The sequence below is a fragment of the Flavobacterium sp. AK-301 genome (assembly GCF_058310215.1).
This window is the reverse complement of record NZ_JBZEES010000001.1, coordinates 115,343-230,685: the sequence shown is the minus strand read 5'-3', so window position 1 is coordinate 230,685 and position 115,343 is coordinate 115,343. Positions and strand designations below refer to the sequence as shown.

108 protein-coding genes (2 of these 108 running past the window's edge) are annotated in these 115,343 nt (G+C 32.0%); 69 read left to right on the top strand and 39 right to left on the bottom strand.

The genetic code is table 11. The features are described 5' to 3' along the window. The 4 genes from ligA to AC4FQX_RS01040 form a co-directional block, all read left to right on the top strand. Positions 1-231, top strand: the end of a protein-coding gene (ligA, locus tag AC4FQX_RS01055; RefSeq protein ID WP_491165808.1) for an NAD-dependent DNA ligase LigA. Its footprint begins 1,770 nt before the window's first position; only the last 231 of its 2,001 coding nucleotides appear in the window; its start codon lies off the left edge, out of view; the stop codon is at positions 229-231. Between the two features lie 212 nt (positions 232-443). Beyond that, on the top strand, positions 444-1,895 hold the full coding sequence (locus tag AC4FQX_RS01050; protein ID WP_491165807.1) for a DUF3289 family protein: 1,452 nt from the start codon (positions 444-446) through the stop codon (positions 1,893-1,895). After that, the gene (locus AC4FQX_RS01045; RefSeq protein ID WP_491165806.1) at positions 1,895-2,437 is read left to right on the top strand and encodes a hypothetical protein; all 543 of its coding nucleotides are present in this window, start codon (positions 1,895-1,897) and stop codon (positions 2,435-2,437) included. Before AC4FQX_RS01050 ends, AC4FQX_RS01045 begins: the two co-directional genes overlap by 1 nt. A gap of 49 nt (positions 2,438-2,486) precedes the next feature. After that, positions 2,487-3,029 (top strand): hypothetical protein, encoded by a 543-nt coding sequence (locus AC4FQX_RS01040; protein ID WP_491165805.1) that lies wholly within the window; start codon positions 2,487-2,489, stop codon positions 3,027-3,029. Between the two features lie 118 nt (positions 3,030-3,147). Here the strand turns inward: AC4FQX_RS01040 and AC4FQX_RS01035 are convergent, their stop codons facing one another. Next, complete coding sequence (locus AC4FQX_RS01035) at positions 3,148-4,062, bottom strand: bifunctional metallophosphatase/5'-nucleotidase (protein WP_491165804.1); 915 nt, start codon at positions 4,060-4,062, stop codon at positions 3,148-3,150. Positions 4,063-4,080: 18 nt separating this feature from the next. Continuing rightward, entirely contained in the window at positions 4,081-4,863 is a 783-nt protein-coding gene (locus AC4FQX_RS01030) for a 5'-nucleotidase C-terminal domain-containing protein (protein ID WP_491165803.1), read from the bottom strand. Between the two features lie 49 nt (positions 4,864-4,912). On the opposite strand from AC4FQX_RS01030, the gene AC4FQX_RS01025 reads away from it, so the two are divergent. The 14 genes from AC4FQX_RS01025 (at position 4,913) to AC4FQX_RS00960 (ending at position 17,521) form a co-directional block, all read left to right on the top strand. Further along, positions 4,913-5,434, top strand: a complete 522-nt coding sequence (locus AC4FQX_RS01025) for a DUF6913 domain-containing protein (RefSeq protein WP_491165802.1) — start codon at positions 4,913-4,915, stop codon at positions 5,432-5,434. 2 nt (positions 5,435-5,436) lie between these two features. Then, positions 5,437-6,318, top strand: coding sequence for a 4-hydroxy-tetrahydrodipicolinate synthase (dapA, locus tag AC4FQX_RS01020; protein ID WP_491165801.1), 882 nt, complete (start codon positions 5,437-5,439; stop codon positions 6,316-6,318). A gap of 24 nt (positions 6,319-6,342) precedes the next feature. Then, on the top strand, positions 6,343-6,849 hold the full coding sequence (locus AC4FQX_RS01015; protein WP_491165800.1) for a ferritin: 507 nt from the start codon (positions 6,343-6,345) through the stop codon (positions 6,847-6,849). Positions 6,850-7,022: 173 nt separating this feature from the next. Further along, entirely contained in the window at positions 7,023-7,817 is a 795-nt protein-coding gene (locus AC4FQX_RS01010; RefSeq protein ID WP_491165799.1) for an outer membrane protein assembly factor BamD, read from the top strand. Positions 7,818-7,826: 9 nt separating this feature from the next. Next, positions 7,827-8,144: a DNA-directed RNA polymerase subunit omega gene (locus AC4FQX_RS01005; protein ID WP_491165798.1), complete on the top strand. Its 318-nt coding sequence runs from the start codon at positions 7,827-7,829 to the stop codon at positions 8,142-8,144. A gap of 7 nt (positions 8,145-8,151) precedes the next feature. Continuing rightward, positions 8,152-9,363, top strand: coding sequence for a bifunctional phosphopantothenoylcysteine decarboxylase/phosphopantothenate--cysteine ligase CoaBC (gene coaBC, locus AC4FQX_RS01000; protein ID WP_491165797.1), 1,212 nt, complete (start codon positions 8,152-8,154; stop codon positions 9,361-9,363). Then, complete coding sequence (porD, locus tag AC4FQX_RS00995) at positions 9,356-10,252, top strand: type IX secretion system protein PorD (protein ID WP_491166300.1); 897 nt, start codon at positions 9,356-9,358, stop codon at positions 10,250-10,252. Before coaBC ends, porD begins: the two co-directional genes overlap by 8 nt. Positions 10,253-10,299: 47 nt before the next feature. After that, positions 10,300-11,961: a DNA repair protein RecN gene (recN, locus tag AC4FQX_RS00990; protein WP_491165796.1), complete on the top strand. Its 1,662-nt coding sequence runs from the start codon at positions 10,300-10,302 to the stop codon at positions 11,959-11,961. Between the two features lie 6 nt (positions 11,962-11,967). Beyond that, on the top strand, positions 11,968-12,489 hold the full coding sequence (locus AC4FQX_RS00985) for a tetratricopeptide repeat protein (protein ID WP_491165795.1): 522 nt from the start codon (positions 11,968-11,970) through the stop codon (positions 12,487-12,489). A gap of 17 nt (positions 12,490-12,506) precedes the next feature. Further along, complete coding sequence (locus tag AC4FQX_RS00980; protein ID WP_491165794.1) at positions 12,507-13,319, top strand: enoyl-ACP reductase FabI; 813 nt, start codon at positions 12,507-12,509, stop codon at positions 13,317-13,319. Positions 13,320-13,538: 219 nt separating this feature from the next. After that, positions 13,539-14,540: a glycosyltransferase family 2 protein gene (locus AC4FQX_RS00975; protein ID WP_491165793.1), complete on the top strand. Its 1,002-nt coding sequence runs from the start codon at positions 13,539-13,541 to the stop codon at positions 14,538-14,540. Between the two features lie 6 nt (positions 14,541-14,546). Then, positions 14,547-15,140 (top strand): dephospho-CoA kinase, encoded by a 594-nt coding sequence (coaE, locus tag AC4FQX_RS00970; RefSeq protein ID WP_491165792.1) that lies wholly within the window; start codon positions 14,547-14,549, stop codon positions 15,138-15,140. Between the two features lie 77 nt (positions 15,141-15,217). Next, positions 15,218-16,801 (top strand): sensor histidine kinase, encoded by a 1,584-nt coding sequence (locus AC4FQX_RS00965; protein ID WP_491165791.1) that lies wholly within the window; start codon positions 15,218-15,220, stop codon positions 16,799-16,801. Between the two features lie 3 nt (positions 16,802-16,804). Beyond that, positions 16,805-17,521 (top strand): response regulator transcription factor, encoded by a 717-nt coding sequence (locus AC4FQX_RS00960; RefSeq protein WP_491165790.1) that lies wholly within the window; start codon positions 16,805-16,807, stop codon positions 17,519-17,521. A 44-nt stretch (positions 17,522-17,565) separates the two neighbouring features. On the opposite strand, the gene AC4FQX_RS00955 is transcribed toward AC4FQX_RS00960, so the two are convergent. The 8 genes from AC4FQX_RS00955 to AC4FQX_RS00920 all read right to left on the bottom strand — a co-directional run bounded on the left by AC4FQX_RS00955 (position 17,566) and on the right by AC4FQX_RS00920 (position 25,412). After that, the gene (locus AC4FQX_RS00955; RefSeq protein WP_491165789.1) at positions 17,566-18,309 is read right to left on the bottom strand and encodes an acyl-[acyl-carrier-protein] thioesterase; all 744 of its coding nucleotides are present in this window, start codon (positions 18,307-18,309) and stop codon (positions 17,566-17,568) included. Positions 18,310-18,320: 11 nt separating this feature from the next. Then, positions 18,321-19,232 carry a tRNA (adenosine(37)-N6)-dimethylallyltransferase MiaA gene (gene miaA, locus AC4FQX_RS00950; protein WP_491165788.1) on the bottom strand — a complete coding sequence of 304 codons (912 nt, stop codon included), beginning with the start codon at positions 19,230-19,232 and terminating at the stop codon, positions 18,321-18,323. Then, positions 19,222-20,067 carry an ion transporter gene (locus AC4FQX_RS00945; RefSeq protein ID WP_491165787.1) on the bottom strand — a complete coding sequence of 282 codons (846 nt, stop codon included), beginning with the start codon at positions 20,065-20,067 and terminating at the stop codon, positions 19,222-19,224. Before AC4FQX_RS00945 ends, miaA begins: the two co-directional genes overlap by 11 nt. Positions 20,068-20,093: 26 nt before the next feature. Beyond that, complete coding sequence (locus AC4FQX_RS00940; protein ID WP_491165786.1) at positions 20,094-21,443, bottom strand: exonuclease domain-containing protein; 1,350 nt, start codon at positions 21,441-21,443, stop codon at positions 20,094-20,096. A 35-nt stretch (positions 21,444-21,478) separates the two neighbouring features. Then, positions 21,479-22,144: a YggS family pyridoxal phosphate-dependent enzyme gene (locus AC4FQX_RS00935; RefSeq protein WP_491165785.1), complete on the bottom strand. Its 666-nt coding sequence runs from the start codon at positions 22,142-22,144 to the stop codon at positions 21,479-21,481. Between the two features lie 83 nt (positions 22,145-22,227). Beyond that, complete coding sequence (locus tag AC4FQX_RS00930) at positions 22,228-23,448, bottom strand: DUF1015 domain-containing protein (protein ID WP_491165784.1); 1,221 nt, start codon at positions 23,446-23,448, stop codon at positions 22,228-22,230. An 81-nt stretch (positions 23,449-23,529) separates the two neighbouring features. Next, complete coding sequence (locus AC4FQX_RS00925) at positions 23,530-24,417, bottom strand: 3-hydroxyacyl-CoA dehydrogenase family protein (RefSeq protein ID WP_491165783.1); 888 nt, start codon at positions 24,415-24,417, stop codon at positions 23,530-23,532. Between the two features lie 29 nt (positions 24,418-24,446). Then, on the bottom strand, positions 24,447-25,412 hold the full coding sequence (locus AC4FQX_RS00920) for a Gfo/Idh/MocA family protein (protein ID WP_491165782.1): 966 nt from the start codon (positions 25,410-25,412) through the stop codon (positions 24,447-24,449). Positions 25,413-25,581: 169 nt separating this feature from the next. Between AC4FQX_RS00920 and AC4FQX_RS00915 the strand changes: the two genes are divergently transcribed. Beyond that, entirely contained in the window at positions 25,582-26,223 is a 642-nt protein-coding gene (locus tag AC4FQX_RS00915; RefSeq protein WP_491165781.1) for a protein-L-isoaspartate(D-aspartate) O-methyltransferase, read from the top strand. A 35-nt stretch (positions 26,224-26,258) separates the two neighbouring features. On the opposite strand, the gene smpB is transcribed toward AC4FQX_RS00915, so the two are convergent. After that, on the bottom strand, positions 26,259-26,711 hold the full coding sequence (smpB, locus tag AC4FQX_RS00910) for an SsrA-binding protein SmpB (RefSeq protein ID WP_491165780.1): 453 nt from the start codon (positions 26,709-26,711) through the stop codon (positions 26,259-26,261). 148 nt (positions 26,712-26,859) lie between these two features. Between smpB and AC4FQX_RS00905 the strand changes: the two genes are divergently transcribed. Together AC4FQX_RS00905 and AC4FQX_RS00900 are read left to right on the top strand one after the other, a co-directional pair. Further along, a complete protein-coding gene (locus AC4FQX_RS00905; RefSeq protein ID WP_491165779.1) occupies positions 26,860-27,519 on the top strand; it encodes an OmpW/AlkL family protein in 660 nt (219 codons plus the stop codon). A 121-nt stretch (positions 27,520-27,640) separates the two neighbouring features. Next, complete coding sequence (locus tag AC4FQX_RS00900) at positions 27,641-27,865, top strand: VF530 family protein (RefSeq protein ID WP_491165778.1); 225 nt, start codon at positions 27,641-27,643, stop codon at positions 27,863-27,865. An 85-nt stretch (positions 27,866-27,950) separates the two neighbouring features. Here AC4FQX_RS00900 and AC4FQX_RS00895 read toward each other — a convergent pair whose 3' ends face one another. The 6 genes from AC4FQX_RS00895 to AC4FQX_RS00870 form a co-directional block, all read right to left on the bottom strand. After that, complete coding sequence (locus AC4FQX_RS00895) at positions 27,951-29,423, bottom strand: hypothetical protein (RefSeq protein ID WP_491165777.1); 1,473 nt, start codon at positions 29,421-29,423, stop codon at positions 27,951-27,953. A 12-nt stretch (positions 29,424-29,435) separates the two neighbouring features. After that, positions 29,436-30,590, bottom strand: coding sequence for an ABC transporter ATP-binding protein (locus tag AC4FQX_RS00890; protein WP_491165776.1), 1,155 nt, complete (start codon positions 30,588-30,590; stop codon positions 29,436-29,438). Positions 30,591-30,714: 124 nt separating this feature from the next. Next, positions 30,715-31,263 carry a DUF3575 domain-containing protein gene (locus tag AC4FQX_RS00885; protein ID WP_491165775.1) on the bottom strand — a complete coding sequence of 183 codons (549 nt, stop codon included), beginning with the start codon at positions 31,261-31,263 and terminating at the stop codon, positions 30,715-30,717. Positions 31,264-31,403: 140 nt separating this feature from the next. Next, on the bottom strand, positions 31,404-31,946 hold the full coding sequence (locus tag AC4FQX_RS00880) for a GNAT family N-acetyltransferase (RefSeq protein WP_491165774.1): 543 nt from the start codon (positions 31,944-31,946) through the stop codon (positions 31,404-31,406). 43 nt (positions 31,947-31,989) lie between these two features. After that, entirely contained in the window at positions 31,990-33,186 is a 1,197-nt protein-coding gene (locus AC4FQX_RS00875) for a thioredoxin family protein (protein WP_491165773.1), read from the bottom strand. Between the two features lies 1 nt (position 33,187). Continuing rightward, entirely contained in the window at positions 33,188-33,961 is a 774-nt protein-coding gene (locus AC4FQX_RS00870; protein ID WP_491165772.1) for an EcsC family protein, read from the bottom strand. A 731-nt stretch (positions 33,962-34,692) separates the two neighbouring features. Between AC4FQX_RS00870 and AC4FQX_RS00865 the strand changes: the two genes are divergently transcribed. Then, positions 34,693-34,974, top strand: coding sequence for a hypothetical protein (locus AC4FQX_RS00865; RefSeq protein WP_491165771.1), 282 nt, complete (start codon positions 34,693-34,695; stop codon positions 34,972-34,974). A 197-nt stretch (positions 34,975-35,171) separates the two neighbouring features. On the opposite strand, the gene clpB is transcribed toward AC4FQX_RS00865, so the two are convergent. Continuing rightward, entirely contained in the window at positions 35,172-37,781 is a 2,610-nt protein-coding gene (clpB, locus tag AC4FQX_RS00860) for an ATP-dependent chaperone ClpB (RefSeq protein ID WP_491165770.1), read from the bottom strand. A gap of 129 nt (positions 37,782-37,910) precedes the next feature. Here clpB and ytxJ point away from each other — a divergent pair, with 129 nt between their 5' ends. The 3 genes from ytxJ (at position 37,911) to AC4FQX_RS00845 (ending at position 39,967) form a co-directional block, all read left to right on the top strand. Beyond that, positions 37,911-38,312, top strand: coding sequence for a bacillithiol system redox-active protein YtxJ (gene ytxJ / locus AC4FQX_RS00855; protein ID WP_491165769.1), 402 nt, complete (start codon positions 37,911-37,913; stop codon positions 38,310-38,312). 323 nt (positions 38,313-38,635) lie between these two features. Beyond that, positions 38,636-39,325 carry a helix-turn-helix transcriptional regulator gene (locus AC4FQX_RS00850; protein WP_491165768.1) on the top strand — a complete coding sequence of 230 codons (690 nt, stop codon included), beginning with the start codon at positions 38,636-38,638 and terminating at the stop codon, positions 39,323-39,325. A 141-nt stretch (positions 39,326-39,466) separates the two neighbouring features. Further along, a complete protein-coding gene (locus tag AC4FQX_RS00845; RefSeq protein WP_491165767.1) occupies positions 39,467-39,967 on the top strand; it encodes a DinB family protein in 501 nt (166 codons plus the stop codon). A 215-nt stretch (positions 39,968-40,182) separates the two neighbouring features. On the opposite strand, the gene AC4FQX_RS00840 is transcribed toward AC4FQX_RS00845, so the two are convergent. After that, a complete protein-coding gene (locus AC4FQX_RS00840; RefSeq protein WP_491165766.1) occupies positions 40,183-40,482 on the bottom strand; it encodes a cupin domain-containing protein in 300 nt (99 codons plus the stop codon). Beyond that, complete coding sequence (locus AC4FQX_RS00835; protein ID WP_491165765.1) at positions 40,482-40,937, bottom strand: hypothetical protein; 456 nt, start codon at positions 40,935-40,937, stop codon at positions 40,482-40,484. The genes AC4FQX_RS00840 and AC4FQX_RS00835 overlap by 1 nt, the downstream gene beginning before the upstream one ends. 205 nt (positions 40,938-41,142) lie before the next feature. Between AC4FQX_RS00835 and AC4FQX_RS00830 the strand changes: the two genes are divergently transcribed. The 16 genes from AC4FQX_RS00830 to AC4FQX_RS00755 all read left to right on the top strand — a co-directional run bounded on the left by AC4FQX_RS00830 (position 41,143) and on the right by AC4FQX_RS00755 (position 60,870). Further along, positions 41,143-41,589 carry an SRPBCC family protein gene (locus AC4FQX_RS00830; protein WP_491165764.1) on the top strand — a complete coding sequence of 149 codons (447 nt, stop codon included), beginning with the start codon at positions 41,143-41,145 and terminating at the stop codon, positions 41,587-41,589. Positions 41,590-41,850: 261 nt separating this feature from the next. After that, positions 41,851-42,351, top strand: a complete 501-nt coding sequence (locus tag AC4FQX_RS00825) for a DinB family protein (protein ID WP_491165763.1) — start codon at positions 41,851-41,853, stop codon at positions 42,349-42,351. Positions 42,352-43,282: 931 nt separating this feature from the next. Beyond that, positions 43,283-44,227, top strand: coding sequence for a sulfite exporter TauE/SafE family protein (locus AC4FQX_RS00820; RefSeq protein WP_491165762.1), 945 nt, complete (start codon positions 43,283-43,285; stop codon positions 44,225-44,227). Between the two features lie 20 nt (positions 44,228-44,247). Beyond that, positions 44,248-46,143 (top strand): CRTAC1 family protein, encoded by a 1,896-nt coding sequence (locus tag AC4FQX_RS00815; protein ID WP_491165761.1) that lies wholly within the window; start codon positions 44,248-44,250, stop codon positions 46,141-46,143. Positions 46,144-46,161: 18 nt separating this feature from the next. After that, positions 46,162-47,106, top strand: a complete 945-nt coding sequence (locus tag AC4FQX_RS00810) for a hypothetical protein (RefSeq protein WP_491165760.1) — start codon at positions 46,162-46,164, stop codon at positions 47,104-47,106. Between the two features lie 15 nt (positions 47,107-47,121). Beyond that, positions 47,122-48,096: a DUF1702 family protein gene (locus AC4FQX_RS00805; RefSeq protein WP_491165759.1), complete on the top strand. Its 975-nt coding sequence runs from the start codon at positions 47,122-47,124 to the stop codon at positions 48,094-48,096. A gap of 28 nt (positions 48,097-48,124) precedes the next feature. After that, a complete protein-coding gene (locus AC4FQX_RS00800) occupies positions 48,125-53,647 on the top strand; it encodes an SDR family NAD(P)-dependent oxidoreductase (protein ID WP_491165758.1) in 5,523 nt (1,840 codons plus the stop codon). Positions 53,648-53,686: 39 nt separating this feature from the next. Further along, positions 53,687-54,145, top strand: a complete 459-nt coding sequence (locus tag AC4FQX_RS00795) for an acyl-CoA thioesterase (protein WP_491165757.1) — start codon at positions 53,687-53,689, stop codon at positions 54,143-54,145. 40 nt (positions 54,146-54,185) lie between these two features. Further along, positions 54,186-54,869: an ABC transporter ATP-binding protein gene (locus tag AC4FQX_RS00790; RefSeq protein ID WP_491165756.1), complete on the top strand. Its 684-nt coding sequence runs from the start codon at positions 54,186-54,188 to the stop codon at positions 54,867-54,869. 6 nt (positions 54,870-54,875) lie between these two features. Next, entirely contained in the window at positions 54,876-56,120 is a 1,245-nt protein-coding gene (locus tag AC4FQX_RS00785) for an ABC transporter permease (protein ID WP_491165755.1), read from the top strand. Positions 56,121-56,131: 11 nt separating this feature from the next. After that, on the top strand, positions 56,132-56,416 hold the full coding sequence (locus AC4FQX_RS00780; protein WP_491165754.1) for a ubiquitin family protein: 285 nt from the start codon (positions 56,132-56,134) through the stop codon (positions 56,414-56,416). Between the two features lie 37 nt (positions 56,417-56,453). Then, positions 56,454-56,885: a hypothetical protein gene (locus AC4FQX_RS00775; RefSeq protein WP_491165753.1), complete on the top strand. Its 432-nt coding sequence runs from the start codon at positions 56,454-56,456 to the stop codon at positions 56,883-56,885. Between the two features lie 15 nt (positions 56,886-56,900). Continuing rightward, complete coding sequence (locus AC4FQX_RS00770; RefSeq protein WP_491165752.1) at positions 56,901-57,635, top strand: outer membrane lipoprotein-sorting protein; 735 nt, start codon at positions 56,901-56,903, stop codon at positions 57,633-57,635. Between the two features lie 2 nt (positions 57,636-57,637). Then, a complete protein-coding gene (locus tag AC4FQX_RS00765; protein WP_491165751.1) occupies positions 57,638-58,981 on the top strand; it encodes a hypothetical protein in 1,344 nt (447 codons plus the stop codon). 69 nt (positions 58,982-59,050) lie between these two features. Next, positions 59,051-60,208, top strand: a complete 1,158-nt coding sequence (gene moeB, locus AC4FQX_RS00760) for a molybdopterin-synthase adenylyltransferase MoeB (protein ID WP_491165750.1) — start codon at positions 59,051-59,053, stop codon at positions 60,206-60,208. 17 nt (positions 60,209-60,225) lie between these two features. After that, on the top strand, positions 60,226-60,870 hold the full coding sequence (locus AC4FQX_RS00755) for a 4'-phosphopantetheinyl transferase family protein (protein ID WP_491165749.1): 645 nt from the start codon (positions 60,226-60,228) through the stop codon (positions 60,868-60,870). Positions 60,871-61,023: 153 nt separating this feature from the next. Here the strand turns inward: AC4FQX_RS00755 and AC4FQX_RS00750 are convergent, their stop codons facing one another. The 5 genes from AC4FQX_RS00750 to AC4FQX_RS00730 are packed head-to-tail and all read right to left on the bottom strand — an operon-like array spanning position 61,024 to position 64,895. After that, positions 61,024-61,164 carry a hypothetical protein gene (locus AC4FQX_RS00750; RefSeq protein ID WP_491165748.1) on the bottom strand — a complete coding sequence of 47 codons (141 nt, stop codon included), beginning with the start codon at positions 61,162-61,164 and terminating at the stop codon, positions 61,024-61,026. 8 nt (positions 61,165-61,172) lie between these two features. Further along, a complete protein-coding gene (locus AC4FQX_RS00745) occupies positions 61,173-61,640 on the bottom strand; it encodes a hypothetical protein (protein WP_491165747.1) in 468 nt (155 codons plus the stop codon). A 3-nt stretch (positions 61,641-61,643) separates the two neighbouring features. Continuing rightward, on the bottom strand, positions 61,644-62,120 hold the full coding sequence (locus AC4FQX_RS00740) for a PA0049 C-terminal domain-containing protein (RefSeq protein WP_491165746.1): 477 nt from the start codon (positions 62,118-62,120) through the stop codon (positions 61,644-61,646). 46 nt (positions 62,121-62,166) lie between these two features. Beyond that, positions 62,167-62,913: a hypothetical protein gene (locus tag AC4FQX_RS00735; RefSeq protein ID WP_491165745.1), complete on the bottom strand. Its 747-nt coding sequence runs from the start codon at positions 62,911-62,913 to the stop codon at positions 62,167-62,169. A 5-nt stretch (positions 62,914-62,918) separates the two neighbouring features. Beyond that, complete coding sequence (locus tag AC4FQX_RS00730; protein ID WP_491165744.1) at positions 62,919-64,895, bottom strand: PAAR-like protein; 1,977 nt, start codon at positions 64,893-64,895, stop codon at positions 62,919-62,921. Positions 64,896-65,276: 381 nt separating this feature from the next. Here AC4FQX_RS00730 and AC4FQX_RS00725 point away from each other — a divergent pair, with 381 nt between their 5' ends. Together AC4FQX_RS00725 and AC4FQX_RS00720 are read left to right on the top strand one after the other, a co-directional pair. Continuing rightward, positions 65,277-66,200 (top strand): HamA C-terminal domain-containing protein, encoded by a 924-nt coding sequence (locus AC4FQX_RS00725; protein ID WP_491165743.1) that lies wholly within the window; start codon positions 65,277-65,279, stop codon positions 66,198-66,200. A 3-nt stretch (positions 66,201-66,203) separates the two neighbouring features. Then, a complete protein-coding gene (locus tag AC4FQX_RS00720) occupies positions 66,204-68,312 on the top strand; it encodes a DEAD/DEAH box helicase (protein ID WP_491165742.1) in 2,109 nt (702 codons plus the stop codon). Between the two features lie 85 nt (positions 68,313-68,397). On the opposite strand, the gene argH is transcribed toward AC4FQX_RS00720, so the two are convergent. The 11 genes from argH to fahA all read right to left on the bottom strand — a co-directional run bounded on the left by argH (position 68,398) and on the right by fahA (position 80,257). Beyond that, positions 68,398-69,678 carry an argininosuccinate lyase gene (argH, locus tag AC4FQX_RS00715; RefSeq protein ID WP_491165741.1) on the bottom strand — a complete coding sequence of 427 codons (1,281 nt, stop codon included), beginning with the start codon at positions 69,676-69,678 and terminating at the stop codon, positions 68,398-68,400. A 120-nt stretch (positions 69,679-69,798) separates the two neighbouring features. Then, positions 69,799-70,866, bottom strand: coding sequence for a M20 family metallo-hydrolase (locus AC4FQX_RS00710; protein WP_491165740.1), 1,068 nt, complete (start codon positions 70,864-70,866; stop codon positions 69,799-69,801). Then, positions 70,863-71,648 (bottom strand): acetylglutamate kinase, encoded by a 786-nt coding sequence (gene argB / locus AC4FQX_RS00705; RefSeq protein ID WP_491165739.1) that lies wholly within the window; start codon positions 71,646-71,648, stop codon positions 70,863-70,865. Before argB ends, AC4FQX_RS00710 begins: the two co-directional genes overlap by 4 nt. Then, complete coding sequence (locus tag AC4FQX_RS00700; RefSeq protein WP_491165738.1) at positions 71,638-72,588, bottom strand: N-acetylornithine carbamoyltransferase; 951 nt, start codon at positions 72,586-72,588, stop codon at positions 71,638-71,640. Before AC4FQX_RS00700 ends, argB begins: the two co-directional genes overlap by 11 nt. Before the next feature lie 64 nt (positions 72,589-72,652). After that, entirely contained in the window at positions 72,653-72,817 is a 165-nt protein-coding gene (locus AC4FQX_RS00695; protein ID WP_491165737.1) for a hypothetical protein, read from the bottom strand. A 61-nt stretch (positions 72,818-72,878) separates the two neighbouring features. Then, positions 72,879-74,012, bottom strand: a complete 1,134-nt coding sequence (locus tag AC4FQX_RS00690) for an aspartate aminotransferase family protein (RefSeq protein ID WP_491165736.1) — start codon at positions 74,010-74,012, stop codon at positions 72,879-72,881. Between the two features lie 186 nt (positions 74,013-74,198). Continuing rightward, entirely contained in the window at positions 74,199-75,176 is a 978-nt protein-coding gene (argC, locus tag AC4FQX_RS00685) for an N-acetyl-gamma-glutamyl-phosphate reductase (protein ID WP_491165735.1), read from the bottom strand. Further along, complete coding sequence (locus AC4FQX_RS00680) at positions 75,169-76,362, bottom strand: argininosuccinate synthase domain-containing protein (RefSeq protein ID WP_491165734.1); 1,194 nt, start codon at positions 76,360-76,362, stop codon at positions 75,169-75,171. Before AC4FQX_RS00680 ends, argC begins: the two co-directional genes overlap by 8 nt. A gap of 4 nt (positions 76,363-76,366) precedes the next feature. Next, on the bottom strand, positions 76,367-77,038 hold the full coding sequence (locus AC4FQX_RS00675; protein ID WP_491165733.1) for a GNAT family N-acetyltransferase: 672 nt from the start codon (positions 77,036-77,038) through the stop codon (positions 76,367-76,369). 681 nt (positions 77,039-77,719) lie between these two features. Further along, positions 77,720-78,904, bottom strand: a complete 1,185-nt coding sequence (locus AC4FQX_RS00670) for a hypothetical protein (RefSeq protein WP_491165732.1) — start codon at positions 78,902-78,904, stop codon at positions 77,720-77,722. A 69-nt stretch (positions 78,905-78,973) separates the two neighbouring features. Then, positions 78,974-80,257 (bottom strand): fumarylacetoacetase, encoded by a 1,284-nt coding sequence (gene fahA / locus AC4FQX_RS00665; RefSeq protein ID WP_491165731.1) that lies wholly within the window; start codon positions 80,255-80,257, stop codon positions 78,974-78,976. A 111-nt stretch (positions 80,258-80,368) separates the two neighbouring features. Between fahA and glyA the strand changes: the two genes are divergently transcribed. From glyA to AC4FQX_RS00590, 15 genes are all read left to right on the top strand, one after another. Further along, positions 80,369-81,643 carry a serine hydroxymethyltransferase gene (glyA, locus tag AC4FQX_RS00660; protein ID WP_491165730.1) on the top strand — a complete coding sequence of 425 codons (1,275 nt, stop codon included), beginning with the start codon at positions 80,369-80,371 and terminating at the stop codon, positions 81,641-81,643. 1,015 nt (positions 81,644-82,658) lie between these two features. Continuing rightward, positions 82,659-84,017: a TolC family protein gene (locus tag AC4FQX_RS00655; RefSeq protein WP_491165729.1), complete on the top strand. Its 1,359-nt coding sequence runs from the start codon at positions 82,659-82,661 to the stop codon at positions 84,015-84,017. A gap of 9 nt (positions 84,018-84,026) precedes the next feature. Beyond that, complete coding sequence (locus AC4FQX_RS00650) at positions 84,027-85,088, top strand: efflux RND transporter periplasmic adaptor subunit (protein WP_491165728.1); 1,062 nt, start codon at positions 84,027-84,029, stop codon at positions 85,086-85,088. 31 nt (positions 85,089-85,119) lie between these two features. After that, positions 85,120-88,290 (top strand): efflux RND transporter permease subunit, encoded by a 3,171-nt coding sequence (locus tag AC4FQX_RS00645; protein ID WP_491165727.1) that lies wholly within the window; start codon positions 85,120-85,122, stop codon positions 88,288-88,290. Between the two features lie 446 nt (positions 88,291-88,736). Further along, the gene (locus AC4FQX_RS00640; protein WP_491165726.1) at positions 88,737-89,708 is read left to right on the top strand and encodes an SDR family oxidoreductase; all 972 of its coding nucleotides are present in this window, start codon (positions 88,737-88,739) and stop codon (positions 89,706-89,708) included. Positions 89,709-89,733: 25 nt separating this feature from the next. After that, positions 89,734-91,014, top strand: coding sequence for a nucleotide sugar dehydrogenase (locus AC4FQX_RS00635; RefSeq protein ID WP_491165725.1), 1,281 nt, complete (start codon positions 89,734-89,736; stop codon positions 91,012-91,014). A gap of 9 nt (positions 91,015-91,023) precedes the next feature. Then, on the top strand, positions 91,024-91,614 hold the full coding sequence (locus AC4FQX_RS00630; protein WP_491165724.1) for an acyltransferase: 591 nt from the start codon (positions 91,024-91,026) through the stop codon (positions 91,612-91,614). After that, positions 91,611-92,861, top strand: coding sequence for an MATE family efflux transporter (locus tag AC4FQX_RS00625; RefSeq protein WP_491165723.1), 1,251 nt, complete (start codon positions 91,611-91,613; stop codon positions 92,859-92,861). Before AC4FQX_RS00630 ends, AC4FQX_RS00625 begins: the two co-directional genes overlap by 4 nt. A 6-nt stretch (positions 92,862-92,867) precedes the next feature. Further along, positions 92,868-94,034 (top strand): O-antigen ligase family protein, encoded by a 1,167-nt coding sequence (locus tag AC4FQX_RS00620; protein WP_491165722.1) that lies wholly within the window; start codon positions 92,868-92,870, stop codon positions 94,032-94,034. A 43-nt stretch (positions 94,035-94,077) separates the two neighbouring features. Beyond that, complete coding sequence (locus AC4FQX_RS00615; protein WP_491165721.1) at positions 94,078-95,223, top strand: glycosyltransferase family 4 protein; 1,146 nt, start codon at positions 94,078-94,080, stop codon at positions 95,221-95,223. Then, the gene (locus AC4FQX_RS00610; RefSeq protein WP_491165720.1) at positions 95,213-95,722 is read left to right on the top strand and encodes an acyltransferase; all 510 of its coding nucleotides are present in this window, start codon (positions 95,213-95,215) and stop codon (positions 95,720-95,722) included. Before AC4FQX_RS00615 ends, AC4FQX_RS00610 begins: the two co-directional genes overlap by 11 nt. Then, positions 95,715-96,737: a CapA family protein gene (locus AC4FQX_RS00605; RefSeq protein WP_491165719.1), complete on the top strand. Its 1,023-nt coding sequence runs from the start codon at positions 95,715-95,717 to the stop codon at positions 96,735-96,737. Before AC4FQX_RS00610 ends, AC4FQX_RS00605 begins: the two co-directional genes overlap by 8 nt. Continuing rightward, entirely contained in the window at positions 96,734-98,023 is a 1,290-nt protein-coding gene (locus tag AC4FQX_RS00600; RefSeq protein ID WP_491165718.1) for a phenylacetate--CoA ligase family protein, read from the top strand. Before AC4FQX_RS00605 ends, AC4FQX_RS00600 begins: the two co-directional genes overlap by 4 nt. Then, a complete protein-coding gene (locus AC4FQX_RS00595; protein ID WP_491165717.1) occupies positions 98,024-99,016 on the top strand; it encodes a glycosyltransferase family 2 protein in 993 nt (330 codons plus the stop codon). Positions 99,017-99,023: 7 nt separating this feature from the next. Beyond that, complete coding sequence (locus AC4FQX_RS00590; RefSeq protein WP_491165716.1) at positions 99,024-99,605, top strand: sugar transferase; 582 nt, start codon at positions 99,024-99,026, stop codon at positions 99,603-99,605. A 26-nt stretch (positions 99,606-99,631) separates the two neighbouring features. Here AC4FQX_RS00590 and AC4FQX_RS00585 read toward each other — a convergent pair whose 3' ends face one another. Then, positions 99,632-100,375 (bottom strand): tyrosine-protein phosphatase, encoded by a 744-nt coding sequence (locus AC4FQX_RS00585; protein ID WP_491165715.1) that lies wholly within the window; start codon positions 100,373-100,375, stop codon positions 99,632-99,634. A 576-nt stretch (positions 100,376-100,951) separates the two neighbouring features. Here AC4FQX_RS00585 and AC4FQX_RS00580 point away from each other — a divergent pair. The 3 genes from AC4FQX_RS00580 (at position 100,952) to AC4FQX_RS00570 (ending at position 105,309) form a co-directional block, all read left to right on the top strand. Then, complete coding sequence (locus AC4FQX_RS00580; RefSeq protein WP_491165714.1) at positions 100,952-102,094, top strand: aminotransferase class I/II-fold pyridoxal phosphate-dependent enzyme; 1,143 nt, start codon at positions 100,952-100,954, stop codon at positions 102,092-102,094. A 78-nt stretch (positions 102,095-102,172) separates the two neighbouring features. Continuing rightward, the gene (locus AC4FQX_RS00575) at positions 102,173-102,952 is read left to right on the top strand and encodes a polysaccharide biosynthesis/export family protein (RefSeq protein ID WP_491165713.1); all 780 of its coding nucleotides are present in this window, start codon (positions 102,173-102,175) and stop codon (positions 102,950-102,952) included. 8 nt (positions 102,953-102,960) lie between these two features. Then, the gene (locus tag AC4FQX_RS00570) at positions 102,961-105,309 is read left to right on the top strand and encodes a GumC family protein (protein ID WP_491165712.1); all 2,349 of its coding nucleotides are present in this window, start codon (positions 102,961-102,963) and stop codon (positions 105,307-105,309) included. A 67-nt stretch (positions 105,310-105,376) separates the two neighbouring features. On the opposite strand, the gene AC4FQX_RS00565 is transcribed toward AC4FQX_RS00570, so the two are convergent. Further along, complete coding sequence (locus AC4FQX_RS00565; protein WP_491165711.1) at positions 105,377-105,604, bottom strand: hypothetical protein; 228 nt, start codon at positions 105,602-105,604, stop codon at positions 105,377-105,379. Positions 105,605-105,630: 26 nt separating this feature from the next. Further along, on the bottom strand, positions 105,631-106,014 hold the full coding sequence (locus tag AC4FQX_RS00560; protein ID WP_491165710.1) for a DUF423 domain-containing protein: 384 nt from the start codon (positions 106,012-106,014) through the stop codon (positions 105,631-105,633). 133 nt (positions 106,015-106,147) lie between these two features. Between AC4FQX_RS00560 and AC4FQX_RS00555 the strand changes: the two genes are divergently transcribed. From AC4FQX_RS00555 to AC4FQX_RS00520, 8 genes are all read left to right on the top strand, one after another. Then, entirely contained in the window at positions 106,148-106,693 is a 546-nt protein-coding gene (locus AC4FQX_RS00555) for a hypothetical protein (protein WP_491165709.1), read from the top strand. 2 nt (positions 106,694-106,695) lie between these two features. Next, positions 106,696-107,697 carry a metal-dependent hydrolase gene (locus AC4FQX_RS00550; protein WP_491165708.1) on the top strand — a complete coding sequence of 334 codons (1,002 nt, stop codon included), beginning with the start codon at positions 106,696-106,698 and terminating at the stop codon, positions 107,695-107,697. A 404-nt stretch (positions 107,698-108,101) separates the two neighbouring features. After that, complete coding sequence (locus AC4FQX_RS00545) at positions 108,102-108,950, top strand: ABC transporter ATP-binding protein (protein WP_491165707.1); 849 nt, start codon at positions 108,102-108,104, stop codon at positions 108,948-108,950. 20 nt (positions 108,951-108,970) lie between these two features. Next, positions 108,971-109,642 carry a hypothetical protein gene (locus AC4FQX_RS00540; RefSeq protein ID WP_491165706.1) on the top strand — a complete coding sequence of 224 codons (672 nt, stop codon included), beginning with the start codon at positions 108,971-108,973 and terminating at the stop codon, positions 109,640-109,642. 10 nt (positions 109,643-109,652) lie between these two features. Continuing rightward, on the top strand, positions 109,653-110,021 hold the full coding sequence (locus AC4FQX_RS00535; protein WP_491165705.1) for a GntR family transcriptional regulator: 369 nt from the start codon (positions 109,653-109,655) through the stop codon (positions 110,019-110,021). A gap of 178 nt (positions 110,022-110,199) precedes the next feature. Next, a complete protein-coding gene (locus tag AC4FQX_RS00530; protein WP_491165704.1) occupies positions 110,200-112,530 on the top strand; it encodes a TonB-dependent receptor in 2,331 nt (776 codons plus the stop codon). 80 nt (positions 112,531-112,610) lie between these two features. Beyond that, on the top strand, positions 112,611-113,399 hold the full coding sequence (locus AC4FQX_RS00525) for a DUF4249 domain-containing protein (RefSeq protein WP_491165703.1): 789 nt from the start codon (positions 112,611-112,613) through the stop codon (positions 113,397-113,399). After that, on the top strand, positions 113,393-115,343 hold the 5' portion of the coding sequence (locus tag AC4FQX_RS00520; RefSeq protein WP_491165702.1) for an outer membrane beta-barrel protein. Its footprint extends 743 nt past the window's final position; only the first 1,951 of its 2,694 coding nucleotides appear in the window; the start codon lies at positions 113,393-113,395; the stop codon falls past the right edge of the window. The genes AC4FQX_RS00525 and AC4FQX_RS00520 overlap by 7 nt, the downstream gene beginning before the upstream one ends.

Below are 115,343 nucleotides of genomic sequence, written 5' to 3'. Positions count from 1 at the left end.
TTTGTTGGAAAAACATTTGTTGTATCAGGAGTATTTACACAATTTTCCAGAGACGAACTGAAAAAAGCCATTGAAGATAATGGAGGTAAAGTGGGCAGTTCTATTTCTTCCAAAACTCATTTTGTTGTAGCAGGAGAGAATATGGGACCGGCAAAACTAGAAAAAGCCGTTCAGTTAAAAATCCCTATTATTTCAGAAACTGATTTTCTTGCGATGCTGAATGAAGAATAATTTTTAATTGATAGTTTCAGTACTCAGTTTTCAGTAGGAGTATTCAAACTATCAACGTTCTTCCTCATCTTCCGATAGAAAGTCCTTATTCAAAGGAAGGTAGGGATTAACTTTATATTTTTATACTTTTTTATCTAAAAGTAAAGTGCAATATTAGAAGTATGTTTAAAATAAATTCTTATTTTGCAATAGATAAAGTTAAAATATAATAAATGGAATATGGGACTATTACGCGAAATATATTTGGATTATCCGAAAAGAAGGCAGGCGAAATCATTATTCGGGCTACTAAAGGTAGCTATACAATAACATCAGCTCAGGAAATTATCATACGGGGGAAAAACGGAGGAGTAAAGTTTGGAGAATTTGATCCCGATAAAATAGATGAAGATGCCGTTCTGGTTACAAGGCTGGAAGGTCCTTTTAATGATAAGTATGAAAAAGTAGAGAAACCGATACCAGGAACAAAATATTGGTTTAAAGCCTCCTTTAACAGAAAAGCAACAAAAGGAGAAATAAAGCGTCTGAACTGGGAAATGAAAATAGACGGAAAGATTTATGAAATCCCTGTCGATTATTCTCCAGTAAAAGAAAGCAGAGAGAATATTGCTATTTCTGTAGCCTATAGAGAAATGAAGCTCTATGCTTATTTTATCAAACCGATTGATTCGGTCAGTTTAAATTGTAAAGGAATAACAATATCTCTTCCGGTTGTTATTGACCGTTATAAAATGCCCGGATTAAATGAAAAAGGTACTGATATTGCCGAAGATATGAGTTATGGGCAGGGACTCAGAATGCCCGGCAAAACTATTTTTTCTACTGCACTGGTTCAGAAGTATAAAAAAGAATATGAAGAAAACGGTTTTGATATTCAAAAGCATGCTCTTTTTTCGAATACAGAACCATTACCCGGTTTTGTACATCCTGCATTGTATGACCGGGAACTAATTCTTAATTTAGGGAAACTGATGCGATTCAATGCAGAGGATTCCGATGCGGTTTTATTTGCAAATTTTAGAGCCTTAAAAGGCGTTCAGGTATGGGGAGAATTATCTCCGGTATTGGATGAAATGATTACAAAGTTTCAAAACAATAAAGGAGGTATCTATGAAAACGAAAAATTAACGGAGTCGATAAAGGGCAATCCCAGTACACAGCGCTACTGTACTCAGATAGAAAACTATATGGCTCAGAAAATAAAAGAGTATTTTACTGATGCCAAAAAAATTGATGATGTAAATGTAGATTTTATAAAAAGAGATAGAGTTTCGAAACAAAAATTTACAGGTAAAAAGAATAAAAAAGGAGAGGACACCATTTTTACAAATCCATTATATCCCTATACCCGGGATAATAATTTACTGGAAGGAAGAACCTTAGCATTAAATGATATCTGGGCAACAGAAGTGATTTTAAAAACGATACAATTTTCCGGAGAAAACTATACAGCAATCTATCAGGTTACCCTTTGGGATCATTTTGGACTGGATTTATCGGATATGGATTCTGATAAAGGTTTTTATAATATTGCCGGTTTTCGATCCTGGTTTATACTACAGCATCTTAGGGGGTATAAGCCTTTTATTACTAAAATGACTTTTGAAAAAACATTTACAGGTAACCTTAAAGAAGGCTTACAGGAACGCTTAACTCAAAAATAATGAAAAAATTAAGTATACTACTGATTGTTTTTCTATTTCTTTCATGTCAGCAAAAAGAACTGGAATTTATTTATTTACCTAAATTAAGCGGAAAAGGGACTTCTACTTATAATAGTAAAAAAGGCGGATATATATATATATATATAGAAACCAGTTTAGTTGATAATATCTATAAAGACCAGAAATTAATGACTCAGGAAATAGTAGCGTATTTTAAAAATAATCATATAGATTTATGCAGTTTGCCTTTAAATTTTCATAGTTATAGTTATAGTTTTTATGAGAAAACCCGTTGTACAAAATATTTTATAAAAAAAGCCGAAGATCCGGGAGGCTTTTCTAGTAATTTAATAAATGATGATTGTTTTGATGATAAAATAATTAGTATTTATTATAGAAGAGATGAGCAGGATCCCTGTAAATGGATTGCTAATGTAAAAAATTATAATATCCATTATCAGGATACGATTTATTGTTCCGGTTGTAAGGATAAAATCTATAATGAGGATATTAAATGGAGAGGAGATAAGCAATGGGAATAGTTATAGAGTATCTTAAAGAAGGCTTACAGGAACGCTTAACTCAAAAACAATGAAAAAACTAAGTATACTATTGATTGTTTTTCTATTTCTTTCATGTCAGCAAAAAGAACTGGAATTTATTTATTTGCCTAAATTAAGTGGTAAAACAACTTCCACTTATAATAGTAAAAAAGGTGGAGATATATATATATATATAGAAACCAGTTTAGTTGATAATACTTATGAAGATCAGAAGTTTTTAACTCGAAAAATTGTGGATTATTTTAAAGAAAATCATATTGATTTATGTAGTTTACCTTTAAATTTTCATAGTTACAGTTATAGTTTCTATGAGAAAACCCGTTGTACAAAATATTTTATAAAAAAAGCCGAAGATCCGGGAGGATTTTCCAGTAATATAATGGATGAAGATTGTACTGATGATAGAATAATTGATATTTATTATAGAAGAGATGAAATTGATCCCTGTAAATGGATTGCCAATGTGGAAAATTATAATATCCATTATCAGGATACGATTTATTGTTCCGGTTGTAAGGATAAAATCTATAATGAGGATATTAAATGGAGAGGAGATAAGCAGTGGGAATGAGGTTTTAAACAGATCAGGAGATTTTTAACCCCACCTGCAAAGACAGAGCCTTTGCAGGGCAGAGATTTAGCATAGCAATAATCGGATGGTCTAAAAATCCAATAATCTAACAATCGAATTAAACAATAATTGATCTCCCTTTAGCTGTTTTTTCTTTATTGTTGTCAAAATAGAAATCGATTCTTCCCAGATTGATTCCGTAACATCCTACCTGATTTACTAATGTATCAATACCATCAAGATTTTTTACAATAGTTGGTTTATCTAAAAAAGTATGCGTGTGACCACCGATGATAAGATCAATATCTTTTGTGGCGGCAGCTAACTTCAAATCACAAATCTTATCAGAACCTTCTCTGTATTTGTAGCCCAAATGAGAAAGACAGATAATCATATCACATTTATGTTCTTGTTTCAGAATTCGGGTCATATCCTGAGTAATTTCAATCGGATCATTATATACCGTTTCCTTATACATTTGTGGATCTACCAGTCCCTGTAATTCAATTCCCAGTCCAAATACTCCGATTTTAATTCCGTCCTTTACAAATATTTTATAGGGTTTAACAGAGCCGTTTAGTATGGTATTGGTGAAATCGTAGTTCGAAGAAATAAAATCAAATTTGGCATGTGGTAACTGAGCGTAGAACCCTTCTACACCATTATCAAAATCATGATTGCCTAATGTAGAAGCATCATATTTCATCATGCTCATTAGTTTAAACTCTAATTCACCACCGTAATAGTTAAAATAAGGAGTACCCTGAAAGATATCACCGGCATCTAATAGAAGTACGTTTGGATTTTCCTGTCGGATCGTCTCAATTAATGCCGTTCTTCTGGCAACACCACCTTTATTCGGATTTCTAGGATCATCAGGTCCAAAGGGATCAATATGACTGTGTACATCATTCGTATGTAAAATAGTAATATGTTTTGTATTCAGTGTGCTGAAACTGCTTAAGGATAGACTGCTGATACCTACTAAAGCAGAACCTGCAGCTGTTTTTTGTAAAAAATCTCTTCTTTTCATTTTCGTGGAGCTGGTTTGCTATTTTTCTATACTAATTCGTTCGTCAAAAGTAACAGGCAGAGTGTCTGTTTTCTTAAAGTAGTCTATTAAGATATTTCTTAATTTATAATTCATATCATAGGATTCCCCTCCTTTAAAGAAATTCATATTGTCTCCTCCGTTTATTAAATAGTCAGAAGTAGCAATATAATATGTCTTGTTTAAATCAAGTGGTTTCCCCTGAATGGTAATACTTGTATACGCTGTTTCATCTTTATTCAGAACAATCTTCATACCTGCCAGTGGATGTGGTTTTTTAAAAGCAATAAGATAATTTACCATTTCAATTATTTTATCTCCTTTTATTCCTGCTACAAATAAACTGTTTTCAAAAGGCATGATTTCAAAAGCGGTTCTGCTTGTTACATTACCTTTAGGGATAATAGCCCGAATCCCTCCATGATTCAGAAGACAGATATCGATTGATTTATGTTCACGAGCTTCAAAAATAGGATTTCCTTCTTCTAGTGTGATATCTGCCATTAAGCTTCCGATTTTGGTCTGCCATTTCCCATCGCTTTTATCTAACGTTTCAGGGCTATAGCATAAAATGTTGTCCAGATCTTTATTGATGTGCTCACGGTATGGTTTTATAAAGTTTTCAATTTCAGTTGATTGAGATTGATTTTCTGTTATTTTTATATTCTTTCCCTTAATTTCAGTAATATTGAATCTTTGCTGACTGCAAGAAATTACTGATAAAAATGTTAAGAATAAAACAAATTGTTTTAAAACAACAGGATACTTTTTTAGATTTGTCATTCTAAGTGCGTCTTATTTAGTTAAATTTGTATTACGAAGTAAAAATACTATGTTTTTAAATTTTATAAAGAATTTTTTAGCCAAAAAAAGATTAAATAAAAGTTTGGTTAATGTTAATAGTACTAATTCTTCCAGGAAGATTAAATCTATAGGGCTTTTAATTGATACAGTTTCTTTTCATGAAAAAGAAGCTTTAATAAAAAGTTTACTTGCTAAAGGTGTTCGGCAGGAAGACCTTAAAGTATTAATTTATAAAAAAAATCTAAAAAAAGAGGATGTAAATAGTAAATATCCATTATTCGGTAATAAAGATATCGGATGGTCCAATACAATAAAAAGGAGAGAAGTTCAATCGTTTGTGAATGAAAATTTTGATTTGTTGATCAGCTATTATGACAGAGAAGAGGTAAATCTTTTTTTTATTACTTCTCAGTCTAAAGCAGATTTTAAAACAGGATTTGCTACTGTTGAGAAGAGGTTAAATCATTTTATGATTGATGTTGAGCCTAATAAGTACCAGATTTTTACAGATGAATTATTCAAATATTTAAAAATACTAAACAAGTTATAGTTATGCAGTCATTTATGGGAACAGGAGTTGCGTTAGTTACTCCATTTAAAAAAGATTTATCAGTAGATACAGATGCTTTAAAAAAGATTGTAGACTATGTAACTGATGGAGGTGTGGAATATTTAGTTGTTTTAGGAACAACAGGAGAGCCTGCAACGCTTAACCATGATGAAAAGAAGCTAGTTATAAAGACAGTAGCAGAGGCAAATAAAGGAAGACTTCCTTTAGTTCTCGGTGTTGGGGGGAATAATACCCATCAACTGGTTGAGGAATTGAAAACAGGTGATTTCTCCCATTTCTCAGCTATATTATCTGTTTCTCCCTATTATAATAAACCAACGCAGGAAGGGATTTATCAGCATTTTAAAGCAATTGCGGAGGCTTCTCCTTTGCCTGTTATTCTATATAATGTACCGGGAAGAACAGCAAGTAATGTATTGCCGGAAACAGTCCTAAGGCTAGCAAATGATTTTAAAAACATTATTGGTGTAAAAGAGGCAGCAGGAGATATTGTACAGGCTATGCGACTGATTCAGCATAAACCAAAAGATTTTTTAGTGATCTCAGGAGATGATATGGTTGCTTTACCTATTGTTTTGGCAGGAGGAGCAGGAGTGATATCCGTTATTGGTCAAGGGTTTCCAAAAGAATTTTCTTCAATGATTCGTTTAGGGCTTAAAGGAAAAGCAGATGAGGCTTATCAGTTACAGTATAAGTTAATGGATAGTATCGATATGATTTTTGAACAGGGAAATCCCGGAGGAATCAAAGAAATATTCAGAGCGCTGAAATTGTCTGAGAATACTTTGAGGTTACCTTTAGTAAATGTTAACGAAGATTTAGCAGTAAGAATAGTTGATTTTGTAAAGAAAATTGTAAATTAGGCTTTTCTGTAAAAAAATAAATTTATGTTATCAAAATCAATAGAAAGCGCACTTAATAAGCAAGTAGGAGTCGAGTCTGATTCTTCACAAATATATTTAGCAATGGCTTCATGGGCTGAAGTACAAGGGTTTGAAGGGATCGCAACATTTATGTATGCACAGTCTGATGAAGAAAGGATGCACATGCTAAAACTGGTAAAATATATTAATCAGAGAGGTGGTCAGGCAAAAATCCCTGCGATTCATGAGCCTTCATTAGATTATTCTTCCTTTAAAGCAGTATTCAAACAATTATTTGAACATGAGGTAAAAGTCTCTCAGAGCATCAATGAACTGGTACATATCAGTCTTGTAGAGAAAGATTATGCAACACATAACTTTTTACAATGGTATGTTTCAGAACAAATAGAAGAAGAAGCATCTGCCAGAACTATTTTAGATAAAATTAATCTAATTGGAGATGATAAAGGAGGACTTTATTTATTTGATAATGATATGAAGAATTTTAACTCACAAAAAACAGTACAATAAATACAAAAAACAGAGTTATAAAAGATGTCAGCTAACGGCATCTTTTTTTTGTTTTTTAGTGCTTTTACACTAATAAAAAAAATGTTTTGTATTGTCTAATTAATAATTAAATTTGCAGTTGGTTTTTTATAGGCAGAGAATGCCCGAATAATCAATAAAACCTAATCTAAAAAATGAATAAATTTTTATCGTTACTCCTTATTGTTGTTGCTTTTAGTTCTTGTAGTGAGTTTCAGAAAGCATTAAAGTCAGAAGACATTGCCGTAAAATATGATTTGGCAACAAAGTTATATGATAATGGAAAATACAGTAAAGCAATTCGTCTTTTTGAGCAGATTGCCCCGTCTTATCGTGGTAAACCTCAGGCAGAGAAGTTATTTTATATGTATGCACAATCTTATTATAAGACCAAGCAGTATTATTCAGCAGGATATCAGTTTGAAAGTTTTGCATCTGCTTATCCCAGAAGTGAGAAGAGAGAAGAAGCAGCTTTTTTAGGAGCTAAAAGTTATACGTTTTTATCACCTGTTTATACATTAGATCAGGTAGATACAGCAAAAGCAATTGATAAATTACAGACTTTTATTAATGACTATCCTAATTCGGAGTTGTTACCGGAAGCGAATGAGTTAGTGCAAACATTAAGATTGAAACTGGAGAAAAAAGCATTTGAGATAGCAAAACAATATAATACTATTTCAGATTATAAGGCTGCAATCAAAGTTTTAGATAACTTTGTGGCGGATTATCCCGGAACACCTTATAAGGAAGCAGCATTATTTTATAAGTTTGATGCAACTTATAAATTGGCAATTAACAGCGTCCCTTCAAAAATGGAAGAACGATTAAATACAGCCAAAGTTGCTTATGCCGGTCTGATGAAATTCAAAGCAGATACAAAATATAAAGAAAAAGCTGATGATATGTTAGCTACTATTGATAAAGAATTACAACAATTTTCTAAATAATAAAAAGCCATGGATTTAAAAAAGACTACTGCTCCGGTTAACACAATTACTTACAACAAGAGTACGATTGAGGAACCGACAGGTAATGTGTATGAGGCTATAACGATTATAGCTAAAAGAGCAAATCAGATTAATTCTGAGATTAAAAAGGAATTGATTGAAAAATTAGAAGAGTTTGCTACTTATAATGACAGTCTTGAGGAAATCTTTGAAAACAAAGAACAAATTGAGGTTTCAAAATTCTATGAAAAATTACCTAAGCCACATGCTTTAGCTGTACAGGAATGGTTAGATGATAAAATTTATTATAGAGAAACTACTAAATAAGAATTAGATGTCTGTTTTAAGCGGTAAAAAAATAATACTGGGTATTTCTGGTGGAATAGCCGCCTATAAATCAGCATCGTTAGTTAGACTTTTTATAAAAGCAGGTGCCCAGGTTCAAGTGATTATGACACCTGCTTCTAAAGATTTTGTAACACCTCTTACTTTATCTACTCTTTCTAAAAATCCTGTGCATTCTGCATTTTACAATCAGGAAGACGAGAATGCAGTATGGAATAACCATGTAGATTTAGCATTGTGGGCGGATTTAATCTTAATCGCTCCTGCCACTGCAAATACATTATCGAAAATGGCTACCGGTAATTGTGATAATCTTCTGATTGCAACTTATTTATCAGCTAAATGTCCCGTTTATTTTGCTCCGGCAATGGATCTGGACATGTATAAACATCCTTCAACAATATCTAGTTTTAAAGCATTAAAAGAGTTTGGGAATAGTATGATCCCGGCTGAAAGCGGAGAATTAGCAAGCGGACTTTCCGGAGAAGGGAGAATGGCAGAACCGGAAAATATTATTGCTTTTCTTGAAGCAGATTTAGAAAATAAACTACCCCTGAAAGGGAAAAAAATATTAATTACAGCCGGTCCCACCTATGAGGCAATTGACCCTGTTCGTTTTATAGGAAATCATTCTTCCGGTAAAATGGGATTTGATCTGGCTATAAGTGCTGCAAATCTGGGTGCAGAAGTGATTTTAATAGCAGGACCTACACATCTGACCATTAATCACTCTCTTATAACTCTTATTCCTGTTGTTTCTTCTCAAGAGATGTATGATGCATCCCATCGTTATTTTGATAGCGTTGATGTACTTATTGCAGCGGCTGCGGTTTCAGATTATCGACCAAAAACGATAGCTGATCAGAAAATAAAAAAAACAGAAGGGGATTTTGTAATAACTTTGGAAAAAACAAAAGATATTCTGGCTTCCTTAGGGACAAAGAAAAAGAATCAGTTTGTAATTGGGTTTGCTTTAGAAACAGAAAATGAAATTGAGAATGCAAAATTGAAAATTCAGAAAAAAAACTTAGATTTGATAGTTCTGAATTCTTTGAATGATAAAGGGGCAGGTTTTGGTAAGCCAACTAATAAAGTTACATTTATAGATAAATTTTTAAATGTAGAATCAATGCCTTTAAAATCCAAAGAAGAGGTTGCAAGTGATATTTTAAATAAAGTAATAGCTCATTATGGTGCATAAAATAATAAGTATAATCGTTTTATTCCTATTTTTTGGTTTTGTTGCTGATGCACAGGAATTAAATTGTCAGGTGACGATTAATACAGACAGAATTCCAAATTCGGATAGAACTATTTTTAAGAATTTGGAAAGAGCATTATCTGATTTTGTTAATAATACGAAATGGACCGATCAGGTTTATGAACAAAGTGAAAAGATAGAGTGTTCTATATTTATCAATTTATCAGAATATAATTCAGATATGTTTGTAGGAACAATACAGATTCAGTCTTCAAGACCTGTGTTTGATTCTAGTTATTCTACAACTATTTTTAATTATAGTGATAAAGATTTTAGTTTTAGATATCAGGAGTTTGAAAAATTAAATTTTGATCCGAATACTTTTGATTCGAATTTAGCTTCAACAGTAGCTTTTTATGTTAATTTTATTCTGGGATTAGATGCTGATACTTTTGAACTGAATGGAGGAACTCCTTTTTTTGAAACTGCTCATGATATTGCAAATATAGCACAGCAAAGTAGTTATAAAGGATGGAAACAGTCTGAAGGAACTAATCAGAACAGATATTTCCTAATTAATGATATGTTATCTAATTCGTATAGTTCTTTTAGAGCAGCAATGTATAAATATCATTTTGAAGGACTAGACCTTATGAGTGATAATCCGAAAGGAGCAAAAGAGAATATTAGAGTAGCTTTAGTAACTTTAGCAAAGTTACATAAGGTACGACCGAATGCTTTTTTAACAAGGATATTTTTTGATTCTAAAGCTGATGAGATAGTGTCAATCTTTACAGGCGGACCAAAAATCAATATATCAGATCTATTAGATACTCTGAACAGAATTTCTCCATTGAACTCAACTAAGTGGAGTAAAATGACCTATTGATTTCAATACAGATCAATAATAATTTTTTTTAAGAACCATAATAATTTATGCTAACGACACTTTCCATTAAGAATTTCGCTTTGATTGAAAAATTGAATATTGATTTTTCAGATAAGTTGTCAATTATTACAGGAGAAACAGGTGCGGGTAAATCTATTTTATTAGGTGCCTTAGGTTTAATTCTTGGAAAAAGAGCCGATCTGCTATCTTTAAAAAATAAAGAAGAAAAATGTGTTATAGAAGCTTCATTCAGTCTTTCAGAATATAATTTACAATCTTTCTTTTCTGATAATGATCTGGATTATGATGATCAGACCATTATCAGACGCGAAATATTACCATCAGGAAAATCAAGAGCTTTTATCAATGACAGTCCGGTAAATTTACAGGAACTACAGGAATTAGGGTTATATTTGATTGATATTCATTCACAGCATCAGACACAGGAATTGTCTGATGAAACGTATCAGTTCCAGATTATTGATGCAATTGCAAATAATCAGGATAAGATTACAGAATATCAGTCTTGTTTAAAAAAATATAAGAATGATAAGAACGCTCTGAACAAATTGGTTCAGGAGCGTCAGGAGATAATAAAGGAACAGGATTATAATACATTCCTTTTAGAAGAATTACTTACAGCTCAACTTAAGACAGGAGAGCAGGAGGATCTGGAAAGTATATATGAACAACTTAATAATGTTGAGTTCATTAAGGAGGCACTGGATAAATCTTTGGCTCTTTCTAATGAAGAACAGATAGGGATTGTTTCTAATTTAAAAGAAGTAAAATCAACTTTACAGAAAATAGCTGCTTTTTCTACTGATTATAATCAGCTTTCTGAACGTACTAATAGTGTGTTGCTGGAGTTTGATGATATTATAAATGAACTGACGCAACATTCAGAGTTATTGATTAATGATCCGGAACAGTTAAGTCTGACCAACCAGAAACTACAGGTCATTTATAATCTGCAAAAAAAGCATCAGGTAAACTCGGTTGAGGAATTATTAGAGATTCAACAGGAATTGGATACTAAAATTCTTGCTATTGGTGATCTGGAAACCAGAATAGTAACCTTAGAGAAATTAATTGAAGAGTCTTCTCTGAAACTGGATTTATTAAATGCTTCTATTCATGAAAATAGAAATAAAGCAGTACCCGTTTTAATAGAGAAGCTAATAAAGATTCTGAATTTATTAGGAATGCCTAATGCTCAGTTTAAGATCGAAATTACTCCGACAGATCATTATTTCCAAAATGGTAAAGATGAAATTCAGTTATTATTCTCTGCTAATAAAGGTTCTGATTTCGGATTGCTGAAAAAAATAGCTTCCGGGGGAGAATTATCAAGAATTATGCTGGCTGTAAAAGCAATATTGGCTGAATATTCAAAATTGCCAACGATTATTTTTGATGAGATTGATACAGGTGTTTCTGGTGAGATTGCTCATAAAATGGGTGATATAATGAGGGATATGAGTAAACAAATGCAGGTTCTTGCAATAACACATCTACCTCAGATTGCTGCAAAAGGAAACCAACATTACAAAGTGTTTAAATCAACAGTTGGCGAAGGTACACTTTCAGAACTGAAGTTTTTAAATGAAGAAGAGCGCATAATTGAGATAGCACAGATGCTGGGAGGGAATGAGGTCACGGAAAGTGCTTTAATTCATGCTAAAGAATTATTATTTACAAAAGATTAGAGAGTTATGGAGGATGTTAGCTATGCTGAAAACTTATTTTTAAAAGCAGATACTCTTATTTCAGAAGGAAAGATCCCTGAAGGGAAAGAGCTTTTAGAAGAATTATTACAACAATATCCTGATTATGGAAGAGCACACAATCATTTAGGGTGGATCTACTGTACAAAATACAGTAATTATGAAAAAGGAGAATATCATTATAAATTAGCAATGAAATTTGCTCCAAAATATCCACCTCCTTATCTAAATTACACTTATTTATTGATAGAAGTTGCTCGTTATCAGGAAGCAAAGATGCTTATTAAGCATACTTTAGATACTATAGAAGGGGTTGATAAGGCTTCATTTTATAGTGAATCGGGTAGAATATATGAAATAGAAAAAAACTATTTGGAGTCTTATAAATATTATGCAGAAGCCAGAGATGGTGCGACAAATCCTATTTTTATTGATAATATGAATATCAATCTGAATAGGTTAAAGAATAAAATGAGTACATTTGAAAAAATTAAATTGAGGTTTAAATAATATATAAAAACTAAGTTATGGCTTATAATCTTTTAAAAGGAAAAAGAGGAATTATATTCGGTGCTCTAGATGAAAATTCTATTGCTTGGAAAACAGCAGAAAGAGTGCACGAAGAAGGAGGAACTTTTGTGTTGACTAATGCTCCTATTGCAATGAGAATGGGAACAATTAATCAGTTAGCAGAAAAAACAGGTTCACAAATCATTCCTGCTGACGCTACTTCTGTTGAAGATATTGAGAATTTGGTTGAGAAAGCTACAGAAATTTTAGGAGGTAAAATTGATTTTGTTTTACATTCAATTGGAATGTCAGTTAATGTAAGAAAAGGAAATCATTATACGGATATGAATTATGACTTTACAAATAAAGGATGGGATGTATCTGCCGTTTCTTTTCATAAAGTAATGCAGGTTTTGTATAAAAAAGATGCAATGAACGAATGGGGAAGTATTGTAGCGCTTACTTATATGGCGGCACAACGTGTTTTTCCTAACTATAATGATATGGCAGATAATAAGGCTTATTTAGAGTCTATTGCCAGAAGCTTCGGATATTTCTTTGGTAAAGATAAAAAAGTAAGAGTAAATACAATTTCTCAGTCACCAACACCAACTACAGCAGGGCAGGGAGTGAAAGGGTTTGATGGTTTTATTACTTTTGCAGATAAAATGTCTCCTCTTGGAAATGCAACTGCTATGGATTGTGCTAATTATACTGTGGCAATGTTCTCTGATCTGACAAGAAAAGTAACATTACAGAATTTATATAATGATGGAGGTTTTTCGAATACAGGAGTAAGTCAGGAAATAATTGAGGCTCTTTCGGAATAATTTTCTCGTAATTTCATATTATTTTATTCAAAAGCTACTTTTTTAGTAGCTTTTGTTTTTTTTAACATTTACCTTTGCCTGAATGATTTAGGTTCATATTCTCATTAAATAAGACTTTTAAGCATGAATTAAGACTATTTCTAAACGGAAATAAAGTTCTTATAGCTATACTATTTTCAGATCTGAACATTTTATTATACAAAAAAACAAAATTAGTTTATGAATTATTCATTTATAATTCCTGTTTATAATCGACCGGATGAAGTAGAAGAACTTTTGGAAAGTCTTTTAAAACAGTCTTTTTCGGATGATTTTGAAATAGTTATTGTTGAAGACGGTTCAGTAGTAACCTGTGAGGAAGTAGTTCAGAAATTTCAGAATAGATTAAAGGTTTCTTATTATTTTAAATTGAATTCAGGTCCGGGGGATTCCAGAAATTTTGGAATGAAAAAGGCAAAAGGAGATTATTTTATCATTCTGGATTCAGATTGTATTCTTCCGCCAGAGTATTTAGAACAAGTGGATTTGGCTTTGCAGCAGGAATATGTGGATTGTTTTGGCGGTCCGGATAAGGCTCTGGATTCTTTTTCCGATATTCAGAAAGCAATTAATTTTGCAATGACTTCTTTTATGACCACAGGAGGTATTCGTGGAGGTTCTGAGAAAATAGATAAATTTCAGCCGAGAAGTTTTAATATGGGGATTTCCAAAAAAGCTTTTGAATTTTCGGGAGGTTTTGGAAATATTCATCCGGGTGAAGATCCTGATCTGTCTATCAGATTATGGAATATGGGATTTAAAACCAGATTAGTATCTACTGCGTATGTGTATCATAAAAGGAGAATAGACTGGTCTCGATTTTATACACAGGTTAACAAATTTGGAAAAGTAAGACCAATCCTGAACAGCTGGTATCCGGAGTATAATAAAATAACATATTTTTTTCCTTCGTGTTTTATAATAGGGTTTTTACCGGCATTACTTTTTGCTATTATTTTTGGAATAACAGTTTTTGTAGAATTATATAGTTTATATTTTATACTATTATTTATTTTATCCGTTATATATAATAAAAGTATCAAAATAGGAGTATTATCTATTTTTGCTGTGATAATACAGTTTTACGGTTATGGAAAAGGTTTTTTAATATCCTATATTAATATTGTTTTATTTAAGAAAAAACCACAGGAAGTATTTCCGGAATTATTTTTTAAAATCTGATATATTATGAAAGAAAAACAGATAACAAAAATAATAGGGTTAACGGGAGGAATAGGAAGTGGAAAAACGACTATTGCTCTTTATTTTGAATCTTTAGGTGTTCCGGTTTATATAGCTGATTCAGAGGCTAAAAAATTAATGAAAACTCCTTTGATTATTAATAAAATTAAAGATATATTTGGCACGGAAGTGGTTGAGGGAGGTGTTTTAAACAGAGAAAAAATTGCACAGATTGTTTTCAATGATAAAATAAAGCTGGAACAACTCAATGCGATAATCCATCCTGCTGTAAAGGAACACTTTAAAAAATGGTTTTTATCTCATAAAGATCAGTCTTTTGTAATAAAAGAAGCTGCTATTTTATTTGAAAGCGGAAGTTATAAAGACTGTGATGCAGTAATATTAGTTTTTGCTTCTGAAGAGATTCGAATTGAACGGGTTATGAAAAGAGATCATATTAGTAGAGAAAAAGTATTGGAAAGGATAAAGAATCAGTGGAATGATGATGATAAAAAAGTGTTAAGTGATTATATAATTGATAATACTGATGTTGAAATAGCAAAAAAACAGGTGGAAAACATTTATAAAGAATTAAAATAATAATAAATTAGAGTTTTTTTGTTAATTTTTGGTTAATAAGTATCTTTTGTATGTGTTAAAATGTTAATTTTGTCTCGATGAATAAGATGTTGTTTCGTTTACTTGTTGTTATGATGAGTATGTCCCTGATAGGGATTATTTTAGTTCAAGTTTATTGGATTAAATCATCAATAGAAAATAATGAAGAACAGTTTAAATATCATGTTAAGCAGGTAATAGGAAATGTTGCAGATAAATTGCAAGAGCAGGAAACGTATAGTTATCTGAGTGTGTACAATCAGTTGAAAGACAGTATTGGTAAAGCTCCGAGACAGAGTGATCTGAAAGAATTTTTTTATGTTCAGACAGATCGCAGAACAAATGAAACTATAATTTACTCGAACAGCATAATCCCTCAGGATTACAGTATAAGTTCTTCGTTCTTTGATAAAAAGTTGGATTCAGTGAAACTTAAGAATTTTGTTTCTAAAAGGCGTACTGAAGTATATGATGGTAATTTAGTTGATAATTCTAAGCTTCAGAATACTACTACTCCAAATTTAAAGATTGAGAAATCAGGAAAGCTGGAGATTCTGGATAAAGCCCAGTTTCAGATCTTTTTTAAAGATATAGCTGCTCTGAAACCTATTCAGGACAGAGTGTCTAAAGAAAAATTAGAAGCATTGCTTAAAAATGAAATGGAGAACAACGGAGTGAATACTCCTTTTGAATTTGGGATTTATAGTGGAGGTTTAGCGACTAAAGTAAAATCGGATAAATTTAAGTATGATATTAATACAACATATGGAAATAAGATCTTTGTAGATAACGAAGGGAACAGTAATTTTCAATTATTAGTTAGTTTTCCTAAGAAACAGAGCTTTATATTTTCATCATTAATAGGAATTACAAGTTTATCTATTATATTTACACTAATTATTCTTTTAGCGTATGTGAGTGCGTTAAATCAATTGATAAAACAGCGTCAGATTTCTGAAATTAAAACTGATTTCATTAATAATATGACACACGAATTTAAAACACCTATTGCTACTATTAATTTAGCTTTAGATGCAATAAAGAATCCTAAGATTATAGATGACAAAGAAAAAATTCAGCGTTATCTGCAGATGATCAGGGATGAAAATAAAAGAATGCATGCACAGGTTGAAAATGTGTTACGAATTTCCAAGCTTGAAAAAAGAGAACTGGAAATTAAAAAAGAACCGATGGATGTTAATGACATAATTGAGGATGCAATTGAACATGTAAATTTAATTATTGAAGACAGAGGAGGAACGATAACAACACATTTTGACGCAAAGAGAACAACAATATTACTTAACGATGTTCACTTTACAAATGTAATAGTAAATGTGTTAGATAATGCAATAAAATATTCACCGGAGATGCCCAAAATTGATGTTTTTACAGAGAATGTAAAAGATTTTATTTTAATAAAAATAAAAGATCGGGGGGCGGGAATGAGTAAAGTAGCTCAAAAGAGAATTTTTGAAAAATTTTACCGAGAGCATACTGGAGATTTACATAACGTTAAAGGGCATGGTTTAGGTTTGGCCTACGTTAAACGGATAGTTGATGATCACAATGGTCAAATATTCGTTGAAAGTGAAAAAGGAAAAGGAAGTACCTTTATTATAAAATTACCATTAATTAATTAGGATATGGAAACTGTAAACAAAAAAATACTCTTAGTTGAGGATGATCCGAACTTCGGATCTATTTTAAAAGATTATCTAATGCTCAATGATTTCGAAGTAACATTGGCTAAAAACGGAATGGAAGGATTCGAAAAATTCAAGAGAGATACATTTGATTTATGTATTCTTGATGTGATGATGCCATACAAAGACGGCTATACTTTAGCAAAAGAGATCAGAGAGAAAAATAAAGAAATTCCTTTGATTTTCCTGACTGCAAAATCAATGAAAGAAGATGTACTAAAAGGTTATAAAGTAGGTGCGGATGATTATTTGAATAAACCTTTTGATTCTGAAGTGCTTTTAATGAAAATAAGAGCTATTATTCAGAGAAAAGCTTCTGAGGTTAAAACGGATAATACTAAATTCGAATTCGAAATAGGAAACTTCCATCTAAACTCTAAATTACGTTTTCTGACTTTCAAAAATCAGGAACCAATTAAATTATCTCCAAAAGAAAATGAATTACTGAAAATGTTGGCTATTCATGAAAATGATCTTATGCCAAGAGAATTAGCTCTAACAAAAATCTGGAGAGATGATAATTACTTTACATCAAGAAGTATGGACGTTTATATTGCAAAACTTCGTAAATATCTGAAATTAGATGAAGAGGTTGAGATATTGAATATCCATGGAGAAGGATTCAGATTAGTTGTAAAAAACAAAACTGAAAAGTAAAATATTAAATACCATAAAAGGTCTGATTTCAAATCAGACCTTTTTTATTTCCAGTTCAGTTGTAAGGCAAAATAAATCTTATTTTCGTTTGATATAGTATAGAGTGCTTCTTCAGAATTGGTGTTCTGATTTATATCTACAAAGTCTCCATATTTTAACTCTTTAAGAAAGTTCATGTCAAAGCTTTTTATTTTCTGTTTGATTATAGCTTCATAATCGACCAAATCCAGACACCATTCCAGATACTTTACATTATTTACATGATTCACAATATCAAGATCAGAAAGAACTGTTTTTCTACTGAATACTTTTTCCATGTTCTTGTTAATGTTTATTTTTGAAAAGTTTTCTTTTGTAGCCTGATTTTCTGAAAAAGGGGTAAAGAAATGCTCATAAGGAAATGCTATTATTTCGGGTCTTCTTGATCTGGTATTAAATACAACCCAAAAAGTGGTTGATCCGATTATTTTTTCATTATTTAAATAGACTTCAAGAGCTCTTGCTGATCTGGAACCCTGAAGATCATTAATCCATGTTTTTATTGTAATAGTATCTTTCCATTTAGGAAGTTTGTCGATTTCAACGCGTATTCTGCTTAGAACCCATGCCTGATCGTGTACTTGCATATCGGAAAAACTGAGCCCTCCACTTTCAGCGTGGTCTCCTCCTGTAAGTTGTAGCATGTTACAGAGTTCTGTATATTTCAGATAACCATTTGGCGTACATTGTGTAAAATCGATCTTCCAGTCTTTACTGAATACGGGAGTGAAATTAGTATCTATGGGCATATGTTTTTATTTTAAATTTTTATCTTTGATAAGATATAATCTATGATGCTGTCTTTTGGGGTTTGATAATCAAACCATTTTGTATCATTTTCTTTTTTAAACCAGGTTAATTGTCTTTTTGAAAATCGTCTGGTATTTTTTTTAATTTCTTCAATAGCAAAATCTAAATCATATTCTCCTCGGAAATAATTAAAAAGTTCCCGATAGCCTACGGTTTGAAGCGCATTTAGTTTAGAGTCCGGATATAAAGCTTTTGCTTCTTCTAATAATCCCTGAGCTATCATTATATCTACGCGTTGATTGATGCGATCATAAATAACAGGTCTGTCAGCTTCTAAACCGATCTTTATTGGAATGAATTCACGTATATTCTTTTTCTGATTCAGGAAGGAAGAGTAGGGTTTTCCGGTGCTGATACAAATTTCGAGAGCTCGCATCAGGCGTTGTGGATTTTCTCTGGCAATAACAGCATAATGTGCCGGATCTTTTTCTTTTAGTTCTTCTTGCAGATATTCAATTCCTTTTTGTTCGTAATTAGTAATGATTTGATTTCGAATTTCTATGGGAACTTCTGGAAAATCATCGAATCCTTTCAGAACAGCATTTACATATAATCCTGAACCACCAACCATCACAACAAAATTGTTATGCTGAAACAGCTCTTTTAGTTTCAGTAATGCTTCTCTTTCAAAATCTCCTACAGTATAAGTGTCAAAGATAGATTTGTTATGTATGAAATGATGTTTTACGGCTGTTAGTTCTTCTTTTGAGGGTACGGCGGTACCTATTGTCATTTCTTTAAAAAACTGTCTGGAATCGCATGAGATGATCTCGCAGTTCAGAGTTTGTGCAATGGCGATGCTCATCGCTGTTTTGCCAATAGCGGTTGGTCCAGTAATTGTTATTAAATATTTATTTTCCATTTTCTTCTAAAGCATTTCCACATTTATAACAGAAATGGGAATCGTAATTATGGTCTTTAGCATTACAGTATTTACATGGTTTTCCTGTTTTTGGGGTCTTATTTTGTTTATTTGTAAAAGCAAATTCAGCAGAAACGATTCCTGTAGGTACTGCAATAATTCCGTAACCGAGTATCATAATAAAGGTTGCAATTGTCTGTCCTAAAGGGGTAGCAGGGGCAATATCACCATATCCAACTGTGGTCAGAGTAACAATACACCAGTAAATACTTTTTGGGATACTGGTAAATCCACTTTCTTTACTTTCTACTACATACATTATGGCTCCCAGTAATATAGATATTACAAGAATAGAATAAACAAAAACAATGATTTTATTGCGGCTTCTTTTAAGAGCGTCTTTGAGTTGTGTTGCCTGACCGGAAAACTGTACGAGATTCAGAATTCTGAATACTCTTAGAAGTCTTAAGGCTCTGATCACGGATAGCATTCTGGAATTAGGAATGAAAAACGATAAATACATCGGGAGTATTGAGATCAGATCTACGATACCATAGAAACTGAAAATAAAACTAATCGGTTTTTTTATTGCGATGATCCGTAATATATATTCGATCGTAAAAAAGATGGTAATGATCCATTCGGATACAATTAGAAAAGTATGGTATTTAGAATCCAGTTTTTCAACGGATTCCAGCATTACTAAAAGTACACTCAGCAGAATGACAAATAAAAGAATAATATCAAATAGTTTACCGGCAACTGTATTGGTACCATATAAAATAATATGTATTTTCTGCCTTAAAACATCATATTTAGATTTCAGTGTTCTCATAGTACTGTTTTTAGATAAAATGATTCTTAAAAATAGAGTGTCTTTAAAGCTTTTCTTTTTCTTATATAGCTCTGAATACTATTTCTGGTATCTCGATTATTTTCCATTGGTGTTATAATGTTTTTCAGGATTTCTATATTGTTTATTTGATAGTTCAGATCATAGAAAGCATAACCTATATATATACCGTTTTCAATAAGTATTGCACTGCGTTCTTCTATTGTCCTTCCTTTGTCAACCAGAACTATATTTTGTTTTCGAAACTGGTTTTTTTCTATAAAATCCAGAACGCGGGCATTGTACTCAGAAGCATTTTCTTCCGGAATATCAGTATTGACCGATTTAAAAAGATCTTGGTTCTGGGTATCATTGGTATGATTCAGTTTTTCGGAAAGTTGATATTCTTTGGTTATTTTTACCAGTTCATTTTTTCCGTCCAGAAAGGTGGTAAAAGAGAGTATTTCTTTTTTTCTACCGTCTGTTTTTCTCAATATTAAACTGAGATATCCGTTCTGATTTTTTTCGGAATATAAAGACCAGGGGTATAGTGTTTTTTTTCGGATTTTATTATAGATGGGTTTATTGATTCTGATCTCTTCTTTTTCTTTTAGTAAAGCGATCAGTTCGCTGCCTGTATTTTCATAAGTTATTGCATATACTTCATTCTGAATTTTTTTGTTGGTTCTGGATGTGGCTGTAAAATGCTGATTAACTCTTTTTTTAATATTCTTACTTTTTCCGATAAAAATAATACTTCCGTCTTCTTTATGGATATAATAGATGCCGGTTACGGATGGAACGGATTCTGTCAGATCTTGTAGTTTTGGAGAAATACCGGGTTTTACTTCTGTTTTGATAAAGTTTTTTACAATTTCCTTTTTTAGGTCTTTGTTTAAAAGCATTTTGAACAGCTTTACTGTTGCGAGTGCATCACCGTTTGCCCGATGTCTGTCTGCGATAGGAATTCCTAAGGCATAAACGAGTTTGCCTAAACTGTAAGATTTCTGATCGGGGATTAATTGTTTGGACAATTCAACGGTACATAATGTTTCCCGATTGAAATCATATCCCAGTCGTTTGAATTCTGTTCTGAGTATACGGTAATCAAATTGAGCATTATGTGCGACTACAACGCAATCGGCTGTTATTTCTATGATACGTTTGGCTATTTCATAAAACTTTGGGGCACTACGTAACATGGCATTGTTGATACCTGTTAATTTTATAACGAAAGGTTGGATAGGGATTTCCGGATTGACTAAACTGATAAACTGGTCTACAATTTCATGACCATCAAATTTATATATAGCAATTTCGGTGATGCCTTCCTGATTATATTGTCCTCCTGTGGTTTCTATGTCAAGTATTGCGTACAAAATGAATTGTTATTACTATTAAAATATAATCAGTGTTAGTTTCGTGTTCCAAATATGCTGCTTCCTATTCTTACCATTGTACTGCCACATTCGATTGCTAAGGCATAATCACCACTCATTCCCATAGATAGTATTTTGGGATTGAAATTTTGAGTTTTGTTCTGTTTTGATATCTGGTCGAAAATGGATTTTAAATACAGGAATTCTTTCTTGATCTGATTCTGATCTTCTGTGAAGGTTGCCATTCCCATTAGACCGGTAATTTTGATGTTTTCCATTTTTATGAGGTCTTCAGACTGAAGGAGTTCTTCCAGTTCTTCCTGATTCAGACCAAATTTAGTATCTTCTTCGGCAATATGAATCTGTAATAGACAATCAATAACCCGATTGTTCTTTAGGGCTTGTTTATTGACTTCTTTTAATAGCTTTAAACTGTCAATGCCATGGATCAGATTAACGAAAGGAGCCATGAATTTAACTTTATTGGTTTGTACATGACCGATCATATGCCATTGTATGTCTTTGGGCATTTGTTCGTATTTATCGGACATTTCTTGTATTTTATTTTCTCCAAAAACACGTTGTCCGGCTTCATAAGCTTCTGTCAGGTCGCTGACCGGTTTTGTTTTTGAAACAGCAACCAGAGTGACTGTTGAAGGAATAGTGCTTTTTATATGTTGTAAATTTTCCTGAATAGACATTTTTGTTGTATTAAAAAAGTGAATCTTAAGACTTAAAAATTTAAGGGTTCTTTTATTCGTCTAAGATACAGTTAAACTTTTAATTATAATTCATATATAATTAATCCGCTTCTGAATTTAGGTTCGATATAAGTACTTTTTGGCGGCATGATCAGATTGTCATCCGCTATTTGTCTGATTTCTGAAATTTCTGTCGGGAATAACATAAATCCAACTTCAAATTCGCCTTCGTCCACTAACGTTTTTATGGTTGTTATGGGTAGTTTTCCGGGAATATATTCAATACGTTCATCGTTTCTCAGATCTTCTATTCCCAGTATATTGTGTAATACTTTGTCATACAGAATCTGTGCGTCTAATTTTTCCAGAATAGTGTTGAAACTGATATTTTCTTCTTTTAGTTTTAAGGAATAGAATTCTCCGTCAAGATACATTCCGAATTCAAATTTACCGGAGGGTTTCCAGAGTTCTTGCTCTTTATTCTTTATTTCAAAATCTGTTGTTAGCTGATTTAAAAATTCTGCTTTTGAGAGTCCGTTCAGATCGCGGATAACTCTGTTAAACTCATAGATTTTGACATTACTTTCGGCAATAAGAAAACTCATGAAATAGTTCAGGTTGTTGTTATCTGAATCTTTATCCTGTTCGAATAATAATTCTGCTGATGCGGAACGATGATGCCCATCGGCAATGTATAAATTGTTGATCTTTTCAAATTGTTCTTGTAGCCACTTTATTTCGGTGTCGTCTTTAATTCTCCACAGTGTATGCATATCTCTGTTTAGTGAGGAGAATTTATAAAGTGGACGTGTTCGTTTTTTCTGATTGATCCAGTTATTTACTATTTCATTATCGGGGTAGGTTATGAGAACAGGTTCTGTATTAAAGCCGGTCTGATGAAGATAATCTTTAAAAAGTTCTACACGATATTGTAAAGTGTCTTCGTGTTTTTTGATAATATTGTTCTGATAGTCTGTGATTGATGTTCCTGCTATGATTCCGATAAATGTCTGGTTTTTAGACTGTATCTCATATAGGAATAGGGTAGGTTTATCTTCTTTTTTTAAGATATTTTCTTCTTTAAAATCATGATATTTCTGCGAGACTAATTTAAAGCGTTTTTCTACACTGATTGTTTGCTGATGCAGGTAGGCAGGATTTAGTATATGGAGGAAAGAAAAGGGATTGAAATCCAGTTGAGAGGCTAATTCAGCAGGGGTATATTCTTCATAGGAGCGTGAGGTTACTAAACTTACTTTATCACGTGTAGGTCGAACTGCTTTGAAAGGAATTATTTTTGCCATGATATAATTAATAATAAAACAATAACAATTGATAATATGATGTATTTATTTATTATCAATTGTTATTTATAAATTTTTAGTTTAAGAAAACTGTTTTGCGGTTTTCTCTGCTTTTTTAGAAGCGGAATAGTCATAGAAACCTTCACCGGATTTTACACCAAGTTTTCCGGCTCTGACCATATTTACTAATAATGGGCAGGGAGCATATTTTGGATTTTTGAAACCGTCATACATTACATTCAGGATTGCGAGACATACGTCAAGTCCGATAAAGTCTGCTAATTGTAATGGTCCCATGGGGTGTCCCATTCCCAGTTTCATCACTGTGTCTATCTCATAAACACCGGCAACGCCGTTATATAGGGTTTCAATGGCTTCATTAATCATTGGCATCAGGATTCTGTTTGCGACAAAACCAGGATAATCGTTTACTTCTACAGGAACTTTCCCTAATTGTACGGACAGATCCATAATGGTTTTAGTTACTGCGTCTGAGGTATTATATCCTCTGATGATCTCTACCAGTTTCATGATCGGTACAGGGTTCATAAAGTGCATACCAATTACTCTTTCGGGGCTAGAGACTACGGCTCCAATTTGTGTAATTGAAATAGATGAAGTATTGGTTGCCAGAATAGTATCTACGGAACAAAAATCATTTAGTTGTTTGAAAATGTTAAGTTTTAATTCTACGTTTTCAGTAGCTGCTTCTACAACTAAATCGACGTTTACTACACCATCTTTGATGTCGGTATAGGTAATGATATTTCCGATTGTTTTTAATTTGTCTGCTTCGGTAATTGTGCCTTTTGCAACCATTCTGTCCAGATTTCCGGCAATGGTAGTCATCCCTTTATCTAATGATTTTTCTGAAACATCTATTAGTTTAACCTGAAAACCACTCTGAGCAAAGGTATGTGCGATACCGTTTCCCATTGTTCCTGCTCCTATAACTGCTATATTTTTCATTCCTGATTTGTAATTTTTAAGGTTGTAATTTATTTTTTAAAACATTCGATAATCTGATACGCTACTCTTAATGCTTCTGTTCCGTCCTCTAGTGTTACTATTGGGGTTGTGTTATTGTTAATAGCGTCTGCAAATGTTTCTAATTCATCTAGTATGGCATTGTTCTGATGTACGTCGGGATTATCATAATAGATTTGTTTTTTAACACCTTCTGCATTTTGCAGAATCATATCAAAATCTCCAGGAACTTCGGGAGCTTCTTTCATTTTGACTACTTCACAAATCTTTTCAAGATAATCAACGGAGATGTAAGCGTCTTTTTGGAAAAAACGAGCTTTACGCATATTTTTCATTGAAATTCGGCTTGAGGTTACATTGGCAACACAACCGTTTTCAAATTCAATACGGGCATTTGCAATATCGGGTGAATCGCTTATTACAGAAACTCCACTGGCGCTTATGTTTTTTACTCTGGATTTTACTACACTCAGAATGGCATCTATATCATGAATCATCAGATCGAGAACTACGGGAACATCTGTACCCCGAGGATTAAATTCTGCAAGCCGATGGGTTTCGATAAACATTGGGTTTTCAATTTTATCTTTAACGGCTTTAAATGCGGGATTAAATCGTTCTACGTGTCCAACCTGACCTTTTACATTGTATTGTTTTGCTAAGGCTATTATTTCTTTTGCTTCTTCTATTGTGTTAGAGATCGGTTTTTCCAGAAAAATATGTTTTTTAGCTTTAATAGCTTCTTTAGCACATTCATAATGCGATAGTGTGGGAGTTACAATGTCAACAACATCTACAGCTTGTATTAGTTCTGAAATTGAGTTAAAATTCTTGTAACCGAATTCTTTAGCTACTTTTTGAGCGTTTTCCTGATTGGGATCGTAAAAACCAACTAACTCATATTTTTGTGATTGCTGTAATAAACGCAAATGTATTTTCCCCAGGTGACCGGCACCTAATACTCCGACTTTAAGCATATAAATGTATTTTAAACAAATTTAATATTATTTAGGTATTATTCAATATATATATCGCAAAATAAATTGGACTTTGATTCTAATTATTAAAGGTTACGGGGGGAGTTCGGGGAAAGCTTGGAAATTGATTAAGGTTTCTTATTTTTGCAAATCTAAATATTAATTTATCTTGAAAGATACTACAAAACATCAGGGTCTTAGAAATCAGTTAGCTACAGTTTTACGGGAAAAAGGTATTACTGATAAGAATGTGTTGGAAGCGGTTAAAAAAATTCCAAGGCATTTATTTTTAAATTCAAGTTTTGAGGATTTTGCTTATCAGGATAAAGCTTTTCCGATTGGATCGGGACAAACGATTTCTCAGCCTTATACGGTTGCTTTTCAGTCTCAGTTGCTGGAGGTTAAGAAGGATGATTCTATATTAGAAATAGGAACGGGATCGGGGTATCAAACAGCGGTTCTTTATCTGATGGGAGCGAGGGTATACAGTATTGAAAGACAGAATGAGCTGTTTAAAAAAACATCTTTGTTATTGCCTAAGTTAGGGATTAGACCTAAGTTATTGACTTTTGGGGATGGTTATAAGGGATTACCTAATTATGCGCCTTTTGATAGTATTATTGTAACGGCGGGTGCTCCAATAATTCCGAAAGCATTGATGAGCCAGTTAAAGATAGGAGGGAGATTAGTAATTCCGCTGGGAGAAGATCCGCAAATTATGACTTTACTGATAAGGAAGAATGAAACGCAGTTTGAAAAACACGAGTTTGGAGAATTCCGTTTTGTTCCATTATTAGAAGATAAAAATTAAAAAAGTCCTGAATTGTAATTCAGGACTTTTTTAATTTAAAATGCTTTTTTGATTCTGTCAATATCACGGTTTACATCACGTTCTTTGATAGACTCTCGTTTATCATAATTCTTTTTACCCTTACATAAACCAATTTCGAGTTTAGCGAGTCCTTTTTCATTGGTATAGAGTTTTAAAGGAATGATGGTAAGTCCTTTTGTCTGAACGCTTTTTGCAAGGCTTCTGAGCTCTCTTCTGTTTAGTAAGAGTTTGCGTTCGCTTCTTGCTTTATGGTTGAACTGATTTCCAAAGGAGTATTCTTCAACATACATATTGATGGCGAAAAGTTCGTCATTACTGAATTCACAGAAACTTTCTGTTATAGATGCTTTTCCTAAACGTATGGATTTAATCTCGGTGCCGGATAGAACAATCCCTGCACTAAATTTTTCGAGAATCTCGTAATCGAATCTGGCTCTTTTATTAAGTATGTTAATCTTTTTAATCATAAGTGTGGCAAAGGTAATAACAAAATAGTGAAAGTCAAATAGAGAGAGGAAAAAGTTAAATTTTTTTAAAATTCAAATCATGATTTTTATCATCTTTTATGATACATAAGTTGGCTATTTTTGACCTAATAATTAAAACAAATACATTATGAGAAAAATATTTCTAACTGTTATGGCTTTGTCTCTATTCGCTGCGAATAGTTCTTTTGCACAAGAGAAAAATGACAATAATGAGTTTAAAAAATGGCAAGTAAGATTAAGGGGAGTCGGAATAGTTCCAAACACACATGGTTCTCCTGAGGTTATAGGTGGGAAAGTGGATATTGATAATAGTTTTATTCCGGAATTAGATTTCACTTATTTTTTCACAAAAAATATTGCGGCAGAATTGATTTTGGGTACATCAAAACATGATGTGGCAGCAAAAGGAACAGCTGTAGGGGATCTTGATTTAGGAAGTGTTTGGTTATTGCCTCCAACGTTAACGGTTCAGTATCATTTTTATCCATCGGAGATTTTTAAACCTTATGTTGGTGCGGGTGTGAACTATACGATTTTTTATAGTGAAAAATCGGGTGATGCAGCCGGTATTAGTTATGATAATAAATTTGGGTATGCATTTCAGGTTGGTTTTGATCTAATGTTAACGGATAAATTCTTTATTAACGTTGATGTTAAAAAAGTATTCCTAAAAACGGATGTTACTGTTGATGCTTCTAATTTAAATGGGGGAGCTACTTTAGATATTCCGGCATCAGTAAAAATAGATCCATTACTACTAGGTTTTGGTATCGGAATGAAATTTTAATTTTTGGGTTAGTTAAGTTTAAGTTAAGTTAAGTTGCGAGAAAGCCATACTCTATGGAATTAGGGTATGGTTTTTCGTTTTTATATAGATTTAGATATTGTATTTTTTCTAAATTTGCAGAATGCAAAATAAACAGATCAATAATCCTTTACACGGGATAACTTTAAAAATGATAGTGGAACAACTGGTTCTGTACTATGGTTTTGATACTTTAGGGGAGCTTATTCCGGTTAAATGCTTTAATGATAATCCTAGTGTTAAATCCAGTCTTACTTTTCTTAGAAAGACGGAATGGGCAAGGATAAAAGTGGAGGAACTTTATATTAAAACTTTACCTCTTATGTAAGAAGTGAAATGTTTTTTGTGAAATGTAAGATGACTGTTTAGAAGCCAGAGTGATTACATTTCACAAAAAACATTTTACAGTTTTACTATGCTTCTGCAATCCCTTTCCATCGTTTTATTATTCCGGAAAAGAAATACATATAGATTAGTATAATGAGTAGGTTAATAATCATAAAATGAAAGAAATGCTCTCTCATCCAGTAATATACGGGGGAATGGGGATCATAAATATAATCGCCGTTTTCATCGTATTGTGAGAGCTTAAAGCGGTATATTTCTGCTATAACCAAATAGAGTAAGGGTAATAAACCGGGGACTAACCATAATAATGAGTTTAGAATTATTCCGGATATTCCTTTCTTTTGACCGGAGAAAACGGTTTTTAGGAAAGAGATTAGTAGTCCAACGGTTAATAGAATCCACAGTATAGCATAAAGGAAAGATAATTTCCCTATAATAGCTAGTATACCAAATACTATTGAAATAATGCCTAAGGCGACCACTGTAATAAGCCATTCTCTGCCGGAGGTAACTTTAAAGGAAAAGATTAAAAGGGAAAGACCAAATCCAATATAAAATAAAGTAAGTGCTATTCCATAGTCAACTAATGGTTCATTCCATGCTTTATGTAGTTTATCGTGAGATTGTTTTAAGATGTTATAGGGAACATAATAACTTTTATTGGGTCTTATTTTTTCTTCTGTAACGGGTGCTTTTATGGATATAGTAGCAGACTCATCGTTATAAGAATTTTCTGATTTGTAAATAGTTGAGTAGGAATCAAAATTAGGGAAATCATATGTTTTTTGTAACCATTCTTTGCTTGTTATATTTGATTTTAGATTGTATTTGCCGGCTATTTTAAAGAAAGAGTTCATTATGTTTTGTACTGAATCTTTTTGATTTTCAAACAACCAGTTTTTTACTCTCATTGCATTAAGAGAATCTTTTGTTTCCGGAATATAGGAATAGCTATCAATCTTTTTATTAAACAGGGATTTGTAAGCATATTTTTCGCCTCTGTATTCGATAGTATCAACAGGTATACCGATACTGGTGGAATCTGTTTCTATCCATTCTTGTGAAGGAGCTTCAAAAGAACCATCAATAAACAGGGAAGACATGCTGATTATTTCGGAACGTTTTAGTGCTTCTTCTTTAGAAATGTAGCTTCTCTTTTTTAAATTCTGTCCTGAATTTATTGACAGATAATAGGTTGAGTTCAATATGCAAACTATGAGAATAAGTAACCATTCTTTATATAATATAGTATTGTTTTTGGGGTAAAAGGATTTAAAACCATTATTTCTGGAATAGAAAACCATCCAGATAATGAAGGTCAGAATAGATACTAAAACACTGAAAAAAACAATAATGACTTCGTATTCTGTGTCATAATAACGACTGTATTCTCTTGTGAAATCAATTGATGTGAAAATATATCCTAAACCAAAGAATAATAGATGAAACAGAATAATCAGAGCTGAAACAGGAATGATTTTCATATTCCACAAAAGTGGATTTGTAAGGAGCAGATCTTTTTGAATTTTTTTGAACATAGTAAGAGGTATTTAAGAAACAAAAAAGCGTCTTGTGGAATTAGATATATTTCTGAAATATTGTAAATGAATCTGATTCTGAATGCAGATATTCATAAAATCATAGATTGTAACGGATGATGAAAAGGTAGCTATATAGGTTCCTCCGTTAAATTCCAGTTGTTTTAAAGTATAAGAGCTTAATATTTCATTGAGTTGTTGTTGTGTCCTGTTGCTTTCGAATTCAATAATGAGAGGGAGTTCTGTGAGGTTGTCAGAATCTGTATCATATAAGTTTTTCTGCTCTCCATTTTTAAGGAAAATAACCTGATCGGAGGTTTTTTCTACTTCGTATAATTGTTGTGAACTGAGAATAATTCCAATAGGTCTGAAAGGAGATTTGGCAATTGATCTGAAATCTTCCAGAATAGTCTGTTGTGCAAGTATATCCAGGTTAGCTAAAGGTTCATCAATTAATAAAACTTTAGGTTTACGTAATAACATTCGGGCGAGTTCAAAACGCATTTTATAGCCTGAGGATAGGTCTTTCCAGTTGTAATTTCTGAATTTTCGCAGTCCTAATCGGGCAATTATTAACTCTACTATTAATTTATTTTCTTCAGGGGCATAGCCATAGCTGGCTGCAGTAAATTGTAAATTATCAAACATGGATCCATACCAGGTTGTGGTGCGTTGTGGTATGTAAACTAATTGTGTTCGAAGATGGTATTTGTCAGTAGATTTGAAATGATACTTCAGTTGTCCGTCTGTAGGTAATAATTCACCGCATAGTAAACGTAGTAAAGTTGTTTTTCCGTTACCGTTTTCACCTACTAATCCTATTATTTGTCCTTGTTTTATTTCGAAATCAATAGGACCTAGTCCAAAGCTGGAGTTTTTATAAGTCTTTCTAACCTGACGGGTACTAATCAGTAATTCATTTTGTTCTGTGTATTTAGGATCCAGAAAATGATATAAATCTTCTAACAATGAAATGAACTGTTCTTTTTTCTTTTCTAAATTTTCTGGATTTTCATCCAGCCAATTTAATAAATCATTTGTTTTTTTATAAAAAAGAAGATCTTCAGTATCCAGAGTAAGATCAATGACCCTTTTTGTAAGGAGGGTATAATCGTCAAATTTCAGATAGTCTTTAATGTGCTGAAATTGTTTTTGAAATTCATTCATAAAGTGAGATGTTTTTATAAAAAGTGAAAAGTGAAAAGTGAAAAGTAAAAAGTGAAATGTAAGATGGCTGTTTAGAAGACAGAGCGTTACATTTCACTTTTTACAAAAAAAACATTTTACAAGTTTACAGTTTATAGGAGATCATTATACCTCCTCTGTAAGGTAGCCATTCTCCACTTTTATTAAATTTTTTAGCTCCATCATATCTTTCTCCGGTACTTTTGTAATATCCTTTATACGCTCCGGACTGACTTCCGCCTCCTACAAAAATATCAATCATCCATTTGTCATTTAATCTCCATTCGTATCCTACAGTTGCTCCTAAGTACAGACTGTATCCTTTCTGGTATTTGTCTGTATTGGCATAATTCCATTTCTGGATATTATAGGCTCCACCTCCAACATGTGCTCCAGCATAAAATCCATTGAACTTTTCATGAAAATGGTAACGGACTTCGGGAAATAACATAACGGTTTTTATTGGAGAACCGTTAAATGATTCCCAGAAAGAGGCAAGTACATCTACTTGAAGTGTAGTTTTTTTACCAATACTGGTTTCTACTCCTACATGAGGAATGGCAACTAAAGCTGTTGCTCCATTAAATTTAACATATGTCTGACTGTGTAATAATCCTATATTGGAAAGTAAAATTAAAAAAAGTAATTTTTTCATTGTAGTATTTTTATGTAAATTTGTGTAAATCGGTGCAAAAGTAGGTATAAAACCGGATATTTATGTGTTATTGTATGATTTGATTTTTAAAGAGTAACTTCTTTATATAATGAAAAGTCTTTAATAAACAGATTGATATGTTATTCAGGGTTTAGTAAAGAATAGACTTTCGAATCGTAAAATTTACCTTCAAAAAAGCAGTTATCTTTAAAAAGGCCATCTGCTGTAAAGTTGTTTTTTTCCAGAAGTTTTCCGGATGCACTATTTTCCGGATCAATTACTGCTTCGATAGAATGTAGTTTCATTTCTTTAAAGCCATAATTGATAATTTCTTTTAAGGCTTCCTGCATAATGCCTTTTCTGTGAAAATCAGGATTCAGCATATAACCAATTTCTGCACGATAATGCTCTTTTTTCATTCTTACATAGCCTATGGTGCCTATTAATCTATTATTTTCTTTAAGTGCCATTCCCCAGTTAATAGCTTCATTGTTTTTTATAAGTGTATTGGTCAGATCAATATTAGCTATAGCATCTTCGATTGTAACGGCTAATGGTCTGGAAATGTATCGCATTACTTCTTTGTGGGAACGGAGATAGAACATCTCTTCTGCATCATTATGATCCAGTTGTCGTAAGATCAGACGTTCTGTTTTTAATTCGGGAAAAGGATTGAAATTCATATTTAAAATTGGTTTTAGGTTTAAAATTCTACGGGATGATTTATTAACTTTTTAAAAGAATATTCAATTTAGAACGATCAATAGAGTTATTCTTATAGAATTCTATTGTTTCTTTTTCCAGTTTTTTTATCTCTTTTTTATCTTTTATCTTTTTATAGTATAACAAATCGGTATATAACAGGTCTGCTTTTTCGACTACAGAATTATCTCGCTTATAGAGTGTATCAATCCATGTTTTTATTGGAGAAATATCAGATTTGTAGTTCAGAAGATCTAGATAATAGTTGATGATATAGAGTGCTGAGGTTGTATTTTCTCCTTCTTTTTTCATTACTTTTTGGAACAGTTCTAAAGCCTCTTTTTCCTGTTTCTCGTTTATTAATAAGGCTAATTCCTGTTGCCAGAAAAAAGCGTCGGGATTGTCATTTAATCCTGTTTTCAGGATCATCTCTTTTACTGATCTGATCTTTACTAAATCCCAGTTCTTTTTTTCTTCACGATTAATGGATCGGGACAGAATGTTTTCCAGTACTTTTATTTCGTTTCCTTCTTTTTTCCCTTTTTCAAATCCTTTTAAATCGTCAATGTGATTGATCCAGTAATTAAAGAATCCGTTCTCAATTTTAAAAACACTATTTTTTGTGATGATATAACTAGTTTGAGAGCCTAAGTTTTGCTTTGGGAAAGCATCAAACAGATCATCTGCAATCTTATTTACTAGGCTGTCTTTCTTATAGAGTTGCATTAAGTTAGAATATGCATATAATGTTTTGATACTTCGATCACCGGAATTGTATTTAGCACTTAAGCTTCCGGAGCGTTGTTTCGGGTTCAGAGCTGTTTTCCCTATTCTTATCATATAGTCGCTATCTGGCTTAGCTCCGGAATGATGTATAAAGTTTTTATCTGCATCAAAGAAGAAAAAGAAAGGAACACTTTCCGGTTTTAGTTCTGTTCTGCTTATGAATAGACTGTCTTCCTTTTTAATATTTTCGGTATTCAGTTTGTAACTGACAAAATTCTTATTGTAGAATTCGCTTACTTCTTTGTTTTTGAAAAAAGGTTCCAGTGTTTTGCAGACGGAACAGTACTGATTGTAATATTCTATAAAAACAGGTTTGTTTTCTTGTTTTGCTTTCTGGAAAGTAAGTTCAAGATCAGGTTCGAAATTTACACTTTGTGCAATACAAAAAATACTATTACATAAGATTATAAGGGCTAAAATTGTTTTTCCGGACATTTTAAAGGGATTTATAAGTCTCTGTGATTAGTTCTTTTCCGTATTTTCTTTCCAGTCGTCTTACAATGAAGTGACCTCGTGCCATATCCTGAAAGTGATCTATAAATATAGTATTGATAATAGCTCCGCCTGCAGCTCCGATAAGAGGAATTGCCTGAGCAGCTGCTTTTTGGGTAACCTGAATACTGAATCTTTCGGCTACTTTGAGAATGAATCGAACAAATATGGGAGCTCCTTCTTCTGCGATACCTTTTTCCAGAATGTACTTTGAAGAGGAGGAAAGCGTACGGCTTAAAGCGGTTCTTACGGCGAAATATCCTGTTTCTGTGCCATCATCGCTACTGGAAGTTCCTCCGAGAGCAAATACTTCTATACAAGCCAGTTTTGTTTCGATATTATTAAGTTCTTCTCCTTCGCTTCGGGCAATATCTGCTATAGAACGCATCATTATAGTGGTGGTAACGGGAAGTTCAAGGGCTAGGGCAGGGATACCAAAAAAACCTCCGAAACCTCCTGTTATGGCAACTGAAAACTTATGTAAATAGTTGGAAGATTTTTTATAGGATATTTTTTTCATAGTTACGATTGCAACTTCACTGGATTTCATTAAAGCAGTATTTACTACTTCTGATACGTTGGCATTCCAGTTATCCGGCAGTAATTCGATTCCTTTTTCTATTGGTCTTCCTATGAGGTTAGTGAGTTTAGAAGCTATTCCGGGGTTTTCTAATAAGTGCTTTGCATGTTTTAAATCATTCAGCTCCGTATCGGTCATAAGTCTGTTTTCTCAAAAATTAATGATTAAAAATAAAGCTTATTTTTAATAGTGGACTTGATTTATTACATTTTAGCATCAATTTAAGACATTAGAGAGGTGCTCTAAAAAATAGAAAAGAATTAAATTAACCTTTCTGGGATTAATCCGCTGAATAACAGAATTGTTGAATTAGGATTCAGTAGTTGTAAAATTGAAATATTAAATTATTTTTTCTGGATTTCCGGTTTCTCATTGGTATTGCCAAATGAGAAAAGAACTATAATTAGCGCTATAGCAGCAATTCCTAATAATTTATAATTTTCCATATTTATAAAATTTATATACTCTAATTAAGATGCTTTTTATCAAATAAGGTTGCGTTAGTATTGTTATTATTTCTATAGAACTGAAAAGACAGCTGAAATATTATATTTTATTATAATTTTAACAAGGTGTAAAATGTTGATTAATAGTGTTTTGATTTTTTGTAAAGTATTATTTAATTATACTGTAGATGTTTTATTTCTGTTTTTATAAATGGTATTCTGATAAAGCATGTTTCTTTAATAATTAAGTTTCTGTTTTAAAGATAATTAGGTTCTTTTATTAGTTTTACTGATAATGTACTATCAGACTGGATATGTTAAATTATACTTATATCTTATTGTAAAAAGAGTATTATGGAATTCTATTTTTATAAATTTATAATACAGATTTATCCCTATTAATTTATTTATAGCATTTTTATTATGATTAGAACATTTGAGAAAATAGAAAAAGAGAGCGTTGCTGATCTTGTATTTCCGGATACAGATGTGCTTGCTGATTCAAAAGAGAAACGTCAGAGAGAATCTGATTTAAACAGAGCTTTATCTCTGGGTAACCTAGAGCATACAAAGATTAAAATTTATTTTGAGGATACTATTTCTAAAAAGATGATCGAAACGACTGTTTGGGGTATAACGGACAAAAGAATTCTTCTTAAAAAAGGATTAACCATTCCAATTAACAGAGTGTATTCTATTGATTAAAACAAAACACCAATCTAAAAAGATTGGTGTTTTTTAAAATAAGTCCAATGTCGAAAGTCTTAAAGTTAGCTGAGCAGTGAATCAGTATTCAGTTTCGGTTTATAGTTTTCAAGGACTATCGATTACCTAGAAATTTTGTTTAAAGTCAGCTGAGCTACTAATAACATTTTACTTTTCACCTCTCACAAAACTATAAACTAGTCGGTGATATTACTCTGATTTCTAAATACCAGATGTCCGTCAAAGCTATCTAGTAAAATAATACTGTCTGTTGTTATTTTAGCTCCCAGAATCTCTTTTGATAATTCATTTAATACTTCTTTCTGGATTACTCTTTTTACCGGACGTGCTCCAAACTGAGGATCAAACCCTTTTTTAGCAAGATAATCGATCGCTTCGGGTGTGGCGTCTAATGTAATGTTCTGTAAAGCTAACATTTTAGTAACTGATTTTAATTGTAAGCCTACAATTTCTCTGATATTGGCTTCACTCAGTGGAGTAAACATTACAATATCGTCGATACGGTTAATAAATTCAGGTCTTACGGTTTGTTTCAGTAAGCTCAGAACCTCGTCTTTAGCAGCTTCGATAGCACTTTCCGGATCTCCTTTCAGGTTTTCGAATTTTTCCTGTATGATATGACTTCCCATGTTAGAGGTCATAATGATGATCGTATTTTTAAAATCAGCTAAACGTCCTTTATTATCAGTTAAACGTCCTTCATCGAGTACTTGTAACAGAATATTGAAGGTATCGGGATGTGCTTTTTCAATTTCATCTAATAATACAACGGAATACGGTTTTCTTCTTACGGCTTCGGTTAGCTGTCCGCCTTCATCATAACCCACATATCCTGGAGGTGCACCTACTAATCTGCTCACACTGTGACGCTCCTGATATTCACTCATATCGATACGGGTCATCGCGTTCTCGTCATCAAAGAGGTAGGAGGCAAGTGCTTTCGCTAATTCTGTTTTACCTACTCCGGTTGTTCCGAGGAACAGGAAAGAACCAATAGGTTTTTTAGTATCCTGTAATCCAGCACGGCTTCTTCTTACGGCATCACTTACTGCCTGAATTGCTTCTTCTTGACCTACGACTCTGCGGTGCAGTTCATCTTCCAGTTTTAATAGTTTTTCACGTTCGCTCTGTAGCATTTTGGTTACCGGAATTCCGGTCCATTTTGCTACAACTTCTGCAATATCTTCTTGGGTAACTTCTTCTTTAATAAGAGATTGTCCTTCTTTTTTCTGATTCTCTGCTAATTGTTTCTGTAGCTTTTCTAACTGTTCTTGTGCTTCTTTTATTTTACCATAACGTAATTCTGCTACTTTACCGTAGTCACCATCACGTTCTGCTCTTTCTGCATCTAGTTTGAAATTCTCAATTTCTGTTTTGGTAGACTGAATATGGTCTACAATATCTTTTTCAGATTTCCAGTTGGCATAAATTTCATTACGCTCCTCTTTTAGATTGGCTAATTCTAATCCTAAAGATTTCAGTTTTACTTCGTCATTTTCACGTTTTATCGCTTCAATTTCGATTTCCAGTTGCATGATTTTTCTGTCAAGAACGTCCAGATCTTCTGGTTTAGAGTTGATCTCCATACGTAATTTGGCAGCAGCTTCATCCATAAGGTCGATCGCTTTATCCGGTAAAAAACGGTTGGTAATATAACGTTGTGATAATTCTACAGCGGCAATAATAGCATCATCTTTAATACGTACCTGATGATGGGTCTCATATTTTTCTTTAATACCACGGAGAATAGAAATAGCACTTTCTGTATCCGGTTCTTCTACCATAATTTTCTGGAAACGACGTTCTAAGGCTTTGTCCTTTTCAAAATATTTCTGGTATTCATCTAGTGTTGTTGCACCAATTGCTCTGAGCTCTCCACGTGCTAATGCAGGTTTTAATATATTTGCCGCATCCATTGCTCCTTCACCACCTCCGGCACCGACAAGTGTATGTATCTCGTCAATGAACAGAATAATATCTCCTTCAGCGCTAGTAACTTCTTTTACAACGGATTTTAAACGTTCTTCAAATTCTCCTTTGTATTTGGCACCTGCAATCAGTGCTCCCATATCCAGAGAATAAACGACCTTATCTTTTAAGTTTTCGGGAACGTCACCTTGTATGATACGATGCGCTAAGCCTTCTGCAATAGCGGTTTTACCAACACCGGGTTCTCCAACGAGCATCGGATTATTTTTAGTTCGGCGGGAAAGAATCTGTAATACACGTCGGATTTCTTCGTCACGACCGATAACGGGATCCAGTTTACCATCATTTGCAAGCTGATTCAGGTTTTTGGCATATTTATTTAAGGAGTTATAGGTTTCTTCTGCACTTGCTGAGGTTACTCTTTCTCCTTTACGTAATTCGTCAATAGCGGCTTTTAGTCCTTTTTCAGTAACGCCCTGATCTTTCATGATCTGTGATACTTTACTTTTTGAACTGAAAATCGCTAATAGTAAATGTTCGATAGAAACAAATTCATCGTTCATTTTTTTAGCAATGATCTCTGCTTCATTCAGTGTGTTTCCGGCTTCTCGGGAAAACATAATATCGCCACCGGATACTTTTGGGAAATTCTGAATGGTACTGTCCAGAATTTGTCTGAATAATGGTACATTAACATTCAGTTTCTTTAGAATATAGGGTGCTACATTTTCATCTACTTCAAAAATAGCTTTGAAGATATGTTCGTTTTCGATTTGCTGATGTCCATAGCTTTGAGCAAGCTGTTGTGCCTGCTGAATCGCTTCTTGTGATTTTATTGTAAAATTATTTATGTTCATACTATTTATTTTTTAATTTTGGTAAATAGATTTCAATTTATATTCCAATAGGTAAAATCTGACAAAAAGTCTTAATTTGTTTTATTTCGAAAAGTAAAACACGACATAATGTCTTAAAACACGTCAAAAATGAGTATATTCAATAAAATATTTGGTAATTCTGATAGTAAAGGTAACGATTTCGAAAAAATTAACTGGGAAGAATTAACTGATTTATCGCAATTAGATGAGATTGTATCTCTTTCTCAACAGAAACCGATTGTAATTTTTAAACACAGTACCAGATGTAGTGTAAGCCGTATGGCATTAAAACAATTTGAAAGAGAATACGATCTGAAAGAAGGAGAGGCTACTCCGTATTTTTTAGACTTGTTAAGTCATCGTGACATTTCTAGCGCTATTGCAGAACGTTTTAATATTATACATCAATCTCCACAGTTATTATTGATAAAAGGAGGGAAAGCTATTTATAGTACTTCTCATAGTGATATTGATGCCGGAACACTTAAAAAGTTGATAGTTAACAATTGATAGTTGATAGTTGATAGTTTTTGTGGGAAGTGAAAATGTGAGAAGTAAAATGATTTTTGTAGCTCAGCTAATTTTAAACAAAAATAATGTTTAACCGCAATGAACGCAAAGATTTACGCAAAGTTCGCAACATTTTTCTGTATACTGAAACTGATTACTGTGTACAGAGACTGAATACTACGCTCGGCTAACTTTAAACCAAATTTCTAGGTAATCGATAGTCCTTGAAAACTATAAACTGAAACTGAATACTAATTCACCACTCAACTGACTTTAAGACTTTCGACATTGGACTTTTAACTTAGAACTGAATAAAATCATGCATGAATAGGATAGACCGTTTATTTGGAATATTGATACTGTTACAGTCTAAGAAATATGTTACAGCTGGTAAAATAGCGGAGAAATTTGATATTAGTGTTCGTACTGTCTATAGAGATATAAAAGCATTATATGAACTTGGAATTCCTGTAAGTTTTGAACAACCGAAAGGTTATTTTATTGTACAGGGCTATTTTTTACCTCCTGTTTCTTTTACTTCGGAGGAAGCAAATGCTTTATTGTTCATGGAATATTTAGTGACCGGTTTTGCAGACCGTTCTATTGCGCATCATTATTCGGGTGCACTTCAAAAGGTGAAAGCTGTATTGCGAAACTCTCAGAAAGAAAAACTGGAAAAGCTGCATGATAGCATGAGAATGCAGATACCGGAATGTAGTAATCAGGATTATGCTTATTTATCTGTGATTCAGAATGCGATTGCTGTTGGTACTACTATCGAAGTTGAATATAAGAATAATAAAGAGGAATCCAGTAAAAGAAAATTAGAGCCGATCGGTTTAATTTTTTATGCTTTTAACTGGCATGTTATTGCGTGGTGCTGTCTGCGTAATGAATATCGTGATTTCAGAGTGTCCCGTATTCTGAAAATTAAAGATCTGGGTACTCTTTTTCAGAAAACAGATCATATAGCGTTACAGGATTATATGAAAAATATTCCTGTAGATTATTGATATTTGTTTTTATATAGACCCTTTCTTTATAATATCACTCCTGAATTTAATTTATTTTTCAGATTCAGAAAACAGACTGCCATAGGGTTGTCAGTACCACCAATTACATTTGTCTTTTAATAATTATAAAAATCAAAAGATATGAATTTAAATGCAATTTTTTTAAAAGAACTAAATGAAGAAGCTAAAGCAACCAGAAAAATATTAGGAGCAATTCCTGTTGATAAACTGGACTGGCAGCCTCATCCGAAAAGTATGACAATCCGATATTTAGGGACGCATATTGCTGAATTACCTGCCTGGGTTACTCTGGCATTTACTACTGATGGACTGGATTTTGCTAAAACACCTTATCAACAGCCTGAGATTAATTCTGTTCCTGAATTATTAGCTCTTTTTGAAAAATCTATGGAAGAGGGCAGAAGTGTATTAACGACTGAGAATGAAAAACATTTATCGGAGAAATGGGTTTTAAAGGAAGGAGATCAGATTTATATGGATGTTACAAAAGGAGAACTGGTACGTCATACAATGAGTCAGATGATTCATCACAGAGCACAAATGGGTGTAAATCTTCGTTTACTAAATATTCCTGTTCCTGCTACTTATGGACCTAGTGCGGATGATATGAGTTTTCAATAATACAGTTTACAGTATTCAGTACCAGTTTACAGTTTTTAAAATTATTAGTTTTTTTGTTTAAAGTTTAAGGTTCAAAGTTAGCTAAATGTAAATTAGTTTACCGTTTTCAAAACTATCAACTATCAACCTTTTACATTTCACATTTTACAAAAACTGTAAACTGGTACTGAATACTGAAACTCATTCAGCTGACTTTAAGACTTTCGATATTGGACTTACTTCTCCTGTGTCAGTATAAAAATATTTTCAGTGTCAATCCCTAGTACTTCGTGTTCTATAAGTACAGGTATCTGATAGGTGTCGAATTGTCGGAGTCTGAATTTTTCATCGTTTATCTGAAACTCAATCTCTCCTTTTAAAACAATCAGTATCGTAGGAAGAGGTGTTTTATGTTTTTTCATAAGCTGATCCTGAAGAAGTCCGACAGCAAAAATATTTAGTTTTTCTGTTTTCAGCACAGGTAAAATTCCCGGTCTGTCATTATTAAATTTTAGGTCTGCAATAGTATTTATCATTATTCGAAATATTTAGAGTATTCTGCTAACTGAGCTTTTAAATTTTCCAGATTTTCTTTCTGTATATTTATGTCATCTGAAATAAAACTACCTAATTTTTTTTTGATCGGAAAAAGATAGTTATGCAGTTGATTGTGTGCTTCTCCAGTCATAGTACAGTTTTTAAAAATAAGATTAAATTCTGTATCCAGTTTTTCTTTTAAGTCACCGTAAGAGGAGTTGTTTTCTTTATCTGAAAAATCATCTGTCATTGCAATCATAATTTTGATTCCTAAATTAGTTTCAGGATTGGCTTTCCATCGTTTGCCGTTATCAAGGTTTAATATACCTTCTTCATTATGCGGTTTTGTCTGTTCTGTTTGTAAATAGGTTTGTTCTTTTTGCTTTTTTTCTCCACAGGAAAAAAGAAGAAAGGAAATTCCAAATAGCAAAGTAATTGTTGTTTTTGTTTTCATTTTTTTTCAAAAAAAGTTCTTATTACAAATATATCTAATTTTTACAATATAAAGGACTATAACATCCTTTATTGTTTTTTCTTTTTGATAAAACCAGACTTTTAAGGTGTAAATATTTGTTTTACAATATTATATGTTAATAAATATATTACTAAATACTATTTTTTGTAATTTTAATTTTCTGAAAACTAAATATTTTATTCAGATGGAAAAGCAAACTCTTGAAATTAAAACAGCGATAAAAGTATCAAAACCGATTCATCAGGTTTTTGAGGCTATTGTTGATCCGGCAAAAATGACAAATTATTTTATTTCTAAAAGTAGCGGAAGAATGGAGGAAGGTAAAAAACTGATCTGGAAATTTCCGGATTATGAACCGGAGTGTCCTGTTCACGTTGGTAAAATAGAAAAAGATAAATATATATCTTATCATTGGGATGCGGGTGCAGATCATCTTACTACTCTGGTTGAGATCACACTTACAGAGAAAGAATCGAATATTACTTTAGTAACTGTTACAGAAAAGAGCAAGGAAAACAATGAAACGGGTATCAAATGGTTAAAAGGTAACACGGAAGGCTGGGCAAATTTTCTTGCCTGTTTAAAAGCGTATCTGGAATATGGGGTCAATCTAAGAAAAGGAGCGTTTTAGTTTAAAGTAGTTTATAGTTGATAATGGATAGTTTATAGTTTTGTGAGAGGTGAAAATGTGAAATGTAAAATGTTTTTTATAGCACTGATAACTTTAAACAAAAATAATGTTTAACCGGCAATGGACGCAAAGACTTTCGCAACGTTTTTCTGTATGCTGAAACTGATTACTGCGTACTGAGACTGAATACCACGTTCGACTAACTTTAAACTTTAAACCAATTTTCAATCTTTTATTTTTTTAATCTTAAAATTAAACGTTATGAATCAAAATGAAATTTTTTTAAAAGAATTGAATGAGGAGGCAAAGGCTACTAAAAGAATATTAGCGGCTATTCCTTCTGATAAATTTGACTGGCAGCCACATCCGAAAAGTATGACGATTCGGACTTTAGGAACGCATATAGCTGAATTACCAACCTGGGTTACTATGGCTTTTACAACGGATGAGCTGGATTTTGCTACAACACCTTATGAACTGCCTAAAATTAATTCAACTCCTGAATTACTGACTTTTTTTGAAAAATCTCTGGAAAATGGAAGAAGTCTGCTGACTGCTGATAATGTAAAGAAACTACCGGAAAGATGGGTTCTGAGAGATGGAAGCCAGATCTATGTTGATTTTACAAAAGGAGAGCTGATACGTCATGCTTTAAGTCAAATCATTCATCACAGGGCGCAAATGGGGGTAAACCTTCGTTTACTTGATATTCCTGTTCCTGTTACTTATGGTCCTACTGCGGATATTATGAGTTTTGAGTGACAAATTTGAAACTCAAGCCTGAAAGAGCGAACTGATAAATGATCAGGTAATTTGAAGATTAGATTATAAGAATAATTTTTTTAAAAGGTTCTGGATAGTAAATATTCAGAACCTTTTTTTATGTTTCAAAAGGCAATTATTCTCTTTATTCTTTCAATTCTTTGAAAATGAGTCATGTGTGCAATGCAAAATCTGTAATCGGTTTTTATTAGCCTTGTGTAGTATTATATTTTCTTTTGAGAGAAAATAGACTGTTAATTAGGAATGAGTTTCTTTGAATGTTTAGAATTTAGGAGATAAAAGGAGTGTAGTTTTAATTATTTTTTATCTAAAAAAGGATTTATCAACTAATATTTTGTTGTTTATAAATGATTCTAGTAGGTACTTTTTATTGTTGAATTTTGTAGGCTTTTCCAAAAAAGGAAGTCCATATCTGGTAAAAATAAAGTAGATTGATTCTAAATAACAATTTTATTAAATTATTTTAATTATGTAGAAATAATAATAATTATAATATAAAATATAATTGTTTTTAATATTTCATTAACTAAATAGGTTTTTTAATATGAAAAATATTATTATTTTACTTTTTGTAAAAAAATAAAAATATACATTCTGTATATCAAATTTTTTTTTCTTCAAATTTTTTCTTTATTTCGAAAAATAATTAAGATAATTTAGTAAAATAAGTGAGATAATAAGTCAATATTAGTATAAATATTTGTTTATTAGTTTTTAGCTTAGTTAATGAATTGGTTTTAAATTCTTTAGTAAGTAGAAAATTCAGATTTGCTTAGTAAGAGTTAATAATTCAGAATTTCAGAAGGAAGTTGTATTTTTTAACGATACAAAATTAAAAAATTAAGGAAGAGTAATGTTTTTTTATTAGTTAATAAATACTATAGATATAAATAATGTTTAATCAACGGTTATGAGGTATATTTCTTTTTTAATAATAGTGCTGCTATCAGTGTTTTTATATGTTTATTTAAATGATCTTTTCTATTTATTTGGAGAAAACTGGTCTATAATAGTAACGATGATTTTCGGTTCTTTTATAGCTGGTGGAACTTCTGAAGGAGGTGGAGCGGTTGCTTTTCCGGTTTTTACATTATTATTAGATATACAACCTGAGATTGCAAGAAATTTTTCATTTGCCATTCAAAGTATTGGGATGACATCTGCATCACTTTTGATATTGGATAAAAAAATACCAATTGATAGAAAGGCAATACTTTACGCATCAATAGGAGGTTCTCTTGGGTTAATTTTTGGAACATTTTTTATTATTGAGCATTTACCCGGCAGAACGTTGAAACTATTTTTTGTATCACTTTGGGTAGGTTTTGGATTAGCTCTTTATCTGGTTAATAAAAATGTGAAACGTGAAATAAAAGAAAAAATTGAAGATGAATCTCTAAAAGCAATATTTAATTTATTACTTTTTGGCTTTATTGGTGGAACTATTACTTCTTTTTTTGGAAACGGAATTGATATTCTTACTTTTTGTTTGTTGACACTATATTATCAAATAAGCGAGAAAGTAGCTACTCCGACTTCTGTGATATTAATGACAATTAGTACTATTTTAGGTTTTTTACTACATGTGTTTATAGTTCGGGATTTTCAGAGGGAGGCATTTGAATATTGGTTATGTGCTATTCCTGTCGTAATATTTTTTGCTCCTTTGGGGGCATATACGATCTCTTTTTTGACTCGTTCAATTATTGCAAAATTTTTATATATAGTTATTATAGCACAATATGTGGGAGCTTTATTTATTCTAAAAGTATCTTGGAAAGATCTCCTTATCAGTTTTAGTATTATTGTTATTGGCTGTTTATTTTTTAGACTTCTGTCTTTGAAAAAATGTTAAAATATAAATTTAATTTATCTATGATTTACAAGAAATACCTTTCGAAATTAATTGCAATAGGTGTAATTACGTTAGTTTACGGTTTTGTGAAACCGTACGAGTTAAATAAAAAGGAAAGAGAAAAGTTAGCAGAAGATTTCTCTTTTAAGAAAACCGTATTGTATTATCCTAAGCATTTAGATCCAATGCATGTAAGGAATGTACACCCTCAATATAATAAAATTTCTACCTGGATATCCTCGGTGGGAGCTGCATCTGCTTTTTTTGATTATACTGATAATGGATTGTATGATGATTTAGCTTATATAGATCCAAGGTTTAATAAGCTTTTTGTGATGTCTTTATCAGAAAAGACTTCTTATAAACCTTTTGAATTAGCTATAAAATCATTACCGTTTGATGAGACAATGGCATTTTCGGGTGTTTTTAGCCATGATTTTAACGAAGACGGATTACAGGATTTATTAGTAGTGTTTTTAGGTCGCTCTCCTGTTATTTTTTATAGAACTAATGAGGGGGGGTTTGAGGAACAAGAGTTTTTACCGAATATGATTAAATTGAATACTACTACCGGAACGATAGCAGATTTTGATGGAGATGGGCACATGGATATTTTACTGGGTAATTATTTTCCTGATTGGGCTACTTTATATGATCCTGATGCAACTGATAAGGATCAAATAATGCAACATTCTATGTCTAATGCTGATAATGGGGCTGTGAATCGTTTTTATCTGTGGAAAGGAATAAAAAACGGAAAAGCAATTTTTGAAGAAGATACTGAGGCATTAAAAGATATTAATGATATAGAGGACTGGACGTTGGGACTGGCAGCTTGTGATATTAATGGCGATATGTTACCTGAAGTTTATGTTGCAAATGATTTTGGACCGGATAAACTATTATATAATAAATCTGTAAAAGGAAAATTGAAGTTTACTGAGTTGAAAGGAACGAGAAGCTTTACTGAAATTAAGTCAAATATTGTTGGGAATGATTCTTTTAAAGGAATGGGAGCTGAATTTTATGATATGAATAATGATGGCTTTTTTGATATTTATGTAAGTAATATTGCGGATGAATTTGCCTTACAGGAGAGCCATTTTGTTTTTGTTCACAATGGAGATAATTCCTTATTGGAAAAGGGAAAGGCTCCTTATGAAAACCATAGTGAACGACTTGGATTATCAAGAAGTTCATGGGGTTGGGATTCTAAATTTGCGGATTTTAATAATGATCGTATTCCGGAAGCTGTGCAAGCTACAGGTTTTGTTAAAGGGAAAATCAACAGATGGCCACAATTGCAGGAATTGGCAACGTTGAATGACGAATTATTATCTAATGTTCTTTTTTGGCCAAATTTACAGCCGGGAGATGCATTGTCAGGAGATGCTCATGTTCCGTTTTTTGTTCGTTCAGATCGAGGAAAATATTTTGATTTATCCAAAGAAATTGGAATGGGAGCTAATGAAATCACCAGAGGAATAGGAATTGTTGACGTAAACAGAGATGGTCTATTAGATTTTGTGACCCTGCATCAATGGGAAAATTCAAATTTTTATTTAAATCAGTCTAAAACGGATAAGTCTTTTCTGGGAATTTCACTTCGACTTTCTTTAGACCCTGAATGTCAAAGTGTTTTAGTGGATCAGCCAAAAAATATTCGTTCAATAGCTGCTATCGGAGCTATTGTACGATTACAATTTGAAGATGGAACACAAATTATTCGTGTTGTTGACGGAGGTAATGGACACGCTTCGAGAAATAGTCCTGAAATTCATTTTGGATTAGGAGAAAATTATGATTCAAATAAATTATTTGCTGCGGAAATCAGTTGGCGTAAAGCTGATGGTACAGTTCAAAAAGAAAATATTCAGTTAAATAAAGGTTGGCATACTATATACCTACCTTATTAATTTTATACAATTAAAGTTATGACAAAAAAAGTTGATTTAAGAGTTCCTGCACTTGTTCGTTTTGCCTTATCAATTTCGACATTAAATGTTATAGGGCATTTGTATTTAGGTTTTGAGCAATCTTATGCTCATGTTTTTATTGCTTTGTTGACCGGGTATAGTTTAGAAATTTTTATGGAATATATCACAGCTCGGATAGATAACAGAGAGCCTGCTTTTTATGGAGGGATTAAAAAATTTATTATATTCTTATTACCGGCTCATATAACTTCACTAGCGGTATCTATGCTTACGTTCACCAACACTTATTTTGGATTTGTAATATTTGGCGTAGCTGTAGCAATTCTTTCTAAATATATATTTAGAATAAGGATAAATGGAAAGGTAAAGCATTTCTTAAACCCTTCTAATACTGGAGTTGTAGCTTTATTTTTAGTATTTCCTGCAGTTGGACCCGCGCCACCATATCAATATACTGAAATAACTTCTGGTTTTTGGGACTGGTTTATTGTTGGGATTTTCATTTATTTAGGAACATCATTGAATATAAATTATACTAAAAAAATGCCTTTAATAATAGGATGGCTTGGTGGATTTGTATTACAAGCGGTTATACGTACTTATATTTTTAATACCGCAACGATGGCGGCATTAGGAGTAATGGCAGGTGTCGCTTTTCTATTATTTACATTTTATATGGTTAGTGATCCGGCTACAACGCCTTTTAAAAAGAAAAATCAGGTTTTATTTGGGTTAGCAGTAGCTGCTGTGTATGGAATTACAGTTGAGTTACATATTGTGTATAATCTATTCTTTTCTTTAGTTATAGTTTGTCTGGTAAGAGGATTGTATTTCGCAATTATAAATTATAGAGAGAAACGATTTCTAGAATCTATGACAGGAGCGGATTTAATTTCAGAGAAAATAGAAGAGAAAATAGAAGAGGAAGCAACTATTGTTTAATTAAAAAAAGTAAAGATGAATAAATATAAGATATTCAGAAGATTATTATTTGCTTTACCGTTGAATGAAGCAAATTTTGAGAAAAGAAATTTTGAAAAAGGAGAACCGGCACAAAAACGTCTGGAACTGGTAGCTAAAGTAGTTGTTTCAGGTTATAATACTGCTTTGGAAACTGGACTTTCAGAGGATCTTTTTACTCATAGAGAAACTGTAACAAATGAATTATCAGGTTTTTATAATGAAGGAGTAGGTATGGGATTATATACTCTGGATCTATTTTCATTAACAAATAAAAACAGATTTTGGAATTTTATAAAAGGTGGTGGTAAAAACCATGAATATATGTCTTATATAGGAGCAGGGATTGCTTCAGGAGTTTTCTTTAACCGCCCTTTTGAAAAATTTTTAGAGAAAGCTTCTCCAACAAGTGGATTGTTGATTTTAAACGGAATAGGGTTTTATTATGCTTATTTCAAATCAAAAAAAGGGATTGACGAATTATATGTTCCTGAAAATGTACAGAAAGATCTGTTTTATTTAGAATGTTATGATAATGGAGTAGGAAGAGCGGTTTGGTTTTTAACTGGGGGTAATCCGTTTAAAATACAGCAAACAGTATTGAAATTTCCTAAAAACAGACAACCCGGTGTTTGGGCAGGAGTTGGGTTAGCTTCTACTTATGCAGGAGGTGTGTCTGAGGAAAATATACAGAAACTAAAAGAATTGGCAGGAGAATTTTATCCTATGCTAGGAGAGGGGTCTATATTAGCTACGCATACAAGGGATATTGCTAAAAACCCACATGTTACTGATACTACAGAGCGAATTTTGACAGGGAAATCAGCTAAAGAATGTCATCAATTTGCTAATGAAGCTAATGAGCGTTTAAACGGACAAAGATATATTAATGGTAAACATTCTCTACAGGTCTTCTTCGAAGATCTTCGTAATTGGGTTAAACAAAATCATCAGGTTTTGGTAGAAGAATAGATTATTTACTATTTAAAAAAGTAAGATTATGAAAACAAATGAAGCCATTGCTATAGTAGGTATGGATTGTTGTTATCCTGGAGCAAGTAATATTCATGAGTTTTGGGAGAATATTATTCATCTTCGACAACAATTTCGTAGAATTCCTGATAAAAGATTCAATTTAAACTTTTATCATTCAGCTAATACATCTGATGTGGATTCTACCTATTCTAAAATGGCAGCAGTTATTACCGGATATCATTTTGATCGGTATAAATATAAAATCTCAAAATCGACCTATGAGCAAACTGATTTAGCGCATTGGTTAGCACTTGATGTTGCAACAAAAGCGATGAAAGATGCGGGAATATCTTTAGAGAAAGATATAGATAAGGAAAAAATAGGTGTGATTATAGGAAATTCTCTTAATGGAGAATTTACAAGAGCTAATATTATGCGTTTACGTTGGCCGTATGTTTATCGTGTTTTATATTCTACTTTACAAGGGCTTAATTATAAAGAAGAGGATATTGATACAATTTTAAACATAACGGAACAAAACTATAAAGCACCTTTTCCTGAACCGGATGCCGATACGTTAGCTGGTGGTTTAAGTAATACTATTGCCGGTCGAATTTGTAATTATTATGATTTTAAAGGAGGGGGATATACAGTTGATGGTGCTTGTTCATCATCATTACTTTCCGTTGTTAACGGATGTGAGGCTCTTTTAAATAACAATTTAGATATCGCAATAGTAGGTGGAGTGGATGTAAGTATTGATCCTTTTGAAATGATTGGTTTTGCGCGTAATGGTGCTTTAGCGCATACTGAAATGGAAGTGTTTAGTGCAAAACCTCAAGGTTTCTGGCCTGGTGAAGGATGTGGAATGGTAGTTATGATGCGGGAATCTGAAGCTCGAAAAAAGGGGTATCGAATTTATTCGCTTATTAAAGGTTGGGGAATTTCATCTGACGGTAAAGGAGGGGTAACTCGTCCGAAAACGGAAACGCAGGCTCTGGCATTAGAAAGAGCATATAACCGAGCAAATTACACTATTGCAGATGTTGCAATGTTTGAAGCTCATGGTACCGGAACGCCTGTTGGAGATGATGTTGAGCTTTCGGCTATTATTAGCAAATTAAACCAAAGTGAACGAAAGTATCCGGCGATTGTAGGATCCGTTAAACAAATAATAGGGCATACAAAAGCGGCAGCAGGAGTGGCTGGATTGATTAAAACATCGATGGCAATATATAAAGGAGTTATACCGGCTTCTAAAAAAACGATAACCAAGCATCCTGTTTTAGAAAATAATGAAGCCATTTTAACTACCATTACGCAGCCTATGGTTTGGGATCGTAAAGAAGTTTTACGTGCAGGAGTATCCTCTTTTGGGTTTGGAGGAATAAATGTGCATTTAACACTTGAAGCCCCTGCTCCTGTGAAAAATCAAAACGTGTCTGTTCAAGCAAAAAAAATAGCTGCGAGTCCTAATATTCCTGTTGTAAAAAACTATGAGGTTTTTCCTTTTTCTGCAGATAGTTATGAGAATTTATTGCAAAAACTAGAAAGAGTTCGTGAAATTTCAGAACATATTTCCCGCTCTGAATTTACAGATCTTTCTGCTGAATTAATTCGAAAGCTGAATAAGCAAAAAAAATGGAAATGCGTTTTAGTCGCATCATCATCAGAATCTTTACAAACTAAAGCGAATTCATTGTTGAATATATTAATTGCAGGGAATCATTTGCATATTGATATTGATAAAGGGATTTTTTTACATACAAGCGGACAGATTTTACGAACGGCATATTTATTCCCGGGGCAAGGAGGAGCTATTTCCGGAAGTAAAGGGGCTTTTGAAATTTTATTAAATACTAAAGAAAAGGAGCAAACCTCTATTGTTTCTACGTTGAATGTCTCTGAAATACAACCTTTAATAACAAATCATAGTTTAGAATCCATTCGTTTGTTATCGACATTTGGTATTCAGTCTCAAGTAGGGATAGGTCATAGTCTTGGTGAAATTGCGTGTTTATCATGGGCAGAAATGATATCGGCACAAAAAGCGGTTGAATTAGCAGGAGAAAGGGATCAGATTATGTCAAATCTTGGTCAAAAAGGAGGTGTTTTATTAGCAGTTCGTTGTGAGTATAATACTTTAGTTCAAGTAATTAAGTCTTATCAGGTTTATATTACGGGATATAATGGAAGTGAAGATTTTGTAGTAGGGGGTAATGGACAGGTAATAGAGGAACTGGAAAAAAAATTACTGGAAAACAGAATTGCTTTTTCCAGATTAAATGTTTCACATGCTTTTCATACTCCATTAATGAAAGCAGCAGCAGATGAATTTGGAAAGTGTATTGAAAAATATACTTTTAAATCTCCGGGTAAAAACATGGTTTCTACTGTTACGGGTGAAATAATGACTGCTCAAACGGATATAAAGCAGTATCTAGCGGATCAAATAGAAAAACCGGTACGTTTTATACAAGCTGTTAACACTGCAAAACAGCAGGTTAAATTATTTTTTGAAGTGGGTGGCGGAGAAGCATTGTCGAATTCATTAAAAAAAGAAAAAGACATTCATGTTATTTCGCTGAATTATAGATCGGATTCGCTGGAAGGCTTTTTAAAGATCTTAGCAGCCGGATATATTTCCGGACAGGATGTAGCCTTTGAAAAACTATTTGCTAATCGTTTTAGCCGTCCTTTTGATATAGAGAAATGGCAATTAGATGTTTTTGAAAACCCCTGTGAAATAATAGCGGGTATTGATTTAGTAACCCATTTTGCTTCTAAACAGGCTGTAGTTTCAAAAAAGAAAGAGAACTCTTTAACGGAGGTTAGTTTAGAAACGCAACAGGAACCAAAATCTATAGAAAGGATTGCCTCTTATATTAAAAATCTGATTAGTGACAGTACTGATATTCCTGTTGATATGATTGCCGATCAGGATCATATTTTATCTCAGCTTCATATCAATTCTTTGGCTATTACCGAAATTATTTCTTTGACAACTAAAGCGTTTAATAAAAGTCATGAAGTATATTCTAAGGCAATTTTGCGTGCTAATGAAGATGGAACGATACAAGATATAAGTAGATTAATTTTTGAAGGAGAAAAATCGATAAATAGTGTTAGTTCGGAACGATTAGTTAATATGGAGCTTGCTCCCAACTGGACACATGTTTTTAAAAGAGTAAATACGACTAAAAAAACAATAAAAACACGAGTACAACATAAAAAAGGGCAAATTAGTGTAAAGGGGGACTTAGAATTAGTCTCTTCTCTTAAATCATATCTTGATTTAGAGAGTATAGCATTAGGTACAGGGGCTGTTTATATCTATAAGATGAGTGAAACTAAAGCGAATTTAGAACCGTTTTTAGCGTTTTTAAAATCGAATGAAATTCGATCTTGCGAATTTATAACTCTAATAGAAATTGCTGATTGTGAACATACAGGAGATTTAAAACCTATATTCAGAACATTTCAGCAGGAACAGCCGTTTCTAAAAATGTTTGTTGTTCAGTTCGATGAACTTTCGGAAGATACTCTGCCAAAAATAGTAGAAGAAATTACGTATCGATCTAAATATAAAGAAGTTATTTATACTAAGGAAGGTCGTTTTGAATCAGAATGTGAGCCTATTTTTCCTAAAAAAACAGATTGGAATCTGTTAACTGCAGATGATGTATTATTGGTTTCCGGCGGGGGTAAAGGAATTACATTCGAGTCTGCGAAATTCATTGCTTTAGCTACGAATGTTAAATTAGCAATTATAGGACGATCTGATCCTGATCAGGATGATGCTCTTGTTGCTAATCTGAATCAGTTGACAGAACATAAAATTGAATTTAAATATTATTCGGCAGATATTTTAGATAAAGAAAAATTAGCAGCGAGTATAGGTTCAATAGAAAAAGAATTGGGAATAGTGACAGCAGTGCTCCATGGGGCAGGTGTCAATAAGCCAAAATTAATAGATAATTTAACAATAGGCGATTTTGAATTTACAGAAAATATAAAAGTAAACGGATTAAACAATTTACTATCTGAGTTAAAACCTTTAAATTTAAAACTATTAGTTGGATACGGTTCTATTATAGCTGAAAGTGGCATGCATGGCAATGCTGATTATGCCTGGGCAAATTGCCAATTAGCCAATTATATAGAAGATTTTGCGCAGAAATATCCATCTTGTAAAAGTGTAACCATTGAATGGTCGATTTGGGATGAGATAGGGATGGGGATAAATTTAAATACGATCGGGACCTTAAAAAAACAGGGAATTTGGCCAATACCTGTAGAAAATGGTTTGATGATTCTGAAAAGTATCCTGTGTGATTTAACTTTACAAAGTGGAAAATATATCGTTTCAGGGCGGTATGGAAAATTACCAACTTTACAATTTGTAAAACATAAATTACCGGTAGGAAGATTTATTGAAGATATAAGTCAGTTTACACCAGGTTTAGAAGTTGTTTCTAATGTATTGATCAATCTAGAGACTGATCTTTATTTGAAAAATCACGTAGTTGACGGGCAGTATATTTTCCCTACTGTGATGATATTGGAAGGAATGGTACAGGTGGCAAGCATACTGTATTCTGATTCGAATCAGTATTGTATTGAAGATTTACAAATACAGAATCCTATTTTTATACCTCATGCCAATTCTAATATAATTCGATTTATTGCTACCAGGGTTTCGGAAAAAAGTATCGTTGTAAAAGTGCAAAGTGAAGATTCGAATTTTGAAGTCAATTGTTTTGAAGCTCGTATTAATTATGATAAACAGTTGGATTTACCACATCTTGATTTTGACTCTTCTGCATTATCTCCGATAGAATTGAATGTTTCTGAGAAATTTTATGATGATTTACTGTTTCATCATGGTCCGTTTAGAAGAATTAAGAAATTCTATACTATTGATTCGCTTAATTCAATGGCAAAAGCGTCAACAAGCTTAACAGATGACTGGTTTAGTTCTTTATTGCCATCAAAATTACTATTAGGCGATGCCGGATTAAATGATGCAGCTATTCATTGTCATCAGGTATGTCGACCTTCACAACGCTTATTACCTGTTCGGGCTAAAAACATCTATTTTTCTAATCTTCAATCAGAGGAATCTCTTTTTATTCTAACAAAAGAACTTTATGAAAAAGGAGCTGAAACAGCAATAGATGTTTATATAGTCGATAAGAATGGAAAAATATATCAATGGTGGCAGGAACTAGTTTTGACACGGGTAAAAGGAACTCATTTTAAAGGAGAATGGGATAAAAACTTATTAATGGCATTTATAGAATATAAGTTACGCCACTTATCTCAAAATACAGATTTGAAAATAGTTAATGATTCTTTACGTGACCAATTAGATTTAATTGATGAATTGAATACTGTTGAAATTAATATAGAATCATTTACTCTTTTTTTTCAAAAAGGGATAGTAAAAGATAATGAAAATGCAGTAGAACGTATGGTTTTAACAATAAGTGGTGTAGATGAAAAAGTAACTTTGGAAATTCTGAGTGAAATTGAGGCTTATCAATAAATTATAGATATAAATTATAAAAAATTAAAATTTTAAGTTATGCCAATGATTATATCAGGCGGATCGTCTGAGACTTATTATGAATATAAATTCATTACCACGTTTGAGGAAACGAATGTAGTTGGAAATATCTATTTTGCCAATTTCGTTGTTTGGCAAGGGAAATGTCGAGAACATTTTTTATATGAATATTGCCCGGATATTATTGAGGAAATTAATAATGGATTAGCTCTTATTACTATAGATTTAAGTGTACAATATATTTCCCAGCTATTTGCATTTGATACTGTAGTTATAAAAATGTTTTTAGAAGCAAAAAGTAATAGTAGATTATTGATGCGTTTCGAGTATTATAAGCAAGAAGAGGATAATACATTAACATTAGTTTGTAAAGGGTCTCAGGGAACTGCCGCTATGAAAAACGTAGATGATAAGATGATTCCTGTAAGTTTTCCGGATTCTATATTTAGAGTATTTGAGGAATATAACATTTTTTAAATGAAAGAAGATATGAAATCTTTTAAATACAAGTATAAGTATGAAAAATAAAAAATTAATTGAATTCCAAAATGTTGATAAAATCTATCAAATAGGGAGTAAACAGGTAAAAGCATTAGATAATATTAATTGGGCAATTCATTCAGAAGAATTTATTGCTGTTACAGGACCCTCCGGCAGTGGTAAGAGTTCTTTACTTAATTTAATTTCTTTTATTGATTTTCCAACTTCAGGGAAAGTATTGTATGAAAATCAAAACATTGGAAATTTTACTGAAAAAGAGGTAGGGCAATTTAGAAGTACTAAAGTTGGAATTGTTTTTCAGAGTTTCAACTTAATCCCGGTGCTTACCGCTGTTGAAAATGTTGCTTTTGCGTTACAAATTAAAAATAACGGTAAATATTCAAAAGCAAGTTTAGATAAGGCGAAAAATATTCTTTCGGAACTCGGGCTGGAAAAACATTTTGACCACAAACCACAACAACTTAGTGGAGGAGAAAAACAAAGAGTAGCGATAGCGCGAGCATTAGTTACAGATCCTAAAATAGTTATTGCAGATGAGCCGACATCAGCATTAGACAGTAAAACAGGAATGGAAATTATACAATTGATGAAAAGATTAAATCAGGAAAAGAAAATTACATTTATTTTTTCAACTCATGATCCAAAGGTAATTAATGAGGTTAATTACAGCATAAATTTAGTAGACGGTCAAATTAAATAATGAATTATGAATTATTATAAACTTGCATTTCGAAATATTACCAGAAATAGTAAAAGATCTATTGTAACGATTTTTACAATTGCTTTAGGATTTACAGCTCTTGGTACAATAGGAGGTATGCTGAATCACATATTCTCAAAATTAAAAGAACAAGCTATTGTCAATGATCGTTTAGGACACTTTATTATAGTAAAAGAAGGCTTTTCAGAAAAAGGGAAAGTCTCTCCTGAAGATTTTTTATGGAATAAAAAGGAATTAGAAGACATTGAGAAAATCATTCATTCTAATTCAAATACAGCTATCGTTACTCCTAGAATTAATTTAAATGGGTTGGTTAGTAATGGTACTACATCTACGATTTTTATGACAGAGGCAATTAATCCGTCACATGATATGGAGTTGTTCAGGACCAATGTAGATGGTCGGGTAAATCATGAAAATACTGCAAATTTACCTTCAGGTTCTGAAAACATTGTGTCTGTTTCTGAAGAATTAGCCAATAATCTTAAAATGAAAATAGGAGATGTATTGACACTTTTAACATCTACTAAAGATGGAATTGCTAATGCTGTTGATGTTGAAATAGGGAAAATTTATAATACAGGAAACCCGGCTACTAATGATAAATTTATTTTGACCAATTTAAAATTAATTCAGGAATTATATGATACAGACGGTGCCCAAAAATTAATTGTAACGGTAAAAGATTTCAATAAACTGGCGCAAACTCAGGCTGAGGTTATCCAACAGTTAAAAGAGAAAGGGTTTAAAGTGGAGTCAGAGACTTGGAATAAACTTTCTTTTTCCTATGAGAAAGTCAAAGGAATGTTTGGGATCATTTTCAGAGTTCTTTCAATTATTATTTCAGTTATTGTTTTATTGACGATTTTAAATACTATGCAAATGAATGTTAATGAGAGAACGAAAGAAATAGGTACATTAAAAGCTATTGGAATGACTAGAATAAATATTGTCAGAATGTTTTGTATAGAAGGTTTTATAATGGGAATTATAGGATGTACAATCGGAATGATAGTTTTGTTACTGGTAAAAATAGGGTTACAGTTATTAAACATTTCCTTTATTCCTCCAGTTGCATCAGTACAAGTGCCTATTAATCTTATTCTTACTATTCCGAAGATTGTTCAGGTTTTTATTATTTTTATGATAGTAAGTATATTTTCTTCTTTTTTAGCCGCTAGAAAAATTGCTGGTCAAAAAGTAATTAACTCACTTAATTATAACAACTAATTTTTTAAGATATGGAGACAATTCGTGTTAAAGTTAAATTCCCAAGTCAGTTATCAAAATTAATTAATAATGTCCATGAGATTGACTTTGAAGGGAATAATTTATTAGATATGATCAACTTTCTTGATGAAAAGTATGGCGATATCAAAAACCGTTTAATTGATGAGGAAGGAGAAATCCGTCCTTTTTTCAATATGTTTATAGGAGCCGATAATATAAAGAAGTTAAAAGGAATTAACTCAACAATTCAGAATAATGATACAGTTAGTTTGTTATTAGCCAGAGCAGGAGGATAAAGTTATGGAGATAATGGTGTTTGTTAAAAGATTTTTATTGAGTATTCATCTGATTGCTGCTATTATTTGGGGAGGATCAGTATATATGATGGCAAGAGTAGATTGGCCTGCAGCAAGAGAAAGCATGTCTCAAGGAAGATTTCCTTTTAAGTTTATTGTTGGTCAGGGGAAACGTGTTTTCCCAAATATATATACAGGTGTTTTTGTACTTTGGTTTTCAGGAGCCGGATTACTTTATTTATCACCTCCGGATAATTTTGTAGGAACAGTGTTAGTGGTAGTGAAGATAGTTTGCTTAATTTTTATGACAGCATCTACACTATATGGGACAATGGTGGCATGGCCAAAAATACAATTTTCTACAGATGCTGAAGCCTACAGAATTTTCAAATTTTATATTATACGTGCTTATATTACTTTTTTTCTCAGTATGGCAGCGTCGTTAATAGGACAATTTTTAAACAATTAATTTAATTAAAATGATATGAAAAAAAGAATAGTATTCTTATTATTAATTTTTACGGGGATTTTTTACGGACAAACGGAAAAGGATTATGAGATTATACGAAATGCTGATTTGCATCGGGCAGGTCATATAGAAAGTGTAAGCTGGGATCTTCTTGTAAAAAATTATAAGCAAAATATAATCGAAAATGAAATTGGTCTTTTTGTAGAAGCAAAAACGACACAAAAAGAACAATTTGTTCTAATCTCTTTTCTTACACCCAAAAAATTTGAAGGACAAAAATTATTAGTTCGTAATAATGTAATGTGGTTTTCTAAAAAAGGAGTTGAAAAACAAATTCCCATATCAGGAAGACAACGTTTAACGGGGTCTGCAGCAAATGCAGATGTATCTAATGCTAATTATTATTATGATTATACGATACAATCCGTGAAAGAAGAGCAGTTAAATGGAGCAGAATGCTATGTTTTTGAGCTTATAGCGAAGAATAACTATGTCTCGTATTATAAAATCAACTACTATATAGATAAAAAAGAAAATTTGGCATTAAAAGCAGAGTATTTTGCGAAAGCCGGTAAGCAGCTTAAGACAGCTACTTTTGAATATAATAATGTAGTGAATTATGAAGGAGCACCTATAAAGTTTGTATCGAAAATTAGTATGAAAGATGATGTTAATTCACAAGATTATACCACATTAGAATTGTCGTCATTTCGTTTTTCAAATATACCAATTTCAAAATTTGATAAATAAGAATGAGAATAAAAGGCATCCTATTAGTAATACTCGTTTTTGTAATCTGTTCGGAATCGTATACGCAGGCTGACGGTTCGGTTCCGTTCAATGGAGTTACTTTCGGTCTAATAGATAATTTATCGGAAAAACAAGTGAAATGGGATATTTCTGTTGATTTGTTGCCTTTTGTCAGATTGATGAATTTTAAAGAAGAAAACCATACGGTAAACTTTGGTAATCATATCGCTACGTTAGACCATACCGATTTTGGTTTGTTTATTAAACCAAAATTGCAAGCAATATGGAAAGGATTAGATCTAAATATACAACCTCGTTGGAATACGGAATATAACCAGTTGAAAAAGAGATATGAAACAGATCATTTTCTGTTCCAGCAACTTCGGTTAGATTATCAATTGGCTAATGAATTAAAAATCCGAATGGGGCGGTATTTTAGGAGCATGGGTACATCGAATGTAATTAACCCCAGTAATCTGTTTTTTTTAAATTCCGTGTCGTTAAATCCAAAGTTGGAAATTCAGCCGATGGATTTTGTCGAAATGAGTTTAAACGATGTAAATAATTTAAATATCTCTGTTATTGCCAATTTAGGACGCGGAGAAAATGATCTATTGAAAAAACCGTTTTTTTCATTTAACAGAAAATGTGCCATACAAACAGATTATTATGGTAATTCATTTCAAGTTGGGACTATTTTTGCAGCAGATGAAGATCAATATTGGGGTATAGGTTCCTATGCTCAAAAAAATATTGGAAAAGCAATAGTAATTTGGTTTGATGGAGCTTTAGAATACAAACCCCGTCGTTTTTATCCGGCAGCCCCAAACGAAGATTTAGCCCATTTAATCAATTATGAAATGGTTAATTACGATCAAAATAATAAGCGTTTTTTTCAGGGACTTATCGGCTCCTCTTATACCTTTAGGTTTGGTCCTACCTTGAATGTAGAATACTATTATAATGGAAAAGGTTTTAAAGAAAAAGAAGCAGATCGGTATTATGAAATGATTAATACAGCATCAAATTATACATTTGGAAGTATTGGAGAACTTTCAGCACTCAATATGGGAAGAGCCATTAATACAGGAATGATGTTTATAAGAAATAATTACCTGTTTACGCAGTTGGGTCAAAATGATTTTCTAAACAAAATCAATTACTATGTTCGCTATTTTCATTGTTTAGACGATAACAGTCACCAGTTTTCAGGCGTATTAGAATGGAATGTACTGGATTCACTGGAGTTCTTTACTGTATTTTTACTGAATGAAGGAAATAAGAATACAGATTTTACACGATTGATTAAAAATCAATGTATGCTGGGTTTAACCTATAGATTTTAAATGATATAGTATAGAACGGTTAACCGAAAACAGGAAACAAATTAAAAATTTACTCTAAACTTTATAGCTATGAGAAACTTAGATACTTATTTACAATTATTAGTAAATGAAATACAGGATATAGAAGTGAAAGAAGCGTATAAACGACAAAAAGAAGGAGTCTGTTTATTAGATATACGCGATCAGGATGAAGTTCGTTCAGGAAGCCCCTTAAATGCACTTCAGGTCTCTAAAGGAATGCTTGAAATGAAAATAAATCAGTTCATATCAGATAGTTCACAACCAATTCTGTTACTATGTCAATCCGGTAAAAGATCTTTGTTTGCAGCCAAATCTCTTCAGGATATGGGATATAAAAATGTACTTTCAGTTAAAGGAGGTTTTGGAGCATGGAAAAATGCCGGTCTTCCAGTTGAAATTCCTTTTCAGATGAGTGAGGCAGATATAGAACGGTACAAACGAAATATGATTATTCCTGAAATTGGTAAAGAAGGACAAGCAAAATTATTAAAAGCAAAAGTTTTAGTAGTAGGAGCAGGAGGAATAGGTTCTCCTGTTTTATACTATTTAGCAGCTTCCGGAGTGGGAACAATAGGCATTATTGACAACGATTTTGTTGATCGTACGAATTTGCAACGCCAAATTATACATACCGATCAGTCCGTAGGACAAGCAAAAGTAGTTTCAGCCCGGGAGAGAATACAAGCACTTAATCCGGGTATTACTGTTAAGGCATTTCAAGAGCGACTTACTGCCGAAAATGTAGAAGAAATTTTTTCACAGTTTGATCTTGTTATTGACGGTACCGATAATTTTACGACTCGTTATTTAGTGAATGATGCCTGTGTCAAATTAAAAATTCCAAACGTTCATGGTTCCGTTTTTATGTTCGACGGTCAGGTAACGACTTTTTGGCCTGCTTATAGTGAAGAAGCTCCATGTTACAGATGTTTATATCCAACACCGCCACCTCCTGAATTTGCTCAGTCTTGTTCTGAAGCGGGTGTTTTAGGTGTTTTACCCGGAATTATAGGAACATTATGTGCCACAGAAGCCTTAAAAATTATTTTAGGAATGGATAATTTAACCTCTAAACTAGTAGTTTATGATGCAAAAACAATAGATTTTCAAACCTATACCATTACTAAAGCGGAAGATTGTCCTTATTGTTCCTGTAACGATAGTGCTAAATATCCTCCTTATAGAGTTTATGAGGAATATTGTTGATTTTTAAAGGGATAAACATGATTCTTATTGGGTATTCTGAATTGCGTAAAGAACAATATGATACCGTTTTGGGATTGTATAAAAAAATTTCAAAGTATATAGAAAATGCAGAAAGTATTTTTAAATATAAGCAGTCTCAGGATATCCAGTTAAGTGCTTTAGGAAAAATAATATTATATTGGCTCCTGAAAAAAAATAAGTATCCTTATTATACTCTCTATACCAATATAAGAAATAAGCCCCTTTTTTATAAAGAATGTACAGACCTACAATTTAGTATTTCGCATTCAAAGAATTTTGTTATTGTAGCAGTATCTAACAGAAGTATTGGTGTCGATATCGAATATATCGATGCAATTCAGATGGATTGCCTGGATACAACATTTCCTAAAGTAATAGTTGAGAATATTATCTCAGATCCGGATCCTGTAAATGAATTTTATAAGTATTGGACAAAAAGAGAAGCTGTTTATAAATGTTTAAACAACGATGCAGCTGATTTTGAAAAAATTGTGTTTGATTCTGATTGGGTAAAATTAAATAAAGAATATTATAAACTGTATACATTAAATAGTATTCCGGATTATTCCTGTTCCTTAGCAGTACAGACAGATAATAAAGAAATTCTTTCTCAAATAAAAATAGAAGAGTTTATTCTGTAGAGTATGTTCCTGTTCAGGGGAAGTCTGCTACTACTGCGGATATTATGAGTTTTGAATAAAGAATTTGAAAATGATATTTTCACGAAAGGTTTCGAGCATTTTGCGTTTGGAACTTTTTTAGGTTATAAATCTTCTTTAATGGGAAATATATTCTCATTTGTGATGTTTCGTTTCAGTAGCTTTTAGTTTGCCATTAAGGGGAGAAAAGTTCTGAGAGGTTACTTCCAGTTCTGATAACGCATTTCCTTTATCGCATTTTAACTGTGTGCTTTTTATTAAAAAGAATTCTTTCATTATCTGTTTTAGTTTTTAAAATTCTTCTTTTTAGATATGCGTATACAATCACAAGGAAAATTTTTAAGGATAAAGGGTATTTCTATTCTTTCTTTATCTTTTGTCATAACTTTTATACAATCTGATAATGAAATATTATATTTTCCTTTTTTAAAATTAAAGTTTTCAATTCTTATATCTAAAGGATCTCTGAATTCATAAATAACATTTAATTTCAATGTGTCTTTTTTATAAATAAAAATTAAATTATATTTCAAACTATTATCTTCTTTTTCGTTTGTGTAAATACTTCTTTTTACATCAGTTGTTTTTTTTGTTAGATAATAGTAATTAATACCATTATCATATTTATAATTTAATAGAAATAACTTTCCATTAGAGTATTTTTCTATTGGAATATTTTTTTTCACACTTCTTGGCTGAGCGTATGAAATAAAATTAAAAAGTAAAAAAATAATTATAATTTTTAGATTCATAATTTATATTGTCTTAATTATATCTTGTATTTTTAATACTAATTCATTTATTTTTTGGTTTTTATCAATAGTTGTAGAGTGATCTCTTACAATATAATTTGTTTTACTTTGTATTAAAGGTATATGTAAATGACCTGTAGATAATTTAGAATCTAATTCAGTTCTCATTTTAGCTACTCTATAAAAAATTTCATTGGATAAATAATCTCCTCCTGAGCCTTCATAAGATTTTAATTGACGTATATCTTCTAACTTTGCTCTTAAAAGAGTTCCTTCTTTCATTTTTTCATCATCTCCTCCATGATATTCATTATAAGTTTGGTTAAAATAGATATAGAATGTATCTGTTAGTTTATTAGTATTTGGAACTATTTTTTTATAGGGTAAGGTTGTTTCATAAAATTCCTCCCCTTCTGTAAGTTGTTTAAAATTCTTATGGTTATATCCATCTGTTTCATTTCCCCAGAATAGATTATCCATATATCCACCTCTGTTTTTATAGGGAAAACGGCGATCATCGAGATTATTATTTATTCCAACTCCAAATTTTTATATTTTTATCATTATAGATTGTAAAACTTAATAAATCATTTTTTTTATAGATTAATTCAACTGTTTTATTATCTGATTTTAATCTATATTTTCCATTTAATGTTTTGTTTTTTAGGTATTTATAATCAATATTCCACAGATTACTTATATTACTTCTGTCTGTTATAATTTCTTTTAAGGATGAGTTTTTATCAAAACATTCATAAATGCGAAAATTGTTAATTACATAAGTTCGTCTAGTTAAATTACCAGATTCCGAATAATAAAAAAAGAGTTGATATAGATCATCTTTAGATAAAATAATTTTGGATTTTATCTTATTGTTTGAATAATAACTATAAGTTATAGTGTCTTTAATACCTTTTCTATAGTTGTTAATTTCTGTATAATAAAATGTTTTTAGACCTTTTTTAGAAGTTAATATTTCTTTATGATAATCTATTAAACTACCCTCAAGTTTTCCGTTTTTTATTTCAAATTCTTTGTCAATAGTATCATTTACTAAAATAGCATAAGAATTATCGGGTAATGGCATTTTTAATTCATAGGTATATGGAAATCCTTCATTTCGAGGAAGAAATACATATATACTGTCCTGGATATTTTCAAAAGTATATTGCTTAAAACGTTCCTCTTTATCATATCTTAGTTTAATAGTTTGTTGCGCAAAACAATTAACACAAAAAAATAATATGCAAAACAAAAGATTAATTTTTTTCATAATATTTATTTTATTCCTTTAATTCCTTCTTCTATTGCCTGTTTAACGATTTTTAAACTATCAATGGCTTGTTGATTTTGGAAATCGTCTCTACTAATGACAATTGTATTCCCTAAACTATCAAATTCGTAATTTACATTTTGATATTTATTAATATGGAAATGCCCAGTTTGTAATAAAGGTCTGTTTTCTTCTCTTAATTTTGCTACCCTATAAAATATTTCATTAGATAAATAATTGCCTCCTGGACCATTGTAAATAATTTTATTTATAGGAGGAAAGTCTTTATTATTATGTTCATTATCATATTTAAAATCCTTTTTAACAAAAGGAGCATTTAAAAAAGTATCAGGTAAACTGGTTTTTATCCATTCATAGTTTGTTGGTAATGCCTGACTTTTAGCAGGTCTTATATAATTCATATTTTCATCACTACCACCTCTTCTTGATATTGCAAAGGCATCAATATGATAATCATCTTTTAACTTTTGACTTACAGTAATAATCATATCAATTTCATCAATCAAAGACCCAATATACCTTTCTATAATGCCTGTTCCTTGTCCTTTATTCTGTTCCTGACTACTATCAAAGTCGGTATATCGTACTGGGATCATCATGGTTTGTATAGATGCTCCTAATGTATTATTATTGGCTAGAGCTAATGTAACTATTCCTGAAGGATTGGATTGCAGAATATTATAATACTCTTTATCTGGATGATCTATAGAATTTAATAAAAACGGATCAAATCCCGTAATCAATACTTTTTTAGCTCCTTTAGGAGCTTTACTAAAATCAATTCCGGTATAATTCCGGCTTTTTTCTTCAAAAAGTTGGATTAGTTTCGATAGTTGGGTGTTTTCTTTTACAGTAGAATGTTCAATATCAATATCGTTTTTAAAAAGAGGATGTCGTTTTAAGCGTACCTGCATTTTATTTCGAGCCCAGTATAAAGGACGATCATCGAGATTACCGTTTTGTACCTGTTGAACGGCAGCATTCCAAAGCGCTTTAGCATCTTGTTTTACACGGGTTTTTATTTGTTCAAAGGTAAGCTCTTTTGTGGTATTTATAAATTGGGAAAACGCTATAACAAGATCGAGTATTTCCGGATTTTTTTTTATAAAGTGATTTTCATAATTATTTATATCGTCTTTATTTCCAGAGTCATCAGTATCGAATAAACCGATCAGCTCTTCATAGTTTCTTAAATAGGTAATCGGTTTTAGTCGGTTATCCTTTTCAGGAAGTGAAAAAAGCCGATTGTTGAAGTTTCCTTCAATATAAAACTCCGTTAAATTTTCGGAGGCTATTTTGGTTGTGTGGGTTTGATAGTTATAATATTCCTGATCTTCGCTATGCCATAAAGGATTCAGCTTGAAATATTCCGTTTCACAATGATTGTTGTTGAGTTCCAGATTCCATTGTAAAGCCTCTATTTCGGGAAATGTTTTGTCTTTATTTTCTGTATAAGCTTTTAGCTGAAAGGCTATTTTGGTTCCGTTGGGTACTTCTTTTGTCAGAATTTTTATTTTAATCTTTTCTCCGTACCAAATAGAATTTGTTGTATTGTTTTCTACATCTAAAAACTGTACATCTATAATTTCAGGATGTGCCTGATTCTTGGAAGTATTCTTTTCGTTTTTGATAAAATGATCTTTTTGTCCTGCTTCATGACAGGATATAATCCCACCTAATGAACAACGAAGCGTTGACTGATCTGTAACAGAGGCAAGTCCATTAACAGCAGACCATTTTATGGTATCGATCCAGTCACCGGGATTGGGAATACAAGGTTTTTGAGTAGCAGAACATACTCCAAAAGGAAATATATTTTCATTGGGTATTTTATCAGCTTCTGTTGCTTTTAGTTGTCCATTAAGGGAAGAAAAGTTCTGAGAAGTTACTTCCAGTTCTGATATCGCATTTCCTTTATCGCATTTTAATTGTGTGCTTTTTATTAAAAAGAATTCTTTCATGGAGTATTTATATGCTTTTTCTTTATTTTGGTAAATATATATTAATTTTAATTAATTAATTATTGTTGTGGTAATAAATTATATTTAAAATAAAGTATAATAGTTTTTATATTCTAATTTTGCTTTCTATTTTTATACTATTTAATATAGTTGTAAACTATTCTGTTAGTAATGGTCTATTTTGTTTTAGTTTGCCGTTTATTATGTGTGTTAAAATTATTTAAAACAGTATTTTAGTAAAGTTATTAGAGTTGATTTTGAGGTTAATTCTTTTGAATAGTAAAATAGTTTCTGAGAATATGGGAAACCGTAAGAAGACTCGAGATGAGGAGGGTATTTTTGTAGGGAACAATAAATATAGGATAATTATATAAACGAACTATGATAGACTTTGAAATATTAATGAATGATACATTTTCAGTTTTGATAAATGATAGTGGTTTGGAACCAATTGAAAATAAAAAAGTTTTTAGTTTAATTAATGACTTTGAAAATGGGAGTTGGAGATATAATATATTCCAAAAATTTATTTGGAATAATATTAAAGATACAGCTTTAAGTTATAGAGAAAGAGAATCTTTGGCTTTAGAAGGAGAAGATTCAGTATTAACTGAAGCAGCAATAAATCTCAGATTATCTGAGGAGGGAAAAGACTTTGGAAGAGGGAGTGAGATTGCTGAAATCTTACTTTACGGTATAATGAGGAAATATTATAATGCTCTGCCAATTGTACCTAAAATATTTTATAAACAGAACAATCAAGACAATGCAAAAGGTTCTGATAGTGTTCATATAGTAATAGAAAAAGATAATAATTTTTCATTATGGTTTGGAGAATCAAAATTTTATAATTCGATTGAGAATGCAAGATTAGATAGAATAGTAAAATCTGTTAGAGAATCATTAACTCTAGAGAAGCTTAGAAAAGAAAATAGTATTATCACCAGTCTTTCTGATATTAGTGATTTTTCAGAAATTTCACCTGATTTAAGAGAGAAAATAATAAAATCATTATCAAAAAGTAAATCAATAGATTCTATTAAAACAATCCTTAATATTCCAATATTATTACTTTATGAGTGTGATATTACGAAAGTGACAACTCATATAAATGAAGACTATAGATATAAAATAAGAGAGTATCATAAAGAAAGAGCGACAGAATATTTTAAAAAACAAATAAAAGAATGTATTGATATTGATTTGTATTCTGAAATAAAATTCCATATCATTCTTTTTCCGGTTGCTGGAAAAGATATAATTGTTGATAAATTTATTGCTAAAGCACAAGTATATAAAAATTAAATCATGGAAAATTTTATATTTGAAAAATGTCATATAATAAATGATTTATTGATTTCTAAAAAAGATAATGAAGCTAGAGAAGAATTGATAAAATTATTGGATTTTCATAACACTGAAAAATTAGGATATACTCCTTTAATTAATCATTTAATAAGGGAAACAGGATTATTTCCTTATTTACAACAAAAAACTTCAAATTGGGAAGAAAGATATATTCATGAAATTTTTAAAGTTAATGTAGGAGATGAAAAACCTGTAACACTACATAGAGAACAGTCTTTTTTATTAAAAAAACTTTTGGATGGGCGTAATATTGCAGTGAGTGCACCAACAAGTTTTGGTAAAAGTTTTGTTATAGATGCGTTTATAAAGATAAAGAAACCTAAAAATGTAATAATTATAGTTCCTACTATTGCTTTAACTGATGAAACTAGACGAAGATTATATAAGAAATTTGCAAATGAATATAAAATAATCACAACAACTGAAGTTAAACCTTCAGAAAAAAACATTTTTATATTTCCACAAGAACGGGCAATCAATTATTTAGATAAAGTTGAATATTTTGATATAATGATTATTGATGAGTTTTATAAAGCAAGTAATCTTTTTGATAAAGAGAGGTCTCCAAGTTTAGTCAAAGCAATTATTAAAATTGGAAGTAAATCAAAGCAAAAGTATTTTTTAGCTCCAAATATTTCGACCTTAGAAGATAATCCTTTTACTGCTGATATGGAGTTTATTCAATTAGATTTTAATACTGTATATTTAGAAAAACATGAGCTTTATAAAAAAATTAATAAGGATATAGAGCTTAAAAGTAATATGCTAGTTGAAATTTTAAAAAAGAAAGAAACAAAATCACTTATTTATGCAGGGACATATACTAATATAGAGAATATTTCAAATTTAATTTTATTAAATTTTCAAGACAAAAACAATGGATTGTTAGACCAATTCTCGGATTGGTTAGGGAAAAATTATGATTATAATTGGAGTTTGACAAATTTAATTAAAAAGGGAACAGGATTTCATAATGGAAGATTACATCGTTCTTTAAGTCAAATACAAGTCAAATTATTTGAAGATGAAACAGGAATTGATAATATTATTTCTACATCGTCTATTATTGAGGGTGTAAATACTTCCGCAGAAAATGTTATTATATGGATGAATAAAAACGGAAATTCGAACCTTAATGATTTTACTTATAGAAATATAATTGGAAGAGGAGGTAGAATGTTTAAACATTTTATTGGTAAAATTTATATACTTGACACCCCCCCTGTAAATACCCAAACTACTTTAAATATTGAATTTCCAGAAGAAATTTTAGGAGATTTAGATGAACAAAAATATGATAGACTTTTAACTAAGGAACAAGTTGCTAAAATAATTTCCTATCAGGATGAAATGGGAGTACTTTTAGGTAGTGAGGTTTATAATAGATTAAAAGATGAATCTGTTTTTCAGTCTAGTAATTCAGAGTTAATAAAAACTATTGCAATTGATATGTCTGTAAATCCTGAGAGTTGGAATGGATTGTCTTATTTAAATTCAATGAATAGTAATCAATGGGATAAATCATTATATAAAATTATTAATTTGCAACTTGGAATTTGGGAAACAAAAAGTAGCACATTTGTTGCTTTTATAAAAGTATTAAGAAATAATTGGTTAAAAACAATTCCAGAATTATTAAATGATTTGGAAGTTGATGATATAGGGATTGATGAATTTTTTAAATTAGAAAGAAATGTAACTTTTAAATTTGCTTCATTATTAAAAGATGTAAATGTTTTACAAAAAGAATTATTGAAACATAAAAATTATGATATTTCAAAGTTTATTTCATATGTTTCCCATGCTTTTTTACCATCGGTTGTCTTTCAACTTGAAGAATATGGTCTACCGAGAATGATTTCAAAAAAAATTCATAATGCAGAACTAATTAATTTTTATAATCAAGAACTAACAATTCATGGTGTAATAGATAAATTTAATCAAATAGGAATAGATGAGATTAGGCAAATTCATGATTTAGATGGTTTTGATCATTATATTTTAAATTATTTCTATGATGGAATTGCAACAAATCAAATAGAATCGTAATCAAATATTCATACTAAAAAAGGAATCAAACTAAAACCATAGTTTGATTCCTTTTATCCGTTTTTCTAAAAATCGAACAATCCAATTAAAAACTCCTCTTCATTTTCTCTTTAATCTCCTTTAGGCAAAGATTATTAATACTCCCTTCATGCGTATGTTTCGTTTGTTTAGGAGATTGGAACGTACCTTTTTCCGTTTGTTCGCCGATGATTTTATAAGCATCACGGAACGGCATTCCTTGTTGTACCAATTCATTTAGCGCATCTACCGTAAATAGATAATCGTATTTTTTATCGTCCAGTATATGTTCCTTAACCTTAATGTCCTTAGTGGCATAGATTGCCATATCCAGACAGGCTTTTAATGTTTGAATTGCCGGGAATAAACCCTCTTTCAGCAGTTGGAAATCACGGTGATAACCACTTGGTAAGTTATTCGTTAGTAACGTTAATTCGTACGGTAAAGCCTGTACTTTATTACATTTCCCACGTATCAGTTCAAACACGTCCGGATTCTTTTTATGCGGCATAATGCTTGATCCCGTAGTTAAGTTGGACGGAAGTGTAATAAAATCAAAATTCTGACTCATATACAGGCAAACATCCATAGCAAATTTAGAAAGCGTACCCGCAACGCTGCTCATTGCGAAAGCAACCGTTTTTTCCGATTTCCCACGGCTCATCTGAGCCGCTACGGAATTGTATTTTAAGGTTTCAAAACCCAGTACTTGTGTCGTAAAAGTTCTATTGATCGGGAAGGAGCTTCCATAACCCGCAGCGGAACCCAACGGATTTTGATCCACTACAGTTAAAGCCGCATTCAGCATGGTAATATCATCAATAAGACTTTCCGCATACGCCGAAAACCACATTCCAAACGAAGAAGGCATTGCGATTTGAAGGTGTGTATAACCCGGTAACAATATATGCTGATATTGATCAGCCGATTGCATTAGCAGATCAAACAGTTCTTTTACCTGTTCTTTTAAAGCTTTTACTTCGTCTTTCAGATATAAATGAACATCTACCAACACCTGATCGTTTCTCGAACGTGCCGTATGAATCTTTTTACCTGCATCACCTAGTTTTTCGGTTAGAAGATATTCTATTTTAGAATGTACGTCTTCAAAAGAATCCTCAATGACAAAATCACCTTTTGCAATATGGGTTACGATTTCTTCTAAAGCCAGTACTAGTGTATCCGTTTCCTCTTTTGTCAATAAGCCGATCTGATGTAACATTTTTGCATGAGCGATAGAACCTAAGGCATCATATTTTGCTAATACTAAATCCAGTTCTCTGTCATTACCTACTGTAAAGTGATCTATTTGTTTATCCGTTGCAATTCCTTTTTCCCAAAGTTTCATGCTTGTTTTGTTTAAAGTTTAAATGTAAGAAGTAAAAAGTGAGAGGTAAAATGTTTGAAGATCTTACCATTGAAAATAGGGATGTTAATTTTCAAATCATCTCATTTTCAAATTTTCAAATTATTTCAAGTAACGCTCCAGTATTGTAATATAGAGCGGTATCCCTTCTTTTATTTCATCAATATAAATAAATTCATTGGCGGTGTGGGAGCGTAATGTATCTCCGGGACCTAGTTTTAACGACTGACAGCTCAGTACGGACTGATCGGACAGTGTAGGGGAGCCGTAAGTTGTTCTTCCCAGTTCGATTCCTGCTTGTACCAACGGATGGGTTATTGCAATGGAGGAAGCATTTAAATGCAACGAGCGGGGCTGTACTTTTTCGGAAATATGTTCTTGTACTATTGCCAGAACTTCCTGATTACTGTAACAGTCATTCACTCTGATGTCTACTACCAGATGACATTCCGCAGGGACAACATTATGTTGTTTACCCGCATTGATCTGTGTAACGGTCATTTTTACGGGACCGAGAACTTCTGATACCTTTTCAAAAGTATAGTTTTTGAACCATTCTATTACCGGAACGGCATTATAGATCGGATTATCATTATTCTGATGTGCTGCATGGCTTGCCGTTCCGGCAACTACAACATCGAGTACTAAAAGTCCCTTTTCGGCAATGGCGAGTTGCATTAAAGTAGGTTCGCCTACAATAGCACAGTCTATAGCCGGCAAATGTTTTAAAACGCTGTTCAGTCCGTTTTTTCCGCTGCTTTCTTCTTCTGCGGAAGCGACAATCACCAGATTGTGCGCCAAGTCTTTCTGAGCATAGAAATACGTAAAGGTGGCTAATAGAGAAACTAAACATCCTCCCGCATCATTACTGCCAAGTCCAAAGAGTTTTCCGTCTTCCGTTTTCGGTTCAAAAGGATCATTCGTATAGCCCTGATTCGGTTTTACCGTATCATGGTGCGAATTGAGCAGAACGGTTTTTTTCTGGTCATCAAAAAACTGATTGTACGCCCATATATTATTATTCTCTCTTTTAAAGGGGATATTATTCTGTTTAAACCAGTTTTCGATTAAAAGTGCGGTTTGATCCTCTTCACTTGAAAAAGAAGGAGTCGCAATAAGATTCTTTAAAAGTTCAATAGCTTCATCGGTAAGTATTTCTATAGTTTTCATAGGCTGATAGTGGTATAAACGGCATTTTTGTTTTGTAATAAACTGTGATGACCAATACTTATTTTCTGAACGCCTCTGGTCAGGGCATTAAAACAATTATCCAATTTTGGGAGCATTCCGGAATGAATAATCTGTCGGTCTTTTAAGTCTTTATAAACAGCAGTGGTAATATTTTCTATTACAGTAGTGTCATCTTCGGAATTCATCAGAACACCGGGTTTTTCGAAGCAGTATATTAAATTTACGTCAAATACGGTTGCTAAGGCTGCCGCCAGTTCGCTTGCGATAGTATCCGCATTCGTGTTGAGCAGTTGCCCGTTTTTATCATGTGTAATAGCACAAAACACAGGAACTATATTCTGGTGGATCAGTTGTTCCAGTAAAGGACTATTTACCTGAATAACATCGCCTACAAAGCCAAAATCAATGGAAGGGTGCTGTCTTTTTACGGATTGGATCAGATTACCGTCTGCTCCCGAAAATCCCATTGACAGGCTATTCAGTGCTTGCAGGTCGGCAACAATACCTTTATTAATCAGTCCGGCATACATCATCACCACAATAGCAAGCATTCTTTTATCCGTAATTCTTCTGCCGTCAACCATCTGAGGAATTATACCTAGTTTTTCTGCCATTCTGGTAGCTGATTTTCCACCTCCGTGTACTAAAACTTTAGCTCCGGGAATAGTAGCAAAATCAGACAGAAACTGTTTTAATGCTGCTTCATCATCAATAACGTTTCCTCCTATTTTTACAAGGGTAAGTGCCGGTTTAGTTTTCATTTTTCAGCATTTGGGTTAATACAGCCTGTGCCGCAAACGTTCTGTTATTGGCTTCCTGAATTACAATAGAAGTAGCGCTGTCGAGCACTTCGTCTGTAACAATCATATTTCTTCTTACGGGCAGACAATGCATGAATTTAGCATTATTCGTCAGTTTCATTTTTTCCATAGTTACCGTCCAGTTGGTGTCCATAGAAAGAATCTTACCATAATCGTTGTAATTACTCCAGTTTTTGGCATAAATAAAATCGGCATCTTTAAAGGCTTCATCCTGATTATGTGTAATAACGGTATCTTTTGTAACTTTTGGATTTAATTCGTATCCTTTTGGATGAGTAATTACTAAATCAACGTCTGCCAACTGCATTACTTTTACAAAAGAATTGGGAACAGCATGTGGCAGAGCCTTTGGATGAGGCGCCCAGGTCAGAACGACTTTAGGTCTCTTTGTTGTTTTGTGTTCTTCTATGGTCAGCGCATCTGCAACCGCCTGTAAAGGATGTTCTGTAGCACCTTCCAGACTGATAACCGGAACGGAAGCATATTTTACAAAGGAGTTGATTACTTGTTCTTCTTCGTCCTTTTCTTTATCGGTCAGAGTAGGGAAACTTCTAATAGCAATAATATCACAATATTGAGAAATTACCTGAGCAGCTTCTTTGATATGTTCTGTTTTGTTACCGTCCATTACCACACCGTCTTCAAACTCCAGACTCCATCCTTCGGTATTCAGGTTCATGACCATGGTATGCATTCCCAGATTAGAGGCTGCTTTTTGCGTACTTAGTCTGGTTCTTAAACTGGGATTGAAAAATAATAAACCAATGGTTTTATTTTTTCCCAAATCGGGGTTTTTATAAGGGTCTGCTTTTATTTTTTTAGCAGATAGTATCAGTTCATCTAAATTGGTGATATCATCTACAGAAGTGAATTTTTTCATCTTAAAAATCTGTTTTTATATAGAAACGAATATTTCTTATATAATTTAATTTATTAAATATAGTTTAATTTGGGCGAACCTGCAAAAAAGCAGGTCGGGCTATTCGCTTTATCTTTTTTGGTAGTACCATTCCAATAAAAGGAACTTTCCAAAAGCCAAAAAAGGATACCGCTGCTATCCCTTTCGCAACTTGTGGCATGACTGTTATGTCAAACGTATTAAAATGCATTTCTACCGACATTTTAATAATCAAATGTTTCCAAAGGAAACCATCGGTATTACAATCATTTTCAAATTGATTTTAAGGCTTCCTGAAGTCCTTTTGTAAAGGTATCAATGTCTTTATTGGTAATGTTTAACGGGGGAAGAATTCTCAACAGATTCTTTTGGGAAGCACTTCCTGTAAAAATAAACTGGTCACAGATCAGCTTTTTACGTAATTCTGCCACTTCAAAATCAAATTCTAATCCTAACATTAATCCTCTTCCTTTTATGTTTTTAATTTGGGGAATAGATTGCATTGCTTCAACAAAATAAGCATTCTGGGCTACTACATTATCTATGATATTTTCTTTTTTCATAACATCCAGAACGGCTAATCCGGCAACACAGGCTAAATGGTTTCCTCCAAAGGTGGTTCCTAACAGACCGTGTGAAGCCTTAAATTCCGGACTGATCAGAATACCGCCAACAGGGAATCCGTTACCCATTCCTTTTGCTAAGGAGATAATATCGGCTTTAATATTGTGGTGCTGATGGGCAAAGAATTTGCCTGATCTTCCGTAACCGCTCTGAATTTCATCGAGAATTAAGATAACACCATTTTCCTTGCATACTTTTTCCAGTGCCTGAAAGAATTCAGTTGTTCCCTGGTCTAATCCTCCAACGCCTTGTATACCTTCTATAATGACAGCACAAATATCTCCTTTTTTGATTTCGGCAGTAACCGCTTCAATATCGTTTAAAGGTAAAAATACTACAGGATGATTCGCATTAATTGGAGCTACAATAGACGGATTATCCGTTACTGCTACTGCTGCTGAAGTACGACCGTGAAAGCTTTTCTTAAAGCTGATTACTTTTGCTTTTTTCGTATGGAAAGAGGCTAGTTTCAGGGCGTTTTCATTGGCTTCTGCTCCTGAATTACAAAGAAAAAGGGTATAATCCGGATAGCCTGAGAACTTCGTTAGTTGTTCTGCGAATGCTTCCTGTAACGGGTTCTGAATAGAATTGGAGTAGAAGCCAATTTTATTCAGTTGTTCAGTAAGTGTTTTTACATATTCCGGATGGGAATGTCCTATGGAAATTACACCGTGACCTCCGTAAAAGTCAAGATACTGTTGTTCTTTATCATCCCAAACGGTTGCTCCTAAAGCTTTTACAGGAGTAATATTATATATTGGATATACGTCGAATAAATTCATTTTTTTATTTTTTAGATTGATATCATCCCTTTGTTAGACTGTTTCCAAAGAGGATATAATCTAAATGGATTGATTTCATTAATTTATTTTGTTTTATGTCAAATGAATTTCGCAGAAATTCATATTATAATTATTAAATCGGTTTTACATCTCAATTCTCAATACTAATATCTCAATACTAAAATATCAGAACCCACTAGGTTTTAATTGTAAGCCTTCTTTTTCATCTAAGCCAAACATCAAATTCATGTTCTGGATTGCCTGTCCGGAAGCTCCTTTGATTAGATTATCAATCACGGAGGTTACTAACAGATAGTGCCCTTTTTTCATCAGACTAATAATACATTTGTTAGTTTGCACTACTTGTTTCAGGTTAATATCGGATGTGGTTACGGTTGTAAAAGGGTGGTCTTGATAATACTTTTTATATTGTGCCACTATCGTTTCGAACGGCTGATCGATCTTAGTGTATAAAGTAGCGAATATTCCTCTTGGAAAATCGCCTCTGTTCGGTATGAAAAGCAATTCATCAGTATAGTTATTCTGTAATTGATGTACACTTTCGTTTATTTCGCCAAGGTGCTGATGTTCAAAGGCTTTATAGTGTGATATATTATTAGCTCTCCAGCTGTGATGTGTCGTTGCTACAGGTTGTACACCTGCGCCGGTACTTCCGGTAACGGCATTAATATGAACGGATTCAGTAAGCCATTTTTCATTTGCTAAAGGTAGTAATGCGAGTTGAATTGCAGTAGCAAAACATCCCGGATTAGCGATATACTGCGCCGTCTGAATGGCTGTTTTGTTTAATTCCGGCAGACCGTAAACAAATGTTTTTCCATCAAATATTGCATCGTTCTTTAGTCTGAAATCATTGCTTAAATCGATGATTCGGGTATGTGCTGCAAATTTATTTTCTGAAAGGAAATTTTTAGATTTTCCATGACCTAAACACAGGAATACTACGTTTACATCCGGATTGATATGATCTGTAAAATCCATTTCCAGATCACCTAGTACGTCCTGATGAACGGAAGCAATGGGTTTGCCTGCGTTAGTTGTACTGAATATAAAATCTATTGTTATTTTGCTGTGGTGCATTAATATTCTGATTAATTCACCGGCAGTATATCCTGAACCACCAATTATTCCGACTTTAATCATAGCTAACGGGGTTTACGGATGAATAGATAGTCTGAGCGTTTCCTAATATTTTAATGAATCCTTTTGCATCATCAGAGGTCCATGCATTATTCATTTCGCCATACTGACCAAATGAGGTATTCATCAGGTCATGTGCTGAGGTAATTCCGTCTAGTGAGAAATGATATGGTTTTAGCGTAACGGTAACCGTACCTGTAACGGTGTGTTGTGTGTCTGTTAAGAACGTTTCAATATTTCTCATGACAGGGTCTAAGAACTGACCTTCATGGAACAGCATTCCGTACCAGTTCCCCAGTTGTTCTTTCCAGTACTGTTGCCATTTACTTAATACATGTTTTTCCAGTAAATGGTGCGCTTTAATAATGATGATAGGGGCAGCTGCTTCGAAGCCAACTCTTCCTTTGATTCCGATAATGGTATCTCCTACATGAATATCTCTGCCAATAGCGTAACTGCTTGCCAGTTTTTCAAGTGCTATAATATTTTGTGCAGGGGTTCCTTTTTGATCGTTGATCCCGGTTAATTCTCCTTTTTCAAAATGTAAGGTTACTTTTTGAGCTTCTTTTTGTGATAATTGAGTAGGGTAGGCTTCTTCCGGAAGTGGCAGATTTGAAGTTAAGGTTTCTTTTCCGCCTACGCTTGTTCCCCAGATTCCTTTATTGATAGAATACTGCGCTTTTTCCCAGGAATAGCTTACTCCGTTTTGCTGTAGATAGGCTACTTCTTCTTGTCTTGATAATTTCAGGTCTCTGATTGGAGTAATGATCTCAATTTCCGGAGCAATAGTCTGGAAGATCAGGTCAAAACGAATTTGGTCATTACCGGCTCCTGTACTGCCGTGAGCGATATAATCGGCTCCAATTTTTTTAGCATATTTTACAGTTTCAATAGCCTGAAATACTCTTTCGGCACTAACGGAAAGGGGATAGGTATTGTTTTTTAAAACATTACCGAAGATCAGGTATTTAATGGCTTTATCATAGTAATGGTCTACAATATCCAAATTAAGATGTTGTTTACTGCCCAGTTCGTAAGCTCTTTTTTCAATGGCTTCGAGTTCTTCGGCATCAAAACCACCGGTGTTGATTAGTATGGTATAAACTTCTAAGTTTTTTTCGTTCTTTAAATATTTAAGGCAATATGAGGTATCTAATCCTCCACTGTAAGCCAAAACTACTTTTTTCATGGTTTTATAGGTTTAAAAATTTCAAGCTGATAAATGATTTCGGCTTGTTATTGTTATTAATTGATTTTTCTTTCTTTAAAAAAAGTGCTTGTTTGATATTTTTTAATCTTGCCAGTACTTTTTTATTAAAATGTTGTTCTTCCTTTTTTTCTTTTGGGTCAAAAAGCATTCCTGTACAAAGACACATTTTATTTTCTTTTCTCTGTAAGATATCGTAGTTGGTACAGGTTTTACAGCCTGCCCAGAAACTAGGATCATCTGTTAGTTCAGAGAACGGGACAGGACGATATCCTAAATCGGAATTAATTTTCATAACTGCTAACCCGGTGGTGATACCAAAAATTTTGGCATTCGGATATTTCTCCAGAGAGTAGTTAAATACTTTTGTTTTAATCTTTTTTGCTAAACCTAAATGTCTGTAATCAGGATGTACAATTAATCCTGAATGTGCTACAAACTCACCATGCTGCCAGCTTTCTATATAACAGAATCCAGCAAATTTTCCGTCTGCAAGAGCAATAACAGCTTGTTGACTGCTCATTTTTTTAATCACATACTCAGGCGTTCTTTTAGCAATACCAGTACCTCTTAAAAGGGCTGATGCCTCAATAGTATCACATATTTCCTGTGCAAATTTATGATGCTCTTCTTGAGCAATAAGGATGGCTACATTCATCTCGAAAATGAATTAATTAAATTAAATAAAAAAGGATATAAAAAACATTTACGCAAAGGAGAAGTCAGGAAAAACCTGCTCCCAGACCACTAATGCCGCGTAATGGTGGGTATAAAAAATACTAAAATTGAAATTTTAGATAGATTTTCAGAAGAATATAATGATCCTAAAAGATAATTTGATATTTCCAAAATGTAAAAAGTAAAATATGAATAAACAGACTAATAACTAACTATTGTGCGTTGTGGTACTATAATTATAGCGACCGCACAACCCGCAAAGTAGCGGGGCTAGTTGTCCGTATGGGAGAAGTTGTATATAACTTGTTGTTATTCATAGTGCAAATATATAATAATTTATAATACACCACTTAAAAACTTAATTTTTTTTTAATTTTTTTAATGGCTATTGGTAAACAGTTGATAGCTTTGTAAAATGTTATTTGTAAAAAGTAAAACGTGAGAACCGACTGATAATGAATAGCTTTCAGTTTTATTATAAATCCGGAAATGACCCGCCCTTTGGGACCCCTCGTGGAGGGGTAGTTATATCGTAAATCCTTTCAGACTTTTGACTATTTTATTATCAAATTATACCTAACAGGTTTTTAAAACCTGTTAGGATAAAGGTATATGAAAATATAGTATATCGTAAATCCTTTAGACTTTTGGACTATATTTATTATCTTCTGAATTTATTTTGTGTAAGGATACTTTTTAGTTTTAGTTTCAGATCTTCTCCTGTATCGTAAATCATTTGCTCACTAGACGGGAATAAGGTTGATTTTGCTACAAAATAAGAGTAGTAATTATCTTCAACAGCACGTTTATCACCATCATAATTAGCATAAATATGCTGGAAAACGAATTCACTTGATAAAGGGAATGTTTGAAGTAACTGTTTGGTTCTGTAATCCACATAGTCCACTTTTGCGGTTACCTGACAGGATTTAAATTGTGTAAATTCATAGATATTAATCTTTACATTTTTTATAATATCTACTTTCATGATTTTACCGGATTTATCTCTTACCGGTTTTCCGTTACGGTCTAACAGGTCTTTTTCTCCGTCCTTAACCTGTTTTTCTTTTATAAATTGTTTTTCTTTGATCTGTTCAGGGGATATTACAATTTCTCTGAAATTAATGATCAAACCGTAATCATAGTTGGTTCCTTTTTGTTTAGTACTGTGGTAAACCGTCCATTTATCATCTAATCCGTATGTACTGAAATCTAGTAGGTCGTTTTCTAATTTTACCGGAATAACTACGTTTGTTTCATTTTTTGTAGAAACATGAACAAAATCGGTTCCTTTGAATTGGGCTTTGTCCATTAATCGGGCAACATCTTTATAGTTACGATTAATATCATTTAAATAAACCAGATCATCATAAGCTCTTCGGGCATCCATTTTATTAGGAGATCGGAGCAGTTGAACTGCATTATTGTATAAATAAACAGACAGATCCTTTTTGCTTTCTATAATCTGATTGGAATAGTTCTGAAAAGGGAAAATGGCATTTCTACTTTCGTTCATTAGATATAATGGAAGAACGGGTTTTATTATTTCCTGACGTCTGTCTAACTGGACGTAAGTAGAGTATATTTTTTCTAAATTAGAAGGATTAGCATCTCTTTTTAAAAAATCGATGGTATTCTTATCTTTTTCAACAGCTTTAGCAAAAGCTTCTTCCAGTAAGTAGATATAGGTTTGTTTGCTTTTTTTTTCTTTACTGCTTTTCAGATTATTTACGGATTTAGTTATAGCTCCGTCATAATCGCCATTACTGAGTTTGTTTTGTACGCTTTTAACGCCACATGAAGCAACTATAATCAAAAAAGAAAAGAGGGTTGCAATTTTTTTCATAATCAGAAAATTTTTGGTAAATGTAAGATAAAAATAGAATACAAAAAAGTGCCATACAGCACTTTAGGTTTATTTTTTAGTGAATTTTGGTAAGAGTTTACTGGAAACTTCTCCAAAACCTAACCGTATTTTATTATTATTACAATATCCGGTTATAATTACGGTATCTCCGTCATTAATAAATTTTCGTTCTGTTCCGTCTTTCATTTTAATTGGGTTTTTACCTCCCCATGTTAGCTCCAGCATAGAGCCAAACGAATCCGGAGTGGAACCTGAAATAGTCCCTGAACCCATCAGATCGCCGGAATTAACGCGACATCCGTTTATAGTATGATGTGCTAACTGTTGGTTCATGGTCCAATATAAATATTTGAAGTTAGAATTAGAAACAACGGTAGCCTCTGTGTTTTCCGGTTGTACTGCCACTTGTAGTTTAATGTCAAAAGTATAATCTTTTTCTGAATGAAGATAAGGCAGGGGCTTAGGTTCTTGTTTTAGATTTTTAACTCTGAAAGGTTCTAAAGCATCCAGTGTTACGATCCATGGTGAAATGGAAGAAGCAAAGTTCTTTGCTAAGAATGGACCAAGAGGGACATATTCCCATTTTTGTATATCACGGGCGCTCCAGTCATTGAGAAGTACCATTCCAAAAATATAATTTTCTGCTTCTTCTACCGGAATTGGTTCTCCCATAGCATTAGCATCTGTTGTGATAAATGCCATTTCGAGTTCAAAATCGATTAATTTTGATGGACCAAAAACAGGGCTGGTCTCACCATGTGGTAAGGTTTGTCCTTGTGGTCTGTATATTGGTATTCCGGAAGGAATAATTGTAGAGGATCTTCCGTGATAGGCAACGGGAAGATGAAGCCAGTTGGGTAATAAGGCATTTTCCGGATCCCGAAACATTTTCCCTACATTAGTTGCATGTTCTTTACTGGAATAAAAATCAGTATAATCACCAATTAATACCGGTAACTGCATTTCTACATCTTCTATTCTGAAGATTGCAAAATCTCTATGTTTTGTATTGTCTCTTAAAAGACTGTTTTTGGAGTCAAAAATATCTGCAATACGGTTTCTGACCAAGCGCCATGTTTTCTGACCATCTGAAATAAAATCATTCAGAGTGTCCTGCATAAACATATCATCGGTTAGTTCAATACCTTCAAAATAGCCCATTTGCTGTAATGCTCCCAAGTCAATTGCATAATCGCCAATTCTTGTGCCGGTTGTAACGACATCATCTTTGGTTATAAAGACACCAAACGGAATATTCTGTATTGGAAAATCGCTGTTTTCAGGAATGTCTAACCAAGATTTCCTATCGGGGTCATTAGCTGTAATTGGCATAGCTGTTTTTTGTTTAGTTGTTAAAATTTAAGTTATCAAATATATCATTATCCATTATTTTACCAAACCATTTTCGTATTTTTGGATTTAATTTAACGAAAAATTATCAAAATGCAACGCGACGAACAAATTTTTGACTTGATTCTTGAGGAACAAGATAGACAAATTCACGGATTAGAACTAATCGCTTCAGAAAACTTTGTAAGCGATCAGGTGATGGAAGCCGCAGGTTCGGTTTTAACTAACAAATATGCTGAGGGATATCCCGGAAAGAGATATTACGGAGGCTGTGAGGTAGTAGATGTTATTGAGCAGATAGCTATTGACAGAGCAAAAGCTTTGTTTGGTGCTGAATATGCTAATGTGCAGCCGCATTCAGGCTCTCAGGCAAATACGGCTGTTTATCACGCCTGTTTGAAACCCGGAGATAAAATTCTTGGATTTGATCTGTCACACGGAGGACATTTAACACATGGTTCACCAGTAAACTTTTCAGGAAGATTGTATACACCTGTATTTTATGGTGTAGAAGAAGAAACAGGAAGGCTCAACTATGATAAAATACAGGAAATTGCTACTAAGGAGCAACCAAAATTAATTATTGCAGGAGCTTCGGCATATTCCCGTGATATGGATTTTGAGCGTTTCAGAGCAATTGCAGATAGTGTTGGTGCTATTTTAATGGCTGATATTTCTCATCCGGCAGGTCTGATTGCAAAAGGATTAATGAACGATCCAATTCCTCATTGTCATATTGTAACTACAACAACGCATAAAACATTAAGAGGGCCAAGAGGAGGTTTAATTTTAATTGGTAAAGATTTTGAAAATCCATTTGGTATTAAAACTCCAAAAGGAGAATTAAGAATGATGTCTTCTTTAATTGATGGTGCTGTATTTCCTGGAAATCAAGGAGGACCGTTAGAACATATTATTGCTGCTAAGGCAATTGCTTTTGGTGAAGCTTTATCAGATGAGTTCTTTGTTTATGCAAGGCAATTACAAAAAAACGCAAAAGCAATGGCAGAGGCCTTTGTAAAAAGAGGTTATAAAATTATTTCAGGAGGGACAGATAATCATATGATGTTAATTGATCTCAGAAATAAAAATATCTCCGGTAAAGAGGCTGAAAATGCTTTGGTAAAAGCAGAGATCACTGTAAATAAAAACATGGTTCCTTTTGATGATAAATCACCATTTGTAACTTCTGGAATTCGTATCGGTACTGCTGCAATCACAACTCGTGGTTTGATGGAAGCAGATATGGAAACTATTGTAGCTTTAATTGATCGAGTAATAATGAATCATACTAATGAAGACGTTATTGAGGAAGTAGCAGATGAAGTAAATGAAATGATGGCAAATCGTGCTATTTTTGTTTACTAAATAAAAGAAAATGGATTAGAGTTAATTATTTTTTCTTTCTTAAAATTTTTTAAAAAGAGGCACTATGAAAAATAGATGCCTTTTTTTATGTTCTTTTTTTAGAGGTTGAAATAAAATACTTATCATCAATATGATGGTTGCTAAAGATATATAGATAGTGTTTTATTAGTAAAACAAGAAGGACTTACGTGAAAAGAAATGGACTTCTGATTGCAGGTCCGGTTGATTAAAATAGTTTAAAATGCATATTTAGCAATTATAATAGTCAGAATTACTATTCTATGCTTTATATTTTTTTCGTTATTATTTGTTATTATCTATTTTATTTTATTTTAATAAATAAAATAGATAATTGTTATAATTATAAGATTAGTTATTAGTTATTTATTTTTATGAAAATATTTTATTACTAATTATTTTATGTTATTATGTTGTTATATATTATGTTTTTTTCTTTTTATAAATTTATTCCACAATGATAACAGAAAAAATATTTTTTTTATTACATTTGCAAATGTTATGATATATTCAGTAAATATATTATATTTTAGTAATATATTAGACTATTGATTTAATAAATGATCTTTTTGAAGAATATGGATAGAAAAAGGATCGTAAAAGTATTTATTCTACCTGAAATTTTGATTTAACTAGGTTAGAGCTTGATTTAGAATTTTAGACAAAGTTTATTTCAATTCGTTTTTATCAAAGAAACAAAGCTGAAGAGATTTTTAAATATTTATCTTCTTGAGGGGTTTTTGTGCCTGATTTTAAATTGTTAATGTTGTGTTAACTGAAATAGTTGTTTTTTATCCAAAAGTTAGAATATACTGAACGTTTGTTGTTTTGTAATACAGCAAATAATATAGATTTATCCTTATATGGTATATAAATGGGTCAATTTTAAAGATAAGTAAATTTTTAATGAAAATGGGATATATAAGTTCTTGTATGTGATTTTGAAGCATTCTTATTATCCTGTAAAATAGATAGATAATTTTAAATATTTTATGTTATGGGTTATTCTAATATTAGCTTAATAAGCGGTATTCTGATTTTTAATTTTTCAATACAAGTACAAGCTCAAAAGAAAGCTTTAACGTTAAAAGAGGCTTTGACTTTTGCTTTAGAGAATAAGACGGATGTACAGAAAGCAGAACTACAGATAGAAAAAGAGAAATATAAAGTTAGAGAGCTACGTTCAGCTATTCTGCCGCATATCATTTTGGAGGGTGGGGTAAATTATAATCCGATTCTTCAGCAGAATGCTTTTCCCGGAGAGTTTTTCGGGCAACCCGGAATGACTGTTTATGTTCCTTTTGGGCAAAAATGGGTGTCTTATGGAGGGGCGTCTTTTATCCAGACCATTTTTAATCAGTCTGTTCTTTCTGGTATACGTACAGCAAAATCGTTGAAGGAATTTTATAAAGTAAAAGCGGAGTTAACAGATGATCAGGTAATTGAACATGTTGCGAATAATTATTATCAGTTGTTTATTAATGAACAAAAATTAGCAGTAATTGATAATAGTTATGAAAATACAGACAAAATTAAGAAGGTTATTGAAGGGCGGTATAAAAGCGGATTGGCCAGAAAAATTGATTTAGACAGGATCAAGGTGAAATTATTTAATATTAATGCTCAAAAATTACAGTTAATTAATGCGGTAGAATTACAGGAAAATATTCTGAAGTTTTATATGGGTATGGAAATTAATACTCCAATTACAGTTTCAAAGAAGGAGTTTGAGGTAACTCCAAAATTGGTGCTGGAAGAAATTGATCTGACACAGCGTTTAGAATATCAATTATTACAAAAACAGAAACAGGTATTAAAATATCAAAAGAAAACAGCTCAGGCAAGTCACTATCCAACACTTTCATTAAATGCAAATTATACTTATCAGGGTTCCGGAAATGAAATTGCATTAGGAAAGAAGGAGGAAGAAGGAGAGGAAAAAGTAAACTGGTCAGATTTTGCATCAGTAGGATTGAATTTGAGAATACCAATATTTTCCGGATTGGGTACCAGAGCTAAGGTGAAGCAGGCAAATATTGATCTGAAAATAATAGAACAGGATTTAAAAGACACGAAATTGTCTTTAAGTATGGCTCTGAAAAACGCACAAAAGCAGATTGATAATAGTATAATTATTATTCGTAACCAAAAAGAAAATATGCAACTGGCAAAGAGTGTTCTGGAAAGTACAAAAAATAATTATTATAACGGACTGGTTTCTTTAACGGATTTATTGGATTCTGAAAACGCTTTTATAGAAGCGCAGAATAATTATACAACAGCATTATTAGAATATAGACTGGCGGAAATTCAGCTAATGAAATCTCGGGGAAACTTAAAACATCTTTTAAATTAATTTTATAAAATGAAAAAAATAATATATACAGTAATAGTTCTGGTTTTGGTTAGTTTAATAAGTTTTATTTTAATAAGTAATAAAATAAAAAATGATAGAGATACAGCTATTGTTGCAGAAGAGAATAATTCTGTAATGGTTCGTGCTGAGGTTGTAAAAGAAGAAATGTTGTTATCAGATTTTATAGCTAATGGAACTTTTGTGCCTTCACAGGAACTCAATTTTTCTGTTGAGAACGCAGGAAGGGTGAATGAGGTCATGGTAGATGTGGGGAGTGTAGTAGAAGCAGGTCAGACTTTAGCAGTTATGGAGGGAGATATTTTGTCCATAGAATTAGAAAATATGAAAGCGACTTATAAAAATGCACTAAAAAATAAACAACGTTATGCAAAGGCTTTTAAGACGGGAGGGGTAACAAAACAACAACTGGATCAGGCAAATTTGAACTTAGTAACAGCAAAAGCAAAGTTGGATCAGATATTAATAAACTATGAAAATATAATTATAAAATCACCAATAGATGGTATTGTTAATAAGCGAAATATTGAACCCGGCTCTTTGATTATACCGGGAATGCCGTTGTTTGAACTGGTAAATGTTTCAAGATTAAAATTAAAAGTATCAGTAGATGAGAATCAGATTGCAAACTTAGAAACAGGGAATTCGGTGGTCATAAAAGCAAGTGCTTATCCCGATAAAGAATTTGAAGGTATAGTTACTTTTATTTCTCCAAAAGCAGATACTTCTCTACATTTTCCAGTAGAAATAGAGATCATAAATAATTTTGATAATACTTTAAAGGCAGGAATGTTTGGTACAGTAGTTTTTTCTACACAGGAAGTAAACCAAAAAGCGATTATGACTATTTCAAGAAATGCTTTTGTAGGGAGTGTGAGTTCAAATGAGGTGTTTGTAATAAAGGATAGTATCGCACATTTAGTAAAAGTTATTTCAGGGCGTAGTGTGGGAAATAGAATAACTATTCTTAACGGTTTACTTCCGGAGGATACAGTGGTTATCAGTGGGCAGATTAATTTAATAGATGGAGCAAAAGTAACCCTTGTACAATAATAATATAATGTTTTATTCAAAATAATAATAAATGAGAATAGCAGAAATATCCATAAAACGACCAACATTAATTATTGTATTGTTTGCCCTTCTGACATTGGGAGGTTTATTTAGTTATTCAAAACTTAGTTATGAACTAGTACCTAAACTTGATGTGAATGTAATTTCTATTTCAACAATTTATCCCGGAGCTTCTCCCGGAGAAATTGAAAATACAATTACAAAAAAGATAGAAGATGCTGTTTCTTCTCTGGAAAATATAAAAAAAATAGCCTCTACGTCTTATGAAGGTTTATCATTTGTAATGCTAACTTTAAATCCGGGAACAGATACTGATTATGCTTTAAATGATGCGCAACGTAAAATTAATGCAATTGAAAGAGATTTACCAAAAGATATTGTTGCTCCTCCGTCATTGAATAAATTTTCTCTGAATGATTTGCCAATTATAACTATAGGAGCAACATCAGATATGGATGAGACGGCATTCTATGACTTGTTGGAGAAAAAATTACAGCCTCTTTTGTCAAGAGTAAGTGGAGTTGCGGAGCTAAATCTTATAGGAGGACAAAAAAGAGAGATTCAGGTTAGTCTGGATGCTTCAAAGTTAAAAGGATATAATTTATCTATTCCTCAGATACAGCAGGTTATTCTGACTTCAAATCTTGACTTTCCGACTGGTAGTATAAAAACAAGATATAATACTATTTTAATTCGTTTATCCGGAAAGTATAAGAATATAGAGGAATTAAAGGATTTGATCATTTCTTCTGATAAAGGAGTTGATATCCGCCTTTCTGATGTAGCTGATATACAGGATTCGGAGAAAGAAGTACAGCAGATTTCCAGAGTAGATCAACAAAGTGCTATCATTCTTCAGATTGTTAAACAATCAGACGCGAATGCTGTTGAGCTAAGTAAACTGATCCATAAAACGGTTAAAGAAATAGAGAAAGACTATGCTGCTAATGGAGTAAAATTAGCTATAGTAAATGATAATAGTGAGTTTACTATGGCTGCAGCCAGCTCTGTGATATATGATTTATTTGTAGCTGTTTTTTTAGTTGCATTTGTAATGTTGTTTTTTCTACACAGTGTTCGAAATGCTTTTATTGTAATGATTTCTATTCCTGTCTCATTAGTTGCCACTTTTATTGGAATCTATCTTATGGGGTATACTCTTAATTTAATGAGTTTATTAGGATTGTCTCTTGTAGTAGGGATATTGGTGGATGATGCTATTGTAGTTTTGGAAAATATTTATCGTCACATGGAAATGGGTAAGAACAGGGTGCGGGCTGCTTATGACGGAGCGTCAGAAATAGGGTTTACTGTAGTGGCAATTACATTGGTAATTGTAGTTGTGTTTTTGCCAATTGCAGTTAGTACAGGTCTGGTTGCTAATATTATAACGCAGTTTTGTGTTACTGTAATTATAGCAACATTATTATCATTACTCACTTCATTTACATTAGTTCCTTGGTTTTCATCGAGATATGGTAAGTTAGAACATTTAACAGGTAAGAATACTTTTGAAAGAATTATTTTAAGTTTTGAATCGGGGCTAGGTAAATTTACAGAAGAAGTAACAGGTATTCTGAAATGGTCTTTAAAATATAAAATGATCACATTAGGAATAGTGCTTTTACTTTTTTTCAGTTCATTTTCATTAGTAGGAACAGGGTTTATCGGAGCAGAATTTTTTCCAAAAATAGACAGGGGAGAGTTTTTAATTCAGATAGAGCTACCAAAAGATGCTTCTATTGAACAATCAAATTTTATTGTACAAAAGGCAGAAGATTATTTAAGAGCAAATAAAGATGTGGTTAGGGTTATTTCAACGGTAGGACGAATTAGTGGAGCTGTTAGTGGAGCAGTAACACCTTACAGATCAGAAATTAATGTGAAACTAACAGATAAATCAGAACGTTTAGATAATTCATATATTTTTGCTGCTAAAATTAAAAGAGAACTTGAAAGAGAGTTAGTCGGAGCAAAAATAAAAACAGTTTCTATAAATATACTGGGGGCAGATTTGGCTCCAATTGCTTTAACCATTACAGGGGCATCATTGGACAGTACTATGGTATTTGCGAAAAAAGTTGCAGCTGAATTGACTAAAATTAATGGAGCAACAGAAGTAAAGTTAACATCAGAGATAGGGAATCCGGAAATCAATGTTCAGGTAGACCGTGATAAAATGGCTGTTTTAGGGCTATCATTACAAACTGTAGGTATGGTAATGCAAACTGCTTTTAACGGTAACAGAGATGGTAAATTCAGAGCAGGGGAATATGAATATGATATTAATATAAGGTACAATGATTTTAATCGTTCCAGTATAAATGATGTAAGAAATCTGATGTTTATTAATGCAGCAGGACAACAAATAAAATTATCTCAGTTTGCATCCATAACAGAAAGTTCAGGTCCGAGTTTGTTAGAAAGAAGGGATAAGAGTCCTTCCGTTACAGTTCAGGCGCAGACAGTAGGGAAGCCATCAGGTACAGTTGCGTCAGAATGGGAAGCTGTATTTTCAAAAATGGAAAGACCAGTTGGTGTCAGTTATGTTTGGGGTGGAGATATGGAGAATCAGAAAGATGGATTCGGTACATTAGGATTAGCATTGTTTGCTGCTGTTATTCTGGTCTATTTAGTAATGGTAGCATTATATGATAGTTTTGTTTATCCGTTTGTAGTATTGTTTTCTATACCATTATCTTTTATTGGAGTTTTACTGGCATTAGCATTAACTAATAACACCTTGAATATATTTACCATTCTGGGGATAATTATGCTGATCGGATTAGTATGTAAAAATGCAATTTTATTGGTGGATTATGCTAATCAGAGAAAAGCAGAAGGTATGGATACTTATAATGCACTGATTCAGGCAAATCATACTCGATTGCGTCCTATTTTGATGACGACTATAGCAATGGTTTTTGGTATGATCCCTATTGCAATGGCATCAGGAGCAGGGGCAGAAATGAATAGTGGATTAGCTTGGGTAATTATTGGAGGTCTGACCAGTTCCTTATTTTTAACACTTATTATAGTACCTGTGGTTTATGCTATTTTTGATAGTATAATAGCAAGGTTTAATAAAAATAAAGAAGAGAGAACAATAGAAGAGCTGATGATAGAAGGATATGAACATAAAGAACTAAGTGAAGAAGGGTTTACTTCAAAACATACTTAATTATTATAATTACTGAAACCTCTTTTGTTTAATATTTTATAGTTTGTTTGGGAAGAAAGTTGTTTTTAATGTAATTGCATTTTATAGCTTTTAAAAGTGTATTTTAGTTTTTTTATTTCTGAATAAACACATGAAATATATATGGTTTTGTTTATTATTGTGAATATTTTAGTTTTTTATATTTTTTTTGGCTATTTATTAAATAGTATTTGTTATTGTTATTAAAAAAACAAATATTATGTTTGTCTTTGATAATAGTATTAGGGGTCTAATTTTTGTAGACTTTAGTCTTAATTTGCTGTGTTTTATTGGTTAAATTGATTAAAAATGTTTTATTTTTGTTTTTCTAAAGATTGTTAATTTATAGACGATATTCGTTTTTTAATAAAAACGTGCTATATCAGTTGATAGATTTAAGTATAAAGAATAATTAAATTGAGTGTATAATGCAAAAAATACTTATCACAGGAGGGGCGGGTTTTATAGGTTCCAATTTAACGGAATATTTTTTAAACAAAAGCTATTCAGTCGTTTGTTTAGATAATTTTGCTACAGGTCATCGTCATAATATTTCTTCTTTTTTAAAAAGAGAAGGGTTTACTTTAATAGAAGGAGATATCAGAGATTTAGAAACTTGTCGTAATGCTGTTAAAGGAGTAGATTATGTTTTACATCAGGCGGCATTAGGATCTGTTCCTCGTTCTATTAATGATCCGATAACAAGCAATGATGTCAATGTTTCAGGATTTTTGAATATGTTGGTAGCTTCTCGTGATGCAGGGGTTAAACGGTTTGTTTATGCAGCAAGTTCATCTACATACGGAGATTCTGAAGTATTACCTAAAGTGGAAGATAAAATAGGAAAACCTCTTTCTCCATATGCGATTACAAAATATGTAAATGAGCTGTATGCCGATATTTTTAGTAAAACGTATGGGCTGGAAACGATAGGTCTACGTTATTTTAATGTATTTGGCAGAAGACAGGATCCCAATGGAGCATATGCAGCTGTAATTCCAAAGTTTGTCATGCAGCTGATGGAGCATGAAAGTCCTGTAATTAATGGAGATGGTGAATATTCAAGAGATTTCACTTATATAGATAATGTTATCCACATGAATGAACTAGCTATGACCGTTCAAAATAGTAATGCTGTAAATACAGTATATAATACAGCTTATGGAGATCGAACAACTTTAAAACAGTTGGTTAATTATTTAAAGGAATTTTTATCAGAATATGATCCTGTAATAGCGAATATTGAAGTTCTGCACGGTCCGAACAGAGTTGGAGATATTCCTCATTCTCTCGCCAGTATAGAAAAAGCAAGAAAAGAATTAGGCTATAATCCTCAATTTTCTATACGAGAAGGACTAAAAGAAGCTGTTTCCTGGTATTGGGACAATTTAAAGAAATAAGTATAATCATATAAAACAAATAGATATGAGTATTAAAATTGCAGTAATTGGATTGGGATACGTAGGATTGCCTTTGGCAAGATTATTTGCCACAAAATATCAAGTAGTTGGATTTGATATTAACCAGGCCCGTATTGCAGAATTAAAATCAGGAAAGGATCATACACTGGAAGTAGAAGATACTGTTTTACAGTCTGTATTAATAGACTCGTTGTCAGATGAACCGGGGTTGTATTGTACAGCTGATTTAGAAGATATTAAGAATTGTAATTATTATATTGTTACTGTTCCGACTCCTGTAGATAAATATAATAAACCGAATTTAACTCCTTTATATAAAGCAAGTAAAACCGTTGGAAAAGTATTAAGTAAAGGAGATATTGTTATTTATGAATCTACTGTTTATCCTGGTGCAACTGAAGAGGAATGTGTTCCTGTATTGGAGAAAATATCAGGTTTAAAATTTAATACTGATTTTTTTGCAGGATATTCTCCGGAAAGAATTAATCCGGGAGATAAGGAACACACGGTAGAGAAAATATTAAAAGTAACTTCCGGTTCAACTTCTGAAATAGGTCAGAAAGTAGATAGATTATATAAAAGTGTGATTACTGCAGGAACGCATTTAGCTCCAAGTATTAAAGTTGCAGAAGCAGCAAAAGTCATTGAAAACTCACAACGTGATATTAATATAGCATTCGTAAACGAGTTAGCTAAGATTTTTAATCTTCTGAATATTGATACACATGCTGTTTTAGAAGCAGCAGGTACAAAATGGAATTTTTTACCTTTCAGACCGGGTCTTGTAGGTGGACACTGTATAGGGGTTGATCCTTATTATCTTGCTCAGAAAGCTCAGGAAAACGGATATCATCCGGAAATCATACTGGCAGGTCGTCGTTTAAATGATAGTATGGGAGAATATGTTGCTTCACAGGTTGTAAAATGTATGATTGGCAAGGGAGTTAAAGTAAAAGGAGCAAATCTGTTAATGATGGGAATTACGTTTAAAGAGAATTGCCCTGATGTACGTAATACAAAAATTGTAGACGTTATTATCGCTCTTGAGGATTATGGTATAAAAGTAACAACGTATGATCCATGGGCAAATCCGGTTGAGGTGAAACAAGAATATGGGTTTGAGACAACAACGATCTTACCGGATCATAAATTTGATACAATAGTATTGGGCGTTGCTCATGCAGCATTTTTAGATTGTGATATGGACTCTTTAAGACAATCAAATAGTGTGTTGTATGATGTTAAAGGAGTTTTAAGAAAAGGTAATATCGATGGAAAATTATAAGTTTTTAATATGAGAAATTTTATACGACAGATTTACCAGTTTTATCTGAAAAATAAATTTAAGAAAAAAGCAATATTCAAAGATAAGGTCGATTTCTGTAGACAAAGTAATATTTTACTTGTAGACAAAAGTACGAAAGAAGATATTATTATAGGGGATAACGTTAGAATGTACGCTGTTCTTGTTTCTCAGAATCATGGTAAAATAATATTAGAAGATAATGTAAAGATTGGTGCCGGATCTTTAATAGGTTCTGTGAATTCAGTACTAATAAAAAAAGGGACAGCATTAGCAGATAATGTTAAGATTATGGATAATAATAATCATCCTTTGCATCCTGAGGATAGAAAAATGATGTATGATTCTCCTTGGGATTCCCCTTTAAGAAAATGGAAAAATTCAATATCTAATCCAATTGTAATAGGTGAAAATGTCTGGGTTGGACAAAATGCGAGAATAAATAAGGGAGTTACAATAGGTAATAATTCTATTATTGCAGCAGCTTCAGTTGTAACGAAAAATGTTCCTGAAAATAGTATTGCAGCAGGGAATCCGGCAAGAATTGTTAAGACGGATATTCAAAACGAACCTCGCATATGATAAGAAAATTGATCTCAATGGTGTCTTACAGTTTGTTAGCAGTAGTAGCAACTTTTGCTTTTCAGACTGTAACAACACACTTGTTAAATCAAAATGATTATGGTATCCTGGCAAAATGGTTAACAGATTTAGGGTATTTAAGTGTTTTCTTTGTTTTAGGACTTGACTCATCAATTTTATATCATGCCAAGATCGGTCAGAGTTTTGCAAAGAATATGGGGAAAAATATTTTAGTATATTCCTTAATATATCTTATAAGCAGTGTTTTGATCTTCTTTTTACCTGTAGACAAAACGTATTATTATACATTAATAACCAGTATTATTTGTTTCGCATATTTAAATATTATCAGTGCTTTTTTTCAGTATAATGAAAATTTTAAAGTTTATAATATTTTAATTTTAATCAGACCAGTATTACTATTAATTCCTTTTTTATATTTTTTTTATAAGGATATAGATTTGGGTTATAAAACAGCCCTATTATATTATTCTCTGACTAGTATTTTTATTGTATTTATTGTTCTTATCTATTATTTAAAGAAAGGAGAGGTACACTTTCCTACAAATGTTTTCAATATATCATATTATTCGTATGGAATTAAAAGTATAATGAATAAGATGCTTTCTTTAAGTCTGTATGCATCGACAATATATTGTATTTCATACTTATCGGATAATACTACAATAGCCTTTTTTTTCGTAGCTAGTAGTATATCCAAAATGGTTTGGGTAGTACCTGACGCTGTAGGGAATATTTTATATCCCAAGTTTTTAAAAATAGGTAAAAGTTATGATAAAGCAGAAGTAGAAGCAGAAATGTTTTTTTATGCTCAAATTGTTTTTCTCATAAATATGGTGAGTGTTATTATATTCTTTGTATTAGGTGAATATATATTGGGATTATTATATGAAAAAAGTTATCTAACCTCTTTTATTCCGATAATTATTTTATTAATGGGAAATCAAGGTATGGTATGGTATAAGTTGATAAGTAGATATTTATCTTCTCAGAATAATTGGAGACCTTTGTATATTGTTTTAGTGATCGCAATAATAACAAATGTTATTTTGAATTTTTTACTGATTCCAAAATATGATTTAATTGGAGCGGCTATTGCAACAAGTTGCTCTTTTTGGGTATGCGGATTTTTTATATCCTATTGTGTTAAGAATAGTTTTCTCGAGTTTTTAAATATGCCTTCTTTTTTCAGGAGACTACTTAAATATAGGATTAGAATAGATTGATGGTTTATGGATAAAGTTCTTACTTATAATGTGTTTATAATATCTCTTCTTCTGGGATTAGGCACATATGATCCTTTGTTTTCAGAAGGTAGTTCAATAAATTTAATTTATATTTTTGGAGGGACTTTTATATTACTTTCCTTATTTGAAAAAGAAACATTTCAGGAGTTATTTATAATTAGAAAAGTATTAGTTCTTTTATTTTCAATTGTAATTATTTTTATTTTTTCTGGGATTTTGTATGGATATGCTCATTTTAGCGTGGGTTTAGTTAATATAAAGTTTATAATATCAATTGTGTTTTTCGGAATGTTAGTTTCTTTTTTTAAGAACAGACAGGATACCGTTTTTTATTCTTTACTGATATTCAGTATATGTTCTGCGATTGTAGTCCAATTAGCTTATTCAGGTTTAATACCGGGAGCAATAGAACATAGGAACGGTAGATTACTTTTATTTGATGAGAATCCTAATTCTACGAGTTCCAGACTAGCAATGGCTGTTATCTGTATCTTTTTCTATTGTTTGGAAAACCCTCTCAGATATCCAAAATACAGATATTTACTATTGTTGTTTACCCCAGTATTATTTTTGGCAATAGTTCAGTCCGGTTCAAGAGGGTCTTTGTTTGGAGTATTGTTCAGCCTTTTTTTATTGTTATTATTATCAAATATTAAAAGAGGGTATAAAATATTATTTATAGGAATAATTTTGTTTTCAATGCCTGTTTTTGTTTCTCTTCTTCAGGAAGAAGAAGGAACATATGAAAGACTGACTGCTTTTTTTAATGATGGGAATACAGGAGGGCGTGAAAAAATTTGGGATGAAGTAATGGATATAATACTGTCAAACCCGATAATAGGTGTTGGAGAAGCAGGATATTTCGACGAAATATATATCCGATTAGGAAAACACATAGACACACATAATTTGTTTTTATACCTATTAGCGTCAGGAGGAATTATATCCTTTTTATGTTTTATTTTTTTTATAAAACAACTATTAATTAAAAGTATAGAAAATCTAAAAAATAAAAATTCATTAACGATCATTCTATTGATGTTTATTATAATGATTGCTTTTAAAACAGGAGGAGTGTTGACTTATTTATTGATGTGGTATGTTTTTGCAATTATTTATTCGTACGAGTACAAAAAAAGAGCTGAAATTTAGATGTAGATATTAGTTGTTTGCATCGTCCTGTAAAATATATAATATGAAGACAATTGTAGTCCACGCCTGGACAATTCAAAAAATAAATAATGATTATTTCTTACCCTATTCTCATTGGATATATCTGAATGAGATAGTAAATTATTATGATAAAGTTTGTCTTTTGTCATCCGTAAAAAATAATAAAGAATCTGATTCAGACAGATTTATAAATATTGCCCAATTTAAAAATGTAACCGTTTATGAATTACCTTCCAGTGAAGGGTATGTGGCTGCGGTTAAATATTTTTTCAGTTATTTAAAAGCATACCAAGAACTAAAAAAATATGATGTTGTATATGCACGTTATCCCATTCCTTTTGGATGGTTGCAAAAGCTGAAGATGAAAAAAGCAAAAAGAATAATTCACTTTGTGGGAGATCCGATTGATACAATCAAAACTAATCCTAATTTAAGTACTATTAAAAAGAAGTTATTGGTTTGTTTTTTTGTACCGGAGCATTATTTATACCTATGGGCTTGTAAGGGAGCAAATGTTTATACGAATGGTTTTCATATTGCAGATAAATTAAAAAAGAAAGGTATTATTGCAAAAGCGATGGTGTCTTCAACCCTGAATGAAAAAGATTTCTATATCGATAATTCAAAAAAGATTTCCGTAAAAACCCCTAAGATTGTTTATGTAGGTTACTTGCGTAAAGCGAAGGGAGTAGAAACAGTCATTAAAAGTTTTGCTTTATTACAACAAAAATATTCCGATGCAGTATTAAGTATTGTCGGTACAGGTGAGTTAGAAGCTGAACTAAGAGATTATGTAACGGGACAAAATATTTTTAATGTGAGCTTCAAAGGACATATTGATAATAGAGAAGAACTGAATACTATTTTACGATCACATGATATATTTTGTTTTGCCAGTTTATCAGAAGGCTCTCCAAGAGTAATTCTCGAAGCTATGGCAAGCGGAATAAATATAGTAAGTACTCCCGTAGGATCACTACCTTATGTGTTTGAAGAAAAACAAAATATAGTATTTGCTGATTTTCATAATGAAGCACAGTTTTGTGATAAAATGACAGAGCTTATAGAAAATTCAGAATTAGCAGATAAATTAAGGTTTAATGCTTTTACCAAAGTAAAAGAGTATACAATTAAAAATTTTTTAAAAGATATTTTTTATGAAAAATAAATTCTGGTTGCTTTATTCGTGGTTTATTCGGGTAGTATTATATTTTTTACCAGATATACCTTTATTTATGAGATTTAGAGGTTTTATGTATTCTTTCGGAATGAAAAAATGTGGTAAAGATTTTCAAGTTACACATAATGCCATAATAAAAGATTTACAAAATATTAGTTTCGGCAATAATATTTTCGTGGGTAATTTCTCTGTAATTATGGGAAGTGGAAATTTAGTAGTTGAAGATGAAGTTCTTATAGGTCCTCATGTAGTTATAATTAGCGGAAATCATACAAAAACAGAAAATTCATATAGATATGGAAAAGCTAAAATCGGAAATATATTTATAGGAAAAGGTTCCTGGATCACATCAAACTGTACCGTTGGTATAAATAGCTATTTACCCGAAGGCAGCGTTTTATCCGCTAATAGTTTTTTAAATAAAAATTTTAATAATTCTGATGCGATATACGGAGGCGTACCGGCTAATTTAATAAGACATGATTAGAATTGTAGGAGATATTAATTTTACAGATGGTTTTTTTGATACCGGATTTGGAATAGGTAGTAGTATAGAAAAAGGAGAAGATCCTTTTAAATATTTAAACCGTAAAAAAGAAGATATCTGGTTTGGTAATTTTGAATGCGTTGTTTCTAATACATCAAATAAAGAAGGGATATATGGTAAACAATTTATACTTTCTCCGGATAAGATACATCATATTAAGCATTTGGATTATTATAATGTGTCGAATAATCATGTTATGCAACATGGGAAACAAGCTTATGAGCAGTTGCTGAATTATATTAAAACAACCGGTAATAAGTATGTAGGATCAAATGAAGTAAGATCAGTTTCGTTTAATCATCAAAATAAAAAAGTAGGTGTAGTTGCTTTTTCCCAGCGCGAGGAAAAATATTCCGATGAACCGATGTATTGGTATAATCCTGAATATTCTGATATTCAGGTTGAGTTGGAGAAAATTTCTAATTCAGATTATAAAATTGCTTATGTACATTGGGGAAATGAATTTATTGACAGACCCTACGTTGATCAGAAAAAGTTTGCTCATTGGTTAATTGATATTGGTTTTGATTTAATTATTGGATTACATGCACATGTTCTTCAGGGATATGAAATCTATAAAGGAAAACATATATTTTATTCTTTAGGAAATTTTGTTTTTAACATGCCTTTAGAATCTACAAGATATTCAGTGGTTTTGAGTGTAGATTTAGACCAAAAAGAACCCGAAATCAGTTACGAATATGTTACAATAGGTGAAGATAATTTTCCCAGGATTACAGATCAGTCCGTTGTTCCTGAGAAGTATAGATTTGAATATTTGAACACAAGATTAACTATAGAACAAGAGAATGAATTATATTATAAAGAAGTTTCTTTATTTACCAGAGAGTACAGAATAGCTAATTATATAAAATTATTTAAATCTCTATATAGATTTAAGATGAAAAATGGTATTTCTATTTTCCTTGATTTTATTAAAAGACGATTAAGATGAGTTTTTTTTACAAAATAATATATAAACTAGGAGTTGCCCGGAGGAATCCTTCTTTAAAAGAATACTATTCTTTTTTAAAAGAATCAGAAATCTGGTCTGACAAAGAATTATCAGATTATCAATTTAATAAATGTAAGTCTTTTCTTGAATTTGTCTATATATATTCCCCTTATTATCGAAATAAGTTTTTAGAAGTCGGGTTTATACCAGAAGAGATGAATTCACTGGAAGATTTAAAGAAAATACCAATTGTTGATAAATCGGTTTTATTAAGTTTTAATGATGTAATCCATACGAATTATCCTTTTAAAAAGAAATTTTATTCAGAAACGTCCGGAACTTCTGGACAGCCATTGAAGTTTTACAGAAATGAAGAATGGGATTCTCATAATAGAGCCGCTATGTTTAGAGGATATAGTTGGTATGGTATAAAACCATGGGGGCGAAACGGTTATTTTTGGGGTTATAATATTGATAAGAAAGCCTTTCTTAAAACTAAATTATTAGATTCTTTGCAAAATAGGTTTAGAATATTTTCTTACGATGAAAATGAAATTATGAGTTTCACTAAAAAACTTGTGAATGCAGAATATTTACATGGATATTCCTCTATGATTTATGAAACGGCAAAAGTGGTAAATAAATTAGGCTTGTCAAATCAGTATAAATTAAAAATGGTTAAAGGCACATCCGAGAAAATATATGAGAGTTATTATGAAGAAATAAAGAAAGCTTTTGGTGTAAAAATTATAAATGAATACGGAGCAGCTGAAGCAGGATTAATAGCCTATGAATGCCCCGAAGGCAGTATGCATATTAATGTAGAAAATGTAGTTGTTGAAGTTGAAGCAGGAGAAATTTTAGTAACCAATCTTTTATCGGAATCTTTTCCAATTATCAGATATAAATTAGGAGACAGCGTGACCCTGGCAGATTCTTCTTTTCAATGTAAATGCGGTAAAAAACATCCTGTAATAATAGATATATTAGGGAGAGTAGGCAAAAAAATAATAGGATTTGAAAATAGTTATCCTAGTCTTACTTTCTATTATGTATTTAAAAATCTAGCATTAAATAATAATATTGTATTAAATTATCAGGCAATTCAGGAAGTGCCTGGTACTATAATTTTAAAAATTGAACAAGAAGATAATAATGTAACAGAGTTGCTAAATAAAGAGTTGACAAAATATTTTTCAGAAGATATAAAGTTTGAAATTCTTTTCAATGAAAAACTATCTTCTAGAGACGGTAAGTTAAAAGATTTTATAACAAAATTAGATTAGATGATAAAAGTTTCAATAATATGTCCTGTATATAATGAAGAAAAATATATATCTAAATGTATTGAATCTATTCTTTTACAGGATTTTTCAAAAGACCGATTAGAAATTTTATTTATAGACGGAAAGAGTACAGACAAAACAAGAGGAATAATACAGGAATATCAGGAGAAATATAATTTTATTCATTTACTAGATAATCCTTATAAAATAGTTCCCTATGCTATGAATATCGGTATAGAAAAAGCTCAGGGTAAGATTATAATAAGAATAGATGCCCATTCTTATTATCCGGATAATTATATATCTGTTCTTGTTTCCGGTTTAATAGAGTTAAAAGCAGACAATGTGGGTGCCGTCTGTAAAACAGATGTTTTAAATAAAACACCAAAAACAATCGCCATTAAAGAAGTATTAAGCAATCCTTTTGGAGTAGGTAACTCTTTATTCAGAATAGGAGTTAACGAAGTAACAGAAGTAGATACAGTTCCTTTTGGTTGTTATAGAAAAGAAGTGTTCCAGAAAAACGGATTATATAATGTCAAGTTAGAAAGAAATCAGGATATAGAGTTAAATAAGCGTATAAAAAGAGCAGGAGGGAAAATTTATTTAATTCCTGATACCTATTGTATCTATTTTGCCCGTGAAACCTATAAAGGAATTATGAAAAATAATTTCCAGAATGGAAAGTGGAATATATTAACCGTTTATTATACTAATACGTTTGATTCTTTATCTATAAGACATTTTATACCTATGATATTTCTGTTGTCATTATTACTGCCACTGATTGTTTCCATAATCTATCTGCCTGCAATATTGATTTCAGTACTATCATTGACAGCATATATAGCAGTATTATCCTTTATAAGTATCAAGATTTCGATTAATAAGAAGTATAACTTTTTTTATCTTCTTTTTACATTTCTTTTACTTCATTTATCATATGGTTATGGTTCCTTAGCAGGAATTATCAGCTTACCTTTTAAAAAATAAATAAATTATGTTGAGTAAATTAATATTTGATAAACTGGCGGCATTAATAGGATTAATAATCTTATTTCCTTTATTATTAATAGTAATGTTAATGATAAAAATAAAAATGCCGGAAGGTCCCGTTTTCTTTATTCAGGAAAGAGTGGGCAGAAAAGGAAAACTATTCAGAATGTATAAGTTTCGTTCTATGAAAATGTCTCATAACGGTTCCTCAATATCTGTAAAAGGAGAAAGTAGAATTACCCCTTTCGGAGCAAAACTAAGGAAATACAAAATAGATGAATTACCTGAATTATGGAATGTAATTAAAGGAGATATGAGTTTAGTCGGACCCCGTCCGGATGTTCCCGGCTATATGGATAACCTTAAAGGAGAAGAGAGGAAAATATTAGAACTTAGACCGGGAATAACAGGTCCTGCCAGTTTAAAATACAGAGATGAAGAAGTAATACTGGCAAAACAGGATGATCCGATAAAATATAATAATGAAGTTATTTTTCCGGATAAGGTAAAAATTAATTTAGAGTATTATTATAACTATAGTTTCTATGATGATATAGTAATTATATTGAAGACAATATGGGGATAGTCTCCTTTTCAAGTCTAAAGTATTTTTTAAAAAAATAAAGAGTTCCTTTCCATGGCATCAATCAGATATGTTTCCTGTTTGATTTTTATTTTATTGGAAAATGCCTGAATATGTCTACTATGATGAATGTCAGAACCGGTAAAATCAATCATTTCCTGTTGTAGTAATTTATCCAGTGTTTTAGTTATATTTTCGCCATAATAGCCAACAGATGAAAGTAGATTAGCCTGAAAATAGCAGCCTGCTTTTTTTAGTTTTTTATAAATATCAAAGTTATCATGATAAAAGGCATAACGTTCAGGATGCGCGAGTACAGGTTTATAACCTGCTATCTGTAATTCGAATAAGATATCAAATAACTGAATAGGAGGATTGATATAAGATATTTCCACTAAAACGTAATTATCCTTTAGAGTAAGTAATTTTTCAGATTGAAATAACTTCATGAAAGAGTCATCTATCATATATTCTGAAGAAGCCCGAAGTTTCAGATCGTTGCTTAGATCAGGTAATAGATTTTGTACTTCTTTTAATTTGTTCCTTATGATTTCTTCTGTATTATTCCAGACTGAAGTATAATGGTGTGGTGTAGTAATTATTATATTGAATCCTATTTCTTTACATGCCATCATTAAAGATTCGGATTCATTTATGTTTTGAGCTCCATCATCAAGTCCAAATAACAAATGAGAATGTATATCTGTGTATTTTTCTGGAATAAGCTCTTTAAGAGTGGGTTTAGATTTAAATAATGTAAATAATGAGAGCATAAAAAGGTTTATTTTCTATCAGGATTATTGGTAAGATTAGTTTAAATTATTTCTGTACAATTGCATAGTTTCATTAATGTCAGGTCTATTATGTTATTCTGATTTTCGGCAAATATAAATAATTTAATAATTGTAATAGCGTTGTTGATCTAAATGAAGAAGTTATTTTTTCGGATAAACGAGTATTAATTTATAATGTGTTCTTTTATATAGTGTTTTATTCTTCAATTGTCTTAAAAAGAATACAAAATATCATATATTTATTAAAAATAAGTATAAAGAATATATTTAAAGCTTAAATATTAAAATTATTTATAAAAAATAATGATACAAGGGCATAAATCAATAAAAATGATAAAAAATGTTATTCATGTGGTAAAAAAACATTAAATTGACATTTTTATTGCTTTAAGTATAAATTAATAAATTTATGATAATTGTATTTTATATTGCTATATAATATTTATTTATATATTTAAAAGTTAATTAATAATATTAATTCGTAAAAATTTTATCTAGAAATAGATAAATTGAAAAATAATTTTATTTTTGTTGAACAACTAAATTATAAGCGTAATGGGTTTATCTAAGATTTGGCTTTCCTCTCCTCATATGGGAGGGGTAGAAATGAAATATGTTAAAAATGCTTTTGAATCTAACTGGATAGCTCCTTTAGGACCTAATGTTAATGAGTTTGAAGTTTTATTAAAAAAGTATATTGGTGATAATAATGAGGTTACCTCTTTAAGTTCTGGTACTGCTGCGTTGCATTTAGCTTTGATTTTATTAGGAGTTGAACCCGGGGACGAAGTTATTTGTCAGTCTATGACTTTTTCAGCTTCAGCAAACCCTATTGTTTATCAGGGAGCAGTTCCCGTTTTTATAGATAGTGAACCCGAAACATGGAATATGTGCCCTAATGCATTAGAAGAAGCTATTAAAGATCGGATTTTAAAAAAGAAAAAACCGAAAGCAATAATTATTGTACATCTTTATGGTATGCCTTGCAAAATAGAAGATATAAGTCAGGTTGCTGTCAAATATGATATTCCGATTATAGAAGATAGTGCAGAGGCCTTAGGAAGTACTTATAAAGGGCAGGCATGCGGTACTTTTGGTTACATGGGCGTTTTATCTTTTAATGGTAACAAAATTATTACAACATCAGGAGGCGGAGCATTAATAACAAACAGTATAGAAGAAAAAGAACAAGCCGTGTTTTTAGCGACACAAGCACGTGATGATGCACCGCATTATGAACATAGTGTGATCGGTTATAATTATCGAATGAGTAATATTTGTGCAGGAATTGGCAGAGGGCAGATGGAAGTATTGGATAAACATATTGGATTGAGAAGAGCAGTAAATCAGTTCTATGTAAATTATTTTGATGTTGTTACAGGAGTAAGTGTATTACAAGAACCCAATAAAGATTATTTTTCAAATCATTGGTTAACAGCTATTCAAATAGATTCTGAAACTATCGAAAATAAAACATCTGAAGATTTACGTTTACTTCTTGAAAATGCAAATATAGAAAGCCGTCCACTTTGGAAACCAATGCATTTACAGCCTGTTTTTGAAGAAGCTCCTTATTACGGAGGAACTGTAGCCAGTGATTTATTTGATAACGGATTATGTTTACCATCCGGATCTAATTTATCTTCTGGAAAATTAGACAGAATTAAAGTTGCTCTTGATGAATTTTTTGAAAAATAATAATTCTAAGGCAATACTACTATAACTTAAATTGATTCAACGATCAAAATGAGATCGTTGAATCAAAAAATAAAATTTATGCAATTTACTTTTCGTTCATTTCTTGTTTTTTTAATACTATCCATGTTGCTAATAACTTCTTGTAATTCAAGAAAAAATATAGTCTATTATCAAAATATAGATCAATTATCAGCAGAAGCAGCTTTAACTTCTTTTGAACCTAAATTACAACCGGATGATTTACTGATGATCGTTGTTTCAGCTGAAAATCCGGAGGCTGCATTACCTTTCAATCTTTCTTCCGTCTCTCTACAGAGAAATACAGATATTGGAGTAGCTCAGGAGCGTTTGCAAACCTATTTAATTGATTCAAAAGGAGAAATAGCTTTTCCTGTAATAGGCGCTATAAAATTGGGGGGACTGACCCGTAGTGAGGCAATGTCTAAATTAAATGAGCTCTTACTCGATTATATTAAAGAATCCACTGTAAATATTCGGATTTTGAATTATAAAGTAACAATACAGGGAGAAGTAAACAAACCAGGAACATATGCAATACCATCAGAACGTATTACTTTATTAGAAGCTTTAAGTATGTCCGGAGATTTAACCGTTTATGGGAAACGGGATAATATTTTAGTTATAAGAGAAGTAGAAGGTAAAATTACTTCTACTCGCGTAGATCTTACTAATGCGGATTTTTTTAATACCCCTTTCTATTTTTTACAGCAAAATGATGTTGTGTATGTAGAGCCTAATAAAACCAAGGTTAATTCTTCCGTAATCGGACCTAATGTGATCGTTGGAGTTTCAGTTGTTTCATTATTACTTACACTTCTTGCTCTGGCTATAAAATAAATTTCATAATGAATCAGGAATCCAATACTTTTAAAAAACAGAAAGAAACTAATTTTTCTATTCAGGAACAATTAGAAAGTTATTATAAAAACTGGAAATGGTTTGTACTAGGAGGGGTATTAGCTTTAATAATAGCGTTTTTATATTTACGCTATTGTACAATACCTCAATATAAAATAGTTACAACTATTCTTGTGAAAGACAATAAAAAAGGAGGTATAGTTCCTGAGCTTGTTTTTTCAGATATTGGAATATTATCGAGTATTAATAACAATGTAGACAATGAAATAGAAATATTAAAGTCACGTACATTAGTTGAAAGTGTTATCAAGCGGTTAAATTTGAATATTTCTTATAAGGCAGAAGGTTTTGTAAAATCAAGCTCTGTTTATAACAATCTACCAATAGAAATTTTCTTTAAAGATAAAGTTTCAGATTTTGATTCAAAGACTTTTAATTTTATAATTAAAAGTCTTTCAGATGATAGTTTCAGTCTTTCAGATGAGGAAGATAAAATAGGAGATTTTGTTTATGGACAGGAAATAGCAACAAAAGCAGGAATTTTAATTGTTACTAAAAAAATAGAACATAAAAAGGACTTTTTCTCCGTTTCCTTTCATGTAAGACCTTTGTCGATATTGGCTGAAAGTTTCAAGTCCCGTTTAATGGTTAATTCACTAAATAAAAACACAAACGTAATAGAACTTTCTATAATTGATCCTATAAAAAAAAGAGGAGAAGATTTTTTAAATACACTAGTAAGGATTTATAATGAAGATGCTATTGCAGATAAAAATTTTATTTCTGAAAATACTTCTCTTTTTATTTCAGAACGTTTAAGCTTAATTTCTAAAGAATTAGATGGAGTTGAGAAAGATGTTGAAGGATATAAAAGAGGAAATAATATAACAGACATTGTTTCTGAAACAGGGTTATTTTTAGAAGACATCAGTCATTATGAAAAAGAAATTATAGAAGTAGAAACCCAGCTCAGCGTAGTTGTTTCGATGATCGATTTTTTAAAGAAAAGTTCTAAAGATGATTTACTCCCGGGTAATCTGATAACATCAGATTTGGGAGTTTACTCTTTAATTGAAGAATATAATAAACTTATTTTAGAACGAAACCGAATCTTAAAAAGTTCCACAGTAAATAATCCTGTTATTATATCATTAGAAGAAAAGATTACTTCTCTGAACAAAAATATAATAGAAAACTTATCAAAAATAAAATATGCTTTAACAACTAAAAAACAAGGATTAAACCGTCAGGAAGGACTTTTAGGAGGGCGTATTTCACAGATTCCAAGACAGGAGCGGGAAATTCGGATACTTCAGAGACAGCAGCAAATAAAAGAATCTCTTTATTTATATTTATTGCAAAAAAGAGAGGAAGCAGCTATTTCGCTTGCAGTAATAGCACCGAATTCAAAAATAATAGATAGTGCAAAAGCCTCTAATATACCTGTTTCACCTAAGAAGTCAGTAATTTATTTAGGAGCCTTTTTTTTAGGTTTTCTACTACCTTTTAGTGTTATTTATTTAAAGAATTTATTAGACACAAAAGTAAAAGGACGTAATGACATTGAAGAAAAGTTAAAAGTTCCTTTTCTTGGAGATGTTCCTAAAGCTGTTTCTCCAATAAAATTAATTGCAGAAAATTATAGTAATATAGCAGAAGCCTTAAGGATTATTCGTACGAATTTAGAGTTTATACTCCGTCGGGTTTCTGAAGGAAAAACAAAAACAATATTTGTTACCTCTACAATGTCAAAGGAGGGAAAAACTTTTGTAGCAGCGAATATAGCAGTAATAATAGCATTGTCAGAAAAGAAAGTACTTCTGGTAGAAATGGATATCCGTAATCCTGAATTGGGTAAACAATTTAACTTACCCCCAGATAAAGGTTTAACTAATTATTTATCTTCAGAAACAGCTAAAATTGATGATTATATTTTTAAAAAAGAAGAGTTTAAAGAGTTTTATGTTCTACCAGCAGGTGTAATTTCATTAAATCCGGCAGAATTGTTAATGAGTCAGAAAGTAGAATCTCTTTTTGAACAGCTAAAGAAAGAATATGATTATATTATTGTAGATACTGCTCCTATTGGTTTAGTAACAGATGCGTTATTGGTGGCAAATTTAGCAGATGCTTTTATATATGTTGTTAGAGCAAATTATTTGGATAAATATATGCTCGATATTCCTAAAAGAATTTATAAAGATAAAAGGCTACCTAATATGTCAATACTTCTTAATGATACAAATACAAGGAAAGGTTACGGTATTGACAAAGGTTATGGTGTTGATATAGGAGTTAAAAAACCCTGGTGGAAATATTTTGTAAGAAAAAAATAAACGATCTAGGTTTTGTTGTAAAGAAGCACAGTCCTAATTTAGTAAAGGGCTGTGCTTGCTATTCGTTTTATACAGCAATAAAGTTTTTAGATTTTTTAGGATATTCTTTAAAGGAGATATCACTTGGGTTTACAATAACAGATCGGATTGTAATAGTATCACCCGGCTTAAAATTGGTCTCAGTATATTTATAATCTAAAAGGTATTCCCCGCAATAATAATTACCTTTTTCATCCTTTTCTATAATACCGGTATAGATTCCTTTTATACTATTTTTATTTTCTGACGATTTCATGATTCGTTAATTTTTAATTATGAATTTTAATATGAGTTTAGAAAAAGAATGATCAGCAATATCCATCCTGATACAAGAAATAATCCACCTAAAGGTGTGATTGGTCCTAAAAAACGCAGTTTTTTATTTTTAGCAGCACTCAGGCATAAACCATAAATACTAAATGAAAACAAGAAAGCACCTATGATAAAAAAGTAAGCCATAATTTTTTCAAGAGTAGTTGTAAATGGAAGCTGAAAACCGACGATCAATAAGACAATTGCATGATACATCTGATATTTTACTCCGGTCTCAAAACTTTTCAGTTGCTCTTCAGTCATTATTTTTTTAAGAGCATGAGCTCCAAAAGCTCCAAAAATAACAGCTAAAGCTCCATAACTTCCCGCAGTTACTAATACTAGTTCTTTCATGTAAAATTTATTTATAACAAAGATAGATAATTTAATAAAGGATAGCGTAATAGTATTACCGGATTATTGCATTGTTGTATCACATCGTTCTGATTTTAAAATTGCTCTAATTCTAAACTTTGTATATTTGAACATGAAGAATAAGCAGTATAACAAATCTTCTTTTTTTAAAGATACATTTTGCGTTTTTAAAGAAACTCCTTTAGAAGAATTAAAAGGAAAAATTCCGAATTATAAAAGTAAATCAGGAAGCAGTTATTATTTTACAAAAACAGGAGTATATCGTTTATCCAATCATTGGGGCAGGGCTGCAAACTGTAGATGGCGTTTAGAAACAAAAGATCATTCCTCTTTTTCCGGAGAAAAAGCAGGTTTTGCTTTATGGACAGACTTTTATCCAAATAATACTACCGATAATCTCTATTTTATTACAATTGATTATGAAAAACAACAGGTGCAGTTCCAACACAGAGACAGCATTATATACGATAATAAAGCAATTTTACGTACAGCAGGACAAACTACTAAAATAGTTAAACAGATAAGAGAGCTGCTTACCACAGATGCGTGGACAAAACATTTTGAAGCAGAAGACACTGATTTGTTAAAGAAGAAAATAATAGAAGAATTAATAAATACTAATAAAACGTTGCATCAGATTAAAAGAGAATTATTTTAATTATGGATTCCTTAACCCAGATAGTCTTAGGCGCCGCAGTAGGAGAAGCAGTATTAGGTAAAAAAGTAGGAAACAAAGCGATGCTTTATGGAGCTATTGCAGGAACTATTCCTGATTTGGATACATTAGCAGGCTCTTTTACAGATATTATTTCCACAATAGAAATACACAGAGGATTTACACATTCTATTTTATTTTCAATAGTGTTCGGAATTTTATTTGGATGTATCATTTCCAAAATAGAACGTAAATTGTCTGCTAACTGGAAAGAATGGTCATGGCTTATGTTTCTGGGGCTGTTTACACATTCTTTATTAGATGCACATACCAGCTGGGGTACTCAATTATTTTGGCCTTTTGAATATAGAGTTGCTTATAAGAATATATTTGTGATTGATCCACTTTATACCGTTCCTTTTTTAATTTTTCTGATCCTTGCTTTGCGAAGTAAAAAAGGAAGTAAAAAACGTAGAGCCTATAATAATCTCGGTTTAATTATAAGTAGCAGCTACATGCTTCTTACCATTTTGTTAAAAGGAATTACCTATAATAAATTCACAGAAGCTTTAGATCAGCAACAGATTGTTTATAAGCAGATTGAAACCAGACCAACAGCCCTAAATTCTGTTCTGTGGACAGCTCATATAGAAATTGAAGAGGCTTATTTAATTGGGAGTTATTCAGTATTAGATACAAAACCAATTACTTTTAAATCATATCCTAAAAACCATCAATTATTAGGGAATCTGATACAGGACAAAAACATTCAGCGTTTAATAAAGATCACAGAAGGATGGTATACCATTACAGAACAGAGTGGACATTTATTTTTTAATGATTTGCGTTTTGGAATTCTGAATTCAGAAAGTAAAATACCTCGATTTGCTTTTAGCTATGAATTAATCAGAGATAATGGAACTATTACAGTAAAAGAAGTCCCTAAAAACAGAGAAGACGGTAAAAAATTACTGAGGGCTTTATGGTTTCGTGTTTTAGGAAATTAGTATTTATAAGTGTCAGACCAGAAAAAAGAACTGTAAAAGAGTTACATTATTAGATGTTATTCTGTTTTTGGGAAATAAAAGCAAGCCTTTTAATAGTTAGGAACGAAATAACAACAGATTCAAGATTAAGTGATGTGGAAAAACTAAAAAAAATATGTTTAAGAAGAAGATAGAAGAATTTAATTTAGAATAACCGGATCACCCAGATTTGTAACCGTATCCGCAAAGAGAATAAAAAAACGTAACAATCTTATAAGAAAGATGTTGCGTTTTTTTGTGATCTCGGTAGGGGGTATTTTACAATTCCATTTAGAATGACATATTAATAAAAAACTAAAATAATTTTTGCCATTAAAAAAAATCTTATATATTTGTAGTGTATCACATAAGTAACACACTAAACAATGATAGAAATTAACAACCTTAGTTTTGTATATAAGAACAGTATTCCTGTTTTTCAGAACATCTCGCTACACTTAGACAGTGGAATTCACGGACTCTTAGGAGGAAATGGAGTTGGGAAAAGTAGTCTCCTTCGCATTATTTCAGGATTGAGATATCCTACAATTGGTAGTTGTAAAGTATTAGGGCATGAGTCGAGTAAAAGAAGTCCGGAGTTTCTCTCTACTATTTTTTTTCTTGCTGATGAATTCTTTGTAACCAGCAATACTGTAGAAAACTATTCGAAGCAAGTTGGGAAATATTACCCTAACTTTAGTGAATTGCAACTTTACAAATATCTATCAGATTTTGAAATAGAGAAAGATCGTCCCATGAATACTTTATCATTAGGGCAAAAAAAGAAGGCTCATATTGCCATGGGAATTGCTTTCAATACTCCTGTATTGTTATTCGACGAACCCACAAACGGTCTTGATATTCCATCTAAAACAGTCTTCAAAAAGATATTAGCATCCATACATGACGATAGTAGATGTATTGTGATCACGACACATCAGGTAAAAGATTTAGAGAATCTGATTGACCCTATTATTATCTTAGATCACAATAGTATTCTCTTGAACAATTCTGTGGAAGAAATAATACAAAAAGTAGTATTTACAACGGAAGCAAAGAAGCCCGAAGAAGCTATATTCTATACAGACCGGGGCTTCGGCTATTCATCTATAAAACTAAATAGCGAAAAAGTATACAGTCAAGTAGACTTAGAGTTACTATTTAATGCCGCAATGAACAATAAGGCTCTTTTTCACCAATTATTCACTAAACAGGATACAGAACAATTGTTCTGATCTATAATAACAAAATAAGCATGAACAATTTATTTGACATAAAACGATTCAAACACCTGTTTGCAGATCATCTCAACAATAACAGAATATCATATTTATTGATACTATGCACCATGTTGGGATTATTCGTCCTAAGCGTAGTTATACATATACTTTGGAGAGAAGACATTGGTTACAAACTACCTGTTTTAGGAGGAATACTTATCATTATCCTGGCTCCGTTTTTTATTCATCTTCAAAAAACAGAAATGGAGTATATGTTGCCTGTATCTCTATTTGAGAAGTTTTTAATCTACTGGATTTCCTATATCATAATCATACCTTTTTTGATTACTTTTGTTATAATAGCTTGTGTCAAAGCAGGTAATGTTATGTTTTTCAATTATTCAGAAGTGTCAAGGAATATGTGTAATCAAGTCGAAATTCTGAATTTGTGGCTTCGTTTTATAGGAATACAATCCATTGTAATTTTAGGACAAACATTATTCAATAAACAAACTTTTTTCAAAACAGCTTTGATGGGTATCATCTTTTTCATACTCTTAATTATAGGATTAAAAGTTACTGCTCATTTTACAGGAGAGGTAATAGATGTAAATAAAATATCAGTTTTATCTGTAATTTTGAAGTTTTTGTTCATTGTTGGAATGTGGACAATTAGTTATTTCAGATTGAAAAAAATACAATTATAAAAAAGAAAACATGGAATTTAAAACAAATAGACCAATCTATCAGCAAATAGTAGATCTGTGTTTTCGCAAAATAATAGAGAAAGAATGGCTAGTTGGCAATAGAATTCCCTCTGCCCGCGAATTAGCAATCACTCTCACCGTAACCCCTAATACGATAATGAGAGCTTACGAATATTTAAATGAAGAAAAAATAATTTACATAAAACGAGGTACAGGATATTTTGTAGAAGAAGGCGCTCCCGAAAAAGTAATAGTACTACAGCAAAGAGAATTTTTTAAAGAAACTTTACCTGAAGTATTTGATACTATTCTGCTTTTGGAAATAAAATTTGAAGATATCGAAAAACACTTCAAACAATTCTTAGAGTCAAGGAAGTAAAATAATTAAAAGACATATTCATTAATGGTTTTCAGATAAACATTTTATCTGGATAGGGGAGTCTATGCCCTTCTCTAATAAATAATCAAATAATATAAACATCTATATATGAATTAGATATCATTTATTTTTAAATGGTAAAGGGCTTTCATATGCAGAAATTTTAAATACATAACATATGCAAAATCAAGTATTTTCACTATTTCTTTTTCTGAGTTTTACAATAGGAATGTTTGCTCAGTCAGAACGAAAAACCATCAGAGGAACTATCAAAGATAGTTCCTCTGGTGAAACTCTTATCGGTGTAAATATCCGCGTAGAGGGACAACCAAATGTAGAGAGTACAACTAATGAGCATGGGTTTTATTCGCTCACACTACCAGAGGGAATATATACATTAGAATATTACTACATGGGGTTTCAGTTACAGCAGGTCAAGGTAGATCTAACCGAGGAAAAGACGATAAATATAGGACTAGAATACGATTTTAACGAACTTAACGAAGTAAACATTATTGCTGCCCCCAGAAGTACAAATGTAACGGATGTACAAATGGGCGTAGGAAGGCTGAATATAAAAGAAATAAGTAAACTTCCATCATTAATGGGAGAGCGAGACATTATTAAAGCCATACAATTGATGCCGGGTGTAAAATCGAATGGAGAAGGAAATACCGGCTTCCATGTAAGAGGAGGAGATTCAGATCAGAATCTTATTTTGTTAGACAATGCCATTGTTTATAATGTTGCTCATCTATTTGGCTTCTTTTCTACTTTTAATTCAGATGCTATAAAAGATGTGACACTCTACAAAGGTGCTATGCCTGTACAATATGGAGAACGCATATCCTCTGCTTTGGATATTATGATGAAAGAAGGAAACAACCAAGACTTTCAAATAAGTGGAGGAATAGGTCTTATTTCTTCTAAATTAAACGTAGAAGGCCCTATTCAGAAAGGGAAGTCATCATTCCTGGTGAGTGGACGTCGAACCTATGCTGATGCCGTTGCTCGTTTAGCTGGCTCAAAAGAAGCAAAAAATTCGACATTGTATTTCTATGATTTGAATGCAAAAATGAATTACATTCTTTCTGATAAAGATCGTCTTTTTCTTTCAGGCTATTTTGGGAAAGATAAATTTGGATTTGATAAAATGATGGGATTGGATTGGGGAAATATTGTAGGTTCATTGCGATGGAATCGTATAATAAACAGTAAACTATTTTCAAACACTTCTTTAGTATATAACCAATACAATTACAATATCGATTTAGAGATGATAGGTGATAATGCAGCAATCATTCAGTCAAAACTGCAAGACTATAGCCTGAAGCAGGACTTTCGCTACTATTATAGCCCTCAGAGTACCTTCCAGTTTGGATTTACAACTACCTATCACGATGTGCTACCCGGAGAAATAAAAAGTAGAAATGAAAACTATATTAGTTCCCACCCGATGGAGAATCGCTATTCATGGGAAAACGGAGTATACCTGTCTCATGATTTCAAACTGACGGACAAGTTAAATATACTCTATGGTTTGCGTTTATCCACATTCAGTGCACTGGGAAAAGGGACTTTCTATGAATTAGATAATCAACAAAAAGTGATTGACTCTATCGAGTATTCTTCTGGTGAATTTGTAAAAACATATGTAAATCTTGAGCCTCGTCTATCCGTAGCCTATAAACTAAATAATACATCATCATTAAAGGCAGCATACGGCAGAACAACTCAGAATATGCACCTATTGTCCAATTCTTCACGAACACGACCAATGGATAGATGGACTTCCAGTTCGAACTACATTAAACCTCAGATAGCAGATCAGATATCGTTGGGGTATTTTAAAAATTTAGTAGATAATGAGTATGAATTTAGTGTGGAAACATATTACAAAAAACTACAGAACCAAATAGATTATAAAGATGGAGCACAACTATCAAGGCAAGATATTATCGAGACAGAGTTACTCTTTGGACAAGGACGCGCCTATGGAATAGAGTTCTTATTGAAGAAAAAACGAGGTCGTTTTACCGGTTGGTTAGGCTATACCCTATCTCGTTCGGAGAAACAGATTGATGGTATTAATAATAATGAATGGTATGCCACACGTCAAGACAGAACTCACGATATATCGTTAGTTGGAATGTACGAATTGAACAAAAAATGGTCGTTATCTGCATCATGGGTATACTATACAGGAAATGCGGTATCATATCCTAGCGGGAAATACAATATGGATGGTATGGAAGTTCTCTACTACACTGAGCGAAATGGCTATCGTGCTCCCGACTATCATCGCTTAGATCTGGGCGCTACATGTATATTGAAAGATACTAAAAAGTTTTACTCGGAACTCTCATTTAGTCTCTACAATGCTTATGGGCGAGAAAATGCATATATGATAGATTTTAGAGAGAATGAAAGTGACCCAACACAAAGTGAAGCATATCAGATAGCACTATTCCGTTTCGTACCCTCCGTTTCATGGAATTTCAAATTCTAAGATTGTAAACCTATTTTTAATATCCATATAACTTTTATTGATAGTTATAAATTTCTTTTTATTTAAAAAATAAAACAAATATGAAAACAATAAATATAAAATTACTAGTATACATGATACTGTCAATGGGCTTATACTCATGTGAAAAGGTGATTGATGTTGAATTAAACAATTCTGAACCTCGTATTACAATAGAAGGATCTATTACACCCGATTTAGAATGCAGCGTAAAGGTCTCAAAATCAAAAAATTATTATGAAGAAAATAATTATGCTTTTATATCAGGAGCAATAGTTACTCTTACAGATAACGAAGGTAATACTGAAACTCTATATCAAGATACAGACGGGCTATATAAAACATTAGTGATGAAAGGGGTAGAAGGCAGAAGTTATCATCTATCCGTAGAAGTCGAAGATAAGACATATACTGCAACATCTACTCTTCCTCAGTCAGTTCCTATCATAGATATTAGAATGTATCATATACCGGCTTTCGACAGAGTATTACCTTGTTTAGTCTACTTAGATCCTGCCGGAGAAGTTAATTATTATCGACAAAAGCTGTATATCAATAATAAAAGAATGAAAACTATATATGTAACCAGAGACGAAGATAGAGATGGTAAGCCAATAGAACAAGTGATGCGTTTTAATACTGATGACAACAATGAAAATGACTTAGAAGTAGGAGATAAAGTATTCATCGAATTACAAACCATAGACAAGGGAGTATACGACTTCTTCGAAACATGGAGTAGAATCACAGAACTACAAACGAACCCTATTAGTAATATCAGAGGAGGAGCATTGGGCTATTTTAGTGCTTATAGCTTTGACACAAAAGAAATAATTGTAGAAGAATGGTAAGATTAATAGAAATAAAAATATTTACAGTATTATCTGTATTAATATTGAGCTTTACACAGTTAAATGCTCAAACTAGTCAAATAAGGATAAAAGGTGCCATACATGACAAAATTTCCGGAGAGCCTATAGTATCAGCATCTATAGCTATATTAGATAATAAAAATAAAACACCCACGGGAAAAGACGGCTTATCTGACCCGGACGGAAAATTCGAATTACAAATAGAATCAAATAATTATTTGCTGAGAATAACTCATGTCGGATATGAAGATTTAGAAATGCCGATTTCCATAGAAGTTAAAAAACAGATATATGATTTTGGAAAAATATATTTAGAACAAAATAGTATTCTTTTGAATGAAGCAATCATTACAGGCAAAATTGCAGAAGTGAGAGTATTAAGCGATACGCTGGAGTATAACGCCGATACTTACAAAATACAAGAAGGAGGTGTTTTAGAAGATATTATAAAATCAATGCCCGGAGCAGAAGTTAGTGCAGATGGAAAAATTACAGTCAATGGAAAACAGATACAAAAAGTGATGATAAACGGTCAGGAGTTTTTTAGTAATGACCCTAAGATAGCATCCAAAAATCTACCGGCTAAGATGGTCAATAAAGTACAGGTTGTGAATAGAAAATCGAATCGATCCCGGATGACAGGTTTCGATGATGGAGAAGAAGAAACAGTTATCAATCTCACTATTAAACCAGAGATGCAACAAGGTTTTCTTGCTAATGTATATACAGGATATGGAACAGATAACAGGTATGAAACAAATGTAATGACTAATTATATGAACAATCAGCAACAATACACATTAGTTGGAGGATTTAATAATACAAATAATCTAGGTTTTTCAGATGGAGCATCTGCTGAGATTAATGGTATTCGGCTTCCTCGTAAAATGTATCACACATCAATCTCCGGACTAACAGAATCGGGTAATGGAGCTTTTAATTTCACTGTCGCCAACAATAAAAAATTCCGTATAGGAGGAGATGTTCGTTATGGAGTAACAGATAATGATACAGATACGAATATCTTACGAGAGAACTTTCTGAACTCGGGAAATTCATTTACTACTGAAGATATATTTGCCAACAATAAAAGTGAAAATGTGAATGCAACTTTACGAATGGAATGGAATCCGGATTCATTGACTTCTGTTATTTTTACTCCTTCCGTACAATATATGTCTGTTGATAAAATAGAACAAAGTAATTTTTACACCACATCAGATAATAATCAGGGAATTAGCAGAGGTACTTCTCAGTATACAGCCGATGGAAATACGCTGACCTTAAAAGGCGATTTGGATGCCAGTCGTAAACTAAACAATAGAGGAAGAATCCTCAGTTTAAGTTTGAGAAATACATATGATGATACAGATACCAAAGGAGACAATTATTCTCTCACAAATTATACCACAAGTACAATAGATGATTTAGTAGACCAGAACTATAAATTGGATAACAATAATTTTTATTTGAAAGGGTTAGTATCTTACATTGAGCCTATAAATAGACAGTCAGCTTTGCAGTTGACCTATGGATATGAAAATAATAAAACAGACGCCCTAAAAGATACTTACACATTAGGGGATATTGATCCCGAATATAGCAGCGATCTGTCCTCTTCTTTAGGTATTCATCAGATAGGAGCAAGCCTGCAAACTAAAAAGAAAAACTATGATTATACCATAGGACTACAAGCAGAAGCGGTACATAGTGACAGCAGAAATGCTAAAGTAGATTCAGAGCGCGCGAAAGAGGACTTAATTCGCATTTCACCCATTATTCATTTTAACTATAGATGGGGAAGACAAATGAATTTTCATCTGGACTATAAAGGACTGAATAAGAGAGCAACTGAACTACAACTATCCCCTTCTTATTCTATTATTGATGCATTCAGTTCAACCCTTGGTAATCTGAGTTTAA

What these genes read in the sequence shown, in the direction of transcription:
- AC4FQX_RS01050 (WP_491165807.1), top strand. Translation starts at nt 444, where the DNA reads ATGGAATATGGGACTATTACGCGAAATATATTTGGATTATCCGAAAAG.
- AC4FQX_RS01045 (WP_491165806.1), top strand. Translation starts at nt 1,895, where the DNA reads ATGAAAAAATTAAGTATACTACTGATTGTTTTTCTATTTCTTTCATGT.
- AC4FQX_RS01040 (WP_491165805.1), top strand. Translation starts at nt 2,487, where the DNA reads ATGAAAAAACTAAGTATACTATTGATTGTTTTTCTATTTCTTTCATGT.
- AC4FQX_RS01035 (WP_491165804.1), bottom strand. Translation starts at nt 4,062, where the DNA reads ATGAAAAGAAGAGATTTTTTACAAAAAACAGCTGCAGGTTCTGCTTTA.
- AC4FQX_RS01030 (WP_491165803.1), bottom strand. Translation starts at nt 4,863, where the DNA reads ATGACAAATCTAAAAAAGTATCCTGTTGTTTTAAAACAATTTGTTTTA.
- AC4FQX_RS01025 (WP_491165802.1), top strand. Translation starts at nt 4,913, where the DNA reads ATGTTTTTAAATTTTATAAAGAATTTTTTAGCCAAAAAAAGATTAAAT.
- dapA (WP_491165801.1), top strand. Translation starts at nt 5,437, where the DNA reads ATGCAGTCATTTATGGGAACAGGAGTTGCGTTAGTTACTCCATTTAAA.
- AC4FQX_RS01015 (WP_491165800.1), top strand. Translation starts at nt 6,343, where the DNA reads ATGTTATCAAAATCAATAGAAAGCGCACTTAATAAGCAAGTAGGAGTC.
- AC4FQX_RS01010 (WP_491165799.1), top strand. Translation starts at nt 7,023, where the DNA reads ATGAATAAATTTTTATCGTTACTCCTTATTGTTGTTGCTTTTAGTTCT.
- AC4FQX_RS01005 (WP_491165798.1), top strand. Translation starts at nt 7,827, where the DNA reads ATGGATTTAAAAAAGACTACTGCTCCGGTTAACACAATTACTTACAAC.
- coaBC (WP_491165797.1), top strand. Translation starts at nt 8,152, where the DNA reads ATGTCTGTTTTAAGCGGTAAAAAAATAATACTGGGTATTTCTGGTGGA.
- recN (WP_491165796.1), top strand. Translation starts at nt 10,300, where the DNA reads ATGCTAACGACACTTTCCATTAAGAATTTCGCTTTGATTGAAAAATTG.
- AC4FQX_RS00985 (WP_491165795.1), top strand. Translation starts at nt 11,968, where the DNA reads ATGGAGGATGTTAGCTATGCTGAAAACTTATTTTTAAAAGCAGATACT.
- AC4FQX_RS00980 (WP_491165794.1), top strand. Translation starts at nt 12,507, where the DNA reads ATGGCTTATAATCTTTTAAAAGGAAAAAGAGGAATTATATTCGGTGCT.
- AC4FQX_RS00975 (WP_491165793.1), top strand. Translation starts at nt 13,539, where the DNA reads ATGAATTATTCATTTATAATTCCTGTTTATAATCGACCGGATGAAGTA.
- coaE (WP_491165792.1), top strand. Translation starts at nt 14,547, where the DNA reads ATGAAAGAAAAACAGATAACAAAAATAATAGGGTTAACGGGAGGAATA.
- AC4FQX_RS00965 (WP_491165791.1), top strand. Translation starts at nt 15,218, where the DNA reads ATGAATAAGATGTTGTTTCGTTTACTTGTTGTTATGATGAGTATGTCC.
- AC4FQX_RS00960 (WP_491165790.1), top strand. Translation starts at nt 16,805, where the DNA reads ATGGAAACTGTAAACAAAAAAATACTCTTAGTTGAGGATGATCCGAAC.
- AC4FQX_RS00955 (WP_491165789.1), bottom strand. Translation starts at nt 18,309, where the DNA reads ATGCCCATAGATACTAATTTCACTCCCGTATTCAGTAAAGACTGGAAG.
- miaA (WP_491165788.1), bottom strand. Translation starts at nt 19,232, where the DNA reads ATGGAAAATAAATATTTAATAACAATTACTGGACCAACCGCTATTGGC.
- AC4FQX_RS00945 (WP_491165787.1), bottom strand. Translation starts at nt 20,067, where the DNA reads ATGAGAACACTGAAATCTAAATATGATGTTTTAAGGCAGAAAATACAT.
- AC4FQX_RS00935 (WP_491165785.1), bottom strand. Translation starts at nt 22,144, where the DNA reads ATGTCTATTCAGGAAAATTTACAACATATAAAAAGCACTATTCCTTCA.
- AC4FQX_RS00930 (WP_491165784.1), bottom strand. Translation starts at nt 23,448, where the DNA reads ATGGCAAAAATAATTCCTTTCAAAGCAGTTCGACCTACACGTGATAAA.
- AC4FQX_RS00925 (WP_491165783.1), bottom strand. Translation starts at nt 24,417, where the DNA reads ATGAAAAATATAGCAGTTATAGGAGCAGGAACAATGGGAAACGGTATC.
- AC4FQX_RS00920 (WP_491165782.1), bottom strand. Translation starts at nt 25,412, where the DNA reads ATGCTTAAAGTCGGAGTATTAGGTGCCGGTCACCTGGGGAAAATACAT.
- smpB (WP_491165780.1), bottom strand. Translation starts at nt 26,711, where the DNA reads ATGATTAAAAAGATTAACATACTTAATAAAAGAGCCAGATTCGATTAC.
- AC4FQX_RS00905 (WP_491165779.1), top strand. Translation starts at nt 26,860, where the DNA reads ATGAGAAAAATATTTCTAACTGTTATGGCTTTGTCTCTATTCGCTGCG.
- AC4FQX_RS00900 (WP_491165778.1), top strand. Translation starts at nt 27,641, where the DNA reads ATGCAAAATAAACAGATCAATAATCCTTTACACGGGATAACTTTAAAA.
- AC4FQX_RS00895 (WP_491165777.1), bottom strand. Translation starts at nt 29,423, where the DNA reads ATGTTCAAAAAAATTCAAAAAGATCTGCTCCTTACAAATCCACTTTTG.
- AC4FQX_RS00890 (WP_491165776.1), bottom strand. Translation starts at nt 30,590, where the DNA reads ATGAATGAATTTCAAAAACAATTTCAGCACATTAAAGACTATCTGAAA.
- AC4FQX_RS00885 (WP_491165775.1), bottom strand. Translation starts at nt 31,263, where the DNA reads ATGAAAAAATTACTTTTTTTAATTTTACTTTCCAATATAGGATTATTA.
- AC4FQX_RS00880 (WP_491165774.1), bottom strand. Translation starts at nt 31,946, where the DNA reads ATGAATTTCAATCCTTTTCCCGAATTAAAAACAGAACGTCTGATCTTA.
- AC4FQX_RS00875 (WP_491165773.1), bottom strand. Translation starts at nt 33,186, where the DNA reads ATGTCCGGAAAAACAATTTTAGCCCTTATAATCTTATGTAATAGTATT.
- AC4FQX_RS00870 (WP_491165772.1), bottom strand. Translation starts at nt 33,961, where the DNA reads ATGACCGATACGGAGCTGAATGATTTAAAACATGCAAAGCACTTATTA.
- AC4FQX_RS00865 (WP_491165771.1), top strand. Translation starts at nt 34,693, where the DNA reads ATGATTAGAACATTTGAGAAAATAGAAAAAGAGAGCGTTGCTGATCTT.
- clpB (WP_491165770.1), bottom strand. Translation starts at nt 37,781, where the DNA reads ATGAACATAAATAATTTTACAATAAAATCACAAGAAGCGATTCAGCAG.
- ytxJ (WP_491165769.1), top strand. Translation starts at nt 37,911, where the DNA reads ATGAGTATATTCAATAAAATATTTGGTAATTCTGATAGTAAAGGTAAC.
- AC4FQX_RS00850 (WP_491165768.1), top strand. Translation starts at nt 38,636, where the DNA reads ATGAATAGGATAGACCGTTTATTTGGAATATTGATACTGTTACAGTCT.
- AC4FQX_RS00845 (WP_491165767.1), top strand. Translation starts at nt 39,467, where the DNA reads ATGAATTTAAATGCAATTTTTTTAAAAGAACTAAATGAAGAAGCTAAA.
- AC4FQX_RS00840 (WP_491165766.1), bottom strand. Translation starts at nt 40,482, where the DNA reads ATGATAAATACTATTGCAGACCTAAAATTTAATAATGACAGACCGGGA.
- AC4FQX_RS00835 (WP_491165765.1), bottom strand. Translation starts at nt 40,937, where the DNA reads ATGAAAACAAAAACAACAATTACTTTGCTATTTGGAATTTCCTTTCTT.
- AC4FQX_RS00830 (WP_491165764.1), top strand. Translation starts at nt 41,143, where the DNA reads ATGGAAAAGCAAACTCTTGAAATTAAAACAGCGATAAAAGTATCAAAA.
- AC4FQX_RS00825 (WP_491165763.1), top strand. Translation starts at nt 41,851, where the DNA reads ATGAATCAAAATGAAATTTTTTTAAAAGAATTGAATGAGGAGGCAAAG.
- AC4FQX_RS00820 (WP_491165762.1), top strand. Translation starts at nt 43,283, where the DNA reads ATGAGGTATATTTCTTTTTTAATAATAGTGCTGCTATCAGTGTTTTTA.
- AC4FQX_RS00815 (WP_491165761.1), top strand. Translation starts at nt 44,248, where the DNA reads ATGATTTACAAGAAATACCTTTCGAAATTAATTGCAATAGGTGTAATT.
- AC4FQX_RS00810 (WP_491165760.1), top strand. Translation starts at nt 46,162, where the DNA reads ATGACAAAAAAAGTTGATTTAAGAGTTCCTGCACTTGTTCGTTTTGCC.
- AC4FQX_RS00805 (WP_491165759.1), top strand. Translation starts at nt 47,122, where the DNA reads ATGAATAAATATAAGATATTCAGAAGATTATTATTTGCTTTACCGTTG.
- AC4FQX_RS00800 (WP_491165758.1), top strand. Translation starts at nt 48,125, where the DNA reads ATGAAAACAAATGAAGCCATTGCTATAGTAGGTATGGATTGTTGTTAT.
- AC4FQX_RS00795 (WP_491165757.1), top strand. Translation starts at nt 53,687, where the DNA reads ATGCCAATGATTATATCAGGCGGATCGTCTGAGACTTATTATGAATAT.
- AC4FQX_RS00790 (WP_491165756.1), top strand. Translation starts at nt 54,186, where the DNA reads ATGAAAAATAAAAAATTAATTGAATTCCAAAATGTTGATAAAATCTAT.
- AC4FQX_RS00785 (WP_491165755.1), top strand. Translation starts at nt 54,876, where the DNA reads ATGAATTATTATAAACTTGCATTTCGAAATATTACCAGAAATAGTAAA.
- AC4FQX_RS00780 (WP_491165754.1), top strand. Translation starts at nt 56,132, where the DNA reads ATGGAGACAATTCGTGTTAAAGTTAAATTCCCAAGTCAGTTATCAAAA.
- AC4FQX_RS00770 (WP_491165752.1), top strand. Translation starts at nt 56,901, where the DNA reads ATGAAAAAAAGAATAGTATTCTTATTATTAATTTTTACGGGGATTTTT.
- AC4FQX_RS00765 (WP_491165751.1), top strand. Translation starts at nt 57,638, where the DNA reads ATGAGAATAAAAGGCATCCTATTAGTAATACTCGTTTTTGTAATCTGT.
- moeB (WP_491165750.1), top strand. Translation starts at nt 59,051, where the DNA reads ATGAGAAACTTAGATACTTATTTACAATTATTAGTAAATGAAATACAG.
- AC4FQX_RS00755 (WP_491165749.1), top strand. Translation starts at nt 60,226, where the DNA reads ATGATTCTTATTGGGTATTCTGAATTGCGTAAAGAACAATATGATACC.
- AC4FQX_RS00750 (WP_491165748.1), bottom strand. Translation starts at nt 61,164, where the DNA reads ATGAAAGAATTCTTTTTAATAAAAAGCACACAGTTAAAATGCGATAAA.
- AC4FQX_RS00745 (WP_491165747.1), bottom strand. Translation starts at nt 61,640, where the DNA reads ATGAATCTAAAAATTATAATTATTTTTTTACTTTTTAATTTTATTTCA.
- AC4FQX_RS00740 (WP_491165746.1), bottom strand. Translation starts at nt 62,120, where the DNA reads ATGGATAATCTATTCTGGGGAAATGAAACAGATGGATATAACCATAAG.
- AC4FQX_RS00735 (WP_491165745.1), bottom strand. Translation starts at nt 62,913, where the DNA reads ATGAAAAAAATTAATCTTTTGTTTTGCATATTATTTTTTTGTGTTAAT.
- AC4FQX_RS00730 (WP_491165744.1), bottom strand. Translation starts at nt 64,895, where the DNA reads ATGAAAGAATTCTTTTTAATAAAAAGCACACAATTAAAATGCGATAAA.
- AC4FQX_RS00725 (WP_491165743.1), top strand. Translation starts at nt 65,277, where the DNA reads ATGATAGACTTTGAAATATTAATGAATGATACATTTTCAGTTTTGATA.
- AC4FQX_RS00720 (WP_491165742.1), top strand. Translation starts at nt 66,204, where the DNA reads ATGGAAAATTTTATATTTGAAAAATGTCATATAATAAATGATTTATTG.
- argH (WP_491165741.1), bottom strand. Translation starts at nt 69,678, where the DNA reads ATGAAACTTTGGGAAAAAGGAATTGCAACGGATAAACAAATAGATCAC.
- AC4FQX_RS00710 (WP_491165740.1), bottom strand. Translation starts at nt 70,866, where the DNA reads ATGAAAACTATAGAAATACTTACCGATGAAGCTATTGAACTTTTAAAG.
- argB (WP_491165739.1), bottom strand. Translation starts at nt 71,648, where the DNA reads ATGAAAACTAAACCGGCACTTACCCTTGTAAAAATAGGAGGAAACGTT.
- AC4FQX_RS00700 (WP_491165738.1), bottom strand. Translation starts at nt 72,588, where the DNA reads ATGAAAAAATTCACTTCTGTAGATGATATCACCAATTTAGATGAACTG.
- AC4FQX_RS00695 (WP_491165737.1), bottom strand. Translation starts at nt 72,817, where the DNA reads ATGCATTTTAATACGTTTGACATAACAGTCATGCCACAAGTTGCGAAA.
- AC4FQX_RS00690 (WP_491165736.1), bottom strand. Translation starts at nt 74,012, where the DNA reads ATGAATTTATTCGACGTATATCCAATATATAATATTACTCCTGTAAAA.
- argC (WP_491165735.1), bottom strand. Translation starts at nt 75,176, where the DNA reads ATGATTAAAGTCGGAATAATTGGTGGTTCAGGATATACTGCCGGTGAA.
- AC4FQX_RS00680 (WP_491165734.1), bottom strand. Translation starts at nt 76,362, where the DNA reads ATGAAAAAAGTAGTTTTGGCTTACAGTGGAGGATTAGATACCTCATAT.
- AC4FQX_RS00675 (WP_491165733.1), bottom strand. Translation starts at nt 77,038, where the DNA reads ATGAATGTAGCCATCCTTATTGCTCAAGAAGAGCATCATAAATTTGCA.
- AC4FQX_RS00670 (WP_491165732.1), bottom strand. Translation starts at nt 78,904, where the DNA reads ATGAAAAAAATTGCAACCCTCTTTTCTTTTTTGATTATAGTTGCTTCA.
- fahA (WP_491165731.1), bottom strand. Translation starts at nt 80,257, where the DNA reads ATGCCAATTACAGCTAATGACCCCGATAGGAAATCTTGGTTAGACATT.
- glyA (WP_491165730.1), top strand. Translation starts at nt 80,369, where the DNA reads ATGCAACGCGACGAACAAATTTTTGACTTGATTCTTGAGGAACAAGAT.
- AC4FQX_RS00655 (WP_491165729.1), top strand. Translation starts at nt 82,659, where the DNA reads ATGGGTTATTCTAATATTAGCTTAATAAGCGGTATTCTGATTTTTAAT.
- AC4FQX_RS00650 (WP_491165728.1), top strand. Translation starts at nt 84,027, where the DNA reads ATGAAAAAAATAATATATACAGTAATAGTTCTGGTTTTGGTTAGTTTA.
- AC4FQX_RS00645 (WP_491165727.1), top strand. Translation starts at nt 85,120, where the DNA reads ATGAGAATAGCAGAAATATCCATAAAACGACCAACATTAATTATTGTA.
- AC4FQX_RS00640 (WP_491165726.1), top strand. Translation starts at nt 88,737, where the DNA reads ATGCAAAAAATACTTATCACAGGAGGGGCGGGTTTTATAGGTTCCAAT.
- AC4FQX_RS00635 (WP_491165725.1), top strand. Translation starts at nt 89,734, where the DNA reads ATGAGTATTAAAATTGCAGTAATTGGATTGGGATACGTAGGATTGCCT.
- AC4FQX_RS00630 (WP_491165724.1), top strand. Translation starts at nt 91,024, where the DNA reads ATGAGAAATTTTATACGACAGATTTACCAGTTTTATCTGAAAAATAAA.
- AC4FQX_RS00625 (WP_491165723.1), top strand. Translation starts at nt 91,611, where the DNA reads ATGATAAGAAAATTGATCTCAATGGTGTCTTACAGTTTGTTAGCAGTA.
- AC4FQX_RS00620 (WP_491165722.1), top strand. Translation starts at nt 92,868, where the DNA reads ATGGATAAAGTTCTTACTTATAATGTGTTTATAATATCTCTTCTTCTG.
- AC4FQX_RS00615 (WP_491165721.1), top strand. Translation starts at nt 94,078, where the DNA reads ATGAAGACAATTGTAGTCCACGCCTGGACAATTCAAAAAATAAATAAT.
- AC4FQX_RS00610 (WP_491165720.1), top strand. Translation starts at nt 95,213, where the DNA reads ATGAAAAATAAATTCTGGTTGCTTTATTCGTGGTTTATTCGGGTAGTA.
- AC4FQX_RS00605 (WP_491165719.1), top strand. Translation starts at nt 95,715, where the DNA reads ATGATTAGAATTGTAGGAGATATTAATTTTACAGATGGTTTTTTTGAT.
- AC4FQX_RS00600 (WP_491165718.1), top strand. Translation starts at nt 96,734, where the DNA reads ATGAGTTTTTTTTACAAAATAATATATAAACTAGGAGTTGCCCGGAGG.
- AC4FQX_RS00595 (WP_491165717.1), top strand. Translation starts at nt 98,024, where the DNA reads ATGATAAAAGTTTCAATAATATGTCCTGTATATAATGAAGAAAAATAT.
- AC4FQX_RS00590 (WP_491165716.1), top strand. Translation starts at nt 99,024, where the DNA reads ATGTTGAGTAAATTAATATTTGATAAACTGGCGGCATTAATAGGATTA.
- AC4FQX_RS00585 (WP_491165715.1), bottom strand. Translation starts at nt 100,375, where the DNA reads ATGCTCTCATTATTTACATTATTTAAATCTAAACCCACTCTTAAAGAG.
- AC4FQX_RS00580 (WP_491165714.1), top strand. Translation starts at nt 100,952, where the DNA reads ATGGGTTTATCTAAGATTTGGCTTTCCTCTCCTCATATGGGAGGGGTA.
- AC4FQX_RS00575 (WP_491165713.1), top strand. Translation starts at nt 102,173, where the DNA reads ATGCAATTTACTTTTCGTTCATTTCTTGTTTTTTTAATACTATCCATG.
- AC4FQX_RS00570 (WP_491165712.1), top strand. Translation starts at nt 102,961, where the DNA reads ATGAATCAGGAATCCAATACTTTTAAAAAACAGAAAGAAACTAATTTT.
- AC4FQX_RS00565 (WP_491165711.1), bottom strand. Translation starts at nt 105,604, where the DNA reads ATGAAATCGTCAGAAAATAAAAATAGTATAAAAGGAATCTATACCGGT.
- AC4FQX_RS00560 (WP_491165710.1), bottom strand. Translation starts at nt 106,014, where the DNA reads ATGAAAGAACTAGTATTAGTAACTGCGGGAAGTTATGGAGCTTTAGCT.
- AC4FQX_RS00555 (WP_491165709.1), top strand. Translation starts at nt 106,148, where the DNA reads ATGAAGAATAAGCAGTATAACAAATCTTCTTTTTTTAAAGATACATTT.
- AC4FQX_RS00550 (WP_491165708.1), top strand. Translation starts at nt 106,696, where the DNA reads ATGGATTCCTTAACCCAGATAGTCTTAGGCGCCGCAGTAGGAGAAGCA.
- AC4FQX_RS00545 (WP_491165707.1), top strand. Translation starts at nt 108,102, where the DNA reads ATGATAGAAATTAACAACCTTAGTTTTGTATATAAGAACAGTATTCCT.
- AC4FQX_RS00540 (WP_491165706.1), top strand. Translation starts at nt 108,971, where the DNA reads ATGAACAATTTATTTGACATAAAACGATTCAAACACCTGTTTGCAGAT.
- AC4FQX_RS00535 (WP_491165705.1), top strand. Translation starts at nt 109,653, where the DNA reads ATGGAATTTAAAACAAATAGACCAATCTATCAGCAAATAGTAGATCTG.
- AC4FQX_RS00530 (WP_491165704.1), top strand. Translation starts at nt 110,200, where the DNA reads ATGCAAAATCAAGTATTTTCACTATTTCTTTTTCTGAGTTTTACAATA.
- AC4FQX_RS00525 (WP_491165703.1), top strand. Translation starts at nt 112,611, where the DNA reads ATGAAAACAATAAATATAAAATTACTAGTATACATGATACTGTCAATG.